At 62.8% G+C, this 104,450-nt stretch carries 105 protein-coding genes, 1 other RNA gene, 3 pseudogenes and 1 riboswitch (1 of these 110 only partly in view); of the genes and pseudogenes, 65 read left to right on the top strand and 44 right to left on the bottom strand.

Features of this window, described 5'->3' with window-relative positions; genetic code table 11:
* Positions 1-55 precede the first annotated feature (55 nt).
* From NKI59_RS10345 to NKI59_RS10310, 8 genes and pseudogenes are all read left to right on the top strand, one after another.
* Positions 56-955 (top strand): annotated as a pseudogene (locus NKI59_RS10345) (ABC transporter ATP-binding protein); the annotation flags it as partial.
* 5 nt (positions 956-960) lie between these two features.
* Positions 961-1,689, top strand: coding sequence for an ABC transporter ATP-binding protein (locus NKI59_RS10340; protein WP_352450909.1), 729 nt, complete (start codon positions 961-963; stop codon positions 1,687-1,689).
* Between the two features lie 18 nt (positions 1,690-1,707).
* A complete protein-coding gene (locus NKI59_RS10335; RefSeq protein WP_352450863.1) occupies positions 1,708-2,067 on the top strand; it encodes a DUF6867 family protein in 360 nt (119 codons plus the stop codon).
* Positions 2,068-2,193: 126 nt separating this feature from the next.
* The gene (locus tag NKI59_RS10330) at positions 2,194-3,312 is read left to right on the top strand and encodes a branched-chain amino acid ABC transporter substrate-binding protein (protein WP_352450862.1); all 1,119 of its coding nucleotides are present in this window, start codon (positions 2,194-2,196) and stop codon (positions 3,310-3,312) included.
* A gap of 192 nt (positions 3,313-3,504) precedes the next feature.
* Positions 3,505-6,963 carry a pyruvate carboxylase gene (gene pyc, locus NKI59_RS10325; protein WP_352703937.1) on the top strand — a complete coding sequence of 1,153 codons (3,459 nt, stop codon included), beginning with the start codon at positions 3,505-3,507 and terminating at the stop codon, positions 6,961-6,963.
* A gap of 160 nt (positions 6,964-7,123) precedes the next feature.
* A complete protein-coding gene (locus tag NKI59_RS10320; protein ID WP_023719653.1) occupies positions 7,124-7,384 on the top strand; it encodes a DUF2312 domain-containing protein in 261 nt (86 codons plus the stop codon).
* A gap of 61 nt (positions 7,385-7,445) precedes the next feature.
* Positions 7,446-7,886 carry a hypothetical protein gene (locus tag NKI59_RS10315; protein WP_352703935.1) on the top strand — a complete coding sequence of 147 codons (441 nt, stop codon included), beginning with the start codon at positions 7,446-7,448 and terminating at the stop codon, positions 7,884-7,886.
* Positions 7,887-7,952: 66 nt separating this feature from the next.
* Positions 7,953-8,267, top strand: coding sequence for a hypothetical protein (locus NKI59_RS10310; RefSeq protein ID WP_352703933.1), 315 nt, complete (start codon positions 7,953-7,955; stop codon positions 8,265-8,267).
* 3 nt (positions 8,268-8,270) lie between these two features.
* Here the strand turns inward: NKI59_RS10310 and msrB are convergent, their stop codons facing one another.
* The 6 genes from msrB to NKI59_RS10280 form a co-directional block, all read right to left on the bottom strand.
* Complete coding sequence (msrB, locus tag NKI59_RS10305; RefSeq protein WP_352703930.1) at positions 8,271-8,675, bottom strand: peptide-methionine (R)-S-oxide reductase MsrB; 405 nt, start codon at positions 8,673-8,675, stop codon at positions 8,271-8,273.
* A gap of 109 nt (positions 8,676-8,784) precedes the next feature.
* On the bottom strand, positions 8,785-9,606 hold the full coding sequence (locus NKI59_RS10300; protein ID WP_352703928.1) for an MBL fold metallo-hydrolase: 822 nt from the start codon (positions 9,604-9,606) through the stop codon (positions 8,785-8,787).
* Entirely contained in the window at positions 9,607-10,797 is a 1,191-nt protein-coding gene (locus tag NKI59_RS10295) for a vWA domain-containing protein (RefSeq protein WP_352703926.1), read from the bottom strand.
* A 3-nt stretch (positions 10,798-10,800) separates the two neighbouring features.
* Positions 10,801-11,007: a type II toxin-antitoxin system HicB family antitoxin gene (locus NKI59_RS10290; RefSeq protein ID WP_352703924.1), complete on the bottom strand. Its 207-nt coding sequence runs from the start codon at positions 11,005-11,007 to the stop codon at positions 10,801-10,803.
* An 85-nt stretch (positions 11,008-11,092) separates the two neighbouring features.
* Positions 11,093-11,539, bottom strand: a complete 447-nt coding sequence (locus tag NKI59_RS10285; RefSeq protein WP_352703922.1) for a GNAT family N-acetyltransferase — start codon at positions 11,537-11,539, stop codon at positions 11,093-11,095.
* 117 nt (positions 11,540-11,656) lie between these two features.
* Complete coding sequence (locus NKI59_RS10280; protein WP_352703920.1) at positions 11,657-12,496, bottom strand: AAA family ATPase; 840 nt, start codon at positions 12,494-12,496, stop codon at positions 11,657-11,659.
* A 176-nt stretch (positions 12,497-12,672) separates the two neighbouring features.
* Here NKI59_RS10280 and ssrS point away from each other — a divergent pair.
* The 6 genes from ssrS to NKI59_RS10250 all read left to right on the top strand — a co-directional run bounded on the left by ssrS (position 12,673) and on the right by NKI59_RS10250 (position 15,907).
* Positions 12,673-12,828, top strand: a non-coding RNA gene (ssrS, locus tag NKI59_RS10275) — 6S RNA.
* Positions 12,829-12,966: 138 nt separating this feature from the next.
* The gene (locus NKI59_RS10270; protein ID WP_352703917.1) at positions 12,967-13,554 is read left to right on the top strand and encodes a 5-formyltetrahydrofolate cyclo-ligase; all 588 of its coding nucleotides are present in this window, start codon (positions 12,967-12,969) and stop codon (positions 13,552-13,554) included.
* Positions 13,555-13,635: 81 nt separating this feature from the next.
* Positions 13,636-14,460: a TIGR00282 family metallophosphoesterase gene (locus NKI59_RS10265; protein ID WP_023678036.1), complete on the top strand. Its 825-nt coding sequence runs from the start codon at positions 13,636-13,638 to the stop codon at positions 14,458-14,460.
* Between the two features lie 70 nt (positions 14,461-14,530).
* Complete coding sequence (locus NKI59_RS10260; RefSeq protein ID WP_352703915.1) at positions 14,531-15,298, top strand: TerC family protein; 768 nt, start codon at positions 14,531-14,533, stop codon at positions 15,296-15,298.
* 53 nt (positions 15,299-15,351) lie between these two features.
* A complete protein-coding gene (locus NKI59_RS10255) occupies positions 15,352-15,639 on the top strand; it encodes a BrnT family toxin (RefSeq protein ID WP_352703912.1) in 288 nt (95 codons plus the stop codon).
* Positions 15,620-15,907, top strand: a complete 288-nt coding sequence (locus tag NKI59_RS10250) for a BrnA antitoxin family protein (protein WP_352450852.1) — start codon at positions 15,620-15,622, stop codon at positions 15,905-15,907. Before NKI59_RS10255 ends, NKI59_RS10250 begins: the two co-directional genes overlap by 20 nt.
* 42 nt (positions 15,908-15,949) lie before the next feature.
* On the opposite strand, the gene NKI59_RS10245 is transcribed toward NKI59_RS10250, so the two are convergent.
* The 3 genes from NKI59_RS10245 to NKI59_RS10235 are packed head-to-tail and all read right to left on the bottom strand — an operon-like array spanning position 15,950 to position 17,309.
* Complete coding sequence (locus tag NKI59_RS10245) at positions 15,950-16,417, bottom strand: SRPBCC family protein (RefSeq protein WP_352703910.1); 468 nt, start codon at positions 16,415-16,417, stop codon at positions 15,950-15,952.
* 30 nt (positions 16,418-16,447) lie between these two features.
* Positions 16,448-16,810: a VOC family protein gene (locus NKI59_RS10240; RefSeq protein WP_352540322.1), complete on the bottom strand. Its 363-nt coding sequence runs from the start codon at positions 16,808-16,810 to the stop codon at positions 16,448-16,450.
* A gap of 16 nt (positions 16,811-16,826) precedes the next feature.
* Positions 16,827-17,309, bottom strand: coding sequence for an SRPBCC domain-containing protein (locus NKI59_RS10235; protein WP_352450849.1), 483 nt, complete (start codon positions 17,307-17,309; stop codon positions 16,827-16,829).
* Between the two features lie 51 nt (positions 17,310-17,360).
* On the opposite strand from NKI59_RS10235, the gene NKI59_RS10230 reads away from it, so the two are divergent.
* From NKI59_RS10230 to NKI59_RS10215, 4 genes are all read left to right on the top strand, one after another.
* Complete coding sequence (locus tag NKI59_RS10230) at positions 17,361-17,684, top strand: ArsR/SmtB family transcription factor (protein ID WP_023678030.1); 324 nt, start codon at positions 17,361-17,363, stop codon at positions 17,682-17,684.
* A gap of 237 nt (positions 17,685-17,921) precedes the next feature.
* Entirely contained in the window at positions 17,922-18,671 is a 750-nt protein-coding gene (locus tag NKI59_RS10225; protein WP_023678028.1) for a YebC/PmpR family DNA-binding transcriptional regulator, read from the top strand.
* 66 nt (positions 18,672-18,737) lie between these two features.
* The gene (locus NKI59_RS10220; RefSeq protein WP_352703908.1) at positions 18,738-19,532 is read left to right on the top strand and encodes an RDD family protein; all 795 of its coding nucleotides are present in this window, start codon (positions 18,738-18,740) and stop codon (positions 19,530-19,532) included.
* Positions 19,529-19,837, top strand: coding sequence for an Rdx family protein (locus NKI59_RS10215; RefSeq protein WP_352703906.1), 309 nt, complete (start codon positions 19,529-19,531; stop codon positions 19,835-19,837). The genes NKI59_RS10220 and NKI59_RS10215 overlap by 4 nt, the downstream gene beginning before the upstream one ends.
* A gap of 27 nt (positions 19,838-19,864) precedes the next feature.
* On the opposite strand, the gene NKI59_RS10210 is transcribed toward NKI59_RS10215, so the two are convergent.
* Entirely contained in the window at positions 19,865-20,344 is a 480-nt protein-coding gene (locus NKI59_RS10210) for an anthrone oxygenase family protein (protein ID WP_352703903.1), read from the bottom strand.
* Between the two features lie 132 nt (positions 20,345-20,476).
* On the opposite strand from NKI59_RS10210, the gene NKI59_RS10205 reads away from it, so the two are divergent.
* Positions 20,477-21,118: a TetR/AcrR family transcriptional regulator gene (locus NKI59_RS10205; RefSeq protein ID WP_352703901.1), complete on the top strand. Its 642-nt coding sequence runs from the start codon at positions 20,477-20,479 to the stop codon at positions 21,116-21,118.
* 9 nt (positions 21,119-21,127) lie between these two features.
* Here the strand turns inward: NKI59_RS10205 and NKI59_RS10200 are convergent, their stop codons facing one another.
* Positions 21,128-21,628 carry a hypothetical protein gene (locus NKI59_RS10200; protein ID WP_352703899.1) on the bottom strand — a complete coding sequence of 167 codons (501 nt, stop codon included), beginning with the start codon at positions 21,626-21,628 and terminating at the stop codon, positions 21,128-21,130.
* A gap of 101 nt (positions 21,629-21,729) precedes the next feature.
* Positions 21,730-21,951, bottom strand: coding sequence for a 50S ribosomal protein L31 (gene rpmE, locus NKI59_RS10195; RefSeq protein ID WP_006327661.1), 222 nt, complete (start codon positions 21,949-21,951; stop codon positions 21,730-21,732).
* A 204-nt stretch (positions 21,952-22,155) separates the two neighbouring features.
* Here rpmE and NKI59_RS10190 point away from each other — a divergent pair, with 204 nt between their 5' ends.
* Entirely contained in the window at positions 22,156-23,958 is a 1,803-nt protein-coding gene (locus tag NKI59_RS10190) for an ABC transporter transmembrane domain-containing protein (protein ID WP_352703897.1), read from the top strand.
* A gap of 118 nt (positions 23,959-24,076) precedes the next feature.
* Here NKI59_RS10190 and NKI59_RS10185 read toward each other — a convergent pair whose 3' ends face one another.
* The gene (locus NKI59_RS10185) at positions 24,077-26,104 is read right to left on the bottom strand and encodes a DUF3857 domain-containing protein (RefSeq protein ID WP_352703894.1); all 2,028 of its coding nucleotides are present in this window, start codon (positions 26,102-26,104) and stop codon (positions 24,077-24,079) included.
* A 206-nt stretch (positions 26,105-26,310) separates the two neighbouring features.
* Positions 26,311-27,795 (bottom strand): carboxypeptidase M32, encoded by a 1,485-nt coding sequence (locus NKI59_RS10180; protein ID WP_352703892.1) that lies wholly within the window; start codon positions 27,793-27,795, stop codon positions 26,311-26,313.
* A 183-nt stretch (positions 27,796-27,978) separates the two neighbouring features.
* Here NKI59_RS10180 and NKI59_RS10175 point away from each other — a divergent pair.
* Positions 27,979-28,164 (top strand): annotated as a pseudogene (locus tag NKI59_RS10175) (DUF1304 domain-containing protein); the annotation flags it as partial.
* Positions 28,165-28,269: 105 nt separating this feature from the next.
* Here NKI59_RS10175 and NKI59_RS10170 read toward each other — a convergent pair.
* The 8 genes from NKI59_RS10170 to NKI59_RS10135 form a co-directional block, all read right to left on the bottom strand.
* Complete coding sequence (locus tag NKI59_RS10170; protein ID WP_352703890.1) at positions 28,270-28,422, bottom strand: hypothetical protein; 153 nt, start codon at positions 28,420-28,422, stop codon at positions 28,270-28,272.
* 48 nt (positions 28,423-28,470) lie between these two features.
* Positions 28,471-28,668, bottom strand: a complete 198-nt coding sequence (locus NKI59_RS10165; RefSeq protein WP_352703888.1) for a hypothetical protein — start codon at positions 28,666-28,668, stop codon at positions 28,471-28,473.
* Positions 28,669-28,942: 274 nt separating this feature from the next.
* Positions 28,943-29,974, bottom strand: coding sequence for a peptidoglycan -binding protein (locus NKI59_RS10160; protein ID WP_352703885.1), 1,032 nt, complete (start codon positions 29,972-29,974; stop codon positions 28,943-28,945).
* A gap of 1 nt (position 29,975) precedes the next feature.
* Positions 29,976-31,001: a MotA/TolQ/ExbB proton channel family protein gene (locus NKI59_RS10155; protein WP_023678019.1), complete on the bottom strand. Its 1,026-nt coding sequence runs from the start codon at positions 30,999-31,001 to the stop codon at positions 29,976-29,978.
* 115 nt (positions 31,002-31,116) lie between these two features.
* Positions 31,117-31,824 (bottom strand): PAQR family membrane homeostasis protein TrhA, encoded by a 708-nt coding sequence (gene trhA, locus NKI59_RS10150; protein ID WP_023678018.1) that lies wholly within the window; start codon positions 31,822-31,824, stop codon positions 31,117-31,119.
* A 99-nt stretch (positions 31,825-31,923) separates the two neighbouring features.
* On the bottom strand, positions 31,924-32,724 hold the full coding sequence (locus NKI59_RS10145) for an inositol monophosphatase family protein (RefSeq protein ID WP_023678017.1): 801 nt from the start codon (positions 32,722-32,724) through the stop codon (positions 31,924-31,926).
* 81 nt (positions 32,725-32,805) lie between these two features.
* Positions 32,806-33,372: an elongation factor P gene (gene efp, locus NKI59_RS10140; RefSeq protein WP_352703883.1), complete on the bottom strand. Its 567-nt coding sequence runs from the start codon at positions 33,370-33,372 to the stop codon at positions 32,806-32,808.
* A gap of 138 nt (positions 33,373-33,510) precedes the next feature.
* Entirely contained in the window at positions 33,511-34,368 is an 858-nt protein-coding gene (locus tag NKI59_RS10135) for a LysR family transcriptional regulator (protein WP_352703881.1), read from the bottom strand.
* Between the two features lie 112 nt (positions 34,369-34,480).
* Here NKI59_RS10135 and NKI59_RS10130 point away from each other — a divergent pair, with 112 nt between their 5' ends.
* Positions 34,481-35,497: a zinc-dependent alcohol dehydrogenase family protein gene (locus NKI59_RS10130; protein ID WP_352703879.1), complete on the top strand. Its 1,017-nt coding sequence runs from the start codon at positions 34,481-34,483 to the stop codon at positions 35,495-35,497.
* A gap of 42 nt (positions 35,498-35,539) precedes the next feature.
* On the opposite strand, the gene NKI59_RS10125 is transcribed toward NKI59_RS10130, so the two are convergent.
* The 3 genes and pseudogenes from NKI59_RS10125 to NKI59_RS10115 all read right to left on the bottom strand — a co-directional run bounded on the left by NKI59_RS10125 (position 35,540) and on the right by NKI59_RS10115 (position 38,280).
* A complete protein-coding gene (locus tag NKI59_RS10125; protein ID WP_023678013.1) occupies positions 35,540-36,571 on the bottom strand; it encodes a tetratricopeptide repeat protein in 1,032 nt (343 codons plus the stop codon).
* Between the two features lies 1 nt (position 36,572).
* Positions 36,573-37,220 carry a thiamine phosphate synthase gene (locus tag NKI59_RS10120; protein WP_352703877.1) on the bottom strand — a complete coding sequence of 216 codons (648 nt, stop codon included), beginning with the start codon at positions 37,218-37,220 and terminating at the stop codon, positions 36,573-36,575.
* A gap of 176 nt (positions 37,221-37,396) precedes the next feature.
* A pseudogene (locus NKI59_RS10115) lies at positions 37,397-38,280 on the bottom strand (DMT family transporter).
* A 132-nt stretch (positions 38,281-38,412) separates the two neighbouring features.
* Between NKI59_RS10115 and NKI59_RS10110 the strand changes: the two are divergent.
* Both NKI59_RS10110 and NKI59_RS10105 read left to right on the top strand, forming a co-directional pair.
* Complete coding sequence (locus NKI59_RS10110; RefSeq protein WP_023678010.1) at positions 38,413-38,862, top strand: Lrp/AsnC family transcriptional regulator; 450 nt, start codon at positions 38,413-38,415, stop codon at positions 38,860-38,862.
* 94 nt (positions 38,863-38,956) lie between these two features.
* Positions 38,957-39,727: a sulfite exporter TauE/SafE family protein gene (locus tag NKI59_RS10105; protein WP_352450835.1), complete on the top strand. Its 771-nt coding sequence runs from the start codon at positions 38,957-38,959 to the stop codon at positions 39,725-39,727.
* Between the two features lie 40 nt (positions 39,728-39,767).
* Here NKI59_RS10105 and NKI59_RS10100 read toward each other — a convergent pair whose 3' ends face one another.
* Positions 39,768-40,319, bottom strand: a complete 552-nt coding sequence (locus NKI59_RS10100) for a DUF2269 family protein (RefSeq protein ID WP_352703875.1) — start codon at positions 40,317-40,319, stop codon at positions 39,768-39,770.
* 581 nt (positions 40,320-40,900) lie between these two features.
* Here NKI59_RS10100 and rcdA point away from each other — a divergent pair.
* Positions 40,901-41,428, top strand: coding sequence for a protease adaptor protein RcdA (gene rcdA, locus NKI59_RS10095; RefSeq protein ID WP_352574712.1), 528 nt, complete (start codon positions 40,901-40,903; stop codon positions 41,426-41,428).
* Between the two features lie 38 nt (positions 41,429-41,466).
* Here rcdA and NKI59_RS10090 read toward each other — a convergent pair whose 3' ends face one another.
* Positions 41,467-41,784, bottom strand: a complete 318-nt coding sequence (locus NKI59_RS10090; protein WP_245274745.1) for a winged helix-turn-helix transcriptional regulator — start codon at positions 41,782-41,784, stop codon at positions 41,467-41,469.
* Positions 41,785-41,975: 191 nt separating this feature from the next.
* Between NKI59_RS10090 and NKI59_RS10085 the strand changes: the two genes are divergently transcribed.
* From NKI59_RS10085 to ftsH, 18 genes are all read left to right on the top strand, one after another.
* The gene (locus NKI59_RS10085; protein WP_352703873.1) at positions 41,976-42,830 is read left to right on the top strand and encodes an SDR family oxidoreductase; all 855 of its coding nucleotides are present in this window, start codon (positions 41,976-41,978) and stop codon (positions 42,828-42,830) included.
* A 264-nt stretch (positions 42,831-43,094) separates the two neighbouring features.
* Positions 43,095-43,607, top strand: a complete 513-nt coding sequence (ruvC, locus tag NKI59_RS10080) for a crossover junction endodeoxyribonuclease RuvC (protein WP_023678004.1) — start codon at positions 43,095-43,097, stop codon at positions 43,605-43,607.
* Between the two features lie 56 nt (positions 43,608-43,663).
* Positions 43,664-43,915, top strand: a complete 252-nt coding sequence (locus NKI59_RS10075; protein WP_352703871.1) for an AbrB/MazE/SpoVT family DNA-binding domain-containing protein — start codon at positions 43,664-43,666, stop codon at positions 43,913-43,915.
* Entirely contained in the window at positions 43,912-44,334 is a 423-nt protein-coding gene (locus tag NKI59_RS10070) for a type II toxin-antitoxin system VapC family toxin (RefSeq protein ID WP_352703869.1), read from the top strand. Before NKI59_RS10075 ends, NKI59_RS10070 begins: the two co-directional genes overlap by 4 nt.
* 13 nt (positions 44,335-44,347) lie before the next feature.
* On the top strand, positions 44,348-44,968 hold the full coding sequence (gene ruvA / locus NKI59_RS10065; RefSeq protein ID WP_352703867.1) for a Holliday junction branch migration protein RuvA: 621 nt from the start codon (positions 44,348-44,350) through the stop codon (positions 44,966-44,968).
* A 68-nt stretch (positions 44,969-45,036) separates the two neighbouring features.
* Positions 45,037-45,321 carry an AbrB/MazE/SpoVT family DNA-binding domain-containing protein gene (locus tag NKI59_RS10060; RefSeq protein WP_352569593.1) on the top strand — a complete coding sequence of 95 codons (285 nt, stop codon included), beginning with the start codon at positions 45,037-45,039 and terminating at the stop codon, positions 45,319-45,321.
* The gene (locus NKI59_RS10055; protein WP_352703864.1) at positions 45,318-45,722 is read left to right on the top strand and encodes a type II toxin-antitoxin system VapC family toxin; all 405 of its coding nucleotides are present in this window, start codon (positions 45,318-45,320) and stop codon (positions 45,720-45,722) included. The genes NKI59_RS10060 and NKI59_RS10055 overlap by 4 nt, the downstream gene beginning before the upstream one ends.
* Positions 45,719-46,759 carry a Holliday junction branch migration DNA helicase RuvB gene (gene ruvB / locus NKI59_RS10050; protein ID WP_023677999.1) on the top strand — a complete coding sequence of 347 codons (1,041 nt, stop codon included), beginning with the start codon at positions 45,719-45,721 and terminating at the stop codon, positions 46,757-46,759. The genes NKI59_RS10055 and ruvB overlap by 4 nt, the downstream gene beginning before the upstream one ends.
* A gap of 127 nt (positions 46,760-46,886) precedes the next feature.
* Entirely contained in the window at positions 46,887-47,357 is a 471-nt protein-coding gene (ybgC, locus tag NKI59_RS10045; protein ID WP_023677998.1) for a tol-pal system-associated acyl-CoA thioesterase, read from the top strand.
* A 296-nt stretch (positions 47,358-47,653) separates the two neighbouring features.
* A complete protein-coding gene (gene tolQ / locus NKI59_RS10040; protein WP_023677997.1) occupies positions 47,654-48,364 on the top strand; it encodes a protein TolQ in 711 nt (236 codons plus the stop codon).
* Positions 48,365-48,373: 9 nt separating this feature from the next.
* Complete coding sequence (tolR, locus tag NKI59_RS10035; RefSeq protein WP_023677996.1) at positions 48,374-48,832, top strand: protein TolR; 459 nt, start codon at positions 48,374-48,376, stop codon at positions 48,830-48,832.
* A 7-nt stretch (positions 48,833-48,839) separates the two neighbouring features.
* A complete protein-coding gene (tolA, locus tag NKI59_RS10030; protein WP_352644558.1) occupies positions 48,840-49,997 on the top strand; it encodes a cell envelope integrity protein TolA in 1,158 nt (385 codons plus the stop codon).
* 78 nt (positions 49,998-50,075) lie between these two features.
* Positions 50,076-51,347 carry a Tol-Pal system beta propeller repeat protein TolB gene (gene tolB / locus NKI59_RS10025; protein ID WP_245274748.1) on the top strand — a complete coding sequence of 424 codons (1,272 nt, stop codon included), beginning with the start codon at positions 50,076-50,078 and terminating at the stop codon, positions 51,345-51,347.
* Between the two features lie 74 nt (positions 51,348-51,421).
* On the top strand, positions 51,422-51,901 hold the full coding sequence (locus NKI59_RS10020; protein ID WP_352703862.1) for a four helix bundle protein: 480 nt from the start codon (positions 51,422-51,424) through the stop codon (positions 51,899-51,901).
* A 69-nt stretch (positions 51,902-51,970) separates the two neighbouring features.
* A complete protein-coding gene (pal, locus tag NKI59_RS10015; protein ID WP_023677992.1) occupies positions 51,971-52,477 on the top strand; it encodes a peptidoglycan-associated lipoprotein Pal in 507 nt (168 codons plus the stop codon).
* A 188-nt stretch (positions 52,478-52,665) separates the two neighbouring features.
* A complete protein-coding gene (gene ybgF, locus NKI59_RS10010; protein ID WP_352703860.1) occupies positions 52,666-53,775 on the top strand; it encodes a tol-pal system protein YbgF in 1,110 nt (369 codons plus the stop codon).
* A gap of 54 nt (positions 53,776-53,829) precedes the next feature.
* Positions 53,830-55,284, top strand: a complete 1,455-nt coding sequence (tilS, locus tag NKI59_RS10005) for a tRNA lysidine(34) synthetase TilS (RefSeq protein ID WP_352703857.1) — start codon at positions 53,830-53,832, stop codon at positions 55,282-55,284.
* A gap of 105 nt (positions 55,285-55,389) precedes the next feature.
* Positions 55,390-57,315 carry an ATP-dependent zinc metalloprotease FtsH gene (ftsH, locus tag NKI59_RS10000; RefSeq protein ID WP_023677989.1) on the top strand — a complete coding sequence of 642 codons (1,926 nt, stop codon included), beginning with the start codon at positions 55,390-55,392 and terminating at the stop codon, positions 57,313-57,315.
* A 531-nt stretch (positions 57,316-57,846) separates the two neighbouring features.
* On the opposite strand, the gene NKI59_RS09995 is transcribed toward ftsH, so the two are convergent.
* Entirely contained in the window at positions 57,847-58,509 is a 663-nt protein-coding gene (locus NKI59_RS09995; RefSeq protein WP_502901040.1) for a hypothetical protein, read from the bottom strand.
* An 874-nt stretch (positions 58,510-59,383) separates the two neighbouring features.
* Here NKI59_RS09995 and glmM point away from each other — a divergent pair.
* The 5 genes from glmM to serA all read left to right on the top strand — a co-directional run bounded on the left by glmM (position 59,384) and on the right by serA (position 65,912).
* Positions 59,384-60,736, top strand: a complete 1,353-nt coding sequence (gene glmM / locus NKI59_RS09990) for a phosphoglucosamine mutase (RefSeq protein WP_031213285.1) — start codon at positions 59,384-59,386, stop codon at positions 60,734-60,736.
* A 226-nt stretch (positions 60,737-60,962) separates the two neighbouring features.
* Positions 60,963-61,790 carry an outer membrane protein gene (locus tag NKI59_RS09985; protein WP_352450820.1) on the top strand — a complete coding sequence of 276 codons (828 nt, stop codon included), beginning with the start codon at positions 60,963-60,965 and terminating at the stop codon, positions 61,788-61,790.
* 232 nt (positions 61,791-62,022) lie between these two features.
* Positions 62,023-62,772 (top strand): outer membrane protein, encoded by a 750-nt coding sequence (locus tag NKI59_RS09980; protein WP_352450819.1) that lies wholly within the window; start codon positions 62,023-62,025, stop codon positions 62,770-62,772.
* A gap of 182 nt (positions 62,773-62,954) precedes the next feature.
* Positions 62,955-64,130: a phosphoserine transaminase gene (locus NKI59_RS09975; RefSeq protein ID WP_352450818.1), complete on the top strand. Its 1,176-nt coding sequence runs from the start codon at positions 62,955-62,957 to the stop codon at positions 64,128-64,130.
* A 183-nt stretch (positions 64,131-64,313) separates the two neighbouring features.
* Positions 64,314-65,912, top strand: coding sequence for a phosphoglycerate dehydrogenase (gene serA, locus NKI59_RS09970; RefSeq protein ID WP_352450817.1), 1,599 nt, complete (start codon positions 64,314-64,316; stop codon positions 65,910-65,912).
* 59 nt (positions 65,913-65,971) lie between these two features.
* Here the strand turns inward: serA and NKI59_RS09965 are convergent, their stop codons facing one another.
* Positions 65,972-66,874, bottom strand: a complete 903-nt coding sequence (locus NKI59_RS09965; protein WP_352703853.1) for a DMT family transporter — start codon at positions 66,872-66,874, stop codon at positions 65,972-65,974.
* Between the two features lie 321 nt (positions 66,875-67,195).
* Here NKI59_RS09965 and NKI59_RS09960 point away from each other — a divergent pair, with 321 nt between their 5' ends.
* Both NKI59_RS09960 and NKI59_RS09955 read left to right on the top strand, forming a co-directional pair.
* Positions 67,196-68,494, top strand: a complete 1,299-nt coding sequence (locus tag NKI59_RS09960; protein ID WP_352450815.1) for an adenylosuccinate synthase — start codon at positions 67,196-67,198, stop codon at positions 68,492-68,494.
* Positions 68,495-68,566: 72 nt separating this feature from the next.
* Positions 68,567-70,246 (top strand): hypothetical protein, encoded by a 1,680-nt coding sequence (locus tag NKI59_RS09955; RefSeq protein WP_352703851.1) that lies wholly within the window; start codon positions 68,567-68,569, stop codon positions 70,244-70,246.
* 33 nt (positions 70,247-70,279) lie between these two features.
* Here the strand turns inward: NKI59_RS09955 and NKI59_RS09950 are convergent, their stop codons facing one another.
* The 4 genes from NKI59_RS09950 to NKI59_RS09935 form a co-directional block, all read right to left on the bottom strand.
* Positions 70,280-70,579, bottom strand: coding sequence for a CcdB family protein (locus tag NKI59_RS09950; RefSeq protein ID WP_352450813.1), 300 nt, complete (start codon positions 70,577-70,579; stop codon positions 70,280-70,282).
* Complete coding sequence (locus NKI59_RS09945) at positions 70,579-70,821, bottom strand: type II toxin-antitoxin system CcdA family antitoxin (RefSeq protein ID WP_254816484.1); 243 nt, start codon at positions 70,819-70,821, stop codon at positions 70,579-70,581. The genes NKI59_RS09950 and NKI59_RS09945 overlap by 1 nt, the downstream gene beginning before the upstream one ends.
* Before the next feature lie 76 nt (positions 70,822-70,897).
* Positions 70,898-72,718, bottom strand: a complete 1,821-nt coding sequence (locus tag NKI59_RS09940; RefSeq protein ID WP_352703849.1) for an ABC-F family ATP-binding cassette domain-containing protein — start codon at positions 72,716-72,718, stop codon at positions 70,898-70,900.
* Positions 72,719-72,733: 15 nt separating this feature from the next.
* Positions 72,734-73,378 carry a thiamine diphosphokinase gene (locus tag NKI59_RS09935; RefSeq protein WP_352450811.1) on the bottom strand — a complete coding sequence of 215 codons (645 nt, stop codon included), beginning with the start codon at positions 73,376-73,378 and terminating at the stop codon, positions 72,734-72,736.
* Positions 73,379-73,505: 127 nt separating this feature from the next.
* Positions 73,506-73,620, top strand: a riboswitch (TPP riboswitch).
* 43 nt (positions 73,621-73,663) lie between these two features.
* Between NKI59_RS09935 and thiB the strand changes: the two genes are divergently transcribed.
* From thiB to NKI59_RS09915, 4 genes are all read left to right on the top strand, one after another.
* Positions 73,664-74,677 carry a thiamine ABC transporter substrate binding subunit gene (thiB, locus tag NKI59_RS09930; protein ID WP_352703846.1) on the top strand — a complete coding sequence of 338 codons (1,014 nt, stop codon included), beginning with the start codon at positions 73,664-73,666 and terminating at the stop codon, positions 74,675-74,677.
* 251 nt (positions 74,678-74,928) lie between these two features.
* Positions 74,929-76,548, top strand: a complete 1,620-nt coding sequence (thiP, locus tag NKI59_RS09925) for a thiamine/thiamine pyrophosphate ABC transporter permease (protein WP_352703844.1) — start codon at positions 74,929-74,931, stop codon at positions 76,546-76,548.
* Positions 76,545-77,336 carry a thiamine ABC transporter ATP-binding protein gene (gene thiQ, locus NKI59_RS09920; RefSeq protein ID WP_352703841.1) on the top strand — a complete coding sequence of 264 codons (792 nt, stop codon included), beginning with the start codon at positions 76,545-76,547 and terminating at the stop codon, positions 77,334-77,336. The genes thiP and thiQ overlap by 4 nt, the downstream gene beginning before the upstream one ends.
* Before the next feature lie 253 nt (positions 77,337-77,589).
* On the top strand, positions 77,590-79,059 hold the full coding sequence (locus tag NKI59_RS09915) for a M48 family metalloprotease (RefSeq protein WP_352574751.1): 1,470 nt from the start codon (positions 77,590-77,592) through the stop codon (positions 79,057-79,059).
* 13 nt (positions 79,060-79,072) lie between these two features.
* On the opposite strand, the gene NKI59_RS09910 is transcribed toward NKI59_RS09915, so the two are convergent.
* The gene (locus NKI59_RS09910; RefSeq protein WP_023680558.1) at positions 79,073-79,930 is read right to left on the bottom strand and encodes an RNA polymerase factor sigma-32; all 858 of its coding nucleotides are present in this window, start codon (positions 79,928-79,930) and stop codon (positions 79,073-79,075) included.
* A gap of 325 nt (positions 79,931-80,255) precedes the next feature.
* Between NKI59_RS09910 and NKI59_RS09905 the strand changes: the two genes are divergently transcribed.
* The 3 genes from NKI59_RS09905 (at position 80,256) to NKI59_RS09895 (ending at position 82,599) form a co-directional block, all read left to right on the top strand.
* A complete protein-coding gene (locus NKI59_RS09905; RefSeq protein WP_352703838.1) occupies positions 80,256-81,029 on the top strand; it encodes an amino acid ABC transporter substrate-binding protein in 774 nt (257 codons plus the stop codon).
* A 122-nt stretch (positions 81,030-81,151) separates the two neighbouring features.
* Positions 81,152-81,832: an ABC transporter permease subunit gene (locus tag NKI59_RS09900; RefSeq protein ID WP_023721020.1), complete on the top strand. Its 681-nt coding sequence runs from the start codon at positions 81,152-81,154 to the stop codon at positions 81,830-81,832.
* Positions 81,829-82,599 carry an amino acid ABC transporter ATP-binding protein gene (locus NKI59_RS09895; protein WP_352452513.1) on the top strand — a complete coding sequence of 257 codons (771 nt, stop codon included), beginning with the start codon at positions 81,829-81,831 and terminating at the stop codon, positions 82,597-82,599. The genes NKI59_RS09900 and NKI59_RS09895 overlap by 4 nt, the downstream gene beginning before the upstream one ends.
* A 78-nt stretch (positions 82,600-82,677) precedes the next feature.
* Here NKI59_RS09895 and NKI59_RS09890 read toward each other — a convergent pair whose 3' ends face one another.
* The 6 genes from NKI59_RS09890 to NKI59_RS09865 all read right to left on the bottom strand — a co-directional run bounded on the left by NKI59_RS09890 (position 82,678) and on the right by NKI59_RS09865 (position 90,666).
* Complete coding sequence (locus NKI59_RS09890) at positions 82,678-83,259, bottom strand: CarD family transcriptional regulator (RefSeq protein ID WP_006327799.1); 582 nt, start codon at positions 83,257-83,259, stop codon at positions 82,678-82,680.
* 368 nt (positions 83,260-83,627) lie between these two features.
* Complete coding sequence (gene fdxA, locus NKI59_RS09885) at positions 83,628-83,966, bottom strand: ferredoxin FdxA (protein ID WP_352452512.1); 339 nt, start codon at positions 83,964-83,966, stop codon at positions 83,628-83,630.
* Positions 83,967-84,114: 148 nt separating this feature from the next.
* Positions 84,115-84,501: an RNA-binding S4 domain-containing protein gene (locus NKI59_RS09880; protein WP_023680553.1), complete on the bottom strand. Its 387-nt coding sequence runs from the start codon at positions 84,499-84,501 to the stop codon at positions 84,115-84,117.
* Positions 84,502-84,513: 12 nt separating this feature from the next.
* Positions 84,514-87,921, bottom strand: a complete 3,408-nt coding sequence (locus NKI59_RS09875) for a helicase-related protein (protein ID WP_352452510.1) — start codon at positions 87,919-87,921, stop codon at positions 84,514-84,516.
* Positions 87,922-88,651: 730 nt separating this feature from the next.
* Complete coding sequence (gene phbB / locus NKI59_RS09870; protein WP_023678447.1) at positions 88,652-89,377, bottom strand: acetoacetyl-CoA reductase; 726 nt, start codon at positions 89,375-89,377, stop codon at positions 88,652-88,654.
* 104 nt (positions 89,378-89,481) lie between these two features.
* Positions 89,482-90,666, bottom strand: coding sequence for an acetyl-CoA C-acetyltransferase (locus NKI59_RS09865; protein ID WP_352471180.1), 1,185 nt, complete (start codon positions 90,664-90,666; stop codon positions 89,482-89,484).
* Positions 90,667-90,944: 278 nt separating this feature from the next.
* Between NKI59_RS09865 and phaR the strand changes: the two genes are divergently transcribed.
* Positions 90,945-91,553, top strand: coding sequence for a polyhydroxyalkanoate synthesis repressor PhaR (gene phaR / locus NKI59_RS09860; RefSeq protein WP_352703835.1), 609 nt, complete (start codon positions 90,945-90,947; stop codon positions 91,551-91,553).
* A gap of 68 nt (positions 91,554-91,621) precedes the next feature.
* Here phaR and NKI59_RS09855 read toward each other — a convergent pair whose 3' ends face one another.
* Complete coding sequence (locus NKI59_RS09855) at positions 91,622-92,770, bottom strand: citrate/2-methylcitrate synthase (protein ID WP_352703833.1); 1,149 nt, start codon at positions 92,768-92,770, stop codon at positions 91,622-91,624.
* A 92-nt stretch (positions 92,771-92,862) separates the two neighbouring features.
* Here NKI59_RS09855 and NKI59_RS09850 point away from each other — a divergent pair, with 92 nt between their 5' ends.
* The 6 genes from NKI59_RS09850 to NKI59_RS09825 all read left to right on the top strand — a co-directional run bounded on the left by NKI59_RS09850 (position 92,863) and on the right by NKI59_RS09825 (position 101,021).
* Positions 92,863-93,951 carry a citrate synthase/methylcitrate synthase gene (locus NKI59_RS09850; RefSeq protein ID WP_352703830.1) on the top strand — a complete coding sequence of 363 codons (1,089 nt, stop codon included), beginning with the start codon at positions 92,863-92,865 and terminating at the stop codon, positions 93,949-93,951.
* A 201-nt stretch (positions 93,952-94,152) separates the two neighbouring features.
* A complete protein-coding gene (locus NKI59_RS09845; RefSeq protein WP_352703828.1) occupies positions 94,153-94,935 on the top strand; it encodes a 3-hydroxybutyrate dehydrogenase in 783 nt (260 codons plus the stop codon).
* A 26-nt stretch (positions 94,936-94,961) separates the two neighbouring features.
* Complete coding sequence (locus NKI59_RS09840; protein WP_352703966.1) at positions 94,962-96,092, top strand: patatin-like phospholipase family protein; 1,131 nt, start codon at positions 94,962-94,964, stop codon at positions 96,090-96,092.
* Between the two features lie 280 nt (positions 96,093-96,372).
* Positions 96,373-97,584: an efflux RND transporter periplasmic adaptor subunit gene (locus NKI59_RS09835; protein WP_352703825.1), complete on the top strand. Its 1,212-nt coding sequence runs from the start codon at positions 96,373-96,375 to the stop codon at positions 97,582-97,584.
* Between the two features lie 2 nt (positions 97,585-97,586).
* Positions 97,587-100,763 (top strand): efflux RND transporter permease subunit, encoded by a 3,177-nt coding sequence (locus NKI59_RS09830; protein WP_352703823.1) that lies wholly within the window; start codon positions 97,587-97,589, stop codon positions 100,761-100,763.
* Positions 100,764-100,862: 99 nt separating this feature from the next.
* Positions 100,863-101,021 carry a DUF3309 family protein gene (locus NKI59_RS09825; protein ID WP_023678456.1) on the top strand — a complete coding sequence of 53 codons (159 nt, stop codon included), beginning with the start codon at positions 100,863-100,865 and terminating at the stop codon, positions 101,019-101,021.
* Between the two features lie 66 nt (positions 101,022-101,087).
* On the opposite strand, the gene NKI59_RS09820 is transcribed toward NKI59_RS09825, so the two are convergent.
* The gene (locus NKI59_RS09820; protein WP_352703821.1) at positions 101,088-102,047 is read right to left on the bottom strand and encodes an SDR family oxidoreductase; all 960 of its coding nucleotides are present in this window, start codon (positions 102,045-102,047) and stop codon (positions 101,088-101,090) included.
* Between the two features lie 93 nt (positions 102,048-102,140).
* On the opposite strand from NKI59_RS09820, the gene NKI59_RS09815 reads away from it, so the two are divergent.
* Positions 102,141-103,052 (top strand): LysR family transcriptional regulator, encoded by a 912-nt coding sequence (locus NKI59_RS09815; RefSeq protein ID WP_352703818.1) that lies wholly within the window; start codon positions 102,141-102,143, stop codon positions 103,050-103,052.
* On the opposite strand, the gene NKI59_RS09810 is transcribed toward NKI59_RS09815, so the two are convergent.
* Together NKI59_RS09810 and NKI59_RS09805 are read right to left on the bottom strand one after the other, a co-directional pair.
* Positions 103,010-104,191, bottom strand: a complete 1,182-nt coding sequence (locus NKI59_RS09810) for an MFS transporter (protein ID WP_352703816.1) — start codon at positions 104,189-104,191, stop codon at positions 103,010-103,012. The genes NKI59_RS09815 and NKI59_RS09810 overlap by 43 nt on opposite strands.
* Positions 104,192-104,337: 146 nt before the next feature.
* A protein-coding gene (locus tag NKI59_RS09805; protein ID WP_352452498.1) for a cupin domain-containing protein crosses the window boundary here: on the bottom strand, positions 104,338-104,450 show its 3' end. 349 nt of this gene lie beyond the right edge of the window; 113 of the gene's 462 nt are visible here — the last part of the coding sequence; the start codon falls outside the window, past its right edge — the gene reads right to left on this strand; the stop codon is at positions 104,338-104,340.

The following is a 104,450-nucleotide window of genomic DNA, read 5'->3' as shown; positions in this document are numbered from 1 at the left end:
AAACCTGACCGACGCATTTTAACCGCCCAACGGCCGCGCGGCCTCCTGCTTCGTGCTCTACGGCTTGCCCAACATTCCGACCCGGGCGCGCGCATTGGGGGCGCGCACGTTCCAGAACATCCGCTTGTTCTCGGGCATGACGCTGCTGGAGAACCTTCTCGTCGCCCAGCACAACAAGCTGATGAAGGCGTCCGGCTATACCATTCTCGGCCTGTTCGGCTTCAGCGGCTATAGGCAGGCCTCGGCGGAGTCGGTCGAACTGGCCAGGCACTGGCTGGAGAAGGCCGATCTTGTCGAACGCGCCGACGATCCGGCCGGCGATCTGCCCTATGGCGCACAGCGGCGCCTCGAAATTGCGCGCGCCATGTGTACCGGCCCCGAGCTTCTGTGTCTCGACGAGCCGGCCGCCGGCCTCAATCCGAAGGAATCGGCGGCGCTCAATGCGCTGCTGATGGACATCAAGAAAAACACGTCGATCCTTTTGATCGAGCACGACATGTCCGTGGTGATGCAGATTTCCGACCACGTTGTGGTGCTCGAATATGGGCGCAAGATCTCCGACGGCAGTCCGCAATCGGTGCGGACCGATCCGCGCGTCATCGCCGCGTATCTCGGTGTTGACGACGAGGAGGTCGAGACAGTGCTGAGCGAAGTCGGCGACGAAGACGTCATCGAGCAATTGGATACGGGTCCGGATGCCGCCCACGGCCCAGGCACATCGTCTTCGTATCTCGCCGGACCGGTTACCGACACGGTCGGCCACAGCGAGGGCGAGCGCGTCACCGTGTCAAAGGGCGCTTCGAAGGCCGGCCAGATCGATGCAAGGTCGAGCGCTGCTGCAAAGTCCGGATCGCCGGCCAAAGCCAAATCGGCCGCGAAATCTTCCACGGCAAAGCCGGGCAAGGCTCCGGCGAAGTCGAAAACTCCCGGCACCTCCAATCGGCGTGGAGGGCGTAAATGATGGCCGGCACAACGCTGCTCGATATCAAGGGCGTCCAGACCTACTACGGCAATATCAGGGCGCTGAACGGCGTCGACGTCACCGTCAACCAAGGCGAGATCGTGGCGCTGATCGGCGCCAACGGCGCCGGGAAGTCGACGCTGATGATGACCATCTTCGGTGCTCCCCGCGCCCGCGCGGGTACCATCACATTCGCCGGTACCGACATCACCCAACTGCCGACGCATGAGATCGCGCGCATGCGCATCGCCCAGTCGCCGGAGGGTCGGCGCATCTTCCCGCGCATGACGGTGATGGAAAACCTGCAAATGGGCGCCAGCCTCGACAACCTCGAGCATTATGACGAGGACGTCGAGAAGGTGTTCACGCTGTTCCCACGCCTCAAGGAACGCATTGCCCAGCGTGGCGGCACGCTGTCCGGCGGCGAGCAGCAGATGCTGTCGATCGGCCGCGCGCTGATGGCCCGGCCGAAGCTGCTCTTGCTGGATGAGCCGTCGCTTGGCCTGGCGCCGCTGATCGTCAAGCAGATCTTCGACGCCATTCGCGAGCTGAACCGCACGCAGGGGCTGACCGTGTTCCTGGTCGAGCAGAACGCCTTCGGGGCGCTAAAGCTCGCCACGCGCGGCTATGTCATGGTCAACGGCAATGTGACGATGAGCGGCACCGGCAAGCAACTGCTTGCCAATCCGGAAGTGCGCGCCGCCTATCTCGAAGGCGGTCACCACTGAGTTCAGGAGACATCAATCATGCAGGGCATTCTCTATGAGGAACCCTCGATCTGGCAATTCTTCTTCGTCACCTGCCTGCTTGGCGGGTGGGCAGTGTGGATGACGGGCAAGGCCAGTGCCCAGACATGGCGCGGCTTTGGGCATTTGTTCGCCTATATCCTTGGCCTGGGCATCGCCGTCAGGTTCATTCACCACGCGCTGTTCGGCGGCACGATGTTCTCGCTGCATTATTATGTCGTCGACACCATAGTGCTGATGATATTGGGTTTCGTCGGTTATCAATACACGCGCACCAATCAGATGGTAACGCAGTATAATTGGCTCTATGAAAGAGCATCGCTTTTGAGCTGGAAACCAAAAGGTGACGTTCATCATTAACGTCGTCTCGGGGATGAATCGGCGTGACAAGTGCCTGAAAATCGGCAAAGTACCTTTTCTGCGAGTAAGAGTGGGCATCGCATGAAAGAAACATCCACGCCCACTCGGTAAATGGGAGCGTTTTACATGAAAAAGTCACTCTTGTCCGCCGTCGCCGTGATCGCGCTTGTCGCGTTCAGCGGCAGCGCGTGGGCTGACATCCTGATCGGCGTTGCCGGTCCGATCACTGGCCCGAACGCAGCATTCGGCGCGCAGTTGCAGAAGGGCGCCGAACAGGCTGCCGCCGATATCAACGCGGCTGGCGGCATTAACGGCGAGCAGATCAAGATCGAGGTCGGCGACGACGTGTCGGATCCGAAGCAGGGCATCTCGGTCGCCAACAAGTTTGTCGCCGATGGCGTCAAATATGTCGTCGGCCACTTCAATTCGGGCGTCACCATTCCGGCGTCAGAGGTCTATGCCGAGAACGGCATTCTCGTCATCACGCCTTCCGCGACCAACCCGAAGCTGACCGAGCGGGGCCTGTGGAACACGTTCCGTACCTGCGGACGCGACGATCAGCAGGGCAAGGTTGCCGGCGATTATCTCGCCGCGCACTTTAAGGACGGCAAGATCGCCGTCGTCCACGACAAGACGCCTTACGGCCAGGGTCTCGCCGACGAAACCAAGAAGGCACTCAATGCTGATGGCGTGACCGAAGCCATGTATGAGGGCATCAATGTCGGCGACAAGGACTTCTCGGCGTTGATCGCCAAGATGAAGGATGCCGGCGTCAACGTCGTCTACTATGGCGGCCTGCACACCGAGGCCGGTCTGATTATGCGCCAGCTCGCCGATCAGGGTCTCAAGGCCCAGTTCATGTCCGGCGACGGCATCGTGTCGAACGAATTGGCCTCCATCGCCGGCGATGCCGTCGACGGCACGCTGATGACGTTCGCTCCCGATCCGCGCAAGAACCCGAACGCCAAGGAACTCGTGGAGAAGTTCCGCGCCGCCGGTTTCGAGCCTGAAGCCTATACGCTCTACTCCTATGCCGCGCTGCAGATCGTCGCCGCCGCCGCCAACAAGGTCGGCTCTTCCGACGACGCGCAGAAGGTTGCGGAAGAGATCAAGAAGAGTGGCCCGTGGAAGACCGCCATCGGCGACATCGGCTATGACGCAAAGGGCGACATCACCCGTCCCGACTACGTCATCTACACTTGGAAGAAGGGTGACGACGGCAAGTACACCTACTTCGAACAATAAGCCGGCAAACGCCTGCAGCCCAAAAAATGCCCGGCGCGTCGCGCCGGGCATTTTTTCATTTGTCGTTTGCTTCATCGCATGGGCGCAAGATTTTAAATCGGTTTAGCCGACATCTCCATTTTTGTTTGCACTGCAGCATTTTCGCGCTAATCATGTCCGGCAGTTCCCTTCCCCGCGTCCGGAGCCCTGTCCTTGGCAATCTCGAAGATCCTTGTCGCCAACCGCTCCGAAATAGCCATCCGCGTCTTCCGCGCGGCCAACGAACTCGGCCTTAAAACCGTGGCGATCTGGGCGGAGGAGGACAAATACTCCCTGCACCGCTTCAAGGCCGACGAAAGCTACCAGGTCGGGCGCGGGCCGCATCTGGCCAGGGACATGGGGCCGATCGAGAGCTATCTGTCGATCGAGGAGGTTATCCGCGTCGCCAGGCTTTCTGGCGCCGACGCCATCCATCCGGGCTACGGCCTGCTGTCGGAAAGCCCGGAATTCGCCGAGGCCTGCGCCACGGCCGGCATCATCTTCATCGGGCCAAAGCCGGATACGATGCGCAGGCTGGGCAACAAGGTCGCCGCCCGCAATCTCGCAATCGAAGTCGGTGTGCCGGTAATTCCCGCTACCGATCCCTTGCCGGACGACATGGCGGCGGTAAAGGAACTCGCCAAGACGATCGGCTACCCGGTGATGCTCAAGGCGTCCTGGGGCGGCGGCGGCCGGGGCATGCGCGCCATCCGCTCCGAGGCCGATCTCGCGCGCGAGGTGATGGAAGGCAAGCGTGAGGCGAAGGCGGCTTTCGGCAAGGACGAGGTCTATCTCGAAAAGCTGATCGAGCGCGCGCGCCATGTCGAGGTGCAGGTGCTGGGCGACACACATGGCAACGCCGTGCACCTGTTCGAGCGCGATTGTTCGATCCAGCGCCGCAACCAGAAAGTGGTCGAGCGGGCGCCGGCGCCCTATCTCGAAATGTCACAGCGCGAGGAGCTTTGCGGCTACGCGCTGAGGATCGCGCGCGAGACCAGCTATATCGGCGCCGGCACGGTCGAGTTCCTGCAGGATGCCGATACCGAAAAATTCTATTTCATCGAGGTCAATCCGCGCATCCAGGTCGAGCACACCGTCACCGAACAGGTGACCGGCATCGACATCGTCAAGGCGCAGATCCATATCCTCGACGGCTTTGCCATCGGCACGGCGGAATCGGGCGTGCCGGCGCAGAAGGACATCAGGCTCAACGGTCACGCGCTGCAGTGCCGCATCACCACGGAAGATCCCGAGCATAATTTCATCCCCGACTATGGCCGCATCACCGCCTATCGCGGCGCCACCGGCTTCGGCATCCGCCTTGATGGCGGCACCGCCTATTCGGGCGCGGTCATCACCCGCTTCTACGATCCGCTGCTGGAAAAGGTGACGGCGTGGGCGCCGACGCCGGCCGAGACCATTGCCCGCATGAACCGGGCGCTGCGCGAATTCCGCATCCGCGGCGTGGCGACCAACCTCACGTTCCTCGAGGCGATCATCAATCACCCGAGCTTCGCCGACAATTCCTACACCACCAAGTTCATCGACACGACGCCGGAACTGTTCGCCAGTGTGAAGCGGCAGGACCGCGCGACCAAGCTGCTCAACTACCTTGCCGACGTTTCGGTCAATGGTCATCCCGAGACGCGCGGCCGGCCGCAGCCAAAGGCCGATGCGGCGCCACCGGTGGTGCCATATCTCAACGGCAATGTGCCTCAAGGCAGCAAGCAGAAGCTCGACGTGCTCGGGCCGGAGAAATTCGCCGCGTGGATGCGCGAACAAAAAGAGGTGCTGGTCACCGACACGACAATGCGCGACGGGCATCAATCCTTGCTCGCGACGCGTGTGCGCACCTATGACATTGCCGGAATTGCCGGCACCTATGCGCGTGCTCTGCCGCAGCTTTTGTCGCTCGAATGCTGGGGCGGCGCCACATTCGACGTCGCCATGCGCTTTCTCACCGAAGACCCATGGGAGCGGCTGTCGCTGGTGCGCGAGGCAGCACCCAACCTTGTGCTGCAGATGCTCCTGCGCGGTGCCAACGGCGTTGGCTATACCAACTATCCCGACAATGTCGTCCAGCATTTCGTCCGCCAGGCCGCTGCCGGCGGCATCGACCTGTTCCGGGTCTTCGACTGCCTGAACTGGGTCGAGAACATGCGCGTGGCCATGGATGCGGTCGGCGCCGAGGGCAGACTGATCGAAGCGGCGATCTGTTATACCGGCGACATACTCGATCCGGCGCGGGCCAAATACGATCTGAAATACTATGTCGGCCTGGCCAGGGAATTGCAGGCGGCAGGCGCCCATATCATTGCCGTCAAGGACATGGCTGGGCTTCTAAAGCCGAGCGCTGCCCGCGTGCTGTTCAAGGCACTGCGCGAGGCGACGGACCTGCCGATCCACTTCCACACCCACGACACATCCGGCCTGTCGGCGGCAACCGTGCTGGCGGCGGTGGAGAGCGGCGTCGACGCCATCGACGCGGCGATGGATTCGCTATCCGGCAACACCTCGCAGCCGTGCCTCGGTTCGATCGTGGAGGCGCTGAAGGGCACCGAGCGCGATCCGGGCCTCGACCCGCAGTGGATCAGGAACATCTCGTTCTACTGGGAGGCGGTGCGCAACCAGTATTCAGCCTTCGAAAGCGACCTGAAGGGACCGGCATCGGAGGTCTATCTGCACGAAATGCCGGGCGGTCAGTTCACCAACCTCAAGGAACAGGCGCGCTCGCTCGGGCTGGAGACACGCTGGCACGAAGTGGCGCAGACCTATCACGACGTCAATCTGATGTTCGGCGACATCGTCAAGGTGACGCCGTCGTCCAAGGTCGTCGGCGACATGGCGCTGATGATGGTGAGCCAGGACCTGACCGTCGCCGACGTCGAGAATCCGGCGAGGGACATCGCCTTCCCGGATTCGGTGGTGTCGATGTTGCGCGGCGATCTCGGCCAGTCGCCGGGCGGCTGGCCAAAGCCATTGCAGAAGAAGGTGCTGAAGGGCGAAAAGCCGATCACGGTGCGGCCGGGTTCGCTGCTCAAACCGGCGGACCTCAAGGCCAGTCGCGCGGAGGTCGAGGAAAAGCTCGAGCGCAAGCTCAGCGAGTTCGAGTTCGCGTCGTGGCTGATGTATCCGAAGGTGTTTTCCGATTTTGCCGCCGCGCAGGAGACCTACGGGCCGGTCAGCGTGCTGCCGACGCCGACCTATTTCTACGGCATGAAGCCGGAAGACGAGATTTTCGTCGACATCGAAAAAGGCAAGACGCTGGTGGTGCGCTGCCTTGCCATCGGCGATGTCGACGAAAAGGGCATGGTCACCGTGTTCTTCGAGCTCAACGGGCAGCCGCGCCGGGTGAAGGTGCCGGACCGGGCGCATGGCGCGTCCGCCGCCAAGGCACGGCGCAAGGCGGAGCCGGGCAATGAGGCGCATGTCGGCGCGCCGATGCCTGGCGTCGTCTCGGCGCTTGCGGTCGCTGCCGGCCAGGCGGTGAAGGCCGGCGACGTGCTGCTGTCGATCGAAGCGATGAAGATGGAAACGGCGTTGCATGCCGAACGCGACGGCACCATAGCCGAGGTGCTGGTCAAGGCCGGCGACCAGATCGATGCCAAGGATCTGCTGATCGCGTTCGGGTGAAATAGGCCGGCGTCAGAGAGACTTGTCGGCGCCTGGCAGCAGCCCTTCATGCCGCATCGATAGCACCTTGACCCGCCGCGCCCGGTCGGGCATCGAACCGCTGCAATTCGCCGCTCGGGTCACCCCGAGTCGCGGCGAGAAACGACGCGGAGAGAAGACTATGGCCGACGACATCACCGAGACCAGCCAGACTGTTGCCGCCGGCCAGCTGCGCGCCTTCATCGAACGCATCGAGCGGCTCGAGGAAGAGAAAAAGACGATTGCCGACGACATCAAGGAAGTGTTCGCAGAGGCCAAGGGCACCGGCTTCGACACCAAGGCGATGCGGTCGATCATCCGGCTGCGCAAGAAGGACCAGGCCGAGCGGCAGGAAGAGGAATCCATTCTCGATCTGTACAAGGCCGCGCTCGGCATGGTGTAAAGGCCGGCCTCGGCGCCGGAGACGAGCGCGGGAGAAGCGGTTCTGACCATGGATTCCAGCCATGAGCGAATTCGATTTTGGCGCCCGCCGCGCCTCTGAATTCCGCCAACGCAGCTTCTGGACGCTGTTCGCGGAACGGCATCCGGATGAAAGGGCTCTGCTGGCGAGGCGCGGACCGTGGTTCTGGCAGCGTGGGCTGCCCGATTTCGCATTGGTCCTTTCCATGTACGTCGCGCCTGCGCAGAATCATGTCGGCGTCTTCTTCGGCCGCAACGAGAAGTTCGGTGCCACGCAAGCCTGGTCGCGGTTGAAGCCGTTCCAGCCGGCCATCGAAGACATGCTGAAGCTCAGGCCAGAACAAAGTTGCGACGGCCTCGGCATCAATTCGATGTGGCGGGTGAATTGTTTTGCCGAAGACAATTGGCCGGCGATGACCGACTGGCTGGTGACGGAAGCCTCGCGTTTCGAGCGCGCGATTGCCGAAGTTCTGGGTCAGGAATAAAGCAGGGTTTCCAGACGCAATCCTTAGAATCGCTCTGGTGAGCAGAGCGAGGGAGCCGGTCGATCGATGACGATCATGTCGCGCGTTGCCGCCTTCTTCCGCTCACGCTGGCTGGGCGTGGTGCCGCTCGATCGGCTGTTCTGGCGCGATCTGGTTGTTGTCGGCACAGCGATCAACGTCGCGTCGTCGGTGGCGGCGCTCATTCTGCTCGGGCTGAAGTTGCCGCTTGCGTTAGTCCTGGCGGTGCATTTCGCGCCGGTGCCCTACAACATCTTCCTGACTTTTGCCGTTTGGCGAACTGCCGGAAAATCAAGTGGCGCCAAGGCCTCGCTGATGACGCTTGGCGCCACGTTGTGGCTGATCCTGGTGGTTGTGGCCTGACGATCAGGCGGCCGGCTCGAATTTGAGCGCCACGCCGTTGATGCAATAGCGCAGACCGGTCGGCGGCGGACCGTCCTCGAAGACGTGGCCGAGATGGCTGCCGCAGCGAGCGCAATGGCATTCGGTACGGACCATGCCGTAGCTGCGGTCGACGGTGGTCTCGACCGAGCCCGGCACCGGATCGTTGAAGCTTGGCCAACCGGTGCCGCTCTCGAATTTCAGCTTGGATTCAAACAAGGGCTGCTCGCAGCCGACACAGGAAAAGGTGCCGGCGCGTTTCTCGTGCAGCAGGGCGCAGCTTCCCGGCCGCTCGGTGCCGTGGTTGCGCATCACCGCATATTGCTCGGGCGTCAGCCGGGCGCGCCATTCGGCATCGGTGCGGGTCACGGGGTAGGTGTGGCTGTCCATTTTTTCCTCTTAGCTTATCTCGCTATTTGGGTTGCCTTCCCAACTTCGTCTGAAATAGGCATTTGTTACGGCGTTTGCCCGTATTTCCAACCCTGTTGCAAAGAATTCCTCAGGCGATGGCCGCGAGATAGCGCGCAACCGATGCTGAAAATGCCGCCTTTGCATCTCCGATGACGTTCTGGTTCCACCATGCGCCGTAGATATGGTCGAACGCGAAAGGCTCCAGCGCGGCCTTGATGCCGCGCACTTTCGTTGCGTTGAGCGGGATATAGTTCGGATAGCTGTACATGAAGCTGACATGACGACGGGTCGGCGTCACCTGCAGGATGTCGCCGGCCAGAATGGCACTGCCACCGTCGCGCTTCCAGTGCAGCACCTGGCCACCGGCAAAGTGGCCGCCGCAGCGGATGAGCGTCAGCGACGGGTTTATGGCGCGCGTCTCGCCTTCCCAGCTGATGATTGCCGGATGCGGCCGCATGATCCACTGACGATCATCGGCGTGCAGATAAATCGGCACGCCGCCAAACGCCGCGCTCCACTCGACCATTGCCGAATAATAATGGCAGTGCGAAATGGCGATGGCGGCCAGGCCGCCCCGGCGGTTGATCTCCGCCACCGCCTCGTCGCTGACCATCGAGATGCAGTCCCACAGCACATTGCCGTGCGGCGTTTGCGCCAGCAACGCCCGCTGGCCGATGGCGAAGCGCGGCTCGATGCCGAAGGCGAGCACGCCGGCATCATCCTTGATCACGACCCGATGCCCGGCGGCGAGCTCTTCCGGCGTGGTCCAGGCCTGGCCCTCCCAGCGCACATATTGCCGCTCGTCCTCGCAGATCGGGCAATGTCGCGGCGGCGTCGCTGTCGCCGCGAACTGGACACCGCACTGCAGGCAAAGGAAACAGGTCGACCGTCCTGTTTTGCGTGGATCCATTCAGTGCTTCCTTGAAAGTTGCTTCGTCGCGGCTTCCAGGCCGGCGAGCGTCAGCGGAAACATGCGGCCGCCAAAGATATCGCGGATCATGGCAATCGAATGGGTATAGCCCCAGTTCTTCGCGTCTTCCGGATTGAGCCAAATGGCGTTCGGCCATTGCTGCAGCAGCCGGCCGAGCCAGACGGCGCCGGCTTCCTGGTTCCAGTGCTCGACCGAGCCGCCGGGATGGGCGATCTCATAGGGGCTCATCGAGGCGTCGCCGACGACGATCACCTTGTAGTCGGGGCCATATTTATGGAGGAGATCGAAGGTCGGAATCACCTCGGCATGGCGGCGGCGATTGTCCTTCCACACGCCTTCGTAGAGGCAGTTGTGGAAATAGAAATATTCGAGCTGGCGGAACTCGGCGCGGGCGGCCGAAAACAGCTCCTCGACGCTCCTGACATGGTCGTCCATCGAGCCGCCGACATCGAAGAACATCAGCAGCTTCACGGCATTGCGACGTTCGGGTTGTGTCTTAACGTCAAGATAACCGTGCTCGGCGGTGGCGTGGATAGTGCCGGGCAGGTCGAATTCCTCTTCGGCGCCTTCGCGCACCCAGCGGCGCAAGCGCTTCAGCGCGACCTTGATGTTGCGGGTGCCGAGTTCGACGGCGTCATCGAAATTCCTGAACTCGCGTTTGTCCCAGACTTTTACCGCGCGGCGGTTGCGGCTTTCGTGCTGGCCGATGCGCACGCCTTCGGGATTGTAGCCATAGGCGCCGAAGGGCGAGGTGCCGCCGGTGCCGATCCATTTCGAACCGCCCTGATGCCGGCTCTTTTGCTCCTCCAACCGCTTCTTCAGCGTCTCCATCAGCTTTCCGAAGCCGCCCAGCGCCTCGACAAGTTTTTTTTCCTCGTCGGAGAGGTGCTTTTCAGCGAGCCTCCGCAGCCATTCCTCCGGGATGTTTGCGACATCGACCGCGTTTTCGCCGGCCAGCGCCTCGACACCTTTGAAGATGTGCGAAAAGACCTGGTCGAAGCGGTCGATGTGGCGCTCGTCCTTCACCAGAGCGGCGCGGGCGAGATAGTAAAAGCCCTCGACATCATAGTCGACCAGCCCGGCTTCCAACCCCTCCAGCAGCGACAGATATTCGCGGAGCGAGACCGGAACCCGCGCTGCCTTCAATTCGAGGAAGAAGGGGATGAACAATTGCTATCTGTGCCTCACAATCACGGCGGATTCACCCCCGGAACTGTCGATTTCGCCGGATCGCAGCAAATCCGCTACCACACTTGGGTTGGGCATGGGTAAGTGCTTTGCAATACGTGCTTCGACCCATCCGCGCGTGGCGGACGTCGCGTCGGCGATTGCTTCCTCGGGGCTTGCGCCGCCGCCGTGGCAGCCGGGAAGATCGGGCACCCGCACTCCCAGACGTCATTGGCGCTATCCAGAATTCCGAAATAGCAGATCATTCAGCTCGTCCTCAGGATTTCAACCGCTCTCATCACAACAGATCGTATTCGATGAAGCCGGTCCTGCGCGCCACGTGGTCGTAGAGCTTGCGTGCGGTGGTGTTGGTTTCGTGGGTCATCCAGTAGACGTTCTTGACGCCGATCTTGCCGGCTTCCTGCTTGACCGCTTCGATCAGGGCGGCGCCGACGCCCTTGCCGCGTACATCGGGGTCGGCGAACAGGTCCTGCAGATAGCAGTTGTTTATCTGCGACCAGCAGGAGCGATGGTAGAGATAGTGCGTCAGGCCGACGGCCTTGCCGTCGAGGGTGGCGATGAAGCCTTTCGGCTCGAACTCGCCCGCCGTGAACAGCCGCTTCCAGGTGACGACGTAAACCTCTTCCGGCAGCTTGGTTTCGTAGAAGGTGAGATAGGCGGTCCAAAGACGCCGCCAATCGGCGTGGTCAGATGGCGCCAATGGGCGGACGGTGATCTCGGTCATTTCGTTTCCCTCTGAAGTCGGCAACCTGAAGCTGCCTCCGTGCCCGGCTAGAGGCAACGGTCCAGCACCGGGAAAGCGCTGTCCGGTGACTTCGTGGGCTTCCGGCCGACCGGCCCCTCATCCCTGCCGTCTCGCCATGAAGGCCAGGCGCTCGAACAGATGCACGTCCTGTTCGTTCTTCAGCAAGGCGCCGTGCAGCTTGGGCAGCACGTTCTTCGGGTCGGCGCGCAGGTCCTCGGGCGCGATCTCGTCGGCGACCAGCAGGCGGATCCAGTCGAGTGCCTCGGAGGTCGACGGCTTCTTCCTGAGGCCCGGCACGTCACGGATTTCATAGAATTGCGTGAGTGCGGCGCGCACCAGGTTCTGCTTGATGCCGGGATAGTGCACGTCGACGATTTTGTGCAGCGTCTCGACGTCGGGAAAGCGGATGTAGTGGAAGAAGCAGCGGCGCAGGAAGGCGTCCGGCAGCTCTTTTTCGTTGTTGGAGGTGATGATGACGATCGGCCGGACGGTGGCACGGATGGTCTCGCCGGTCTCGTAGACGAAGAACTCCATCCGATCCAGTTCCTGCAACAGATCGTTGGGGAACTCGATATCGGCCTTGTCGATCTCGTCGATCAGAAGCACGACTTTCTTGCCGGCAGCAAAGGCGTCCCACAGCTTGCCGCGCTTGATGTAATTGCGGATATCGTTGAAGCGCTCGTCGCCGAGCTGGCTGTCGCGCAGGCGCGAGACGGCATCATATTCATAGAGGCCCTGCTGCGCCCGCGTGGTCGATTTGACGTGCCATTCGATCAGATCCAGGCCGAGCGCCGCCGCCACCTGGCGGGCAAGTTCGGTCTTGCCGGTACCGGGCTCGCCCTTGACCAGCAACGGCCGCTCCAGCGCGATCGCCGCGTTGACCGCCACCATCAGATCCTTGTCGGCAACATAGGCTGCCGTGCCTTCGAAACGCATTTTTGCTCCCGGGTTCATCGCGCGACCCTAAGGACGCGGCCTTCGCTGTGCAAGGCGCTGCTGGCAAAGCGGGGATCTTGCCGGCGCGACCCTCGTCGAGCGGTTCTGCGTCGATTTAAGACTCGAAACATGTCGTCTCTCTGGCGCTTGGTCTGCCGTCTGCCTATATTGGCGGAGACGGTCTGCGCTTCCCGGCAGGAGAACATTTTCCCCGGGGCCTTAATGATCCCTAGGGAGCTGTCCCTGGGAAGACCCGTGGGTTTTCTCATACGGCGCCCACCTACTTTGTAGGTTCCCGGGATCGCTCTCTCCACCGGTTGTGTGGATCGTCACCTATCGAAAAGGCCATGTCTGGCGGATCTTGTCGTCGCGCCGCTTTGTGCGGTGCTCTCACGAACGAAAAGTTCGCCCCGCTCCTCCAAAACGTCGCTCGTAAAACTCCATCCAAATCTGATTTCTACCGTCGGCGCATGAACTCCTCGAAAGACCTGAAAAAGAATCTCCGCAACGAAGCCCTCGGCCGCCGCGATGCGCTCGATCCGTTCTGGCGGGTGGAGGCAGCACTCGAAATGGCCGAGACGGCGCGCGACCGGATCACCGTCGCGCCGGGCCAGATCGTCTCAGGCTTCTGGCCGATGCGCTCGGAAGTCGACGTCCGGCCGCTGATGTTTGCCTTGCGCGAAAAGGGGGCAAGGCTCTGCCTGCCGGCCATTCTCGACAAAACCATCATCGTCTTTCGCGAACTGGTGCGCGGCGCGCCGATGGTCGACATGGGCTTCGGCACCGTCGGGCCACACGAGGAAGCCGAGGTGCTCGATCCCCAGCTGATGCTGGTGCCGCTTGCCGCCTTCGATGCGCGCGGCCACCGCATCGGCTACGGCGCCGGCTATTACGACCGGGCGATCGCGCGGCTGGTCGACAAGGGGCAGCAGCCGCGGCTGATCGGCATTGCCTTCGACTGCCAAGAGGTGGCCGTGGTGCCTGACGAGCCGCATGACGTGATCATTCCGGAAATACTCACCGAGAGCGGGTTGCGTCGCTTCGCGCCGAAATTGTAGATAAGTTCCTGGACGCATGGTCTTTTCCGAAAGTCATGCAGCTTTTTGCTTCGCTGACCTTCGGTTCGGGATCACGCTTATATGAGACTTCTCTTCCTCGGCGACATGGTCGGCAAGACAGGACGTACGGCGGTGTGGGAACAACTGCCTGGCCTGATCTCGGATTTCAAGCTCGACTTCGTCATCGTCAATGGCGAGAACGCCGCTGGTGGCTTCGGCATCACCGAGGAGATTTTTCGCGAGACGATCTCGGCCGGCGCCGATGTCGTCACCACCGGCAACCATGTCTGGGACCAGCGCGATGCGCTGATTTTCGCGCCGCGCGAAGAGCGCTTCCTGCGTCCGTCCAATTTCCCCAAGGGTACGCCGGGGCGCGGCTCAGGCGTCTACATCGCCAGGAACGGCGCGCGCGTGCTGGTGGCCAACATCATGGGCCGGGTGTTCATGCATCCCGAGCTCGACGATCCGTTCCAGGCCGGCGAGCGCGAACTTGCCGCTTGCCCGCTTGGCGAGCAGGCCGATGCGATCGTCATCGATTTCCATGCCGAGGCAACCTCGGAAAAAATGTGCTTCGCTCATTTCGTCGACGGCCGTGCCAGCCTTGTTGTCGGCACCCATACGCATCAGCCGACCGGCGATCACCAGATCCTCAATGGCGGCACCGGTTATATTTCCGATGCCGGCATGTGCGGCGATTACGATTCCTCGCTCGGCATGGACAAGGAGGAGCCGCTCAACCGGTTCTTGTCCAAGGTGCCGAAAGGCCGCTTCGAGGCGTCGACCGGACCGGCGACATTGTGCGGCGTCGGCGTCGACATTTCCGACCGTAGCGGCCTGACCGAACGGATCGCGCCGTTTCGTCGCGGCCCGCGGCTGGAGGAAACGGCTCCATCCTTCTGGTCGTGACATTGATATAGACGCTTGCAATACCCAATTGCCGGCGAAACTGCTCTAGATCGTAGAGGGGACGACCTCCATGCAGCTAGTCGAATTCCTGGCGCCGCATTTCGCCTTTGTCTCCGACCCGACGGCATGGGTCGCGCTGCTGACGCTGATCGTGCTGGAAGTCGTGCTCGGCATCGATAATCTGATCTTCATCTCGATCCTGACCAACAAATTGCCGGCAGCGCAGCGGGCCCGCGCCCGGCGGCTCGGCATCTCGGCCGCGCTGGTGATGCGGCTGATCCTGCTGGCCACCATCTCGATCATCGTTCAACTGACGACGCCGATATTCACCGCCTTCGGCCACGGCTTTTCATGGCGCGACCTGATCCTGATCGCCGGCGGCCTGTTTCTCGTCTGGAAGGCGACCAAGGAGATCCACCACACGGTCGATCTCGATGATCACCAGGACACCATGATGGGCGAGACGCTGCAGCTTTCGCTGGCCGGCGCGATTTTCCAGATATTGCTGCTCGACCTCGTCTTCTCGATCGACTCGATCATCACCGCCGTCGGCATGACCGACGAAATCGCGATCATGTACATCGCGGTGATCGTGGCGGTGAGCGTGATGATGCTGGCGGCCGGGCCGCTGGCCGACTTTATCGCCAGGAACCCCAGCATCGTCATGCTGGCCCTCGGCTTCCTGCTGATGATCGGCATGACGCTGATCGCCGACGGCATGGGTTACCACGTGCCGAAAGGCTACATCTACGCCGCCATGGGTTTTTCGGCACTGGTCGAAGGGCTCAACATGCTGGCGCGGCGGCGGAAGAAGGCAAAAGGCGGGGGCGGGCATTGACTTGACTCTTACAGAATTGTGCGTACAATTTTGTAAATAACGGTGCCGCCATATTGCGATTTGAATGGAATCCCGAGAAGGCCAAGCGCAACCGTGCCAAGCATGGTGTTGAGTTCGATCTCGCCAAAGATGTCTTCAAGGATCCGCTTCATCTGATTGTGCCTGACCGGTTTGAAGATGGCGAGCAAAGGTGGCATGCGATCGGGATGATCCAAGGGCTGGTGGTACTGCTCGTTGTTCACACTTATCCCGATCTCGAAGATGAGGAACGAATTCGGATTGTCGGTGCCCGGAAAGCAACGCCGCATGAAAGGAGGCGCTATGAGCAGGAAGGAACTTAGCCAAGATCAGCGCAACCAGCTCGCCAATTTGGCAGATTTGCCTGACAGCGAAATTGACACGTCCGACATTCCGGAAACTTCGGCCGAGAATTGGGTTCATGCTCGCCGAGGGCACCTCTACCGGCCACTAAAGCAGCCGGTGACCATTCGGCTTGACGCTGATGTGCTGTCCTGGTTCAAGGAGCATGTCGAAGGCGGTGGCTATCAAACGGAGATCAACCGCGTGCTCCGCCGTCATGTGCTAGAGCAGGAAAAGCGGCGTTCCTGAGCATTCGCGGTCTGTTGCCAGCCGATCTTGGCTCGCCGTTGCTTAATTTGCTGGAACGCCCTTCGGATGACGGTCGCCGATCAGGCCACGCGTCAGGCCTTGCTCCAGCCACGCCTTGGCGCCGGCGAGCACCAGCGCAAAGCCATCGGTCGAGTCGATCGCCTGCTTGACCTGCTCGTCAGGGCTGCCGGCAAAGCCGAAATTGCGGACCTCGACAAAGGTCGTGGCGCCCGGCATCTCGGTAAATGTCAACACCACCGTGGTCGGCGGATCGCTCCATTGCATGACGATCTTCTTGTTATCGACGATCTCACTGACGTTGACCGTCGTCGAGACGCCATACATGCGCCATTCCCAACTGATTTCCTTGCCGCTGTCCAACCTGTCGCTGCCATAGGTGAACCAGAATTTCGTCGTGATCGCCGGATCGACGAAGGCTTCGAATACGTCGGCGACCGGCCGCCTTATCAGCATGCCGGCCTCGGCGGTCGGTGTTTCACGGATTTTCATAGCGTCCTCCTTTCCACGGCGCCGCCCTGTTCACCAGGCATCGGGTTCGCGCACGAGGTGAATGATGTTGGCCGGATTGGTGATCCAGCCGCCGCGAAAGCCTTCACCCAGTGCCTCGATGGCATCGCAGCGCACGACGCCGGCCTCGGCGAGATGCTCCGCCGCGCCTGGAAAATCATCGGTGAACAGTTCCAGCCAGATCTCGGCCTGGCTCATCATCGGCGCCTCGTCGATCCACAGTCGATTGGGACCGAGTTCGAACCCGATGGCCGGCGATTTGGCCGTGAATGGCTTCAGGCCGATGACGTCGCGATAGAAGGCGATCGTTGCCTGGTATTGATGTGGCGGGACCTTCATCGCGATGTTGATGCCGCCGGTGATCTTCGCGGTCATTCTTACTCCATTGCTCTCAGATGTTGTTCTCGTTAGCCGGCTCGCCCTTCATCTCGCTGCGGTAATAGCCGTCGCGCAGATTGATGCCGTATTCGACATAGGCCTTCATGCAGGCCAGCATCTGCGACCAGCCCTCGCAATTGAGGTAGGATTTCTTCAGGCCGACCGCGTCCTCGTGCCAGCCGGTTTCGGCGATGGTGACAAAGGTGCCGCCATCGTCGAGCGGTTCGAAATTCATTTCGATGCGGGTCTTGTAGGTCGGCTTGCCGTCGGCGTCGGTGGCATCCCAGCGCAGCACGATGCGGCTGTCTTTCTTCACCTCGTCGACCTCGACCGGAACCTTGCCCCACCAGATGACGGTGGCGCCCGCCTCCAGCAGTGCGCTGGCGCCGCCGATGGTGGTGAAATAGCCGCTGAGCTTCTTCGGATTGACGACAGCATCGAAGACTTCGGCGACGGGTTTGCCGATGCGGCCAGAAACCCTGAATCCAAGAGACATATCCACAGCTCCTTCCTTGAATGGCTCAAGGATATGTTATAGAAATATAACATGTCAAGCCAATCGCGAGACGACAATGTTTTCAAGGCGCTGGCGCATCCGCGCCGGCGTGCGTTGCTGGACCGGCTGAAGGATGCGCCGCAGACCACCGGCATGTTGTGCGATGCCTTCCCAGACATGGACCGCTGCACGGTCATGCTGCACCTGAAGGTGCTGGAGGAGGCCGACCTGGTCGTGGCGCGGCGCGAGGGGCGCGAACGCTGGAACCATCTCAACGCGCTGCCGATCAAGCACATCCACGACCGCTGGATCAGTCAATATGCCACGCACGCGATCAGCATCCTCGACCGGCTGAAATCCGATCTTGAGGGATGAAAGGTTTGCCGAAGCCTGCCGATTTTCGGATCTTGAAACCCTTGCGTGCCGGCAGCAATGGCGCGGCTGGACGAATTGAGCCGATTTATCTATAAGCCGGCCATTCCGACAGCGAGCGCCGTCCGTCCGTCAGGGACGCAGCAGGACGTTCTGAAATTTTGAATTCGAGCATTTTGCAAGATGCCGGGTGGTTCCCCAGGCGGCAGATGCTCTAGCCGAGAAGATGACAGGGGTGCCATGGCTGGCCATTCACAGTTCAAGAACATCATGCACCGCAAGGGCCGCCAGGATGCGGTGCGGTCGAAAATGTTTTCCAAGCTGGCGCGCGAAATCACCGTCGCCGCCAAGAGCGGCACGCCCGATCCATCGATGAACCCGCGCCTGCGCCTTGCGGTGCAGAACGCCAAGGCGGTATCGATGCCGAAGGACAATATCCAGCGCGCCATCAACAAGGCGTCGATGGGCGATGCCGAGACCTACGAAGCCGTGCGCTACGAGGGTTACGGGCCAGGCGGCGTCGCGCTGATTGTCGAGGCGCTGACCGACAACCGCAACCGCTCGGCGTCGAATGTGCGCGCCGCCTTCACCAAAGCCGGCGGGGCGATGGGCGAGACCGGCTCGGTATCGTTCATGTGGGACCGCGTCGGCGAGATCTACTATCCGGCATCGGCCGGCAGCGCCGAGAAGGTGATGGACGCGGCGATCGAGGCCGGTGCCGACGACGTCCAGTCGGACGAGGAAGGCCACACGATCTACTGCGCTTTCGAGAATCTTGGCGAAGTGTCGAAGGCGCTGGAAGGCGCGCTCGGCGAGGCTGAATCGGTGAAGCCGATCTGGAAGCCGCAGACCAATATCGCGGTCGACGAGGAGCGGGCACAATCGCTGATGAAGCTGGTTGCGACGCTTGAGGACGACGACGACGTGCAGAGCGTCTACGCCAATTTCGAGGTCGACGAGGAGACCTTGGCAAAGCTCAGCGCGGCGTAAGTTCAGAACGCCGCGCACCGATCACGTATCTTTCTTCTAGAGCTGTCAGTTACTGATGGGGGACGGATGACTGACACTGATGAGGCTCGTTTTGCTGACGCGATGTCCTGGCCTCGCCGGGGTGACATATGGCGCCGGCTGTTCGCTTCGATCATCGACTATCTTATCGTCCTGATACCTCTTTACGCACTGGTAGCGGGTTTGTTTCTGCTGACTGACGGCGGAGTCAAAGGCAGCTTTTGGTTGAACTGGAGAATATGTCAGGCGGCTTCGCTAAACGGAGCAATTGATCCATCACTTGCCCGTTACGATTGGCAGGTATGCAGAACGTCGCTGTTCGGTTTGACGGTCGCCGAATGGGCCCTGGGAACGGCTTCGGGCTCACAGTCTGAAGGAAATCCCTCCATCTCATTTGATTTGGATTCGCAGGGCAATTTCCGACCGGCAGCATTGGATTTGGGTTTCCTCGAACTGGTCGTTCTCGCGTCTTATCTCCTTGTCATGGAGTTGACCTCTGGCCAGCCAATCGGCAAGCGGTTCGCGGCGCTCATAGTGCATGACCAGGATGACAAAAATAGAATCGGACTACCCGTACGAAAGGCTGTTCGGCGGCAGGGAATGAAATTTCTCGGCGCTTTGCCTATAATGGCCACAGGAGGGTGGTACGCTTTTCAGGCTTGGGGCAGCGCTCCTGGGGTCGCGCAGGACTTCTCCCAGCTGGAGATTGTCGGTGCATACGCTGCGTTGGTCTTAGTTATGGTCTGGCCGATCTGGATCGCAATATCCATAGCTCTTGGCAACGACCCGATACACGATCGATTTGCCGTAACCACAGTCCGCGCAGATGAGACCGAGACATGAGCGAACAGGCGCCCACCGTCCGCATCACCTATTGCACCCAGTGCCTGTGGCTGCTCAGGGCCGGCTGGATGGCGCAGGAGCTGCTGTCCACCTTCGGTACCGATCTTGGCGAGGTGACGCTGGTGCCCGGCACCGGCGGCATCTTCACCATTTCCTGCAATGACACGCTGGTCTGGGACCGCAAGCGTGACGGCGGTTTTCCCGACGCCGCAAAGCTCAAGCAACTGGTTCGCGACGTCATCGATCCGGATCGCGATCTCGGCCATGCCGATCGCAAGGGCCATAAGCCAAAAGACCCTGCCTGAAGGCCTTTTAGGACTTCCGTCCTGCATTCACCGCCATGCGAAGATGAAGCAGCCCAGCGCCACGATGGCGGTGATGGTGCGGACATGGTTCCACATCACCCAGCCCTTGAGATAGGTGGCCCACACGGCGGCGCCGTTGGCGCTTGCCGGATCGACCGCAGCCAGGGCGTTGTTGAGCGGCACGTTGAACATCATCGTCACGATCGGATTGCCGACGACATAGATCAGGGCGCCGGCGAGAAGCCAGAACGAACCCGGTTGGCTCCAGCCGATAAGAGCGCCGGCGGCAAGGACAAGGCAGACCAGTCCGGTGCCGAAAAGTGCGGTCATGAATGCCGGCGTGATCACGGTGATGTTAATCGAATTCATGGCGGCGATGCCGCCTGCGGCAGGCAAGCGGGCGAGCGCCGGCATGATAAAGTTGGAGAAGGCGAAGAAAACGCCGCCGACAACGCCTGAGCCAATGGCAGCGACGAAGGTGAGGGTGGGAAGCAGTTTCATGGTCATGTCAGTTGCTCCGGTTTCGGGGTTCGAGCAATTTGATTGGCGTGGCGTTTAGAAAAGTGAGCGATCCTCACATTTGCAAAACGTGATAAACCCTCGTATTTTGTCAGTCAAGCCATTTTTCTGGAGACAGTCATGGAAGGCACCGCTGCACCGGGTTCCCGCAATGAGCAGGCCGCATCGCCGCGCCGGGCGCCGAGCCAGCAGCGCAGCCGCGAGCGGGTCGAGCGGATGCTGGCCGCCGCCTCGGCGCTGATCGCCGAGCAAGGCAGCGACGCCATGCGCATGGGCGAGGTGGCCGAGAGGGCCGGCGTGTCGATCGGCTCGCTCTACCAGTTCTTCCCCGACAAGAGGGCGCTCATCTGGGCGCTGGCCGAACGCTACACCGCCGAAAGCCAGGCCTGCATTGCGGCATCGCTAGCCGAGGTCAATGACGCCGACGGCCTGCGTCGGGCATTTTCGGAACTGGTGAATATCTACTACGGAATGTTCCTGGCGGAGCCGGTGATGCGCGACATCTGGTCGGGCACGCAGGCCGACAAGGCGCTACGCGAACTCGAGCTTGCCGATAGCCGGGCCAACGCCGAATTCCTTACAGCCGTGCTGAAACGGCTGCGGCCATCCGCCGATCCGGAAGCGCTCGAAACGACGGCGTTTCTCATCTGGCAGATGGGCGAGGCCGCAATGCGGCTGGCGATCTCGGTCGGGCGGCAAGAGGGCGACAGGCTGGTTGCCGCCTACAAGCGGATGGCTCTGCGGGAGCTGATCGGCGAGTAAAGCTGTACGCTAGCGGCCGAAGTAATCCCGCAGCATTTCCGCGCGTTCATCCTCCGTGCACATCGCCATTCGGCCGAGGTTGAACCGGCCTCGATGAAGGGCGACAACAGCCAATGCGCAGTTAATGGTCTCGTCATCCGCTGAAACTGCCAGATCCCGCAAAGCCAACTGGAAAAGAGTCTGCCAGGCAATTTTGTAGTGCGGTTCGATCCAATCCGGGATTGGCGGGTTTCGACCGTCGACCAATCGAGCCTCTTCGATGGTGGAAGCCAGACCGAAGGCTCCCCAATAGGCGGGGGCGTGGCCTTCGGAGATGCGAGCAATTTCAACAACTGCTGCGTAAGATGCGTCTCCGACATCTCCCTGGTGATGCAATTCATTCCAGAGTTCATCCCAGATAGACTTGTTGCCGTATTGAAGGGCGAGCGCTCGCAAGGCCGGTCGCGGATCATAAATGGTCTTGTATCCGCCTATGAGGTTGGAACATCGCTTATCTTCGAGAATAGACATGTCGTCCTCCCTAGACTAGCGGATGCGTTCCGCAACGCATTTAAGGTCAAGAAAAAACCCGCCTCAAGGGCGGGTTTTTTCTGATGCGAAAGGCCTGGGGCTTACAGGCCGAAACCTTCGAAGCGCTTCTTGAACTTCGACAGGCGGCCACCGCGGTCGAGCAGGGTCTGCTGGCCGCCGGTCCAGGCCGGATGGGTGGTCGGGTCGATATCGAGGTTCATCGTATCGCCTTCCTTGCCCCAGGTCGAACGGGTCATGTATTCGGTGCCGTCGGTCATGACGACCTTGATGGTGTGGTAGTCGGGATGAATATCGGTCTTCATGGGTCTGTTCCTGGCTTGCCGGGTGCTGCCGACGGGCTAAAGCCTGCGTCGATGCGCCCCTTTTTAAAACTCGAAGCCGCAGCTATTGAGGAGCCACGGCTTCTAAAACGGTCGGCGAGCCTATACATCAGCCGGAATTGAATCACAAGGCCGCGGCAAGCGCATATTGATGGCGCAAGCCTCAAAGGGCCAAAGGAAACGGTCATGGCGAACATCAGCGGCGATGCAGACGAGCGCAGGCGCTCGCTGAAGCCGCTGCAGCGCCTGTTTCCCTACATCACCCATTACCGCAAAATGGTCATCGGCGCGATCGTCTCACTGGCCGTCGCGGCGGCGACGACGCTGGCGCTGCCGCTGGCCGTGCGGCGGATGATAGATCACGGCTTTTCCGCTTCCGATTCCAGCTTCATTGCCGAATATTTCGCCATGCTGGTGGTGATGGCCGCCGTGCTGGCGGCGGCATCGGCCAGCCGCTACTATTTCGTCATCACGCTCGGCGAGCGCGTCGTTGCCGATATCCGCCGCGATGTCTTTGCCCACGTCACCACGCTGTCGCCCTCGTTCTTCGATACAGCCCAGTCGGGCGAGATCGTCTCGCGGCTCGCCGCCGACACGACACAGGTCAAATCGGCCGTCGGTGCTACCGCCTCGGTGGCTTTGCGCAACGTCATCCTCGGCCTTGGCGCCGTGGCGATGATGGTCTTCACCAGCCCAAAACTGTCCGGCCTGGTCATCGCGGCCATTCCGCTAATCGTGCTGCCGCTGGTCGCCTTCGGCCGCTCGGTGCGGCGCAAGTCACGACTGGCGCAGGATACGCTTGCCAATGCCACCGCCTATGCCAGCGAGCAGATCGGCGCGGTGCGCACCCTGCAGGCCTTCACCAACGAGAAGCTTGTAACCAGGTATTTTTCGTCCGCCGTGGAAGCAGCGTTCGAAGCGGCGCGGGCCTCGATCTTTGCCCGCTCCTTTCTCACCTTCTTCGCCATCTTCATGATCTTTTCGTCAGTCGTGGCGGTGCTGTGGTTCGGTTCGCGCGACGTGCTCGACGGCACGCTGTCGCCGGGCACGCTCGGTCAATTCCTGCTCTATTCGGTGTTCGCCGCCGGCGCGCTCGGCGCCCTGTCGGAGGTCTGGGGCGAACTTTCCCAGGCAGCGGGCGCTGCCGAACGGCTGACCGAGATCCTGGCCGAGAAACCCGCGATCCAGGCGCCCGCCGATCCGAAGCCGCTGCCGGCAAAGGCGAGAGGTGCGATCAGCTTCGACGATGTCTCCTTCTCCTATCCGGCCCGGCCCGACCGCGCCGCCGTCCATGGCCTGAGCTTTCAGGTCAAACCCGGCGAGACGGTGGCGATCGTCGGACCCTCGGGCGCCGGCAAGAGCACCGTGTTTTCGCTGCTTCTGCGCTTCTACGATCCGGAGTCCGGCGGAATCGTCATCGACGGGGTCGATCTGCGCGAGGCCGATCCGGCCGCGATCCGCGCGCGCATCGCCATCGTGCCGCAGGACGTCACCATCTTTGCCGCAAGCGCGCGCGACAATATCGGCTTTGGCCGGCCTGGCGCCAGCCAGGCCGAGATCGAGGCGGCGGCGAAGGACGCGCTTGCCGACGAGTTCATCCTGAAACTCGAAAAGGGCTATGACAGCCAGGTCGGCGAGCGCGGCGTGACGCTGTCGGGCGGCCAGCGCCAGCGCGTGGCGATCGCCCGCGCCATTTTGCGCGATGCGCCCATCCTGCTGCTCGACGAGGCGACCTCGGCGCTAGATGCCGAAAGCGAGACGCTGGTGCAAACGGCGCTGGACCGGCTGATGAAGGGCCGCACCACGATCGTCATCGCCCATCGGCTGGCAACCGTGCTGAAGGCCGATCGCATCCTGGTCATGGATGGCGGCCGCATCGTCGAGGAAGGCACGCATCAGAGCCTGGTCGCCAAGGGCGGCATCTATGCGCGGCTGGCCAAGCTGCAGTTCGATATCGGGGCGAATGCTTTCAGGGGCGCGGCGGAGTAGCATCGCTCCATCCCGATGAAATCGGGATGAGGCTCCATCTTCTTGTTTGACCATGATCTTTTCCGAAAACCGGCATCCACTTTTCGGGATCATGGTGCCCAGCGGCGGCCGAGATTCTTCAGCTACCGAAAGCTCGGCGTTTGCCGCGTCGATAGGCGATGAACAGGGGAACGCCGACAAGCAACGACAACAAAAGCATGCTGGCGACGGTCTGTCGCTGCTCCTTTGCCGGATCGCTGAGCTGCACATCGGCAGGCGGCTCTTCATAGGTAAAATCGTACTGCCAGCGAACCTGGTCTGCGAGGTCATCGACGGTTTTCAGATAATCGGCAATCGCCTTGGCCGGTACTTCAGTCGCCAGCGTCTGAAAGTTCCATTCAACTTGCAATTCGGTGGGCGTGTTGGACCAGGATGCCTTGAGAGACAGATAGGGCGTCACGACGTTTTTCATCGACTCGCCGGAAAACCTCGCCTTGAGGTTGCGCACGGTCACCTTGTGGCGGCGGTAGAACTGGGGGCCGAGGGAGACGGGCCCGGTTCGGTCGACGATTGTCGGGGTTGGAAGAGAGTTGTTGCCGAGATCGGCCGCGCGGATCGGGAAATTCTTTGCCAGATCGTTGGCCGCCAGCGCCTCCGCCGGCAAGCGATAACTTTCCTTCACGCTCACTATGTTGCCGTCGCGCCGATCCACGATTTCCGGCTTGGCGATGGTTTGGATGCCCGGATATTGCTTGTTGTAGTATTTCAGGTAGGCGTCCGACACCTCGCTCAGCGACCTGCTGGCGAAATTGCCGCGCATCCAATCGGCATCGGCGTCCTCATATGTCGAGAAGACCGTCAGCACGAGGGGATCGCCCGGTTTCCGCGGAAAGTCGAATTCCTCGGCGATCTGGATCGATGGGCTGGCAGGCACAGGGCTCGGCATCTTCTCCAACCCGCCGGTGCTGGAAAGCGGCAGCGCGAAGCCGTAGTCGGGCTGTGCGAGATTGTGCGCCCTGCCGCCCTGAAGATAGTTCGTGGCGTCCAGCCAATATGTCTTTGCTCCGATCCTTGCCTTGACGATGGCATGGTCGAAATCGCGAAGCGCCGGCAGGTGCTGGTCCAGAGCCCGCCCCTCGTCGAGATCGGCCAAGGCAACCTCGGCAGCAATGCCAAGCCGCACAAGCGACGAAACCAGCAGCAGTGCCTTGTCCTTGCAGTCACCAAACCCGCTCAGGATGACCGTCGCGGGATCACGCGGAACGTAGGAACCGGCACCCATCGACAGGCTTACATAGCGGATCTGGTCCTGCACCAACCGCATTGCCTCGACCATCCGGTCTTCGGGCACCGGATGCCGCAGAGCGATGTCGTCGAGCTTTGCGGCAAAAGCCGGGGGAAAAACGGTCGCTGGCTTGTAATAGGGCGCAACGGCATCGACCACACTTTGCCAATTCGCGGTAGACGCGACATCGATGGAGCCCCAGCCTGGATAGGTCACGGGCAGGTTGTCCTCGACATTGACCGGTTTCGGGTTTGGAATCTCCCATAGATAGGTGGTGTCCGGTCCAGTCGGGGAGATTGAGGGCGTGAGTCGGGTTCCCCTTGTCTTGATCTGGAGCGGCTGGTCCGAAGGCCAAATGATGCTTGTGCGGATAAGCGCTACCGGCTCTTCCCATTCGGTGGAGAAATTCTTGAAGAAAAGATCCTTGCCGACGAGCGGCGTTATCTCATAGGTCGACCCGTAGTCGACGATGTCGCCGGCACGCACGTCATCGATGTTGACATGTGCTGTCAGCCAGCCGTCGAAGACGCCTTTCTCGGCGTCTCTTTCCCTGCGGAAGATGTCGAATTCGACGCCTTCCAGCCGGTCCAAAACGGCACCATCGCGGATGATGTGAAGATGGTTGAGCGTGACCTTGTGCCGGGACGGATCGAACTGCAGATCAATACTCGCGCCACGATCCAGGCCGGGACGGTCGACGATTTTATAGACGGTGCGCGAGTACTCGACATAGCCGCCGGCGCGATGCTTGATCTGGTCGTCCGAGAGCAGCCATGAAACGCCATTCTTGATTTGATCCGATCGGGTGGGATCGGCAGCCGGAATATCAAGCTGCTTTACCCAGCTTTCTGCCGGACCCTTGAGAACCATGTCGTCGGACATGGCCGGAGAACTCAGGCCGATCAATAAGATGAAAAATACCAAGCGGGGCCAGAAAGACTTCATCCTATGAAAACTGTAACAGACAGACATCTACGCTCGCCCAACTTGGAAGAACTCCTTTTTCAGAGGCTTTCCCACCAAAGTAAAGGCCAGTTTCGCGGATTTCTGCAGTCACCGCGGCAAGAACCTGGAATAGACGAAGCGGCTCAGTTCCCGTACCGCTTCTTCAGGTGATCGGTGAAATGCACGGCATCGAGCTTTTCGCCGGTAGCGCGTTCGAGCAGTTCCGGTGTCGACCAGCGCGAGCCTTGCGACCAGATCCTTTTGCGGCGCCAGTCGTTGATCGCGGCGAAATCGCCCTTGGCGAGGTCTTCGTCGGCTGAAGGATGATCCCTGGTCAGCGCCGCCCATTGCTGCGCCGCCATCATGGCGCCCAGCGTGTAGGAGGGGAAATAGCCGAAGGCGGCACCCGGCCAGTGGACGTCCTGCATCGGACCGTCAGCCGGATTGTCTGATGTCGACAGGCCGAGATAATCGCGCATCTTGGCATCCCAGGCTTCGGGCAGGTCGGCTGCTTCCAGCCGTCCCGAGACAAGCTCCTGCTCCAGCTCGTAGCGTAGGATGACGTGCAGCGGATAGGTGACCTCGTCGGCATCGACGCGGATCAGGCCGCGCTCGACCCGGTGTACATGCGGCAGGATGTCGTCGATCGTCCAGCTCTCGCCGAGGTGCCTTTCGACCACCGGCAGCGCCCAGCGCCAGAATTCTGGATTGCGGCCGATCTGCTTTTCGACGAACAGGCTCTGGCTTTCATGCACTGCCATGCCGCGCGCTCTGCCCAGAGGCCAGTGCGCCCACGCCTTCGGCAGGTTCTGCTCGTACAGCGCATGGCCGGTCTCGTGCAGCACGCCCATCAGCGCCGACAGGAAATCCGAGGTCTTGTAGCGGGTGGTGATGCGCACGTCGCTCGGCACGCCGCCGCAGAAGGGATGGTGCGAAACCGACAGCGAGCCGTGGGTGAGGTCGAAGCCGACCGCCGCCATCATGGCGAGGCCAAGCTCGCGCTGCTTGTCCAAGGGGTATCTGCCGGAAAGCGGCTTCAGCGGATGTTTCGCCAGCCGCTCTTCCTGCACGGCCAGTGCCTCCGGCACGAAGCCTTTCAGGAAGGTCTTCAACTCGACAAACACAGGCGTGATGTCGGCGGCGCGATTGCCCGGGTCATATTGCTCCATCAGCGCGTCGTAAGGCTCGAGCCCGAGCACCTCGGCGCGAAGGGCCGCCTCCTCGCGGACCAGCGCCACGACGCCTTCCAGCGCCGGCAGGAAGCCGGCCCAGTCGTTCTTGGCGCGCAGGTCGCGCCAGAGCTGCTCGGAGCGCATGCGCGCGGTCGTCTGGCGCTCGACGAACTCGACCGGCAGGCAGGTCAGGTTGGTGTATTGCCGGCGGAATTCCCTGACCGCGGCCTGCTGCTCTTCGTTGAGCGCCTCCTGCTCGGCCGCCGCGATCCAGTCGGCAATCTCCGGCGCAGTCGCCCGGGCATGGAGCATGCCGGCAAGCGCCGACATTGCCTCTGCGCGCTTCTCGCCGCCGCCGACCGCCATATGGGTCGCCTCGTCGGCGCCGAGGATGGCGAGGGCGTGTTCCAGCGCTTCGAGCTTGTGGCCGAGGTCGTCGAGTTTTTGAAAGGACATTGTGGGTTCCGCTGATTTGACGGCGGGAAAAGATACCAATGCAAAAGTGTTGGCAACCCCGAAGCCGTCCGCGATCGACGCATCGACTGCCGGCTGCAACGGCCGAAAAGCATCTTGTGGAAGCGGTGGCGTGCGTGATCAATGTCGTCCGGCGGCGGCAGACCGCGATGGCGGAGACGAAACGTGATCGCCAATGTGCTGGTCGGGCTGGTGGCCGTGATCCACCTCTGCATCGCATATCTGGAGATGGTGCTGTAGGACACGCCGCGCGGCCATATGGTATTCAGGCCGACGCCGGAATTCGCCAGGGCCTCGAAAGTGCTCGCGGCCAATCAGGGGCTTTACAACGGCTTTCTCGCAGCCAGCCTGGCGCTGATTGCGCTGGCGTTGGGCTAGCGCATGATCCCTTAACCGAAAGCTGGAAAAGATCATGCGCAAAATCCATTGCCACAGCGCCGGGCACTGCGGCCGATTTCAGCCGCCTGGATAAGTTGGGCCATAGCCGTTCGGATAATATCCGCCATCGGCGCCGTTGCCGATGAGGAAGGCACTGCCGGTATCAGCGCGCAGCTTTTGGCTGACATCGTCGAGCTGCGCCAGCAACTGCTGATATTGCGTGCTCGGCATCGTTCCATCGCGTGCGGCCCTCTGGGCGGCCCGATCGAGTTGAGCGACCTACGTGCGCAAGTCACGTGCCTCGCCCGGCTCGAGCTTGTTCGCCCGGATGGCGCCCTGGATACCCGTCTCCACACTCTGGATCTGATTGATCAAGGCCGTCGCACGCGGGCCGGCGTAAGCGCCAGCAAACGGAACGGCGAGGAGCAGTGTGGCGAGCGTAGCAGTCCTGAGATTCCTGGGAGCGAAGAAGCGCATGGTTGCGTCTCCTCTACTGGGGAAGGCGGTGGTTGGGAGGGTCCTGCCTTCCGGCCGCGGGCCGTCAGGTTCCGTCGCGTCGCGATGAGCGGTTCCACCGCCGGCGGTTCTCGGCCCATGACCAAGGCTAAAAGCCCACGGCGGCAAAGTGTAATTAAAAAAAGGTAATTTTTTCAGCTCTTGCCGCTGCCGCACCAGTGCCCTAAATGCCGCCGACTTGAGCCGGCTCGAGTCGGCCCGACCTGGCGCATGATACAAGCCAAAGGCTTGCAGATCACCGCTCGGTCAGCTTCAACTCGATGCGGCGGTTCTTGTTGCGCGCCTCTTCGGTATCGGCGGGGTCGAGCGGCTGGAATTCGCCGAAGCCGGCCGCGACCAGCCGGTTGGCCGGCACGCCGTTCTCGATCAGGAACTTGACTACCGATGTCGAGCGCGCCGTCGACAATTCCCAATTGTCGCGGTAGCGGCCGGTGCCGGAGAGCGGCTTGTTGTCGGTGTGGCCGTCGACGCGCAGCACCCAGTTGATCTCCGGCGGGATTTCCTTTTGCAATTCGATGATGGCATCGGCGAGCTTCTTCATCTCGACCTTGCCGGCATCGTTGATCACCTCGGAGCCGGTCGGGAAAAGCACTTCCGACTGGAAGACGAAGCGGTCGCCGACGATGCGGATGTTCTCGCGGTCGGCAAGAATTTCACGTAAGCGGCCGAAGAAATCGGAGCGGTAGCGGTTTAGCTCCTGCACGCGTTGCGCCAGTGCGACGTTGAGGCGGCGGCCGAGATCGGCGATCTTGGTGTTGGATTCGCGGTCGCGCGTTTCGGACACGTCGAGCGCTTGTTCGAGCGCTGCGATCTGCCTGCGCAGCGCCGAAATCTGCTGGTTGAGGATCTCGACCTGGCTCAGCGCCTGCTGGCTGATCTGGCGCTGGCTGTCGAGATCGCCGGAAAGTGCCGTCGCGCGCTGGTTGGCGGCATCGCCGGCACCGGCGCCTTGCGCCAGCAATTGCTCGAGCCGGCTCTTTTCCGCCTCCGATGCAGACAGCGATGCCTGCAAATTGGCAAGGGTGTCCTCCTTGTCCTGCGTCGTCGAGCGCTCCAGCGCCAGAAGCTGGGTCAACTCGTTGATCTGCGAATTGAGGCGGTTGAGCACCGTGTCCTTGCCGGAGATCTCGCGGCCGAGCAGGAACTGCGCCAGCACGAAAACCGTCAGCAGGAACATGATCGCCAACAGCAGCGTCGACAGCGCATCGACGAAGCCCGGCCAGTAATCGATGCGGCGGTCGGAGCGCCGGCCTCGTGCCAACGCCACGTCAGTGCACCCCAGGCTTCTTCAAGGCGTCGGCGATCTTCTCCAGGGTGTTGCGCATCGCCTTCTGCTCGTCCGACTGGGCCTCGACCCAGTCGCGCATGATCTGCTGTTCCGAGCGCATGTTCTTGACCAGGCCGGAAATGCCGTCGGCGAGATTGGCCATGGCGGTGGCGACGCGCGGATTGGAGCCGCCGCCATTCTCCTGCAGGGTGCGCAGCTTTTCCGACAACAGCCGGATTTCCTCGGAGGGTTCGGTCTTGGCCGCGTCGGCAACGACGATGTCGGAGGACAGGTCGGTGACCGAGGATAGCCAGTTTTCGAGTTCGGTATAGAAGCGCGTCTGGGCGCGGCCGGCCTGCAGGTCGAGGAAGCCGAGTACCAGCGAGCCGGAGAGGCCGAACAGCGAGGACGAGAAGGCGGTGCCCATGCCGGCCAACGGAGCGGAAAGCCCCTGCTTCAGGGATTCGAGCACGGCCGCGGCATCGCCGGTGCCGGGATCGAGCGACTCGATGGTTTCGCGGATCGAGCCGATCGTGTTGAGCAGGCCCCAGAAGGTGCCGAGCAGGCCGAGGAACACCAGCAGTCCGACAAGGTAGCGCGACGTGTCGCGGCTTTCGTCGAGCCGGGTGGCGATCGAATCCAGCATGGTGCGCATCGAACTGGTCGAGAAAGCAATCGTCGAGGAGCGGCCGATCATCGCCTTCATCGGCGCCAGCAGCACCGGTTCGGTGGTTTCGGAACCGGCGCGGAACGAGTTGACCCAGCGCACCTCGCGGAACAGCCGGCCGACCTGGACGAAGGCCAGCAGGATGCCGACCGCCAGCACGCCGATGATCAGGCCGTTGAGACCGGGATTGGTGACGAAGGCGGTCGAGATCTGGCGCGTCAGGATGGCGGCGATAAAGGCCACGATGAACAGAAAGATCACCATGGTCAGCAGAAACACCTGCGGGCTCGACAATTTGTGCGGATCGTAGATCAGAACGTCGGAGCGCCTGCCCATGCCGAAGGATCTGAGAAGAGTCATCCGTGCCCCGTTTCCGATGCCGTCGCCGCCGATCAATTTGTGTTTGCGACTCTAAACGGAATTGTGACGAAATTGAATGGCGCTTGGCAATATTGCCACTGTCCGCGACCGGAGGTCAAAGCCGGTTGATGACCAGGCAGTCGACCATGGCGGCCAGATGCAGGCCGGCGCCGGTGACGACAAAGCCATGCCACAGCGCATTGTGGAAGCGCAGGCCCTTCCAGGCGAAGAAGATCACGCCACAGGAGTAGACGATGCCGCCGGCAACGATGAGCGCGATCGATGTCGCCGGCAGCGTCCGCACGAGCGGCTCCACCAGAACGATACCGCTCCAGCCGATGGCTAGGTAGAAGACGATCGCCAGCCGGTCGAAACGGCCGGGAAGAAAGACCTTGATGGCGATGCCGACCGCCGCGGCGGTCCAGACCAGGACGATCATGGAAACGGCCAGCGGCGAGCCGCCGAGCTGGGCCAGGAAAGGCGTGTAGGTGGCAGCGATCAGCAGATAGATCGCGGCATGGTCGAAGCGCCGCAATATCCATTTTGCCGGCGACGACACCGGCCAGACATTGTAGGCCAGCGAAACCGACAGCACGGTGAGCAGCGAGACTACATAGAAGGCGGCGGCGACGTATTCGCCGGGGCCGGTTCGATAGGCGGCCAGTGCCAGCAGCGTCGAGCCGGCAGCGATCGCCAGCACGATGCCCACGGCGTGGACAATGCCGTCGGCGATGATCTCGGCGCGCGAGTAATGCCAGCGCCCCATAAAGGGAATGTCGAGCTGGGAGAGTTCGCTCTGGGGTTGGGGCCGGCTGTTCGTCATCGATGATCCTGCGCCACCTTATCTGGGCGGCCGCGGGACAGTATTTCAAGCTTTGGTTGCGGTTTTGCGACTGCGGCGGTTCAGCGCGGCGTGCCTGTATCAGCCGGCCGAGAGTGGCCTTTTGATAGTCTTCAACAGCGCGCGCTGGATGAGTTCGTTGCCGGCGACCAGTGAACCGGCGTTCAGCACATCCTGTCCTCCGGCGAAATCGGAGACGAAACCGCCCGCCTCGCGGATCAGCAAAATGCCGGCGGCGACATCCCAGGCCGACAGGCCGGTTTCCCAGAACCCGTCCATGCGGCCGGCGGCGACGTAGGCGAGATCGAGCGAGGCGGAGCCGAGACGGCGGACGCCAGAGACCTCGGCCATGACATTGCGCAACTCGATGAGGAAATTGCCGTGCTGGCCACGCCCGAGATGCGGCATGCCGCAGCCGATCACCGCATCGACCAGCTTGGTGCGGCCGGCGACGCGCAGCCGGCGGTCGTTCATGAAAGCGCCGCCGCCGCGCTCGGCGGTATAGAGCTCATCCATCGCCGGATTGTAGACGACGCCGGCGACGATCTGGCCCTGGCGCTCCAGCGCGATCGAAACGGCAAAGAGCGGAATGCCGTGCAGGAAATTGGTGGTGCCGTCGAGCGGGTCGACGATCCAGCGGTGCTGGCCGTCGTCGCCCTCGATCACGCCGCGTTCCTCCATCAGGAAGGCGTAGCCGGGCCGCGCCTTGGAGAGTTCGGCAAAGACGATGTCTTCGGCCTTGCGGTCGGCCTGGCTGACATAGTCGCCCGGCCCCTTCATCGAGACCTGCAGGTTCTGCACTTCGCCGAAGTCACGCGACAGCGAGCGGCCGGCCTTCATTGCGGCCTGGACCATGACATTGAGGATCGCGGAACGCGCCATTGCTGTTCTTCCTGTCGCTGCGCCTATTTGCCTTGACGCGTCATCTTATCCAAAAAGTCTGCAACTCTTTGGGATCACGCCTTAGTCGGCGCGGCGCACGTAAGTGATTTCGTTGGTATCGACGATGATCCGCTCGCCCGAGCCGATGAACGGCGGCACCAGCACGCGGATGCCGTTTTCGAGTATCGCCGGCTTGTAGGACGAGGCTGCCGTCTGGCCCCTCACCACCGGGTCGGCCTCGGTGATGGTCAGCGTCACCTGGTCGGGCAGCGAAATGCCGATCGGCCTTTCGTCATAGAGCTGGACCGTCACCATCATGCCGTCCTGCAGGAAGGCGGCGCGATTGCCGACGAACTCCTTTTGTAATTCGAGCTGCTCGTAGCTTTCGGTGTCCATGAACACCAGCGCGTCGCCCTGCTCGTAGAGGAAGGAAAAATCCTTCAGATCGAGCCGGATCTGCTCGACCGTCTCGGCCGAACGGAAGCGCTCGTTGAGCTTGGTGCCGTTGATCAGGTTCTTGAGTTCGACCTGGTTGTAGGCGCCGCCCTTGCCGGGCTTGACGGTGTTGGTTCTGACCGCCACCCAAAGGCCGCCATCGTGCTCGATGACGTTGCCGGGACGGATTTCGTTGCCATTGATCTTGGCCATGGTGAGGTGATCCGGAAATGAGATGATCGCCGCAAAGGGCAATTTGGCGCCTCCAAGACCACAAATCGCCAGCAGAGGCAAGGAGCGCCTTCCGATGAAGCGGGAACGAAGCTGGCCCGGCAGCGCGGCGTGGCGGCCTCAGTCCGTCCTGACAGTCGCGGTGACGGCCTCGGTCACTGCGTCGGCGACCTCTCTCAAAAGATGCAGGTGCGGCGAACGCAGGACGACAATTCGCAGCGACAGCTCGAGGCCGGGAGCGTCGACCAGGGCAATGCCCTGCGGCAGCTTTTCCCGCAGCAGCCGCCTGGGCAGCAGGCCAAGGCCTTGGCCTCGACGAACCCAGTCGATCTGCAGCGCGCTGTCCTGAATCTCGGCGCCGACCATCAACCTGTTCCCGCCCTCGGCCAGCGCAGCCGCCAGCCGCCGGCGCGCGTCGCAGGGTTCAGGGCTGAGGACCCAGGGCGTGGTCTTGACGTCGGCTTGCCGGCTGGTGTTTTCGGCAGCGATGATGCCGAGGGGCTCGGTTCCGACAACGCCGTCTCCAGTTTTGGAATTGCTGCCGTCCAGGATGAAGGCGAGGTCGAGCTGTCCGCGCTTGTGCTGGTCGGCCAGCTCAAGGCTCCAGCCGCTCTTCAGACGCAGCGAGACCTTCGGAAACCGCGCCACGGCATCACCAATGGCGGCGGCCACGGCTTTGTCGCAAAGCCCGTGCGCGAGGCCGAGCCGCAGCAGGCCCTCCGGCTCGTCGCCCTTGGCGAATGTTCTCAGCGCGGCGACGGCGGCGAGAATGTCCTTGCCGCGTGCCAGCACCTCTACGCCGGCCGGGGTCAGTCGCGACGGCTTTAGCCGGCGGTCGAGCAATTCCGTGCCGAGCATCTCCTCCAGCCGCTGGATCTGGCGGGTGACGGCCGGCTGCGTCAATGGCAGGCGTTGCGCCACCTTCTGAATCGAACCCTCCTCGGCAAAGAGGGCCAGTGTTTTCAGTTCTTCAAGCACGACACACCCGAACATGTCATAGAAGCATAATTATCCTGAACATTATGAATTTGAAATCCGGTGGATGGCAAGCGATTTTCTTCCGGCAGGACCCAGCTGGAAAGAAACGACGATGAAGGCGATCGAATTGCAGAGCCCGGGCGGCCTCGAGAATCTCAGAATGGTCGAGCGGCCGATGCCTGAGCCAGGGCGCCAGGAGATGATTGTGAAGGTCAAGGCGACGGCGCTGAACTACCGCGATGCCGAGATCGTTCGCGGCAGCTATCACACGAAGTTTGCATTGCCGCTGGTGCCGCTGTCGGACGGCGTCGGCGAAGTCGTTGCCATCGGCGCCGAGGTCAGCCGGTTCAAGATCGGCGACCGGGTCTGCGGCACGTTCTGGCAGCGCTGGGTCGGCGGCAGTTTCGCCATCGCCGAGCCATCCTATCAACGTGGCGGCCCGATCGACGGGCTGCTCAGCGAATTTGCCCGGCTCGACGAACAGGCGGCGGTGCTGGCGCCGGCCAATCTGAGCGACCTCGAGGCGGCGACGCTGCCATGCGCCGGCGTGACGGCATGGCATGCGCTGTTTACGGAAGGCAGCGTCAAACCCGGCGACACGGTGCTTTGCCTCGGCACCGGCGGCGTTTCGCTGTTTGCGGTGCAGTTCGCCGCCGCTGCCGGGGCGCGCGTCATCGTGACGTCGAGCAGCGACGAGAAGCTTGCGCGGGCAAAGCAACTTGGCGCGCAGGACGGCGTGAACTATCGAAGCGTCCCCGATTGGGCATCGGCCGTGCTGGGATTGACTGATGGCCGCGGCGCCGACCATACCATCGAGGTTGGCGGACCGCAGAGTTTCGCACAATCGCTGAGGGCAGCGGCGCGCGGCGCCCAGATCAACGTCATCGGCTATCTCGGCGGCAGTGACGGCGCCATCAACCCGCTCGACATCTTCCGCCGGCAGGTCAGGGCGCGAGGCATAGCGGTGGGCTCACGCGAATCCTTTGAAGAGATGAACCGCGCCATTGTCGTCAACCGGTTGAGACCGGTGATCGACCGGGTCGTGCCATGGAGCCGGGCCGCCGAAGCCTTTCGGTACCTTGAACACGGCTCTCCCTTCGGCAAGGTCGTGCTCGATCATACCCAATGAGCCCGCCTGACGAGCCTGGTGCGATGAGTCGCGAGATCGCGGTCAGGGCAGGCGGTTGGCCCGTTGCAGCGCCTGCTGCGTCTGCTCGTCGGTCAGGCCCTGCAGGAAATCGTCCATCTCTTGGTCGATGAGCCCGGCGCGGCGGGCGACAACATACCAGGCGCCGGCGAGGATCAGATCCGGGTCGGTGCCGATGCCGTTCATGTAGAGCTTGGCGAGACGGTTCTGGGCTGCGACATTGCCGCCTTCTGCGGCCTGCTTCATCCAGTTGAAGCCGGATTTCAGGTCGCGGGCGCCGCCGCGCCCCTCGATCATCCAGGTGGCGAGATCGATCTGTGCGGTGTCGTAGTTCTGCCGCGCGGCCTGTGCCAGCAGGCCGCGGGCGCGGACATCGTCGCGCGGCTTGCCGCCGGCGCCGTTGGCGTAGACCTGTGCCATCGCATATTGTGCGTCGGCAAGCCCGGTCGCGGCAGCGCGCTCGTAATAGGACACGGCTTTGGCAATACCGGCATCGCCGGGCTCCTGTTCGACCATCAGCTGCGCAAAATTGAACTGCGCCAGGCGGTTGCCGGCCTCGGCTGCGGCCTGCATCAGCGCATAGGCTTCCTTCTCGTCCTTTTTGACGTAGCGGCCGTCGAGCAGCATCAGCGCATACTGGAATTGCGATTCCGGCACGCCCTGCTCGGCGGCAAGCGCATACCACTTCGCCGCCCCTGCCGCGTCGACCGGCACGCCGAGGCCGCGCGACAGTATCTCGGCCACCAGCGTCTGTGCTGCCGGATCGCCGTTTTGAGCACGGGAAAGCGCAAGATTGTAGGCCGTCTTGTAGAGCCCGCGCTGAAAGGCGCCGTAGGCAGCGTCGGACGGCTTTGCGCCGAAGCGGTCGGGGTTGATCGTATCGGCCGACGGCAACGGGGCGGTGGTGGCGGGCTGCGGCAATTGTGCGGCGATGGGCTTGTCGGCAGGTTCGCTGGAATCCGGCCTGGGCTGCGGCAGAGGAACGGGTTCCGCCGCTATCGCCTGCGTCACGGCCGTTGCAAGAAAGGCGCTGAAAAGGATTTTCCGCGAGAGCACGTCAGTCCTCGAAGCGCGGCGCGGTTTCGTCGAGCAGCGCGTTGGCGGCGGCGACCGCCATCTTCGGATCGACGCCGTCGGCGAAAACGGCGCTGGACAGCGCCACGAATTCAGCGCCGGTGGCGGCGACCGCTTCCACCGAGGCAAGATCCGATCCGGCCATGACGATGCAAGGGATCTGGATGACGTCCGCCCACCATTGCCCGAGCGACAGGTTGCGCGGGTGCGGCTCAGGCTTGTTGTCGTAGCCGAAGCGGCCGAAGAAAATGTAATCAGGCCTGACCTCGCCGAGTTCCAGCGCATCGTCGCGGGTCTTGGCGCCGCCGGTGCCGACCATCATCCTGGCCTGGAAGTGTTCGATCGTTTCGGCGAGCTCGTCCTTGCCGACCTCGACATGGATGCCGTCGGCCTGGACACGGCCGGCGATGCGGGTGTCGCCGGCAATGATGGCGGCAATGCCGGCCGCTTGCGCCACCGGGACGATCTGTTCGGCAAAGGCCTGGAAAGAGGCCTCGTCCATACCGTTTTCCGGCAGAATGAGCGAGGCGACGTCACCGCCGTCGAAAGCCGCGGCGATGCGCTCGGCCGACACGTTCGGCGGCGCGATCAGCACGATACGGCAGCGGTTGGGCGGCGTTGCGTCATTCATTGGTGTTCGATCCCGGTTATCGCCTATGCCGGGCGAAGATGGTTGCATTGCGGCATAGAGCAAAGTGCGGGGATTGAACAGGCGGCAGGGGGATCACGATTGCCGTCAACGATTCCATAGGGCTCGGCGCATGACTGCCGTTGGCCGAAATTCTCCTCGCCTGGTCGCTTGCGGCCCTACGCAGGCACCTTCGATTTCCACAGCGACCAGCCGAGATTCATGCCGGCCGCGGCGACCAGGATGGCGGCGGCGCCGACGATCTGCGCCGGATGCAGCCGATGGCCGAAGGCGACGACATCGACGAGGATGGCGACGACGGGATAGATGAAGGACAGCGATCCCTGCAGATGCGTCGGCAGCTTCTGGATGGCGCCGTACATGAGGATGTACATCAGACCGGTATGGACGATGCCGAGTGTCGCCAGCATGACCCAGCTCCGCGCATCGACGGGAAGGTGGGTGAGATTGGCGAAGGGTGCCAGCATGAGAACGCCGACGCAGACCTGGATCAGGGCGATCAGGTGCGGCGGCGTGCCTTTGAGCTTCTTGGTGACGATAGCCGCAACGGCCCAGAAGAAAGCCGCGGCCAGCGCCATCGCAATGCCGGTAAAGTAATCCGTACCATGATCGCCTGCATCGGGCGCGGCCTGCACGATCAGCAGCATGCCGGCGAAGGCGATGCCGAGCCAGGTCAGCTTGGTCACCGTCAGCCGTTCGGAGAAGAAGAGCGCGCCAAAACCCACCAGCATAAAGGGCTGCGTGTTGTAAACGGCCGTGGCGATCGAGATCGACGCGCGGGAAAACGCGCTGAACAGCAACAGCCAGTTGATAACGATGGCAGCACCGCCGAGCGCCGCGATCGCGACAATGCGAAGCGACAGCCTGCCGCGCAGCAGCCCAAGCGCCGCGCAGATGATCAGGAGCGTTACCGCCCCGAAAGCACAGCGCCAGAACACCACGTCCATGATGGGTTGGCCGGAAAGCACGACGAACCAGCCGATCGTGCCGAGGATGCCATCGCCGCCGTCATTTCGATCGTGCCGCGTACCGTGTTGTCCATGGATGCTCCTGAAACCCGTTGAGATTTTATAATCCCACAGCGGATCGGGTCTTTCCATGACTTCTAGCTGGTGATATGCATGATGAACCTCATTAAATTAGGTAAACATCGGATTTTTCTTGGAATTGTAAAATGCTAGACGAGCTCGACAGAAAGCTCCTCGATATCCTGGTCAAGGATTCACGGACCTCGCTGAAGGAACTGGCGCTGCAGGTCGGGTTGTCGTCACCAAGCGTTTCGGAGCGGCTTCGGCGGCTAGAGGATCGCGGCGTCATCCGCGCGTTCACCATCGACATCGATCCGCAGGCGCTCGGCTACGCCTTGCAGGCGATCGTTCGCATCCGGCCATTGCCGGGCAAGCTGCACATCGTCCAGAAGCTGATCGAGGAAATCCCGGAATTCGGCGAATGCGACAAGGTGACGGGCGATGACTGCTTCGTTGCCCGGCTGTTCGTCCGCTCGATCGGCGAGCTCGACGGGATTCTCGACCGCATCGCCGACAAGGCCGAAACCAGCACCGCCATCATCAAGGCGCAGCCGATCCGGAGGCGCCCGCCGCCGCTCGACATGCCAAACATGTGACGGATTTCGGTGGCGTGGCCCACATATTTGCGGTCGCGGTCTGGCCATTTCTGGTTTATTCCAGAGATCACTTTCTCTCCAGCGTCCCTTCCCCATGTCAGGCCTGCTCGTCGATCCCTGGTTCTATGCCGCGGCCATTCCGGCCGTCATCCTCGTCGGCCTGTCGAAAGGCGGCTTCGGCGGCGCCGTCGGCTTTGTCGGCGTGCCATTGATGGCGCTGACCATGCCGCCGGTTCAGGCTGCCGCAATCCTTCTGCCAATTCTGTGCCTGATGGACATTGTCTCGGTATGGACGTGGTGGGGCATCTTCGACCGCAAGATGCTGGCCGACATGATGCCGGGCGCCGTGATCGGCATCGCCCTTGGCTGGCTGACGGCGGCACTTGTAACCGAAGAGATGGTGCGGCTGATCGTCGGCGCGGTTGCCTTGATCTTCGTGCTGCGCTGGCTCTATTTGCAACTCCGCCACGGTGCCGGCCACGCGGCGGAGCCCAACCGCGTCGCCGCCGGCTTCTGGGGTACCGTTGCCGGGTTCACCAGCTTCGTCGCCCATGTCGGCGGCCCGCCTTTTCAGGTCTATGCCTTGCCGATCAGGCTCGATCCGAAGGTGCTGTCCGGCACCGCGGCGATCTTTTTCGCCGTCACCAATGCGCTGAAGCTCATCCCTTATTTCGCGCTCGGCCAGTTCGACACCACCAATTTGACCGCGTCGGCGGTGCTGATGCCGCTGGCGCCGCTGTCGACAATCGCCGGCGCCTGGCTGGTGCGGCGGATGCGGCCGGAGCTGTTCTATCCCTTCACCTATGCGACCGTGGCGGTCGTCGCGGTCAAGCTTCTGTGGGACGGCATCGCCGGCCTCCTGTAAGACGGCGGCCCCATTCGGCCGCCGCCGGCTTCCTTACACCTCAGGCGGCACTCGGCAGCAGCTGCCGCGTCCTGCCAAGCGCCAGGGCAATGCCGGTTGCCAGTACGAACGCCATGCAGCCCAGAATGGTGATGTCGTGCAGCGTCGGCTTCAGCACCATGTCCGCGATGATCACCAGCATCACCGAATAGTCGAAGCGCGCGGCGCTGAGGACGCGCTGGCCCTGGGCAAGCACTGCCGGCGTCACGCCCTCCTTGGCGATCATGCCTGCCATGCGGTCGGCCGTCGGCTTGAAGACGAACATGCCGATGCAGAAGGTCGTCGCATAACCGGCAAGGCCGATCAGCACCCACAGATCGGAAAAGCCGACCCAGAAGCCGCACATGATGAGGCCGAAAAGCAATGTCAGCATCGACATCGGCGCGAAGAACCGGTTGCCGAGCTCGCCGGTGGCGCGCATCGCCTGCAGCATGCCTTCGACGTTCCCGGCGCGGTCGGCGCGTACCGCAAGCAGCATCAGCGTGAAGCCGCCGCCGACCCAGAGGATCGCCGAGACGATGTGCAGAAATTTAACGGCCGAGTACCAGTCCATTGTTCGCTCCTTGAGAGATTTGATGATTTGCCGGAGCGCAAGGTTTGCTCCGCCTCGTTGCGAGGAGCGGGCGTTTACCGCGGCGCCTGTTTCGGAACGATGTCGCGCGGCGAGCGGATCTGTTTCGATATGTCGGTCACGATCTGGAGGAAACATGGCGCAAGCGCGTCGCCCCGACTTTCCAGCCGGTAGTGGGAACGGGTGCCGTGGCCAGTCAGCTGTGCTGTTACGGCACAGATGCTGGGCGCTTGATCAAAAAACATGCCCCGCGTTAAGGGTTCGTTAAGCTTTACAGGCGTTTACTATGTCCATCCAGTGATCTGGATTCTTACCGAGTGGTTGGAGCCACTTTGTTTGACGCCTCCCTGTTAAACTCCTGAGAGCCGCCTTATCCGCGGCTCTTTTTTTGTCCGCCGGCATGGGCGTCCTTCCGGCTAAATGCGGCCGTTAACCGTTTGTTAAACATGTGCTTGCCTTCGCTGGCAGCGAAGCGCATTTTCAAGCTTCAGTCGTTTAGGCTGCCGGATATGGCGGCCAAGAGCCGAATCGGCCGGCTGTCAGGCAAGTGCAGGGGCGTAGCGATGAACGAGCCTTCGAAGGCGAGCGCGAAAACCATCAAGCTGGCGGAGCGCCGGGTTTTCTCCCAATCCTTCAAGCCGCTCTATCAGGAAGGCATGGGCCTGGTCGAGCAGGCCGCCGAATATCTCGACGGCAAGGGCCGCGCCGAGGCCAAGAAGCTGTCGAGGCTGGCGGCGACGCTTTATGCGGCCGAATCGATGCGGCTGACCACCAGGCTGATGCAGGTCGCCTCGTGGCTGCTTTTGCAGCGGGCGGCGAATTCCGGCGAGATGACCCGCGATCAGGTGGCCTCAGAAAAATCCAAGGTGCGTCTCGATACCGCCTCCGCGCATGAGGAGGCGCCCGGCTGGGCCGAGCTGCCGACGGATTTCATCGATCTCGTCAACCGCTCGCTGCGCCTGCAGGCGCTGGTGCGCCGCATGGACGAGGAGATCTATGGCGGCCTCGCCGAGGTGCCGCCGTCGAGCCGTCGCGTCAATCCGGTGTCGGACCAGATCACGCTGCTCAACACGGCTTTCGCCCGCGGCTGAGAGAACGTTGCATAATTCTACTCCGGCGGCCATCTAGACTAACCGCGAAGGGATGGGCTCGCGATCATCAGGCGGGGAGAATCACGCAGCAGCAGGCGCGATCCGACCTCCACGATAGACCTGATCGCTGGGAGCAGCTCCTGCCCCAATGACGTCAGCTCATACTCCACGGTCGGCGGCGATGTCGGCATCACGTGGCGTGCGAGGACGCCGCGCTCCTCGAGATCGCGCAACCTGCCGGTCAGCACCTTCGCCGAAATGGCTGGGATATCGCGGCGCAATTCGGAGAACCGGCGCGGGCCGTCGCTCAAGGACCAGAGCACCTCGGGTGTCCAGCACCCGCCAAGCAGCGCCATGCACCTCGACATGGGGCAGCCGGGAAGCGCCTTCACCTTCGTTCGCATCCTGAGGACCATCGCGCATCTTCCGTGGGGTTTCCAGTTGGTTACCGGAAAATGATGGTAACTACAAGATACGTGGTTTCCGAGGGTAACGAGAGCCGCTATCTGAGGCTCTCAATCCATCCAACCACGAAATGGACAGAACGATGTACGCAATAACTGGAGCAACAGGACAGCTTGGCCGTCTCGTGATCGACGCACTGCTGAAGACAGTTCCGGCCAGCCGGATCGTTGCGGCGGTTCGTGATCCGGCAAAGGCCCGCGATCTTGTCCAACGCGGCGTAGTCGTGCGGGAGGCGGACTATAATCGTCCCGACACGCTCCCGATGGCGCTGGCCGGCGTCGATAGACTGCTGCTGATTTCCTCGACCGAAGTCAGCGGCCGCTTGCCGCAGCATCGGTCAGTGATCAAGGCCGCCCAACGGGTGGGGGTTTCGCTGATCGCTTACACAAGCATGCTGCATGCGGACACGTCTCCCGCGAGGCTCGCGGTCGAACATCGGCAGACGGAGGAGGTCATCGCGGCCTCCGGCCTACCCGCCGTCATCCTGCGCAACGGCTGGTACACCGAGAACCATCTGATGGCGCTCCCGGCGGCTCTGGAGCACGGCGCCTTCATCGGCGCCGCAAATGAGGGGCGCTTCTCGTCCGCGGCGCGGCAGGATTATGCCGAGGCCGCGGCCGTGGTGCTGACGAGCGAGGATCAAGCAGGGAGGACTTACGAGCTCGCCGCGGACCAAGCCTTCACGCTCGCCGAGCTTGCGGCGAAGGTCTCGCGGCAATCGGGCAAGGCGATCGCCTACAACTATCTTGCCGGGGCGGCCTATGAGGGTGTGTTGACAGGCGCCGGGCTGCCCGCCGATCTCGCCGCTATCCTGGCCGATGCCGACATTGCAGCCTCACGCGGAGCGTTGTTCGATGACGGCGGCGCCATGAGCCGGCTGATCGGTCGACCGACAACGCCACTGGAGAGCGTCGTTGCGGCAGCATTGCGCGGTTGAAACCGAGATGGCTGTCACATCCGCCAAAGGATCAGAGGACCGTCTGTCGCTCGCGCCAACAGTTATTCAAACGACTAGACTAGCGCAGCCTTCTGCGCTTCCGGTGCTCGCGTACTTATGTACGCTCCGCTCCGGTTCTCGAAAACCACGCTATCTGTCTCGCCAGAGCGAATTCTCAAACATTCTCTAAACCAGACTCGGTTGCTGTTTCTGGTTTGTTCACATTTCGCTGGCATCGCTGCTCGCCGGGGTTAAAGTTGACGGATGGGGGAAGCGATTCGCATCATCGGCATCGATCCAGGGCTGAGGCGCACCGGCTGGGGCATAGTCGAAAGCCTCGGCAATTCGCTGCGCTTCGTCGCTTCCGGCACGGTGCGGTCCGACGACAAGGCCGCGCTGGCGGTGCGTCTTTGCCAGTTGCATGACGGGCTCGCCGAGATCCTGCATGCCGCGATGCCGCACGAGGCGGCGGTCGAGCAAACTTTCGTCAACAAGGACGCGGCGGCGACGCTGAAACTCGGCCAGGCACGCGGCATCGCCATGCTGGTGCCGGCGCGTGCCGGCCTTGTCGTTGCCGAATATGCGCCAAACGCCGTCAAAAAGGCGGTGATCGGCGTCGGCCATGGCGACAAGAAGCAGATCCACATGATGGTCAAGGTGCTGATGCCGAAGGCGACTTTCGACAGCGACGACGCCGCCGATGCACTGGCTATCGCCATCTGTCACGCGCATCACCGGCAGAGCATCGCCTACAGGATGGCGGCGCTGGCCGGATAAGTATGTTCTTGACTTGTTCTCCATTGGGCAATAAGTAATACCAACGAGGTATTACCATGCGCGTTACCACCAAGGGCCAAGTGACCATCCCGAAGGAAATACGGGATCATCTGGGTATCGGCCCGGGCTCGGAGGTGGAGTTCGTCCCCACCGAGGACGGCGCTCGTGTTATTGCGGTCGACGAAAACATATCGGAGGAGGAAGCCTCGCGCAGATTCAGCCAGATGCTCGATCGTATGGCCGGTACGCTGGATCTGCGAGGCTTGACGGCGGATGAATATGTGGAATGGCTGAGGGGGCCCACGTGAAGATCTCGACATTGATTGACACAAATGTCTTGATCGACGTTTGGGGTCCTGCCGGACGGGAGACGAAATGGTCGGCATCCGCGATTGCCGCATGCCGGCGCGACGGCGCACTCGTAATCAATGCAATCGTCTGGTCCGAGCTCGCGCCGTTGATTGCGACCGAACAGGCCCTTCGGCAAGCAGCCGACATGCTCAAGATGGATCGCGAATTCCTGCCGTGGGAAGCAGCCTTCCTCGCTGGTGTCACGCATTCCCGCTATCGCCGCGCCGGCGGCATTGGCGAACGAACGCTGCCGGATTTCTTTATTGGAGCCCATGCGGTTGTCGCCGGGCATCGCCTGCTGACGCGCGATGCTGCGCGCTATCGCGGCTATTTCCCGGACCTCGATATCATCTCTCCGGAAACCCACCCGGCATGATCGGCAAGCTCAAATGATCGGCAAGCTAAAAGGCTCGCTGGACGAGATCGACGAGGATTTCTGCATCGTCGACGTGCATGGCGTCGGCTACGTCGCCTATTGCTCGGCGCGCACGCTCGCGGCATTGCCGCCGCCCGGCGAGGCGGTCGTGCTGTTCATCGAGACCTATGTGCGCGAGGACATGCTGCGGCTCTATGGGTTCCAGTCGGTGCTGGAGCGCGAGTGGTTCCGGCTGCTGATGAACAATGTGCAGGGCGTCGGCGCCAAGGTGGCGCTGGCGATCCTGTCGACGCTGGCGCCGGCCGATCTCGCCAACGCGATCGCGTTGCGCGACATCGCCATGGTCAGCCGTGCGCCGGGTGTCGGCAAGAAGGTGGCGGAGCGCATCGTCACCGAATTGAAGAACAAGGCGCCGGCCTATGCGGGCACTGCCTCGGGCACCATCAGCCTGAAGCAGGAGCTCGGCGAGGGCGTCGCCTCGGCGCCGATCACCGACGCCGTCTCGGCGCTGGTCAATCTCGGCTATTCGCGCGACACCGCCGCCAATGCGGTGGCGGCGGCGCTGAAGACGGCAGGCGAAGAGGCGGACGCGTCGAAGCTGATCCGCTTCGGGCTGAAGGAGCTGGCACGCTGAGACGTTGCTGGAAAGTGAAATTCCAACTACTATCTGATCGGTAAGAATTTTTTGCAGGAGTAAGAATAATGGGCGCATATGCCAGTCTGACCTCCAAGGGACAGCTCACGATTCCAAAGGACGTCCGCGACGCCTTGTCGCTCAAGACGGGCGACACGATCGCCTGGACGGTGATGGATGGCTATTTGGTCGGGACGCCGCGCAATCTCGACTTCGCCGACCTAGCCGGATTTCTCGGCGATCCACCCGGCGGTCCCGCTTCCCTGGAAGAGATCGATGCGGCTGTGAGGGAGGCCGTAGGCCAGCACGTTGTTGGTGACAAGCCACAGGGCGGAAAAGAGGGCGACGCGTGACGTCGATAGGTATCGATACTAACGTTCTGCTTCGAATGGTGCTGAACGATGATGCCGAGCAACAGGCCAAGGCTCTCGCCTTCGGTAAGAGCCTCAGCGGCGACAAGCTCGGCTTTGTGAGTTTGATTGTGCTGGTGGAATTCAGTTGGTCACTGCTTTCGCGTTACCGGCAGCCAAAGGAGCAAATACTGGCCGCGATCCAGAGATTGCTCAAGATCAAGACGCTGGTGTTTGAGGATTTCGATGCCATCGTGATCGCGCTCGAACGATCGAATTCGAGCCAAGTCGACTTTGCTGATGCGCTGATAGCCGAGCACAATCGAAATTTTGGTTGCTCGCATACGGTCACGTTCGACCAGCGGGCTGCAAGGTCCATTGCCGGTATGGAACTGCTCGCATGAGCCTTTCGCCACGCCTCATTGCTCCCGACAGACGCGGCGAGGACGCCGAGCAGACCTTGCGGCCGCAGACGCTTGGCGACTTCGTCGGCCAGGCGGCGGTGCGGGCCAATCTCAAAGTGTTCATCGAGGCCGCCAAGGGGCGCAGCGAAGCGCTCGACCATGTGCTGTTCGTCGGCCCGCCCGGCCTCGGCAAGACGACGCTGGCGCAAATCATGGCGCGCGAGCTCGGCGTGAATTTCCGCTCGACCTCGGGTCCGGTCATCGCCAAGGCCGGTGATCTGGCGGCGCTGCTCACCAACCTCGAAGACCGCGACGTGCTGTTCATCGATGAGATCCACCGGCTCAACCCGGCGGTCGAGGAAATCCTCTATCCGGCGATGGAGGATTTCCAGCTCGACCTGATCATCGGCGAGGGGCCGGCGGCGCGCTCGGTCAAGATCGACCTGGCCCGCTTCACGCTTGTCGCCGCCACCACCCGGCTCGGCCTGTTGACCAACCCGCTGCGCGACCGCTTCGGCATTCCGGTGCGGCTCAATTTCTACTCGGTCGAGGAACTCGAGCAGATCGTGCGGCGTGGCGCCCGCATCCTTGCCATGCCGCTCGGCGACGACGGTGCTTTGGAGATCGCCCGGAGGGCGCGCGGCACGCCGCGCATCGCCGGCCGGCTGTTGCGCCGGGTGCGCGACTTCGCCAGCGTTGCCGGCGACGGCCATGTCGACCGCAAGGTCGCCGACGAGGCGCTGACGCGGCTGGAGGTCGACGGGCTCGGCCTCGACGCGCTCGACCGCCGTTATCTATCGATGATCGCACGGAATTTCGGCGGCGGGCCGGTCGGCATCGAGACCATCGCGGCCGGGCTTTCCGAGCCACGCGATGCCATCGAGGACATCATCGAACCCTTTCTGATCCAGCAAGGCTTCATCATGCGTACCCCGCGCGGCCGCGTGCTGGCGGCCAATGCCTGGCGGCATCTCGGCCTCGACGCGCCAAAGGACCTGGCGCAGCAGCAGATCAGCCTGTTCCAGGAAGAACCCTAAGTTCCGCTACTTATGGCTCGGTGCTGGCAGTTCCCCGGCCCAGCCCTCCAGGTCTTGATCATCGCCGGTCTATGCGCAAAACAGGTGTTGCTTGAAACAGGGCCTGTCGGGCCAAAAGGACAGCGCAATGGACGATCACGGTGAATCGGCATTGTCCGCCGGACTTTCCGGCGCGCTGACGGAATTCGGCCATCGACTGATGGCGCGGGTCTATTATGCAGACACCGATTTTTCCGGCGTCGTCTACCACGCGCGCTATCTCGAATTCTTCGAGCGCGGCCGGTCCGACTATCTGCGGCTGGCCGGCGTCCACCACACCGAGCTTGCCGACGGCAAGCATGGCGAGAAAATAGTCTGGGTGGTGCGGCGCATGGAGATCGATTTCCGCGGTTCGGCCCGCATGGATGACATCCTGACCATCGATACGCGCACCGACGAGATTTCCGGCGCCCGCATCGTCATGGCGCAGCAATTGAAGCGCGGCAGCGAAGTGCTGGTCGAGGCGCGTGTCGAAGCGGCGATCGTCGGCGAGAACGGGCGGCCGCGGCGCTTTCCCAAGGACTGGATCGCAGCCTTCATGCCCAGAACGCGCAAATAAAGGTTCAGAGGCGGACGATCCCGGAGCTCCCGGTCCAGGCCAGAATCGCGAGGCGGCCTATCAGGGCGCGGCAATGCGCCGCGCTGTACGTCCTAACCCATCCTTAACCATAACGGTCCATGAAGGGATTGGTTAAGATTGGGAGAATCCAAGCGCCTTCCTTTCACCAATATTTGCCCCGAAAAGGCCGCCAACGGTGCATTTGGGGTTATTCCGCAAGCCTAACGCGAACGGACCACAAGGGATGCCCATGGGCCAGCCGCCAGCCACGCCCGGAAAATCTTTAAGGACGTAACATGGAAAACATCGCTCTCGCCGAACCGGGCGCGCATTTATCGATTTGGGCCTTGTTCATGCAGGCCGGTTGGGTGGTCAAGCTGGTCATGATCGGGCTGCTTGGTGCCTCGATCTGGACCTGGGCGATCATCGTCGACAAGCTCGTCGCCTATGCCCGCATGCGGCTGGCGCTCAACCGCTTCGAACAGGTGTTCTGGTCGGGGCAGTCGCTGGAAGAGCTTTACCGCACGCTCGCCGACCGCAAGACGACCGGCATGAGCGCGATCTTCGTCGCCGCCATGCGCGAATGGAAGAAGAGCTTCGAGAAAGGCGCGAAATCGCCACTCGGCCTGCAGACCCGCATCGACAAAGCGATGGATCTGGCGCTGACCCGCGAGATGGAAAAGCTTGAAGGGCGGCTCGGCTTTCTCGCCACCACCGGCTCGGCGGCGCCCTTCATCGGCCTGTTTGGCACGGTTATCGGCATCATGACCTCGTTCCAGGCGATCGCCGCCTCGAAGAACACCAGCCTATCGGTGGTCGCGCCCGGCATCGCCGAAGCGCTGCTGGCGACGGCCATCGGCCTGCTCGCCGCAATCCCGGCCGTCATCGCCTACAACAAGCTGTCGTCCGACGCGAGCAAGATCGCGGTGCGCATGGAAGGGTTCGCGGATGAGTTCTCCGCCATACTCTCGCGCCAAATCGATGAAAAAGTCGCGCAGAAGGCTTGAGGAACGATCATGGGAATGTCTGTAGGCGCGGGTGGCGGAGGGCGCGGTGGTCGAGGCCACAGGCGGCGCGGCCGCCATCACGCGATGATATCGGAAATCAATGTCACGCCGATGGTCGACGTGATGCTGGTGCTGCTGATCATCTTCATGGTCGCCGCACCCATGTTGACGGTCGGCGTGCCGGTCACCCTGCCGGAGACGAAGGCCAAGGCGATGAACGCCGATACCCAGCCGATTACGATTACGATCGACGGCACAGGCAAGATCTTCGTGCAGGAGACCGAAATCCCGCAGGAGGAGCTGATCGCCAAGCTGAAGGCGATTTCTAAGACCGGCTACGAAGAGCGCATTTACGTCAAGGGCGACAAGACCACCAATTATGGCGACGCGATGGTGGTGATGGGTCTCATCCAGGACGCAGGCTACAAGAACCTCGGCCTGATTACACTGCCGAAACAGGATCAATAAACGCGAGATGAGGACCGGCCTCACCACATCGGTGATTTTGCATACGGTGGCGATCGCCTTTGGGCTGTTCACCCTGTCGGCGCCGGCTGCGCTTCCGTCGTCCGATGTCGAGTCGGTCGCAGTGGACATTGTGCCGATGGAGGCCGTCTCGCAGGTTTTGCAGGGCGACAAGAAAGCCGTGATGCACGAAAGGCCGGCGCCGCTGCCGACACAGCGTCCCGACATCGTTCCCGATGCCCAGAAAGTCGGAGAAAACAGCGTCGATACCGACAAGCCGCCGACGCCTGAGGCCAAGCCCAAGCCGGTCGACATGACGGCGGCTCCGCCACCTGCGCCGACGCCGGTCGAAAAGCCCAAGCCCGAGGACGTGCCGAAGCCGCCGGAAAAGCCGAAGCCTATTCCCGCAACGGAGGTAGCGCCGGTGCCGCAGCCGAAGGAAGAGGTCAAGCCCGAACCGGTCAAGCAGACCGAACCCAAGCCGACGCCGGCCAAGGAGCCGACGCCCACGCCGCCGCAGGACAAGACCGCCGCAATCGATCCGCAGCCCGAGGTCAAGCCGGATGCCGTCGCCGAGGCGATTGCCAAGCAACCGCCGACCGAGGAGGCGCAGCTTCCGGACTCGGCGCCTGCGCCTGAGGCTCGGCCGAAGCCGCAGCCGGCCCAGGCTGAAAGCGCGAAGGCGCCGGAGCGCAAGGACGCCGACAAGCCGGTCAAGGAAGCCTCGTCCAAGCCGAAATCGGACGACAAGCAATTCAATGCCGACGAGATCTCGGCTCTGCTCGACAAGCGCAAGCCGTCCGGCGGCGGCGCCAAGCGCTCGACCCAGCAGGCATCGCTCGGCGGCGAGAAGGACCAGGGCCAGAAGCTTTCGAAATCGGAGCAGGGGGCATTGGAGGCCCAGCTTGGTGGTTGCTGGACGCTTCCGGCAGGGCTCGAGGGTTCGGAGAATTTCGTCGTCGTGGTCCGGTTTAATCTGGACGCCTCCGGCAAGCTGGATGGCCGGCCGAGCGTTGAAAAGTCGAGCGGAAACCGCCCGTTTGACGAAAGTGCAGTGCGCGCGGTTCAGAAATGCGATGTGGCCGGCTTGCAGGTTCCGGCGGGCAAGCAAGACATCTGGTCCGACGTTCGGGTCACTTTTGACCCCAGGGAGATGCTCGGTCTTTAGGCCCGGCGCTCACAGAATCAGCGAAAGAAGCGAGAAGACATGAAATCCATCCTCAAGCCGCTCCTGACGATCGCAGCGATGGCGCTGGGTATGACTGTTGCTGTCACCCTGCCGGCGCGGGCGCTCGTGGAGCTCAACGTCAATAAGGGCAATGTCGAGCCGTTGCCGATCGCCATCACGGACTTCCAGGGCGGCGATGCGCTCGGCGCCGAGATTTCCGGCATCGTCAGTGCCGACCTGAAACGCTCCGGCCTGTTCGCGCCGATCGACAAAAGCGCTTTCATTGAAAAGATCTCGAACCCGGATGCCACGCCGCGCTTCGAAGACTGGAAGGTGATCAATGCGCAGGCGCTGGTCACCGGCAGTGTCGGCAAGGAGGCTGACGGCCGCATTCGCGCCCAGTACCGGTTGTGGGACACGTTTGCCGGCCAGCAGATGTCGGGCGAGCAGTTCTTCGCCAACGATGCCAATACCAGGCGCGTCGCCCATATCATCGCCGATGCGATCTACGAGCGGCTGACCGGCGAGAAGGGCTATTTCGACACGCGCGTTGTCTTCATCGACGAGTCCGGTGCCAAGAATGCGCGCAAGAAGCGGCTTGCCATCATGGACCAGGACGGCGCCAACGTCCGCTATCTCTCGAACGGCAAATCGATCGTGCTGACGCCGCGCTTCTCGCCGAACCGGCAGGAAATCACCTACATGTCCTATGAAAGCGGCCAACCGCGGGTGTATCTTTTGCAGATCGAGACGGGGCAGCGCGAGCTGGTCGGCAATTTCCCCGGCATGACGTTTGCGCCGCGCTTTTCGCCGGACGGCCAGAAGGTAATCATGAGCCTGCTGCGCGATGACGGCAATTCCAACATCTTCGCCATGGATCTGAGAAGCCGCTCGACGACCAGGCTCACCAACTCGACCGCCATCGACACCTCACCGTCCTATTCGCCTGACGGCAGCAAGGTGGTGTTCACCTCGGATCGCGGCGGCCGCGCGCAGATCTATGTGATGGGCGCCGACGGCTCGGGCCAGACCCGCATCTCGTTCGGCGACGGCGTCTATTCGACGCCGGTGTGGTCGCCGCGCGGCGATCTCATCGCCTTCACCAAGCAGACCGGCGGTGAATTCCAGATCGGCGTCATGCGCACCGACGGTTCGGGTGAGCGCATCCTGTCCACCGGCTTTCAGCAGGAAGGGCCGACCTGGGCGCCCAACGGCCGGGTGCTGATGTTCTTCCGCGATTCCAATGGCGGACCAAAACTTGTTTCGGTCGATCTCACCGGCCGCAACGAACAGTCGATCCCGACGGCGAACTTCGCCTCGGATCCGGCCTGGTCGCCGCTGCTGGAGTGATGGAAGAAGAACTGAGGAATTGAAGAACTGACGAACTGACGAGTTGAAGAACTGAAGAGTTGAAGAACTGAAGAATGGAGAAGGCAGGGGTCTACATCGAGCACGCGAGGGATTTAGAAGTCTATAAGCGTGCCTATGCGGTTTCCCTTGGGGTACACAGAGCCACGCTTGCTTTTCCGAAAATGGAGCAATACGCGCTCGCCGATCAACTACGTCGTTCCAGCAAGGCGATCTGCGCCAATTTGGCCGAAGGCTTTGCCAAACAGACTCACTCCAAGCCCGAATTCGCACGCTTCATTTCGATGGCCATAGGATCATGCAGTGAGGTGGAGACCTGGATTTCGTATGCGTTCGACCTCGAGTACATCACACAGGCGCAACGCGACGATTGGTTGCAATCCTATGCCCGCATCTACGGAATGCTTCTTCAGTTCCTCAATTCCCTCTTTTTCATGTTTTGGCCGTATTTCCGCCTACGGTCCGCGCTCATTGTCGCCCCTCGGCAGAACGGTTGCGGACGGCAGCCGAAACCAAATTTTAACCGTGTTTCTTGAGCGCCGGTTAACCCAAACGTGGTTACTGGAGGATCAATGAAATCACTCGAATTGCGAAGGAGAGGCGGCATGGGCCGTATCGCAGCACTTACCACAAACCCGGTCATGATCGCTCTGGTCGCTATGCTCGCGATCACCGGTTGCGCCTCGAAGAAGACGCCGAACAGCGCCGCCGATCTCGGCCTCAACGGCGCCGGCGCGGCAACGCCCGGGTCGGCCCAGGACTTTACCGTCAATATCGGCGACCGCATCTTCTTCGACACCGATTCGTCCTCGATCCGCGCCGATGCGCAGACGACGCTGTCGCGCCAGGCGCAGTGGCTGAACCAGTACAAGCAGTATGCCATCGTCATCGAAGGCCATGCCGACGAGCGCGGCACGCGCGAATACAATCTGGCGCTCGGCGCCCGCCGTGCTGCCGCCACACGCGACTTCCTGGTCGCCAAGGGCGTTTCGGCGCAGCGCCTGAAGACCATTTCCTACGGCAAGGAGCGTCCGGTCGCGGTTTGCGACGACATCTCCTGCTGGTCGCAGAACCGCCGCGCCGTAACCACGCTGGGCGGCGCCGGTTCTTGATCGGCATAAATGCAACACTTGGTGCGAAAGGCGGCCAAAAGGCCGCCTTTTTCATATCTGCCCGCTCCAAACAAAATTTGGCCGAAGTCTCACGTCCTGTTAAGAGCCGAGAGCGTCTGGCTAGTCCCCAGTTGACTGGTCTACTTCGAATGAGAGGCGCGCAACAATGGTTTCACGGCGAGAGGCACATGCATTTCAGATCGGTCTTGAGCGGCACGCTTGCGCTGCTGCTCGTATCAAGTATCGCGGCACTTGCTGACGGGGCAAACGGCACCGGGCAGTCATCGGAAAGCGGTTTTTCCTTCCACCTGCCGACGATCAAACTGCCCGGCATTTTCGGCGAAAAGAAAAAGCCGGATCAGATTCAATTCGCGCAACAGGATGGCACCGGGACTCCGGCGCTGGAGGAACAGCTCCGGCAGATGAATGGCAAGATCGAGGAACTCAATTTCCAGGTCCTGCAGATGCAGGAGCAGATCCGCAAGCAGCAGGAAGACAACGAATTCCGCTTCCAGCAGTTGGAAGGCGGTCCGCAAGGCGCGCAGCAGCCGGCCGAGCAGAAGAAGTCCGAGGCCGCGCCCAGCAGCGACAGCCCCAACGGCGACGGTAACGTGGCGGAGGCGCCGGCAACGCCGGCTCCAGCCGCTGCGGACGCGCCGCCAGCCGGCGACAAGAGCGTCGAGGACGTCATCGTCGAATCGCCCAACGGCGATCCCGGCAAGCTGATCCCCGGCGCGCCGCCCAAGACGTTCGGCACCATCACCGTCGACAAAAACGGCAATGTCGTCGAAGCCGACGGCAATGCGCAAGCGAATGCGCCGCAGCAGAATACGGCCCCAGCCGACGGCGCCAGTGCAGCCGGCAACAAGGCCGGTAAATCCGATGATACGGTGGTCGCGGCACTCCCGTCGACCAACGATCCGGAAGAGCTTTACCGCAATTCTTACCAGTTCATCCTGTCGGGCGACTACAGCACCGCCGAACAGGGCTTCCGCGACCATATCGCCCGTTTTCCCAGAGACGCCAAGGCGGCGGACGCGCATTACTGGCTTGGTGAATCGCTGCTCGGCCAGCAGAAATACCGCGATGCGGCCGAGACTTTCCTCGCTGCCAGCAAGGACTATCCCAAGGCCAAGAAAGCGCCAGACATGCTGCTGAAGCTCGGCGTTTCACTTGTCGGGCTGAAGCAGCGCGACGTGGCCTGTGCCACCTTCAGCGAGATCGGCAAGCGCTACCCCGATATTTCCGGCGCGCTCAAGGAGCGGGTCAAGCAGGAAAGGGCGCTCGCGGCGTGCTAGTTTTTCTGTCGCATGTCGTAGCCCCAAAACCGGGTCCACTTTTGGACGACATGCATGACGCTCGACACCGAGCCTGACCTTTCGGATTTTTCGCGGATCGACTTTTCCAACGGCGCTGTTGCGGCCGTGTCCGGCGGCAGCGACTCGACCGCCCTTCTCCTCCTCCTCAAAGCCCATTTCGACCGTAATGCTCCGGCAACGAAATTGCTGGCGGTAACGATCGATCATCAATTGCGGCCGCAAGCGGCAGCGGAAGCGCAAGCCGTGGCCAGGCTGTGCGCGGCGCGCGGCATTGCCCATCGCGTCCTCGCCTGGTCGGGGCACAAACCATCGACCGGCCTGCCCGCCGCCGCGCGCGAAGCCCGATACCGGCTGCTCGCCGAGGCCGCCGACGCGGCAGGCATCGGCCTGATCCTGACCGGTCACACCGCCGACGACCAGGCCGAGACCGTGCTGATGCGGCAAGCACGTGACGACGGGCCAGGTGAGGAGAGGCCGCGCGAGGAAGGGCGGGGCCTTGCCGGCATGGCGCCGGCAACCCTTTACGAGTGGCGGCACTGGATCGTGCGGCCGCTGCTCGGCATAAGGCGTGCTGAGCTGCGCGAATTCCTGCGACGCGAACAGGTCGCCTGGATCGAAGATCCGACCAATGCCGACACCGCTTTCGAGCGGCCGCGCGTCCGCGCAGCACTTGCCGAAGGCGATGGTGCGCCTCGCGTGGCTGAAGCGATACCGCTGGCCAGAAAGGCGGCGGCCGAGCGTGAGCAGCTGGGACATCGCGCGGCCATGCTGATCCGCAGCTTGGCCTCCAGGCCGGCCGCCGGCCTCGTCCGCCTCGATCGGGATTTTGCGACGGCCGCCGACAGCCGGGCGGCCATTTATGCGCTGCGCATCCTGCTGGCGGCGACCGGCGGCACCGCCTTCCTTCCCGACCAGGCCCGCAGCGAAGCCCTTTTCGGCCGGTTCCGCACCGGGCCGCTTTGTGCCACATTGTCGCGGACCGTGATCGATGCCCGGCGTACCGGCATCTTTCTGCACCGCGAATTGCGGGATCTGCCGCCCGCTGTTGCGCTTTCCGGCAATGCCCTTTGGGACTGCCGCAGACGGATCACATTGGGCGACAGTTCAGGTGCATTGTTGATCGCGCCGCTGTTGGTAGCACCGCTCGGGGCGGCTCTTGCCGCAAAGCGGGCAATTGAAGGGCATGGCACGCCGGCAAGCCTTGTACGTGCCGCCTTGGCCGCCGAGCCGGCGCTATGGCAGGATGGCGAATGCCTTGGTTTGCTCGGGGAAGGCCCGGGTTTGCCCGGGGAAGGCCCGGGTTTGCCCGGGGAAGGCCCGATGCCGGCGGCTGTCGCCGCATATCCGGCAGTCGCGCCCTTCGCCCGTTTCCTGCCGTCCTTCGATCTGGCGCCGGCCGATGCCGTCGCCGCGTTGCTTGGCGCGGCGCCCGTTCCAGCGGTGCCATTCGGCGGCCACAGTGCCGGCCTACCACGGGCGAAAGCTTAACCGAGACCTGCTGTTATGCTTGGCAATGGGAGACGCTCTCCCTATGTTAGGGCCAAGTTTCCTCTCACGACGCGTGTCCGCCCAGCGGCGCCAACGGGACAATTGATGAATCCGAATTATCGCAACCTCGCGCTCTGGGCGATCATAGCGGTCCTGCTCATCGCTCTCTTCAATCTTTTCCAGACGCCGCAGACGCGTGGAGCCTCGAGCGATGTTCCCTATTCGCAGTTCCTGCAGGAAGTCGCGGCGGGACGGATCAAGTCGGTGACCATCGCCGGCGCCCGTATCTCCGGCAACTACACGGACAGTTCCAACGGCTTCCAGACCTATTCGCCTGGGGACCCGTCGCTGGTTTCGCGGCTGCAGGACAAGAACGTCACCATCAATGCGCGTCCTGAATCCGACGGCTCCAATTCGCTGTTCGGCACCCTGATCTCCTGGCTGCCGATGATCCTCATCCTCGGCGTCTGGATATTCTTCATGCGCCAGATGCAGTCCGGTTCCGGCCGCGCCATGGGCTTCGGCAAGTCGAAGGCCAAGCTTTTGACCGAAGCACATGGCCGCGTCACCTTCCAGGACGTCGCCGGCGTCGACGAAGCCAAGGAAGATCTGGAAGAGATCGTCGAGTTCCTGCGCGACCCGCAGAAATTCCAGCGGCTCGGCGGCAAGATCCCACGCGGCGTGCTGCTCGTCGGTCCTCCCGGAACCGGCAAGACGCTGCTCGCCCGCTCGGTCGCGGGTGAAGCCAACGTGCCGTTCTTCACCATTTCGGGCTCGGACTTCGTCGAGATGTTCGTCGGCGTCGGCGCAAGCCGCGTCCGCGACATGTTCGACCAGGCCAAGAAGAACGCGCCTTGCATCATCTTCATCGACGAAATCGACGCGGTCGGCCGCCATCGCGGCGCCGGCCTCGGCGGCGGCAATGATGAACGCGAGCAGACGCTGAACCAGCTGCTGGTCGAGATGGATGGCTTCGAATCCAACGAAAGCATCATCCTGATCGCCGCCACCAACCGGCCAGACGTGCTCGATCCGGCGCTGCTGAGGCCGGGCCGCTTCGACCGCCAGGTGGTGGTGCCGAACCCCGACATCGTCGGCCGCGAGAAGATCCTGAAAGTGCATGTGCGCAACGTGCCGCTGGCGCCCAATGTCGACCTCAAGGTGATCGCCCGCGGCACGCCGGGCTTTTCCGGCGCCGATCTGATGAACCTGGTCAACGAATCCGCCCTGATGGCGGCGCGGCGCAACAAGCGCCTCGTCACCATGGCCGAATTCGAGGACGCCAAGGACAAGATCATGATGGGCGCCGAGCGCCGCTCGTCGGCGATGACGCAGGCCGAGAAGGAGCTGACCGCCTATCATGAGGCCGGCCATGCCATCCTGGCGCTCAACGTGCCGTCGGCCGATCCGCTGCACAAGGCGACCATCATCCCGCGCGGCCGGGCACTCGGCATGGTCATGCAGCTGCCGGAAGGCGACCGCTATTCGATGAGCTACAAATACATGATCTCGCGCCTCGCCATCATGATGGGCGGTCGTGTCGCCGAGGAGTTCAAGTTCGGCAAAGAGAACATCACCTCCGGCGCCTCCTCCGATATCGAGCAGGCGACCAAGCTGGCGCGCGCCATGGTGACGCGCTGGGGCTTCTCCGACAAGCTCGGCCATGTCGCCTATGGCGACAACCAGGAGGAGGTGTTCCTCGGCCATTCGGTGGCGCGCACGCAGAACATCTCGGAAGAGACGGCGCAGATCATCGACGCCGAAGTGCGCCGGCTGATCGACGAGGCCTATTCGACGGCAAGGTCCATCCTGACCAAGAAAAAGAAGGAATGGATCGCGCTGGCGCAGGGCCTGCTCGAATACGAGACGCTGTCCGGCGAGGAGATCAAGCAGCTGATCGCCGGCAATAAGCCCGCGCGCGACCTTGGCGACGACACGCCGCCGAGCCGCGGCTCGGCCGTGCCGAAGTCCGGCCGCCGCAAGAAGGGCCCCGAGCCCGAAGGCGGCATGGAACCCCAGCCATCAAGCTAGGCTCCGGCCCAGGACAGATCGACTTCGAAACGCCGCGGCTCTAACCGCGGCGTTTTCTCTTGGGGAATGCGACCCTTCCTGCATCGCTGGAAATTGGCGAAAGTGACGATGACGGCCAATCTCCCGCCTCGTGGGGGAGATGTCGGCAGGACAGAGAGGGGCGCGAAGGAATGGGGCCTTCTATCGTCCTCGTTGACGATTTCGGGAAGATCGACAAAGCGCGCCGGAGAATGAAGCTCGCATTTTTTTTGCCGGCGGCGCCACATTTTGTTCTGGCTTTGTGCCGGCAGGTATGCTACTAGTTTGAGTGTGGTGCCAATTGGCGCCGCCGACCCGCCCACGGAGGCGGGTTTTCTGCTTCTGGCTGTGAAAGTTCCGGTGGTGCCGAGATCGATGTCGGCCGGACAGAGCGAAGAAACGCGATCTGACTGTTGGTTCGACCTCGGAAGGCCCTCTCACTTGTTCGGCAGCAACAAAAAAGCCCGCGAACCTTGGGGCTCGCGGGCTCATGTCGTCGGATGGTGGCGCCGGTCAGCTCTTCAGCTTGGCGTTGCAGAGGCTGTAGAAGCCGCCGCCCTTCTGGATCCACCTGAGGCCGCCCAGCGTGTTGGCGTCCTTGTTGGCGTAGTAGAGGTCGAGGCAGGTGTGCATGCGGCCCTTGGCCGGGGTCTCGGTTGCATACTTCTTGGAGATCGTCGTCGGGAATTTCACGCCCTGGGGGGCGGTGATGGTCGGCGGTTGCGGATCGCCGGTGTACTTGGCGTCGGGAGCCGGCAGGGTGTCGTCGTCGGCTGCGCCGGCGCCGCATTGGCTCTTGCGGAAGTCGTTCCACTTCATGCCATTCAGCGTGTTGCCGGCCTTGGCAGCCTGATATTTGGCGCTGCAATCCGCCATGCTGAGGCCTTTGCCGGTATCGGTCGCGGCGGCTGTCGTCGCCTTGGCAGGTGCCGCGGCAGGCTGTGCGGCTGCAGTTCCGCCGGCGGCGCATTCACTCTTGCGGAAGTCGTTCCATTTCATGCCGTTGAGCGTGCCGGCAGCCTTGGCGGCCTGGTATTTGGTGCTGCACTCCTTGGCCGTCAGCCCAGGCGCCGCGTCATCGCTGCTGGCCGCCGCTGCTTTGGTCGTGGCGGCGGGTTGTGCGGCTGCCGTCGCGCCGGCGGCGCACTGGGTCTTGCGGAAGTCGTTCCACTTCATGCCGTTGAGCGTGCCGGCAGCCTTGGCGGCCTGGTATTTGGTGCTGCACTCCTTCGCCGTCAGGCCCGGCGCCGCATCGTCGGCGGCGGCTGCCTTGGTCGTGTCGGCGGCCTTGGCCGTGGCTTTGGCTGGCGCGGGTTCGGTTGTAGCGGCGGTGGCATCGGTGCCGCATTGGGCCTTGCGGAACTGGTTCCAGTTCTGCCCGCCAAGCGTTCCCGCATCCTTAGCCGCGTTATACTTGGTGCTGCACTCGGCCATGGTCAGCGCGTTGGCAGGCGCCGCCAGGAATAAGGTCGCGACGGCAAGACCCGTCAAAGTGGCAAGTCGGTGGATGAGCATGCGTTTTCTCCCTACGGCGGTTCATGATATGTCCCAGTGCAGCAATAGCGCTCAACGGCTGGTTGCGCCAGATGCTAAGTAGCGTAGAGACAAATTTAGAAGTGCATTCTTTTCTTTAAGGTGATGAATTCGTTGCCGGGACTGTCTCCCGGCCAAGTTCGTCCGGGTTTATTGCACGGAGAGCGCGCATATGGCTGGTTCCCAGCGAGGACAATGCGTCGCATGACAGCCAGTCAAATCGGCGGGTGCGGCGGACCTGAGCCTACCACTGTCTGGAGCAGCACGATGCGGATTCGGGTTCAAGGCCACACTGCCACAGACCAAAGGATCCAGATGAGGTTTGAGTTGACGTTTCTGATGTTGCTGCCGCAACAAGGGCTCGGAACTTGAAAATCAACACACTAGCGTGACGCAAAACACACAAAACAATAATTTTCTAAGGATTGGTCGTCCATAATCATACAATGTGATGACGGGGCTTGGGCCATTTTATGGCATGAGATGCTCGGAAAGAACCATCGGGAAGCTGGCGAACATGGCAGGACATTATTTCGGTACGGACGGCATTCGTGGGCGAGCCAACAAGTTTCCAATGACGGCGGAGGTCGCCATGCGGGTCGGCATGGCCGCCGGCCTCTCGTTCCAGCGCGGCAGCCACCGCCACCGCGTCGTGCTCGGCAAGGATACCAGGCTTTCCGGCTACATGATCGAGAACGCGATGGTATCCGGCCTGTGCGCCGCCGGCATGGATGTCTTCCTGCTCGGCCCGATTCCGACGCCGGCTGTTGCCATGCTGGTGCGCTCGCTGCGCGCCGATATCGGCGTGATGATCTCTGCCTCGCACAACCCCTATTACGACAACGGCATCAAGCTGTTCGGTCCCGACGGCTACAAGCTGTCCGATGAGATCGAGGAGCGTATCGAGGGGATGCTCGACAAGGATATCGAACTGGCGCTCGCCGATTCCGATGGGCTCGGCCGCGCCAAACGCGTCGACGGCGTGCATGACCGCTATATCGAATTCGCCAAGCGCACGCTGCCGCGCTCGATGTCGCTGTCGGGCCTGCGCATCGTCGTCGATTGCGCCAATGGCGCCGCCTACAAGGTGGCGCCCGACGCGCTGTGGGAACTCGGCGCCGAGGTCGTTGCCATCAATGTCGAGCCCAACGGCTTCAACATCAACAAGGAATGCGGCTCGACTCATCCGGCCGGCCTGCAAAAGAAGGTGCACGAGGTGCGCGCCGATATCGGCATTGCGCTCGACGGCGATGCCGACCGCGTCGTTATCGTCGATGAAAACGGCGCGATCGTCGATGGCGACCAGATCATGGCACTGATCGCCGAATCCTGGCACCAGAGCGGACGGCTGGCCGGCGGCGGCGTCGTCTCGACGGTGATGTCCAATCTCGGCCTCGAACGCTTCCTCGGCGACATGAACCTGCAGTTGCATCGCACCAAGGTCGGTGACCGCTATGTCGTCGAGCACATGCGTGCCCATGGGCTCAATGTCGGCGGCGAACAGTCGGGCCACATCGTGCTGTCCGATTTCTCGACTACCGGCGACGGGCTCGTCTCGGCGCTCCAGGTGCTCGCCTGCATCAAGCGCCATAACCGGCCGGTCAGCGAACTGTCGAAGAAATTCGAGCCGGTGCCGCAGCTTTTGAAGAATGTGCATATTTCCGGCGGCAAGCCGCTGGAGGAGGCGCCGGTCAAGGCGGCGATCGAAGATGCGCGCAATCGCCTCGGCAAGGCCGGGCGCCTGGTCATCCGGCCATCCGGCACGGAGCCGCTCATCCGCGTCATGGCGGAGGGCGACGACCCGCAGCTTGTCGAGTCCGTGGTCAACGACATCGTCGAGGTCATTTCGGAAACGCGCAGCGCCGCCTGATCTCCCTCCAACATCGGTTCAAAAGCCCGCCTTGCCGGCGGGCATTTTATTGAGTCGCGGCCAGCTCCGCCTGCAGCAACGGCCGCCAGATTGCTCCACTTTTAGTGATTCGTGGTTAATCAATACGGTTAAACGCCTTTTAACCTTTCCGATTCATTATCCACAACTGAGGTCAATCACATTTCGGGCGCGTTCGCCGTTCGAGGGTTCTCAGGGGTGATAAAGCATGTTCAACACAGCAAGAATGGCTCTCCTGGCCGCGCTGTTTGCCGGCGCCGGGCCGGCATTCGCCGCCGATTTCGTCGAGCCGCCCGTCGTCGAGGAGGCGCCGCCACCGATCGCCTACGAGCAGCCGGCCGACTTTGGCGGCTGGTATATCCGTGGCGACATCGACTATCACTGGTCGAAGTTTCGCGGCGCCGACTATATCACCTACGGACCGCCTCCCGGAACCGGCACTTTTGACAGCGGCAAGCTGAAGAGTGCTTTCTCGGCCGGTGCCGGCGTTGGCTATCAAATCGACCGGCACTTCCGCACCGACTTGACCGCGGACTGGATGAGCAAATCCACCTTCCGCGGCTCGACCAGCGGCATCTGCCTTGATGGAGATCCGTGTACTTCGGTCGACACCTCGTCCTATACCGCGCTGCTGCTGCTCGCCAACGCCTATGTCGATATCGGCACATGGCACGGTATCACGCCCTATGTCGGCGCCGGCATCGGCGGCGCCTGGGTTAAGTGGGATACACTCCACAACAGCGATGAAGACGGTGAATTCTTCCACCACGGCGGCAAGGGCTGGCGTTTTGCCTATGCTGCCATGGTTGGCGCATCCTACTGTTTGACCGATCGCGTCAAACTCGACGTCGGCTACCGCTACAGCCATATAAACGGTGGGAAGATGTTCGACTTCGGCAGCGGCGTCGGCCCCGGCTATGACAATGGCATCAATGTTCATGAGGTGCGCGGCGGCCTGCGCTACCAGTTCGGCAGATCGGACTGCGTTGAACCGGAACCTTATGTTCCGGAACCCGAGCCCGTCTACACCAAGTAGTCGCTTCGAAATCGAGGAATTCGTTGACCGCCCGGCTGATGCCGGGCGGTTTCGTTTGGCTGCCTAAACATGCTGCGGCGCTCTGTAACACCGTCCGGCTCGAGGAGCGAAGGCGGATCAAATCAATTGCTAACGCCTTGTTATCCTTAACCCGCACTTAACCACTATGGTTAACAATGCTGTCTGAAACGGCGCGCGATCGCGAATGCGCCAAGTTCGGGAGCCGAGGACCATGACATTCAAATCGCCTGTAGCACTGGCGCTTGCAGCAGTCGTCCTGGTGCCGCTGACGCCGGCGCTTGGCGCCGATTACGAACCGCCGGTCTATGTCGACCAGGCGCCCGACTATGTACCGGTCGAGGTTGGCTCGGGATGGTATCTGCGTGGCGATGTCTCCTATCTGGTGCAGAAGAGCTTCAAGGATGAGCATTTCGCCTTTACACCCGCGAGCTTCGACGAAAAGGAAGATCCCATCTTCGCCAGCATCGGCTTCGGCTACCATTTCAACGACTATTTGCGCGCCGATCTCAATGTCGGCTATCTTCCCGGCAACAAGATCGACGTCGGCTATAACGACGGAACGACCGTGGCATCGGCGACCCTGAAGAACTATGCCTTCTCAGGCATACTCAATGGCTATGTCGATCTTGGGACCTATGTCGGAATCACACCTTATCTCGGCGCTGGTGTCGGTATCCTGCAGAGCAAGCGTCGCCTCTCGGCGAGCTACTTCACCGACAACGCCGACCCCACCGACGATTTCGTCCTGCGTGACAACAAGACCCAATACTCCTTCGCCTACACGCTGAATGCCGGCCTTGCCTACCAAGTGTCCAAGAACGTCTCAGTCGATCTGGGCTATCAGTATTTTTCCGCGCCAGACGCCGAATATGTGACTGCCGAGAGTCTGACTTCTTTTCCGATCCGCAAAGGGATCAACAATCATCAAGTCAAAGTCGGACTACGCTACGATCTCTGGTAGGCTCGATCGAAGCCGAGGCGTTGACAATGGCGGGTCGCAGGCCCGCCGTTTGCGTTTCGCCCTCGGCAATATCCCGGCAGCGACAAAAACTTTCCCCTTGACGCCGAAAGCCTGAACGCATATCGCCATCCGTGGGCCACCCCTCCCCAACGAGGGGCCACTATCTGGAAGGATAGACCACGATGTCCACGCATACCAAGCCCGGATTCCGTCCGGCAAATCCCAATTTTTCCTCAGGTCCCTGTGCAAAACGCCCCGGCTGGTCGGTCGAGGCGCTCAAAAATGCCGCGCTCGGGCGCTCGCACCGTGCCAAGATCGGCAAGACCAAGCTCGAACAAGCGATCGAGCTGACGCGGGAAATCCTCCAGGTTCCGGCGGATTACCGCATCGGCATCGTGCCGGCCTCGGATACCGGCGCGGTCGAAATGGCGCTGTGGTCGCTGCTCGGCGAGCGCGGCGTCGACATGGTGGCCTGGGAGAGCTTCGGCTCCGGCTGGGTCACCGATGTGGTCAAGCAGCTGAGGCTCGCCGATGTGCGCAGGTTAGAGGCTGACTACGGCGCACTGCCCGACCTGACCAAAATCGACTTCGACCGCGACGTGGTCTTCACCTGGAACGGCACGACGTCGGGCGTGCGCGTGCCGAACGGCGACTTCATCCCGGCCACACGCAAGGGCCTGACCATCTGCGACGCTACTTCGGCGGCCTTTGCGCAACAGCTCGATTTTCAGAAACTCGACGTTGTCACCTTCTCCTGGCAGAAGGTGCTGGGCGGTGAGGGCGCGCACGGAATGCTGATCCTCAGCCCGCGCGCCGTGGAACGCCTGGAAAGCTACAAACCGGCCTGGCCGCTGCCGAAGATCTTCCGTCTCACCTCGGGGGGCAAGCTGATCGAAGGCATATTCAAGGGCGAGACCATCAACACGCCGTCGATGCTGTGCGTCGAGGACTATCTCGACGCGCTGCGTTGGGCGAAGTCGATCGGCGGCCTTGACGCGCTGGTCACCAGAGCGGATGCCAATGCCGCCGTTCTCGATCGCTTTGTCGGAAAATCTTCCTGGCTCGGCCATCTTGCCGTAGACCCGGCGACGCGTTCGAACACATCGGTCTGCCTTTCCTTCACCGACCGGCAAGTCGCTGCACTCGACGCCGATGGACAGGCTGCGTTCGCCAAGGCAATTGTCTCGGTGCTCGACAAGGAAGGCGTCGCCTACGACATCGGCGCCTACCGCGATGCACCGCCCGGCCTGCGCATCTGGTGCGGCGCGACAGTCGAGACCTCCGATCTCGAAGCGCTGCTGCCCTGGCTCGACTGGGCCTTTGCGGCGCAAAAGGCGTCGCTCAAAGCGGCGGCCTGACTCCCTCCCCCTCGAGGGGAGGGTGGCCCGAAGGGCCAGGTGGGGTCGCCTCCACCCGCTCAACGATCCGCCATCCAGAAAGAAAAAGATTTGGCCGCATCCGGCCGCAACGACCCCACCCCGGCGCTTCGCGCCGACCCTCCCCTCAAGGGGGAGGGACGCCAATCGCAAAGGACCAAGCCAATGCCCCGCGTTCTCGTCTCAGACAAACTTTCCACCACCGCCGTGCAGATCTTCAGGGATCGCGGCATCGAGGTCGACTATTTGCCGGATCTCGGCAAGGACAAGGAAAAACTGCTCGAAGTGATCGGCCAGTATGATGGGCTGGCCATCCGCTCGGCGACAAAGGTCACGGAGAAGCTGATCAATGCCGCGACCAGGCTGAAGGTCGTGGGCCGCGCCGGCATCGGCGTCGACAATGTCGACATCCCGGCGGCGAGCCGCAAGGGCATCATCGTGATGAACACGCCCTTCGGCAATTCGATCACCACCGCCGAGCATGCCGTCGCCATGATCTTCGCGCTGGCCCGCCAGATACCGGAGGCCAACGCCTCGACCCACGCAGGCAAATGGGAAAAGAACCGCTTCATGGGTGTCGAGATCACCGGCAAGACGCTGGGCATCATCGGCTGCGGCAATATCGGTTCGATCGTCGCTACGCGCGGCGTCGGCCTGAAGATGCATGTCATCGCCTTCGATCCATTCCTGTCGGACAGCCGCGCCGAGGAGCTCGGCGTCGAAAAGGTCGAGCTCGACGAGCTGTTCGCCCGCGCCGACTTCATCACGCTGCACACGCCGCTTACCGACAAGACGCGCAACATCATCGACGCCGCGGCGATCGCCAAGATGAAGACCGGCGTGCGTATCATCAACTGCGCCCGTGGCGGGCTGATCGTCGAGGCCGACCTGATCGCGGCGCTGAAGAGCGGCAAGGTGGCCGGCGCCGGCATCGACGTGTTCGAGGTCGAACCGGCGGACAACAACGCACTGTTCGGCATGGAGAATGTCGTGGCGACGCCGCATCTCGGCGCGTCGACCACCGAAGCGCAGGAGAATGTCGCCCTGCATGTCGCCGAGCAGATGTCCGACTATTTGATCAAGGGCGCCGTTTCCAACGCCATCAACATGCCGTCGATCACCGCCGAAGAGGCGCCGCGGCTGAAACCTTTCGTCAAGCTTGCCGAAGTGCTCGGCGCCTTTGTCGGACAGGTCACCGAGGATCCGATCAAGGAGGTCGAGATACTGTTCGACGGCTCGACCGCGACGATGAACACGCGCGCGCTGATCAGTGCCACCCTTGCCGGGCTGATCCGGCCGCAGGTCTCCGACGTCAACATGGTGTCGGCGCCGATCATGGTGAAGGAGCGCGGCATTATCGTCGCCGAGGTCAAGCGTGACAAGTCGGGCGTGTTCGACGGCTATATCAAGCTGACGGTCAAGACCGAGCACAGGACGCGCTCGATCGCCGGCACCTGTTTTTCGGACGGCAAGCCGCGCTTCATCCAGATCAAGGGCATCAATCTCGACGCAGAGGTCGGCCAGCACATGCTCTACACGACCAATGCCGACGCGCCCGGCATCATCGGCCTGCTCGGCACGGTGTGCGGCGAGAACGGCGTCAACATCGCCAACTTCCAGCTCGGCCGCAACCGGCCGGGCGGCGATGCCATCGCATTGCTCTATCTCGATGCGCCGTTCCCGGAAAACGTGTTGGCGCAGGTGCGCTCGCACAAATCGATCGACTCCGCCAAGCGGCTGCATTTCGATGTGGGGATAGCCTGAAATTCGGCCGCCCCGTGTGCAGCAGCACGCGGGGCGGCGGAACGTCGCGGCAAGCGACTTCATTCAGCAGCGGATGCCGCCATCTTCCGTCCGCTGTATTCGGCGAGGCTGATGCCACCGAGCACCAGCGCGAGAGCCAGCGCCTGATAGAGCTGGAATGTCTCACCGACAATCAGCACCGATAGCAGCGTACCGAAGATCGGCACCAGATTGATGAACAGGCCGGCCCGGTTGGCGCCGATCAGCTCGTTGCCCCTGATATAGAAGATCTGCGAGATGACCGAAGCACCGATGGCGGTATAGAACGCGACCGCCCAGCCGCGGGCATCGGGGACGATGACCTTGCCGGCGGCAATCTCCCACAGGAAGAAAGGCAGCGATGTGACGAGTGCGGCAACCGACAGCGCCAGCATCAGGCTCTGCCAGCGGATGACCGGCTTCAGCCGCAACCCCACCGAATAGAAGGAGTAGCAAAGCACGGCGACCAGCATGATCGCGTCGCCAAAGTTGAGATCCAGCTTGAGAAGCTGGCGCAGGTCGCCATGGCTCGCCGTCACCGCGACGCCAATGATGGTCAGCACGACGCCAGCCATCTGCACCCGGTTCACCCGCAGACGAAACAGCACGAAATTGGCGATGATGATCACGATCGGTATCGCCGCCTGCTCGATCGAGACGTTGATCGCCGTCGTGTAGTTGAGCGCCGTGTAGAAGATCGCATTGAAAAAGGCGAAGCCGCAAGCGCCGAGCCCGCCAAGCAGCAACCAGTGCCTGCGCACCACCGACCAGTCTTGGCGTAGCGTTCCCCAGCCGATCGGCAGCAGGATCAGAACCGCCAGCAGCCAACGCAGGAAGACCAGCGTCATCGGCGAGATATGACCGACCGCCAGCTTTCCCGCCACGGAGTTGCCGCCCCACAGCAAGGTGGTGCACAGCAGGAACAGATAGGCGGCTCGATGCATCGTGAACTCCCGGCCAGGCAGAGGGAATTTGACGGTCGGTGTGGGCCTATTGCGACCGCCAGCCCAAGTAAATGATGTCAAAGACGAAAATTGTTGTGCCTCGGAGCGTTTTGGGCGGCAAAGAGTGGTCGCGCTCGCCGGGTCTTGACGCTATAGAGCGACGTGCGTGCAATTGGACGCTACAAAGTACGCGTCGGAAGGCTTTAATCTCGCGTCGTGCTTTTCCGAAAATCGATTCCGATTTTGGGGGCCGATGCGATAGAGGCCTATCGTTTCGAATTGTTTCAAGCTGCTCGTGCGGCGTCTCAAGGGAAAAGAAATATGGCCAATGTGGTGGTCGTCGGCTCGCAATGGGGCGATGAGGGCAAAGGCAAGATCGTAGACTGGCTGTCGGAGCGCGCCGATGTTGTCGTGCGCTTCCAGGGCGGCCACAATGCCGGCCACACGCTGGTCGTCGACGGCAAGGTCTACAAGCTGTCGCTGCTGCCGTCCGGCGTGGTGCGGCAAGGCAAGCTTTCCATCATCGGCAATGGCGTCGTCTTCGATCCGCACGCTTTCGTCGCGGAGGTTGCGAAATTGAAGGCGCAGGGCATCGAGGTGACGCCAGACCGCCTGAAAATAGCCGAAAACACCGCGCTTATCCTGTCCTTGCACCGGGAGCTGGACGGATTTCGCGAGGACGCCGCTTCCAATTCCGGAACGAAGATCGGCACGACCCGTCGCGGCATCGGTCCCGCCTATGAAGACAAGGTGGGCCGGCGCGCGGTCAGGGTGATGGATTTGGCGGATTTGGAAACGCTGCCCTTGAAGGTCGACAGGCTGCTGACGCACCACAATGCGCTGCGGCGCGGGCTCGGCCATGCCGAGGTCACGCATGAGGCGATCATGAGCGAGCTGATCTCGGTGGCCGACGAGATCCTGCCCTATATGGACCGCGTCTGGAAAATCCTCGACGACAAGCGCCGCGCCGGCGAGCGCATCCTGTTCGAGGGCGCGCAAGGCACGTTGCTCGACATCGACCACGGCACCTATCCGTTCGTCACCTCGTCCAATACGGTTGCCGGTCAGGCCGCCGCCGGGTCGGGTGTCGGGCCGGGCGCCATCGGCTATGTGCTCGGCATCACCAAGGCCTATACGACGCGCGTAGGCGAAGGCCCGTTTCCAACCGAACAGAAGAACGAGATCGGCGAGTTCCTGGGCACGCGCGGCCATGAATTCGGCGTCGTCACCGGCCGCAAGCGGCGCTGCGGCTGGTTCGATGCCGTGCTGGTCCGCCAGGCCGTCGCCGTCAACGGCATCAAGGGCATTGCGCTGACCAAGCTCGATGTGCTCGATGGGCTGGACGAGATCAAGGTCTGTACCGGCTACCGACTCGACGGCGAGGCGATCGATTACCTGCCGGCCAGCCAGGGTGCGCAGGCCCGCGTCGAACCGGTCTACGAGACGCTGGAGGGGTGGAAAGGCACCACTGCCGGCGCGCGCAGCTGGAACGACCTGCCGGCCCAGGCGGTGAAGTACGTCCGCTACATCGAAGAGCTGATCGGCGCGCCGGTCGCACTCCTTTCCACCAGCCCTGAACGGGACGACACGATACTTGTGACCGATCCGTTTCAAGACTAGTTTCTCAGCCTTCCGGGCATTGCGGCTGATTTGCGGGGGCCGGCCCAGAAACAAATGCAGGTCGACTGACGTATGGTAGATTTTGTTCCTATTCTGAAAAAGGCGCTCGATAAACTCGGTGAGCCGTCGGCGGAAGTGCGCGCCAGGGTCTATGACAGGGCCCGTTCGTCAATCGCGAAACAACTGGCAGAGAAGGCCACGATGACGCCTTCCGATGTCGACCGGCAGATGCGTGCACTGGAAGACGCCATCGCCAAAGTCGAGCGGGACTATGCCAAGCCTGCGCCGCCACCCGACCCGCTGGCGGAACTGGAGGACATCTTCTCCTCCATCGACCGCAACAAGAACCAGTCCAGCCATATCCGACAGCCAGCAAAGACGGAGCCGGCATGGCAGCCGGCCAAGGCCGAGCCGGCAAAGACCGGGCCAGCCTGGCAGCCCACGCCCGCCAAGCCGGCGCCGAACTGGCAAAAGCCGCAGCCCGTCGCTCTTTCTCAGGAGCGCGCTGGTCCGCCGCCGTCCGATATGGATCTTCCGACGGCTGACGGCCAAGACGGCGTTTTTCGGGGCGACGACTTTTCCAACGACGGCGGCCCCGCGGAGGACACGTTCCAGCGGCTCCATCCTGCCGAGCGCAGGCGCAGCTATGGCGGTCTGATCGCCGCCGCCATTGCCTTGCTTGTCATTGCCGGTGGTGGCTATGGCATCTGGCTGAACAAGGATGCGTTCGGCAGCATGCTCGGCCTCGACTCGACCAAAGCCGTCGCCACCGAACCGCTGGTAAAACCAGCCCCGGCCAAGCCGGAGGCCGATGCGGCCGTACCGGCCGCCGCGCCTCCCACGGAGGCCGGCGAGGGCGCGAAGTTCACGCAGCGCCTGACGCCCGAGGGCCACGAAGTCGATCCCGGCCCCGCGGCCGGGCAGGCGGGCATCGGCGAAGGCGAATCCGTCGCCGCACTGACCACGCCGCCATCGGCCGCACAGGCGCCGACCACCCCGGCACCCGCCGCGCCGGCACCGGCCGCACCCGCCGACAAGCAAGCCACGGCCAATGCTCCAGCAGTCGATGGGTCCGCTGCACCAACTCCCGCGACGCCGCCCGCCAACGGGGCAGCAGCGCCGGCCGATGCTGCAGCGGCCGCCCCGCCGCCCGCACCGGCAGCGGCACCAACGGCAGTTCCGCCGCAAGCCACGTTGGCCGTCGGCCAGAAGGCGATCTTCTACGAGGAGCGCACCAGCACCGCTCAAGGCTCGGCCGAGCCCGGCAACATCGTCTGGTCGCTAGTGCAGGAATCGCCCGGCGGCGACTTGCCGCCCGAGCCGGCGATCCGCGCCGAGGCGACCATTCCAGGCAAGGATATCCAGTTGCGCATGACGATCCGTCGCAACACCGACCAGACGCTGCCGGCCAGCCATATCATCGAGATGATCTTCCTGACGCCTGACGGCTTCGAGGGCGGCGGCGTCGACAACATCCTGCGTGTCGCCATGAAGGGCTCCGAGCAGGATGCCGGAAGCCCGCTGATCGGCATCCCGGCCAAGATCGCCGACGGTTTCTTCCTGGTTGCGCTCAACGATACCAAGGCGGATGAAGACGCCAATCTGACCTTGCTCAGAGGCCAGGACTGGATCGACGTGCCGGTCGTCTACAAGACCGGGCGGCGGGCGCTGCTCACCATGGAAAAGGGCATTCCAGGCGAGAAGGTGTTCGACGAGGCGCTGAAGGCCTGGCAGACTAAGACGGCGGGGTGAAGACGGTCCGCCACCCCGAAGCTCCCCAGCAGTTCAGAAGCCCTGGAACAGCATATCGAGCGCGGCCACGATCTCGTCGTGATGCCTCGTCAGATTCAGTCGGCTCTCGCCCAGTTCCGTCGCCGCAACCGTGGCGATCAAATGGGTGGCCATGACCAATTTCCGACCATTGATCTCGAAAATCGGGTGGAGCTTTCGCATTGGTGATGGCGCCATCGCAGCCGGCAGAAGCGGGACGACCACCCGGGTCTTGAAATGGTCTAGCAGATCGGCCTGGACGTCGAGGAGATAGCCGCCTTCGATGCTACCCGCGAAGACGTCGTAGCGCGCCATCAGAATTGCCGATGTTCTGCCAGCGGAATACCGTGTTTTTCGACATATTCGTTCCACGCATCTATCGTCGCGCGGTTCTCAAGCTTCCACAGCCGCGTCTTTTCGGCGGCCACGGCCTCGGCGATGCCGGCTTCAGCGGCGCGCGAGACATTCACATCGAGCCCCTTGGCTTCCTTCATGAGCTTTGAGTCGATCGACAGATTTGCCGGCTGGCGAACCGCATTCACAGCAATTTTGCGCATGATCACCTCCACAGTATGCGCATAACATATGCGCATTCCTCTCTAGTCGCAATGACAAGGTGCTTGAACTCGCGAATTACCCCTCCATCTCCTCGCGCAGCATTTCCAGTTCCAGCCATTCCTCCTCGAGCGCTGCCAGTGTGACGCGCTCCTTGTCGAGCGCGGCAATCGTCTTCTGGAACGAGGCCGGGTCACGCTCGTAATAGGCCGGATCGGCGATGTTGTTCTCCAGCCGCGAGATCGAGGCCGACACCGCCTCGATCTTCTTGGGCAGCGATTCCAGCGCGAATTTCTGCTTGAACGACAGTTTCTTGGCCGGGCCCTTCGGTGCGGCCGCTTCGTTCCTGCTTGCCGCCGTCGCTTCACCGGCTTCTGCCTTTGGCCGTGCCCTGTGGTCGTCCAGCCTGGTGCCGCCGCGCTGCGCCAGCATGTCGGAATAGCCGCCGGCATATTCGATCCAGCGGCCGTCACCATCCGGCGCGATGATGCTGGTCACGGTGCGGTCGAGGAAATCGCGATCGTGGCTGACCAGGATCACCGTGCCGGCAAAGCCGGCGACCAATTCCTGCAGCAGCTCCAGCGTCTCCATATCGAGGTCGTTGGTCGGCTCGTCGAGCACAAGCAGGTTTGCCGGCCGCGCCAAAACGCGTGCGAGAATCAGCCGTGCCCGCTCGCCGCCCGAAAGCTCGCGCACCGGCGTGCGCGCCTGTTCCGGCTTGAACAGGAAGTCTTTCATGTAAGAGACGACGTGGCGCTGCTCGCCATTGATGACGAGGTTCTCGCCGCGCCCGTCGGTCAGATACTGCGCCAGTGTCTCCTGCGGGTCGACGGCTTCGCGCTTCTGGTCGAGCGTGGCGATCTCCAGATTTGTGCCGAGCCGCACCGTGCCTGCGTCCGGCTTCAATTCGCCGGTCAGCATCTTCAACAGCGTCGTCTTGCCGGCGCCGTTCGGCCCGACCAGACCGACGCGATCGCCGCGCTGGATGCGGGTCGAGAATCCCTTGACCACGGTCAGATCGCCAAAGCTCTTCTCGATGTTCCTGGCTTCGATCACCAGCTTGCCGGATTCGGCGGCGTCGCTGGCTGTCATCGTCGCCGCACCCTCGGCGCCGCGATGACCACGAAAGCGCTGGCGCATGGTCTGCAACTCACCGAGCCGGCGCATGTTGCGCTTGCGCCGCGCTGTCACGCCATAGCGCAGCCAGTGCTCCTCGCGGACGATCTGGCGACCGAGCTTGTGCTGCTCGCGCTCTTCCTCCTCCAGCACCGTGTCGCGCCATTCCTCGAAATAGCCAAAGCCCTTGTCGAGACGGCGGGTCTGGCCGCGGTCGAGCCAGATTGTGGCGCGTGACACGCGCTCGAGAAAACGGCGGTCATGCGAGATGACGACCAGTGCCGAGGAGGTGCGGGCAAGCTCCTCCTCCAGCCATTCGATAACCGAAAGGTCAAGGTGATTGGTCGGCTCATCGAGGAGGAGAATGTCGGGCTCCGGCGCCATGACGCGGGCGAGGGCGGCGCGCCGCGCCTCGCCGCCGGAGAGGTCGTTCGGCCGTTCCTCGCCGGTCAGGCCGAGATGCTCCATCAGATAGGTGGCGCGGTAGGGATCGTCGGCGGGCCCGAGCCCCGCCTCGACATAGGCGCGGACGGTCGCAAAACCGTCCATGTCGGGCATTTGCGGCAAGTAGCGCACGGTTGCCGAGGGCTGGCGGAAGACTTCGCCATCCTGCGGTTCGATCAGCCCGGCGGCGATCTTGAGGAGCGTCGACTTGCCAGAGCCGTTGCGGCCGACCAGGGCGATCTTGTCGCCAGCCGAGGCCGTCAGGGCGGCACCGTCGAGCAGCGGCGTGCCGCCAAAGGTCAGCTTTATCCCGTCGAGATTGAGAAGTGGCGGCGCCATATCAGCTTTCTGGGCTCAGCTTTCCGGAAGAGGGTAGGGATGCGCGAGCAGCAGCGCGCGGCCGCTGGCCAGCGCGATTTCCAGCCGGCCCCTGACCTCGTTGGAAATGGTCAGCGACGAGCCGAACGCAACCTCGACATGGTCGAGCGGCCATTTGGCGCCGGTGACTGTCAGGCCGGCGAGATCCGAAAAGCCGAGCACCGAAAACAGCGTGCCGTCGGCATAGTCGAAGTCAGTCTTTCCCGGCAGCAAGGGAATGCCTTCCTGTGCGCCGCTGGTCAAAAGCACTTCCGTCCCGCCTTCCGCCAGCCGGACGCTCAGCGCCAGATGCAGGAAGATGTGGTCGGTACGTTTGCCGCCGAAGGCGCCTGCGAGCACAAGGCTGGTCGCACCGCGTTCGAGCGCGGCGGCGATAGCGAGTTCACCGTCGGTCTTGTCCTTTTCGGCGGGAAACACCTGCCGTGGCACGGCGGCCAGATCCTCCGGCAACTCGGCAGGCACCGAATCGAAATCGCCGACCCAGAGTTCCGGCCTCAGGCCCAGCATACGGGCATGTCCGATGCCGGCGTCGGCGGCGATGACGCGCGAGCCTTCGACTTGGCGGTCGAGCAGCGGCGTGCGGATGAGATCGCCGCCAAGCAGGATGGTGAATGTGCTCATATCTCGTGGCCCTTACCAGCCCTGCCCCGGAAACGGAAGATGAAACGGCAGACGAAACGGAAGGCTGGGCTTTGGATGCCCGGCAAACTTCCGCTTGCGCAGCACTTCGGCCGGGCCTATGTGTCGCAACGCTCTAACGGGGTGCCGGACGCGATCTTCGCGGACCGGCTGAGAGGCAAGACTGCCAACCCGCTGAACCTGATCCGGTTTGTACCGGCGGAGGGATTAGACGTTTCGGACAGCCCGACGCCTCAATTCCTTTCAACGCGAACGAAGGAGGCGCCGATGCGCAGTTTTTTCCACTCTCTTGTCTCAATTGTCCTGCTTGCGGCATCCGCGCTCGCCCTGCCAGGGCAGGCATCGGCACAGGATAGACTGACGGTCTATACCTATGAAAGCTTCACCGCCGATTGGGGTCCGGGACCGGCGGTGAAGAAGGCCTTCGAGGCCGAATGCAGTTGCGTCGTCGAATTCGTCTCGGTCGCCGACGGCGTGGCGCTGCTCAACCGTGTGAAGCTGGAAGGCGCCGCGACCAAGGCCGATATCGTACTTGGCCTCGATACCAACTTAACCGCCGACGCCAAGGCAACCGGCCTGTTTTCGCCGCACGGCGCCGTCTCGGGCGTCAATGTGCCGGGCGGCTGGAGCGACGATATTTTCGTGCCGTTCGACTATGGCTATTTCGCCGTCGTCTACGATACCGAAAAACTGAAGAGCCCGCCGAAGAGCCTCAGGGAATTGGTCGAGGGCGATGCCGGAGAGAAGATCGTCATCCAGGATCCGCGCACCTCGACGCCGGGCCTTGGCCTGCTGCTGTGGGTCAAGTCGGTCTATGGCGACAAGGCGCCGGAAGCCTGGGCCAAACTCAAGGCGAAGGTGCTGACGGTAACGCCGGGCTGGAGCGAGGCCTACGGCCTGTTCACCAAGGGCGAGGCGCCGATGGTGCTGTCCTACACCACCTCGCCGGCCTACCACATGGTCGCCGAAAACACCGAGCGCTACCAGGCGGCGTCCTTCGAGGAGGGCGAATATCTGCAGATCGAGGTTGCGGGGATCACCACCAAGGGTGCGAAGAACCCGCTGGCAGAAAAGTTCATTGCCTTCATGACCGGACCGAAATTCCAGGATGTCATTCCCGAAACCAACTGGATGTTCCCGGCCGGCAAAACCGACAAGCCGCTCAACCCGGCGTTCGATAAGCTGGTCAAGCCGACCAAGACCTTGCTGTTCAGCCCGGAAGACGTCGCCGCCAACCGCAAGGCCTGGGTCGACGAGTGGCTGGCGGTGATGAGCAAGTAGGGCTCAAGCCTCGTCGGATGTTTGCGCCAAGCCACCCCCCTCTGGCCTGCCGGCCATCTCCCCCTCAAGGGGGGAGATCGGCAGCTTTGTCGCCTCTCCTCGTCCTGCCACTTGTGACATTGGCGAAGGCGGCTGAGTGCGCAATCTCCCCCCTTGAGGGGGAGATGGCCGGCAGGCCAGAGAGGGGTGGGCTCGGCCATTGTCAGGTATTTCCTTCGATCAACACCTGTCGTAGTGTCGGGTAGCGCAACATGCGTACGCGTCATCCGGCCGATCCCCGCGTCACTGCCGGCATCGTCGCGCTCGCCGCCATCGCGCTGCTGATCGGCGGTGCATTCGCCGGGCTCGTCGTCGAAGCCACACGCGACCTGTCCGGCGCCGCCGCCGCTTTCGATTCCTATCTCCTGCGTGTCGCCCGCTTCACGCTCTGGCAGGCTCTGTTGTCGACCCTGCTCTCCGTTGCACCGGCGCTGTTCGTCGCGCGCGCCCTGTCGCGGCATCCACGTTTTTTCGGGCGAGGCTTTATCCTGCAGCTTTTCGCCGTGCCGCTGGCGCTGCCGGCCATTGTTGCCGCACTCGGCGTCTTGGCACTCTATGGCCGCGCCGGCTATTTCGCCGGCACGCTCGGCGCGATTGGCGGGCAGAGCTGGCCCGGCATCTATGGCCTGTCGGGCATTCTCGTCGCCCATGTCTTCTTCAACCTGCCGCTGGCGACGCGGCTGTTCCTGGAGGCGTTGCAGACCGTGCCGGCCGACCAATGGCGGCTGGCGAGCCAGCTTGGCATGGGTGCTGCGCCGGCCTTCCGGCTGATCGAATGGCCGCCGCTGCGTGCGGCCTTGCCGGGCGTTGCCGGGCTCGTTTTCATGCTGTGCATCACCTCCTTCACCATCGTGCTTACGCTCGGCGGCGGACCCAGCGCGACGACGCTCGAGGTTGCCATCTACCAGGCGCTGCGTTTCGACTTCGACCCGGCGCGGGCTGTGACGCTGACCCTGCTGCAGATTGCCCTGACCTTCGTCGTCGTGCTGGCCTTGACGCGGCTCGGCGCCAATATGGTCGGGGATGCCAATCTGCCGGTGGCGCCGCGCCGGTATTTTTCAGCCGGTGCGGCCGAGACCGTGCTGAACGCATTGGCGATCGGGCTCGCACTCCTGTTTGTCGCCGGGCCGATGGCGGCCACGTTGGCAGCCGGGCTTGGCGCCGATCTCGGCCGCCTGGCCGGCGAGGGCGCGGTGCGGCAAGCGACGGCGACCAGTGCCGTGCTCTCTCTCCTATCGGCGCTGCTCTCTGTGGCGTTGTCGCTGTCGCTGGTCATGGCGCGCCGGGCGCTGGCGCTCACCCGGCGGCAGGGCCGGCGGACACTGCTCGAACATCTGGCCGACACCGGTGCGGGGTTCGTCCTGGTGGTGCCGCCCATCGTCATCGGCGCCGGCTGGTTCCTGCTCTTGCGCACCGTCAGCGATGTCTTTGCGATCGCCCCTGTCATGGTCGTTGCGGTCAATGCGGTGATGGCGATGCCGTTCGCCATCCGCGCCATCCGCCCTGCCTATGACGCGGCGAGCGAACGCCACGAACGGCTCTGTGCACAGCTTGGCATCTCGGGCTGGAACCGGTTGCGGCTGGTCGACTGGCTGTCGCTGCGGCGGCCGCTCGCCACCGGCTTCGCTTTCGCCATGGCGCTGTCGCTCGGCGATCTCGGCGTCATTGCGCTATTCGGCAGCGATTCCGTGCAGACCTTGCCCTATCTGCTGCTGGCGCGCATGGGCAGTTACCGCACCGAGGATGCGGCCGGGCTGGCGCTGCTGCTCGGCCTTGTCTGCCTGGCGCTGGTGCTGGCCGCGGACTGGCTGGGAAGGAGGGAGAAATCATGATGCCGACCAGCCCGGAACGGTCCATTTCGGTGGAAAAAGGCGCGGCCGTGCGGCTCGATAATGTCTCGTTCAGCTATGGTGAAACGCCGCTTATATTCGATGTCGATTTCCCGGCGTCGGAAATCACCGCGATCATGGGGCCGAGCGGTTCGGGAAAGTCGACGCTGCTCAATCTGGTGGCCGGCTTCGAGACGCCGCGGTCGGGCCGCGTGCTGATCGGCGGCGCCGACCTCAGCACTGCGCCGCCATCAGCGCGGCCGGTATCGATGGTGTTCCAGGAAAACAACCTGTTTGCCCATCTTTCCCTCGAGCAGAATGTCGGGCTCGGCCGCTCGCCTTCGCTCAGGCTGAGCGAGGCTGACCGCGCCGCAATCGCCGCAGCGCTGAAGCGCGTCGGCCTTGCCGGCAAGGAAAGCCGGCTGCCGCGCGAACTCTCCGGCGGCGAGCGGCAGCGCGTCGCGCTCGCCCGTGTCCTGGTGCGCGACCGGCCGGTGTTGTTGCTCGACGAGCCGTTCGCTTCGCTCGGACCGGCACTGCGCGACGACATGCTCGACCTGGTGGCCGACGTCCATTCGGAGCAGTGCATGACGGTGCTATTCGTCACGCACCAGCCGGACGATGCGCGCCGTATCGGCCAAAACATGGTTTTCCTGGATGGTGGCACGGTTGCCGCGACGGGCACCGCGGCCGATTTTTTCGTCGGGGCTGGACCGGAGGCATTCCGACGCTATATCGGCTCGGGTCCGTTTGCGGTTGGATCACGAGATGTTGCCCGGAAGCGGACATAATTTATGGTCAAACCGGCGGAAGGCGAAGCGGCGCTTGCTTGCCATGGTCGAGGTAGTGTGGCTAGGTCCGCCAGGAGCTGGTCCGGCCTAGACCGTGATTTGCCCTTGCTGCCTCGCATCTGTCGGACGCACGAAGGACGCCGTAGCACTTGATTTGCGCGTGATGCTTTCCGGAAATCGCGCCCGATTTTCGCGGTCACGTGCCAGGACTTGAAAGGAAGCCGATCTGCCGACCGGCATCGACAATCGGAGGGTGAAACCGCTGGCGCGCTTTCTGGCGCTGGCCGGTCTCGCCGTGGCGCTGGCAAGCTGCCAGATGTTCACGCCTCCCGACGTGCAGGAATCAGGCTTTCAGCCCTCAGACAAGCCGATCACGGTCGACAATGTCGCCGCCAACGGCAAGCTCGCTCAACTGGCGAAGGCGCAGCACCCGCGCATCCTCGCCACCTATGGCGGCGAATATTCCGACCCCAAGCTCGAGCGCATGGTGGCCAAGATCGTCGGCAGACTGACCGTGGTGTCGGCCAACCCAACCCAGACCTACCGCATCACCATCCTCAACTCGCCCAACGTCAATGCCTTCGCGCTGCCGGGCGGTTATCTCTACATCACCCGCGGCCTGCTTGCGCTGGCCAACGATTCGGCCGAGCTTGCCGCCGTCATTGCGCATGAGATGGGCCACGTTACGGCCAACCACGGCCTGCAGCGCCAGCAACTGGAAGCCGAGGAGGGGTTGGCGACCAAGGTCGTTTCGGATGTGCTCGGCGACAACCCGACGGCCAAGGCGGCACTGATCCGCGGCAAGCTGAGGCTGGCCCAGTTCTCGCGCAATCAGGAGCTGGAGGCCGACGCAATCGGCATCAAGTCGATCGGCGAAGCCGGTTTCGATCCCTACGCCGCCGGCCGCTTCCTGCAGTCGATGTCGGCCTATACCGATTTCCGCTCGATCAGCGGCGCTACCGACGCCAGCCTCGACTTCCTGGCGACGCACCCCAACACGCCGCAGCGTATCGATCTCGCGCAGCGCCACGCCCGCCAGTTCGGCGCGCCCGGTGTCGGGTCGCGCGACCGCGATTCATTTCTTGCCGGCGTAGACGGGCTGCTTTACGGCGACACGCCGGAGGAAGGCTATGTGCGCGGCGAAACCTTCCTGCATCCTGGCCTCGGCGTGTCGTTCTCGGTGCCCAACGGCTTCATCATCGACAATTCGGCGGCGGCGGTGACGGCGACCGGCCCGGGCGACATGGCGATCCGCTTCGACGGCGTTTCGATCGACAAGAACCGCTCGCTGACCGACTACATCCGCAGCGGTTGGGTTGCCGGCCTCGACGACAGCAGCGTGCGCCAGGAGACGATCAACGGCAACGAAGCGGCAACCGCGCATGCCGGCGCCGATGGCTGGCAATTCGATATTGCGGTGATCCGCGCCGGCGGCCAGGTCTACCGCTTGCTGACCGCGGCACCTTCGGCCAGCACCTCGCTGAGCACGGTGGCGCGCTCGGTCAGCGGCTCGTTCCGCATCCTGAGTGCTGCCGAGAAGGCGGCGTTGAAGCCGCTGCGTATCCGCATCGTCACGGTGCAGCCCGGCCAGACAATGGGCTCCCTGGCCGCACAGATGGTCGGCGTCGACCGCAAGCTGGATTTGTTCAGGGTGCTCAACGCGCTGTCGCCGGGTGCCGCGGTTTCGGCCGGCGACAAGGTCAAGATCGTCACCGACAAATAGCAGCCGACGCGATTCAGGCTGCGAGAAATTCCGGGTTCTGCTTCACCAGCGCCGCCTTGAGCTTTTCCATGGCGCGCGCCTCGATCTGGCGGACACGTTCCTTGGAGATGCCGAGCGTCTCGCCGAGCGCTTCGAGCGTCGCGCCCTCGTCGCTCAGCCGGCGCTCCTCGATAATCCTGAGTTCTCGCGCATTGAGCGCGCCGAGCGCCGTCTTCAGCCAGACCGAACGGCGTTCGACGTCGATCGTATCGCCGACGACCTCATCGGGCAGCGGGTCATCCGAAACCAGGAACTCCATCCGCTCGGTTGCGCCCGCATCGTCGGCTAGCGGCGTGTTGAGCGAGCTGTCCGGCGCCGAAAGGCGGGAATCCATCATCGCCACATCGGCCTCCGATACCCCGAGAGCCGCCGACACTTCGCGGTAGAGCGTGGCATTCGACATCTGCTCGGCGCCGTTTGCCAGGCGGGCGCGCAGACGCCGCAGGTTGAAGAACAGCGCCTTTTGCGCCGAGCTAGTGCCGCCGCGCACGATCGACCAGTTGCGCAGGATATAGTCCTGCATCGAGGCGCGAATCCACCAAGTCGCGTAGGTCGAGAACCGCACCTCGCGCTCGGGCTCGAAACGGGCCGCTGCCTCCAGCAGCCCGACATGGCCTTCCTGGATCAGGTCGCCCAGCGGAAGGCCGTAGTGGCGAAACCGCGACGCCATGGAAATGACCAACCGCATATGCGCGACGGTGATGCGGTGCAGCGCGTGCTGGTCATTGTTTTCCTTCCAGCGCAGCGCCAGGAGATGCTCTTCGTCACGTTCCAGATAAGGGGCTTTCATCGCCGCGCGAACCATGGTCCGTCCTGCACTGTCTTCCATCATGCCGCGCTCCTGCTCCAGGCGTTGCGGTGCAATCGAATCGTGAGTTGGCGCCGATGGTTGAAATGGCGGCGCCGCGCCCTACAACAGCGAAGAACGTGCCATGCGGGGGAATGTTCCCCCGGACTGTCATGTCGATTGTGCTGTTCCAGGCGATTCGCCACCGGCCTTGACTCAGCCGGATGGCGCCGGGAGATGCTGGTTGAGAATTGGATTTCAAGGGCGCGAGATTTTTGAAATTTAGTTTCTTATTCTGGCATCGCGCATCTGTCATTTTCCGGCACTCGCAATGACGCCGGACATCGGCCAAGGACGGGATCACAGAAAAATGAAATGGCTCAAATCGCTCATTATCGCCGGAACGCTGCAGGTTCTGGCCGTCGCCGCCAGTCATGCCGGCGCCAATCTCGACCAGATCAAGCAGGCCGGCGTCTTCAAGGTCGGCACGGAAGGAACCTATGCGCCCTTCACCTATCATGATGCTTCCGGCGCGCTGGTCGGCTTCGACGTCGAGATCGCGCGGGCCATCGCCGAGCGCCTCGGCGTCAAGGCCCAGTTCCTCGAAGGCAAATGGGACGGGCTGATCGCCGGTCTCGACGCCAACCGCTACGATGCCGTCATCAACGAGGTCGGCATCACCGAGGCGCGCAAGGCTAAATATGATTTCTCCGATCCTTACATCGCCTCCAAGGCAGTGCTGATCGTGCGCGGCGACAACACCGACATCAAGGCTTTCGCCGATCTCAAGGGCAAGAAGGCGGCGCAGTCGTTGACTTCGAACTTCGGCAAGCTGGCTGAAACCAACGGCGCCGAACTCGTCGGCACCGACGGCTTCGACCAGTCGATCCAGCTGCTTCTTACCGGCCGCGCCGACGCCACCATCAACGACAGCCTGTCCTTCCTCGACTTCAAGAAGCACAAGCCCGACGCCAATGTGAAGATTGCCGCCCAGGAAGAAAACGCCGACTATTCCGGCGTCATCGTGCGCAAGGGCGATCCGGAACTGGTGGCCGCCATCAATAAGGCGCTGGCCGACATCAAGGCCGACGGCACCTACAAGAAAATCGCCGACACCTATTTCGGCCAGGACGTTTCGAAGTAAAACGGCTTTCTCGTGTGGGCCGAATGCCGGCCCGCGTCGTTCGTATCGCGGCGAGCTGTCTTTCGACGGCCCGCCGCTTTCGCGTGATATGAGCGACGGCAATCTGGCAAGGAGGAGCCTTCGTGCCGCACTGGCTGCAATTGATGCTGGAATCCCTGCCTACGCTGCTGTGGGCTGCACTGATCTTCACCGTGCCGTTGACGCTGCTGTCGTTTGCATTCGGTCTTGTCCTAGGCCTGGTTGTAGCGCTTGTCCGGCTGTTCGGTCCCAAACCGCTGGTCGCCGTGGTCCGCTTCTACGTCTGGATATTCCGCGGCACGCCGCTTCTCGTGCAACTGTTCCTTATCTTCTACGGCCTGCCATCGGTCGGCATCCTGCTCGACGCCTTTCCAGCAGCACTGATCGGCTTCACCTTGAACATCGGTGCTTATTCGTCGGAAATCATCCGCGCCGTCATCGGTTCGGTGCCCAAGGGCCAGTGGGAAGCGGCCTATTCGATCGGCATGACCTGGGCCCAGGCAATGCGGCGCACCATTCTTCCACAGGCGGGCCGCGTCGCCGTGCCGCCGCTGTCCAACACCTTCATCTCGCTGGTCAAGGACACTTCGCTCGCCGCCGCCATCACTGTGCCGGAGATGTTCCAGGCAGCGCAGCGCATCGTCGCCACCACCTATGAGCCGCTGATCCTCTATGTCGAGGCAGCGGCCCTCTATCTGGTCATGAGCTCCGTGCTGTCGGCCTTGCAGGCGCGGCTGGAAACGCGGCTCAACCGTTATGGCGGCTTCCTGGAGGCGCGCGCATGATCGGCCTCACCAACATCGAAAAGCGTTTCGGCGACAATTTGGTGCTGAAGGGCGTCACCGTCACGATCGAGGAAGGCAGCGTTACGGCGCTTGTCGGGCCGTCGGGCGGAGGGAAGAGCACGCTTTTGCGCTGCATCAACCTGCTCGAGCTGCCGACTTCAGGCACGGTACGGATCGGCGACGATGCACTCGAATTCCATCCCGGCGGCAGGGTCTCGACCAGGGATATCCAGCGGCTGCGGCTGCAGACCGGCATGGTGTTCCAGAATTTCCAGCTGTTTCCGCATCGCACTGCGATCGAGAACATCATGGAGGGGCTGGTGACGGTGCTGAAATGGCCCAAGGAGAGGGCGCGCGAACGGGCGCTGGCCCTGCTCGAAAAAGTCGGCATGGCGCACAAGGCCGATGCCTGGCCGGCGACCCTGTCGGGCGGCCAGCAGCAGCGCGTGGCGATTGCCCGGGCGCTGGCGCCTTCGCCGAAGGTCCTGCTCTGCGACGAGCCGACCTCGGCACTCGATCCGGAACTGGCGCAGGAGGTGGTTGACGTGCTCGGCAAGCTCGCCAGCGAGGGCACGACCATGGTGATGGCGACGCATGACCTGCGGCTCGCCTCCAAGATCGCGCGGGAAGTGGTGTTCCTCGATGCCGGCAACATCGTCGAACAAGGCCCGGCCGCGGTGCTGTTCAGCAACCCGGAACGCCAGCGGACCAAGCGGTTCATCGCCACGCTGAAGCACGAGGCGGAAAGGGAGGGCGGCGAAGGTTAGATATGCCCGTCGCCGGTCAGCTAAGACAAAAAAACCCGGCGCGAGGCCGGGTTTTCCATGTTTCCTGGGCGAAAAGGCTCAGGCAGCTTCTTCCTGCTCGGCTTCCTCGTTGTCGGCCTTGGCGCCGCGCTTCGGGCCCTTGTTGAGGTTCACCTCGATGAGGCGGACCGCTTCGGTCTCCGACATGCGGTTGACGGCCGCGATCTCGCGGGCCATGCGGTCGAGGGCCGCCTCGTAGAGTTGGCGCTCGGAATAGGACTGCTCCGGCTGGTTATCGGCGCGGTAAAGGTCGCGCACCACTTCCGAGATCGAGATCAGATCGCCGGAGTTGATCTTGGCATCATATTCCTGGGCACGGCGTGACCACATGGTGCGCTTGACGCGGGCGCGGCCCTGCACGACCTTCAGCGCGCGCTCGACATAATCCTCTTCCGACAGCTTGCGCATGCCGATCGAGGTCGCCTTGGCGACCGGCACCTTGAGGCGCATCTTGTCCTTCTGGAAGTCGATGACGAACAGCTCCAGCTTGTGGCCCGCGACTTCCTGCTCGTCGATCGAGACGATCTGGCCGACACCATGCGCCGGATAAACGATGTACTCGCCGGTCTTGAAACCGTGGCGCGCTGCGGTGGACTTCTTCTGCGGGGTGATCGTTGCCATTACGCCCTGAACTCCTTGTTGTGGTACCGGCATCGTGCCGGCCCGAACTCGTGCGACCGGGGTGACCGGTCCTCAGCCACACAACGATGAACTCACCGGAAAGGCCAGGACCGGCAAATCGCAACATTGCGACCGCCTGCCCCAGATCGCTCTGGTCCGGATTGAGAAATTCACCTTTCAGTGATTTGGGGCGTTTGCGCCATAAATCGACGTTGTGTCACCGGCATGTTTGGTTGATATAACACAAAAAGTCGGAAGAATCAAGGTTTTGCTGCACGCGCGAAGGCCACGCGCCGTCGCCGCCTGTCAAGGCGGTTAATGTATCACGGCTGTTACGCGGCGTCAGGCCGCCGCAGCCGGCAGGCTCGTCAGTCGCCTTCGCCGGGCTCGGGGGAGAAATATTTCTCGAACTTGCCAGTTTCGCCATCGAAATTCTTAGCGTCGGCCGGCGGCTCCTTCTTGGCGGTGATGTTGGGCCATTTGTCGGCATATTCGGTGTTGATCTGCAGCCATTTGTCGAGGCCCGACTCGGTGTCGGGCTTGATCGCGTCGGCCGGGCATTCCGGTTCGCAGACACCGCAATCGATGCACTCGTCCGGGTGGATGACGAGCATGTTCTCACCTTCGTAGAAGCAGTCGACCGGACAGACCTCGATGCAGTCCATGTATTTGCATTTTATGCAATTGTCGGTCACGACGTAGGTCATTGGTCGGCTCCGGGACGTCCCATTTTGTTGGGCTTTTTTGGTGAGGTAACGCCTTTGTCCGCCGGTGGCAAGGGCGGCCCCTGCCAGCGGTGCCGCGGTTTCCGGAATGGAATTCCGGAAGGCCGGCAAAGCGGGCGTTCGACCTTGCTCAATCGTCGCCGAGCAGGTGGTCGGTCTGGCGGCGTTCCTTCTTCGTCGGGCGACCGCTGCCGGCCTCGCGCAACGGCGGCACCGCATCCGGAAGCGCCTCGCCCTTGGGCGCGGGGGGCGGCGACATGTCCTCGTAGAGCAGGCGGGCCTCTTCGGCCGGGCCACGCCGTACGCCGGTGCCAAGGACTTTCCAGACGAAGATCCGCCGCTCCAGCGTGATGGTCAAAACGTCGCCCGGCCGGACCGTATCGGAGGCCTGCGCTGCTTTGTCGCGATTGATGCGGACGCGTCCGGCGACGACCAGCTTGGCTGCCAGCGTGCGCGATTTTACCGCGCGCGAGAAGAACAGCCACTTGTCGATGCGCTGGCGGGCATCAGTGACCATTGGACGAGCAGCTTACTTCTTCAGCTGGTCGCGCAACGCGGCGAGCTTGGCGAAGGGCGAGTCCGGATCGAAGCGGACCGGGCGTTCCTCACGCGGCTTTGGCTGGAACGCCGGCTTTGCGCCTTGGGCGCCGCCTTTGCCGTCCTGCCGGCCAGCCTTCCAGTCGGGCCGGTTTTCGCGCCGGTCCGGGCGTTCACCTTGCGGCTTGCCGGCGCGCTGATCTGCCGCGTCGCCTTGCGGCCTGGGCTTGAACTTGCTGCGATCGAAGCGCGGCTTGCCGGCGCCGTCGCGCTGGTCGTGGCGCCCCTGACGGGCGGGCCGGTCGCCCGGCGTCGGTTGCCCGCCGGCATCTACCGGCGCATCGCTGCGGCTGTCCGGCGCAGCTTGACCATTGCGCGCGCGATTGTCCCGATGATTGTCCCGGGGGCGGTTGTCATGCTGGCGATGACGCGGGCGCTGGTCGAAACGACCCTGCCGCCATAACAGGATGGGTTTTGGCTCCTCGGCTTCTGGAGCAGCTTCGCCGGCGACGGCTCCTGCCGTCGCTGCAGGTTCGGCCGGCGATGCTTCCGTAGTGTCGGAAACCGGCGGTTCTGCCGGTGCCGCAGCCTCAGTTTCCGCCCCAGGTTCCGCCGTTGGCTCGGCCGCCGGTTCCGCAGGCGCTTCAGCAGTCGCCTCCGCGGCGGGCCGGGTCTCTTGCGTGACTTCTGCCGCAGCTTCAGGGGCTGGAGCTTCCGCGACAGGCTCTGCCGTCGCTTCGGTCACAGCTTCGGCCGCCGCCTCCGCAACAGGAGCCGCATCCGACACAGGTTCCGAAGCCTCCGCCGGCGGCTCTGCCGCGGCAGATGCTTCCGCCATCCTCGCCTGCTCGACTCGCGCAGCCTCTTCCGCCGCCTGCTTTGCAGCGGCCGCGTCACGCGCGGCATTATCCTGTGCTTCGAGCCGCGCCTTGACCTCGGCCGCCGGTTTGGCATCGGCGCGATAGCCGAGTCCCTTCAGGATTTCTTCCATGTCGTCGGCGGTGGCGCCGAGAATCGACATCATCGGCGGCGTCACCATGAAGGACTGGCCGTCATAGGCGCCGTCGGGGCGAGGACCGAGGCCCGGCTTCCAGTTGGTCGCCGGCCGGATCAGGTCGGCCAGCCGTTCGAGAATATCGACGCGTACAGCACGCCGGCCAAGATTGCGGTAGCCGGCAAGCTTGTAGAAGGTCTTGTCGAAGGTCGGATCGATGACCACCGAGGTGCGGCCGGAGGCCAGTGCGTGAACGACATCGCCGAAACCGGGCTTGTCCTTGCCGTCGTTTCTCAGCGCCCACAGCAGCGTTATCAGCCCGGCCGGCGCCGGTTTGATCAGCGCCGGCACGAAGACATGGTAGGCGCCGAAGCGCACTCCGAGACGGCGAAGCGCCGCGCGGCCTTCCTGGTCGAGCGACTTCATCTCGTCGGCGATGTCGCGACGGTTGATGAGGCCGAAATGCTCGACAAGCTGGAAAGCGATGCCGCGGCCGATGCCGGTGATCTGCTCGGCATTCTTGAGATCGACCAGCGGCTTCAGCAGGGATTCGATCTGGAAATTGACGAAGCGCTCGGCGCGCGCCGCAACCTTGTCGCGGGCCGGGCCGGTGAGTTGCTCGTCGGCCAGCAGAACCAGACGCGGCTTCAAAGCGTCTTCGCCGGCGACCAGCGTGCCGATCGGGGCGCCGATCCAGCGCAGCGTGCCATCCGAACCCAGCGCGATGTCGCCATTGGCCGAGGCGCCGAAGCGCTCGGCCCGCGCCTCGAACTCGGCGGCAAGCGCCTTCTGCGCCGCCGCCCGCACCGCCTTGGCGTCTTCGCCGCCGGCGCTCTGGTCGGCGGTGAAGCGGAAACCTTGCAACTCGCCGACGTGATGGCCTTCGACGAGGACGGTTCCGGTTGGGCTGATTTCGGCTTCAGGCATCGTGTTTTCTCTAAGGCGCCGCATGAGGACGGAAGTCCTGCGGTCTACAAAACGTTTCGTCAACCGCTCATGCAGCGCATCGGACAATCTGTCTTCGATTTCGCGCGTCTTTTCCTGCCAATGTGCCCGATCGGCCAGCCAGCCGGGCCTGTTGGAAACGAAGGTCCATGTGCGGATCTGGGCAATCCTGTGCGATAACGTGTCGATGTCGCCTTCGGTGGTGTCGGCACGGCGCACCTGCTCGGCCATGTAGTTCTCGTCGACATGGCCATGCCTGGCAAGGTCCATGTAAATGGAGGCAATCAAGTCGGCGTGCTGGGCCGGCGCGATCTTCCTGTAGTCGGGCAGCGCGCAGGCTTCCCACAGCAGCGCCACGCGCCTGGCATCGGTGGTGAGTGCCCGGACGTCCTCGTCGCGCGACAGATGCTCGAGCGCCTGTGCGTCTACTGCCGGCAGCGCGCGCGTCAGGCCTTCGACCGGGGCGTTGGTCTCAATCGACCGCTTCAGCGCATCGAGGTTGGCGAAATCGAAATGCGCGGTGCGCCACTGCAGTACTTTCACCGGGTCGAAATCATGCGCCTCGATTTTGTTGACCAGTTCATCATCCAGCGGATCGACCTGGCCGGTGACGCCGAAGGTGCCGTCGCGCAGATGCCGGCCAGCGCGGCCGGCAATCTGGCCGAGCTCGGCCGCCGTCAGGTTGCGGTACTGGTAGCCGTCGAATTTGCGGTTCTGGGCGAAGGCGACGTGGTCGAGGTCGAGGTTGAGGCCCATGCCGATGGCGTCGGTGGCGACGAGGTAGTCGACGTCGCCCGACTGGAACAGCGCCACCTGGGCGTTGCGGGTGCGCGGGCTGAGCGCGCCGAGCACGACGGCGGCACCGCCCTGCTGGCGGCGGATCAGCTCGGCGATGGCATAGACCTCGTCGGCCGAGAAGGCGACGATCGCGGTGCGCCGCGGCAGGCGGGTCAGCTTCTTCGAGCCGGCATAGGCAAGATGCGATAGGCGTGGCCGGGTCACCACCGACACGCCCCGCAGCAGGCGCTGCAGGATGCCGTGCATGGTGGCCGCGCCCAGCAGCAGCGTCTCCTGCCGGCCGCGCAGATGCAGGATGCGATCGGTGAAGATGTGTCCGCGTTCGAGATCGCCGGCGAGCTGGACCTCGTCGATGGCAACGAAGGCGGCGTCGGTCTCGCGCGGCATCGCTTCCACGGTGCAGACCGAGTATTTCGCGCCCGCCGGCTGGATCTTTTCCTCGCCGGTGATGAGCGCCACCTTATGGGCGCCGACCTTCTCGCAGACGCGCGTATAGACTTCGCGGGCAAGCAGCCTGAGCGGCAGGCCGATGACGCCGCTTTCATGCGCCACCATGCGTTCGATGGCGAGATGGGTCTTGCCGGTGTTGGTCGGGCCGAGCACGGCCGTCACGTCTCGACCCGACAGGATCAGCGGTTCAGTGTGTTTCGGATGGATGTTCATCGGCCTGGAAATAAGGCTCTCTGCCTCGCATTGTCGGGAGCGCGCCCATATTGGCCGCGTATGACAGGCGACACATAGGGATTTCGGGCGCGAAGCGAAAGCGGAATATGCCGAGGGCAGGCCGATTGGTTGGTTCGAAGCCAGAAAATCTGTTCCCGATTAACAGTTGGAACGAGTCTGGAACGAATCAGCGACGAATCACTGACTCGCGCTGATTCAGGGTTTGTTCACGGCTACATCTGGGTTTTCTGTCGGCGTACTCACCACATGCTGAATCGCGGAAACTGGCCCGATTTATGCAAGCGGCATCCAAGCGAGCACTGCGGTTAACCTTTGCCGGTGAATGGTCGTGGCCGGCCAATCTGCTTCGCACAACATTATGAAATTATTGATGTTTCCTAACGCGCTTTAATCATTTCGAGGGTGTTTTCAGCTCTCGCCGTTAACGTTCCGCTCAAAGCCGGAACGAATCGGCGACGAATCAGCGATAGCCGAAGTTTCTTGGTTTGTTCACTGCAACATGTTGTGTCGTGAACAGCTTTTCCACCGAAAACCCACAGGCTGCCGGACGGCTTTTGCACAGGCTGCGAGTTTGCCGTTAACCTTTGCGTGCCGGATTGGGGCAGCGTGCTGCATCGAGATCTTGCAACGGGAAGACCGCTATAGAAACGGGCCGTTTTGCAGGCCCGTTCGTCCAAGCGCGTATCTGTCTCAACGCAAAGATAAACGATCAGGCGATGTACTGGCCGCCATTGGCTGATATGGTCGAGCCGGTGATGAAACCGGCATCGTCGGAAGCGAGGAAGACGACGCAGCGCGCGATCTCCTCCGGCTCGCCGAGACGGCCGACCGGGATGTGCGGGATGACGCGCTCGTTGAGGACCTTCTCGTCCATTGCCTTGACCATCTCGGTGGCGATGTAGCCGGGGCAAATGACGTTGACGGTGATGCCGGCGCGTGCGCCTTCCTGGGCCAGTGCCTTGGTGAAGCCGATATCGCCGGCCTTCGAGGCCGAATAATTGACCTGGCCGACCTGGCCTTTCTGGCCGTTGATCGAGGAGATGGTGATGATGCGACCGAACTTGCGGTCGCGCATGCCGCCCCACAATGGATGCGTCATGTTGAAGACGCCGGAAAGGTTGGTGTCGAGGACCTCCTTCCATTGCTCGCGCGTCATCTTGTGGAACATCGCGTCGCGAGTGATGCCGGCATTGTTGACCAGCACCGAGACGGGACCGAGATCGGCTTCGATCTGTTTGATGCCGGCGGCGCAGGCCTCGTAGTCGGCGACGGACCATTTATAGACCGGGATGCCGGTCGCGGCCTTGAACTTTGCCGCCGCTTCTTCATTGCCGGCGTAGTTTGCGGCGACCGAATAGCCGGCGCTTTTCAAGGCGACCGATATCGCCGCGCCGATGCCGCGCGACCCGCCTGTGACGATTGCAACCTTTGTCATATGTCCTCCCGGGAAATGCAGATGACTGAGCGTTGAAGCGGTAGGGTTTGCCCTCTATTCCCTACTCGCTTTGCGCCAGCATCCTATTCGTATGCCTTATCTCATCACAATGCTTCCACGCACATGGCAACACCCATGCCGCCGCCGATGCACAGCGTGGCAAGGCCTTTCTTGGCACTTCTGCGGCGCATCTCGTAGACCAGCGTGTTGAAGATGCGGGCGCCCGAGGCGCCGACCGGATGGCCGATGGCGATGGCGCCGCCATTGACGTTGACGATGGCCGGATCCCAGCCCATGTCCTTGTTGACGGCGCAGGCCTGCGCGGCAAAGGCCTCGTTGGCTTCGACCAGATCGAGGTCGCCAACCGACCAGCCGGCCTTGGCCAGCGCCTTGCGCGAGGAGGGGATCGGTCCCGTCCCCATGATCTGCGGGTCGACACCGGCGGTCGCCCAGGAAACGATACGCACCAGCGGTGTGATGCCGCGCCTTGCGGCTTCCGCTTCGGTCATCAGCACCACGGCGGCAGCGCCGTCGTTGATGCCGGAAGCATTGGCAGCAGTCACCGTGCCTTCCTTGTCGAAGGCGGGCTTGAGCTTGGTCATGGCATCGATTGTCGCGCCGTGGCGGATGTATTCATCCTGGTCGACTACGGTGTCGCCCTTCCTGCCCTTGACTGTAAAGGCAACGATCTCGTCCTTGAATTTCCCGGCTTTCTGCGCGGCCTCGGCCTTGTTCTGGGAAGCCAGTGCGAACTGGTCCTGGTCGTCGCGGGTGATCTGGAACTGGCGAGCGACGTTCTCCGCGGTGTTGCCCATATGATAGCCGTAGAAGGCATCGGTCAGGCCGTCCTTTATCATGGTGTCGATCAGCTTGAAGTCGCCCATCTTGACGCCACCGCGCAGATGTTGCGCATGCGGAGCCATCGACATCGATTCCTGGCCGCCGGCAACGATGATCCTCGCGTCGCCCTGGGCTATCTGCTGCATGCCGAGCGCGATGGCGCGCAAGCCGGAGCCGCAGAGCTGGTTCAGGCCCCAGGACGTCGCCTCCTGCGGTACGCCGGCAGCCATTGCCGCCTGCCGCGCCGGGTTCTGCCCTTGAGCCGCGGTCAGGATCTGGCCGAGGATGACCTCGTCCACCTCCTTGCCGTCGACGCCGGCACGGACAAGCGCTTCCCTGACGGCGACGGCACCCAATTCATGGGCTGGCGTGTTGGCGAAGGCGCCGTTGAAGGAGCCGACAGGCGTGCGCGCCGCACTGGCGACAACGATGGCGTTGGAAGCGGACATGTTCTTCTCCAGGCTTTCGGGGAACGATTTCGGGTGCCGTCGGGGACTTTTCTTGCCCTTTCCACAACCCGAGTCAAACCCGAAATGCGCATGGCGTCCCACTGCCGCAAGCATGCCGCCCGTCGCTGCAACGGCGGCCCGTCCGTGCTGCGCAGCATAAAATGTTCCCGCACTGCACAAACTGCTTGGATTCATGACGCTTTTGCGCATATCCTTTAAAAAGGCGCAATCGTTACCGGCGGCTTACTTAAGCTGCCCGGTGTCCGGGGAGGATGCAGATGGCCGCAAAAGACGAACCTATTGTTATCAAGAAATATGCCAATCGCCGTCTCTACAATACGGGCACCAGCACCTATGTGACGCTCGAGGATCTCGCTGAAATGGTCAAAAGAGGCGAGGACTTTACTGTCCAGGACGCCAAGACCGGTGACGACATCACGCATCCGGTACTGACCCAGATCATCTTCGAGCTGGAGAACAAGGACGGGCAGAACATGCTGCCGATCCCGTTCCTGCGTCAGCTCATCGCCTATTACGGCGACCAGATGCAGATGATCGTGCCGAGCTTTCTCGAGCAGTCGATGCTGGCCTTCTCTAAGGAGCAGGAACGCTTTCGCGAGCAGATGAAAGACGCCCTCGGCAAGTCCCCGATGGACATGATGAAAATCACCACGCCGATCAAGGTGCTGGAGGAGCAGACGCGGCGCAACATGGAAATGTTCCAGAACGCCATGCGGCTGTTCACGCCGTTCCCGCCCGCGGGCTCGGCGCCGGCAGCAGCGCCGGCCGAACCGGCCAGGAAGGAAACGCCGGAAAAACCCGACGACCTTCAGGAGCTGAAGGAGCAGATCGCCGCGATGCAGCGCAAGCTCGACACGATGTCCTGACTGCCGGCTGGCGAAGTGCAGCGTCGGACCTTCCTTCAGGTGCTGCTGAGACTTCGCAAGCAGCGCGGCTAGAGCTGCTCCGGCAGCGGTCCCTGGTAGCGGGCGCGTGGCCGGATCAGGCCGTTGCTCGTCACCTGCTCCACGGCATGCGCGGCCCAGCCGACGCTGCGGCCGAGTGCGAACAGGCGGAACGGCGCATCGGACGGCAAACGGAGGCCGCGCGTCAGCGCGGCCAAGGCGAAATCGACGTTCGGGCGCATGCCCGTTGCCGCAAAGGCCGCATCGCAAAGCCGTAACAGCCCATCATCGACATCTATCGCGGCCAGCAACGGTTCCGCACGCGGATCGCCGTCGGGATAAAGCGGATGGCCAAATCCGGGCAGCGGCCTGTCGTGACCGAGCCAGCGTCCGACAGCCGCATCCGGCCCCAATCTCTGCGCATCCTCCGCCAGCATCATGACCGCCTCCGCGGCGCCGCCATGACGCGGCCCGGAGAGCGTGGCGAGGCCGGCAAGCAGGCAGGCCGAAACAGGTGCGCCGGTGGACGCGGCGACCCGTGCGGCGAAGGTCGATGCGTTCAATTCGTGATCGGCCAACAGCACGAGCGAGCGGCGGATCAAGTCTGCGCCGGCCGCATCGAGCGACCATCCCCGCGCCAGCCTTTCGTGCACGGCACCAGTTCCGGGAATCGCGCCGAGCGCCTGGGCCAAAGCGGCGATGGCGCCGGCCGCATCGTGGTTGAGCGAAGCCGATCTTCGGCCGAGCGAAGGCCGGCCGTTGGCCGCCAACGCGGCCAATTCCGCGAAGGCAGCCGGCCGGCCAGTTGCGCCGTTGCCATGGCGGCTCGCCGAGACGAACGACACTGGTGCGCCAGATGCCCAAAGCAGGTTTGCCGTCTGCTCCAGCGTGGCAGCCTCGCAGAGAGCAACCGCATCCTGGCCGCGATAGACAAGGCGGCCATGCAAAACGGTCGAGATCGTGGTGGCGATCGCCGGCTCACCCCAGGCAATTGCACTTTCGGCGATTGCCTGGGGATTTCGGCCACGAGCCCGGCGGCTCGCCAGCGCCGCGATATCGTCGGCGCGATACTGGCTGCGGCGTGGATCCGCCCGGTCCGGCCGCACGCCGATGCGTCCGCGGCTGACATAGGCATAGAGGGTCTGGGCCCGCACCTTGAGACGCTCCAGGGCTTCGTCCCGCGTCAGCCACTCCGTCATGTCAGCCTTGTCATGTTGATTCCGTTGATCAAGATTGATGGTCCAGTCACCAACCCTTATCTTCCACCCGGAAAGGGTCAAGGAGAAAACCAATGGCGAATGGGCTCGATGATGTGGTGGCGGCGGAAACGGTGCTCTCCGATGTTGACGGTCTTGGTGGCCGCCTGACCATCCGGGGCCATTCGTTGCCCGAACTGGCAGGCCGCTGGAAATACGCCGAGGTGGTTCATCTGCTGCTCGACGGCTTTTTCGACGATCTTCCCGGCGACAAGGAGCTGGCGAACGCGATCGGTCGGGCGCGCAGCGAAGTGTTCGAGCAGATCAAACCCTTGCTGCCGTTTCTCGCATCCCTCGATATCTACAGCGCAATGCGCGCCGGCATTGCCCTGCTGCCGGACGGCGACAAATTGCCGGACGCGCTCCGGCTGGTTGCGGCACCTGCCGTGCTGACGCCGGCCTTGCTGCGCCTGCAGCGCGACGACAGCCCGATTGCGCCCGATAGCAAGGCCGATCATGCCGCCGACATGCTGCGGATGCTGACCGGCATTGCGGCCTCGCCTAAATTGGCGAAGGCGCTCGATGCCTATCTCGTGACGGTTTGCGACCATGGCCTCAACGCATCGACCTTCGCCGCGCGCGTGGTCGCTTCGACGCAGGCCGGGCTTACTTCGGCGGTGCTGGCCGGGCTCGGAGCGCTCAAGGGGCCGCTGCATGGCGGCGCGCCAGGTCCGGTGATCGAGATGCTGGATGCGATCGAGGCGCATGGCGATGCCGCTGGTTGGCTGCGTGGCGAGATCGCGCGCGGCCGCCGCATCATGGGCTTCGGGCATCGCATCTACCGTGTGCGCGATCCGCGTGCCGACGTGCTGAAAGCGGTGGTGCGGCAACTCGGCGCCAAGGGCGAAGCCGGCCACCGGCTGGCCTTTGCCGAAAGCGTGGAGCAAGCGGCGCTCGAAGTGCTCCGCATCGCCAAGCCGTCGCGCTCGCTCCAGACCAATGTCGAGTTCTTCACAGCGCTCCTGCTGGAAGCGGCGGGCTTTCCGGAAGAGGCGTTCACCAACGTCTTTGCTGCCGGGCGCGTCGCCGGCTGGATTGCCCATGCGCGCGAGCAGCAGACGAGCGGACGGCTGATCCGGCCGCAGTCGCGCTATATCGGGCCGGTCCCAGACCTCGTCGCCTGAGGATTTTCCCCGCATGCCTTGCGGAAACCGGCCCGCCACAGCCGGTGCCGGACACTCTCTCGTCAAGATGAGACAGGAGCCCTCATAACAAAAATTTCATGTCATTGCTCCACACATCCGCTGTTCTTGGGTGACAGAGAGCCTATATGCTGCAGTGCAGCATGGTTCCATGGGAGCCCGCCTCGAAAGGAATAGCCAGCCTTGACCGCCAGAAAAACCGCCATCGTCACGGGTTCCACCTCGGGCATCGGCCTGGCCATTGCCCACGCGCTCGCGGCCGAAGGCTGCAACGTCGTCGTCAATTCCTTTTCCGACACCGCCGACGATCACGCCATCGCCGACGCGATCGCGAAGCACCACGAGGTGAAGACCGTCTACGTCAAGGCCGACATGTCGAAGCCGGCCGAGTGCCGGGCTTTGGTGGCGAAGGCAGCCGAGGCATTCGGCTCGGTCGACATCCTGGTCAACAACGCCGGCATCCAGCATGTCGCGCCGGTCGAAAGCTTCCCGATCGAGAAATGGGATGCGATCATCGCCATCAACCTGTCATCGGCCTTCCACACCATCGCAGCCGCCATCCCGTTGATGAAACAGGCCGGTGGCGGCCGGATCGTCAACGTCGCCTCGGCCCACGGCCTTGTCGCCTCGCCGTTCAAGTCGGCCTATGTCTCGGCCAAGCATGGCATTATGGGCTTGACCAAAACTGTCGCCCTGGAGCTGGCGCGCGACAAGATCACCTGCAATGCCATTTGTCCGGGCTATGTGTTGACGCCGCTGGTCGAGGCGCAGATCCCCGACCAGATGAAGGCCAACAAGATGGACCGCGAGACGGTGGTCCGTGAGGTCATGCTCGAAAAGCAGCCGACCAAGGAGTTCGTCACCGTCGAGCAGGTTGCGGCGGCCGCGGTGTTCCTATGCTCGGATGCGGCGGCGCAGATCAACGGCGCGCACATCTCTGTCGATGGCGGCTGGACCACTCAGTGAGGCTTCCAGCGGTCAAGGGCCACGCCATGCCGAAAAATGGCAAGGCGGAAGAGCCAAAGAAGATCAATGTCGCGCTGCAAGGCGGCGGTTCGCACGGGGCGTTTTCCTGGGGCGTGCTCGATCGGCTGCTTGAGGACGGGCGCCTCGACATAACGGCGGTTTCGGGCACCAGCGCCGGCGCCATGAATGCCGTGGCGCTGGCCGACGGCTTTGTCCGCGGCGGTGTCGAGGGCGCGCGGCGGAAGCTCGACGATTTCTGGCGTGTGGTGGCGGCAAAGGGCCGCTTCAGCCCGGTACAGCGCATGCCTTGGGACGTCGCCTGGGGCAATTGGTCGATCGAGAACACGCCCGGCTATTTCCTGTTCGATACGATGTCTCGGGTATTTTCGCCCTATGTCGCCAATCCGCTCGCCATCAATCCGCTGCGCGACGTGGTCGAACGTGAGATCGATTTCGACAATGTGCGCGCCTGCAAGTCGATGGAACTGTTCATTTCCGCTACCAATGTCGAGACCGGCCAGTTGCGGGTCTTCTCGGACGGCGAGATCGACCTCGACACGGTGATGGCGTCGGCCTGCTTGCCGCAATTGTTCCGTGCCGTCGAGATCAAGGGGGTGCCCTATTGGGATGGCGGTTATGGCGGCAACCCGGCACTGTTCCCGTTCTTCAAGACGGCGGCCACCGAGGACGTGCTTTTGGTGCAGATCAATCCGGTGGTCCGCGAGGGGACGCCGAAGAGCGCCAATGAGATCCAGAACCGCATCGACGAGATCACCTTCAATGCCGGGCTGTTGCGCGAATTCCGCTCGATCGCCTTCGTCAAGGAACTGATCGCCGCCGGCCGATTGCCGCACGGCGAATATCGCGACATCCGCATGCACCGCATCGATGCCGACGAAGCGTTCAAGGATCTGTCGGCATCGTCCAAGGTCAATGCCGAATGGGCGTTCCTTGCCTATCTGCGCGACCTTGGCCGCACCGCAGCCAGTGATTGGCTGGAAGAAAATTATGACGCCGTCGGCAAGCGGCCGACGATCGATCTGTCCGGCGAACTCGACGACGGCTTGAAGCCGGTGCGCGGGCCGGCGCCGGGCCGGCGGGTCAAGGAATTTCTTGCGGCGCGCAAGCAGCCCGAGGCCGCCCGCCGTCCGGCCTAGCTGCTTCGCAAGCAGATGGCATTCGCAATCTGTCCAATCATCCTGACACTTGCTGCCATACTGCTGTTTTGGCGATCAACAGCCGATGCTGCAGCCGCATCTTTGCGGACAAAGCAACAACCCATCAACTTTTCTGACTATATTGCGCCGCAACTTTGAGGTAGAAGCGCGCTTCGCCGATCACGGCAATTTGAATACGGCCTCGCGCGCACCCATATCGGCGACGCGCCCCAAGTAGAAGATGCGGCTTGGCCGAACCCCGCGCACTGGAACAATAACGATGCCGAAATTCAGGTTTCACAAGCTTGCAGCCATTGTTGTGCTCATCGGGTTCGCCGGTTGGATGGCGACAGGCGAATTCTCGTCCGTCGGCAGCGCGTCCGCCGACAACAAGCCCAAGGCAGGAGAGGTCGAGCAGCCCAAGGCAGCCGACGCAGGCAAGCCCCAAACTGGCAAACAGGGGGCTGCCAAGCCGGGGACTGCCGAGGCGGAACAGCCCAAGGCGCCGTTACGCACGGTCGCGGTAATAACCCCGCCGCGGCGCACCTATGCACGCGCTATCCGCATTTCCGGACTGACCGAAGCCGATAAGCGCGCCGTCCTGGCGACACGCGTCGCCGGCGTCATCGACAAACTGCCGGTCAAGCAGGGCCAGCACGTCAAGACCGGCGACCTCATCCTGATGCTTGCCGCCGAGGAAAAAATCTCGGCGGTCGACAACGCCAAGCAGCTTGTCGTGCAACGTGAGGCCGAGCTGGCTGCGGCCCTGCGGCTGATGAAAACCGGCAATCTGCCCAAGCTGCAGCTCGATACGGCCCGTTCCAACCTGACGCTGGCCAAGTCGCAACTGGACGCAGCGCAAGCCGAGCTCGACCGCAATGAGGTGAAGGCGCCCTTCGACGGCGTCATCGACCGGGTGCCGGTGGAGCTTGGCAGTTCCGTCATGCAGGGCGGCGAGGTGGCGACCATTCTCAAGCTCGATCCGGTGATCGCCCGCGGCGAAGTCAGCGAACGCGATCTCGGCTATCTGAAGATCGGTGACGAAGCCAATGTGCGCCTGGTCAGTGGCCAGACCGTCAAGGGTACGGTGCGCTACATCAGCCGGGATGCATCTTCGGCAACCCGTACGTTCCGCGTCGAAGTCGCTATCCCCAATGCCGATGGGTCCGTACCGGCCGGCATGACGGCAGAAATTGCGCTCAGCGCCCAGCCGACCGACGCCGTGATGCTGCCGCGATCGGTGGTGACGCTCGGCGACAAGGGCGACCTCGGCATCCGTGCCGTCGACAAGGACGACAAGGTCGTGTTCTTCCCGATCGATCTGGTCGACGACACGCCAACCGGCCTGGTGCTCGGCGGCATTGCGGTCGACGCCCGCATTATCGTCGCCGGCCAGGAGCTGGTGAAGGAAGGCGAGGTGGTCAAGCCGGTCGCAGCCGACCAGGCGACCATTCAAAAGCTGTTGGGCGAAGCGACGGCCGGGACGCAGTAATCATGGACATCGTCAAACTTGCTATCAGCAATGCCCGGCTGACCATTGCGGTCCTGGTCTTTCTCATCCTGGCAGGTGCGGTCGCCTACCAGTCGACGCCGAAGGAAGCGGAACCCGACGTTCCGATTCCGATGATGTATGTCAGCCTGATCTACCAGGGCATCTCGCCGGAAGACTCCGAACGGCTCCTGCTGCGGCCGATGGAAGCCAAGCTGAAGAGCCTGAAGGGCCTGAAAGAGATGCGGTCGGCCGCCTTCCAGGGCGGCGGTTATGTGCTCGTCGAATTCCAGCCACAGACGGACCTCGCCACCGCGCTGCAGGACACACGCAGCAAGGTGCAGGACGGCAAGGCCGACCTGCCGCAAGCGGCTGAGGAGCCCGTGGTCTCCGAGGTCAACATCTCCGAGTTCCCCGTCCTGGTCGTGACGCTGTCGGGCGAGGTGCCCGAGCGCGTGCTGACGGCGGCGGCGCGCGAGCTGCGCGACCGCATCGAGGAAGTGCCTGGCGTGCTCGAGGGCTCGCTGCAGGGTGCGCGCGACGACCTCGTCGAAGTGGTCATCGATCCGATGAAGCTGTCTTCCTACGGGCTGCAGCTCGATCAGTTGATCGGTGCGGTCGGCGCTTCCAACAGTCTTGTCGCCGCCGGCAATATCGAAGGATCCGAGGGCAAATACGCGGTCAAGGTGCCGTCGCTTATCGAGACGCCAGAGGATGTGGCGGCGCTTCCGGTCGTCGCCGGCCCCAATGCGGTGGTGCAGGCCAAGGACATTGCCACCATCCGCTCCACATTCAAGGACGCCGAGACGGTCACCCGCCTCGACGGCAAGCCGGCGATCGCCATCGAGGTGAAGAAGCGCATCGGCTCCAACCTGATCGATACGATTGGCAAGGTCAGGGAGGTGTCCGACGCCTTCATCAAGACGATGCCGGAGGGCATGCACGTCACCTACACGCAAGACAAGTCCGTCTTCGTGAACCAGTTGCTCGGCGACCTGCAGAACCACGTGATGATCGCCGTGATCCTGGTGTTCATCGTCATTCTCTACGCGCTGTCTGGCCGTGCCTCGCTGCTGATCGGATTGGCCATCCCCTCATCCTTCCTGATCGGCATCCTGTTGCTGGCAATGATGGGCTACACGATCAACATGATCGTGCTGTTCAGCCTCATCCTGGCGGTCGGCATGCTGGTCGACGACGCCATCATCGTCACCGAATTCGCCGAGCGCCGCATGAGCGAGGGCATGCCGAAGGAGCAAGCGTTCGCGCTTGCCGCCAAGCGCATGGCCGGCCCGGTCATCGCGGCGACGATGACGCGCATTGCCGCCTTCTCGCCGCTGTTGTTCTGGCCGGGCATTATCGGCGACTTCATGAAATACATGCCGATCACGCTGATCGTGACGCTCTCGGCCTCGATGCTCTATGCGCTGGTCTTCGCGCCGACGCTGGGCGCGATATTTGCCAAGGCGCCGGCCCATCACCCCGACGACAATCGCGACGGCTGGTACATGGCCGTGGTCAAGCAGGCGGTGCATTATCCCATCACCGTGCTTGTCCTCACCGTGGCGCTGTTGTTCGGCGTCGGCTACGCCTATTCGAAATTCGGTGCCGGCGTCGAATTCTTCCCGAATGTCGAGCCTGACTACGGCCTGCTCTATGTCCACGCCCGCGGCAATCTTTCGCTTGCCGAAATGGACGCGGCCACCAAGACCGCGGAAAATCGGCTGCTCGGTTGGCCGGGCGTGAAGTCTGTCTATACCCGTGTCGGCAAGACGCAGGGCGGCGGCCAGGATGTTCCGGAAGACGTGGTTGGCGTGATCCAGTACGAATTCGTCGATTGGCGCGAGCGTAAATCGGCGAACTCAATCCTGGACGAACTGCGGGGCGTTATGGCCGGCATTCCCGGTGTCGACGTCGAGGTTCGCGTGCCGGAAGCCGGCCCGCCTACCGGCAAGCCGATCCAGATCAGGCTTTCGGCCGTCGATCCGAAGGGCCTTGACGACAAGGCCCGCGCCGTCGCCGCGCGCATAGCCAAGGTGCCCGGCGTCATCGATATTTCCGACGGCCTGGCGCCGCCCGGCGTCGACTGGGCGCTCGAGGTCGATCGCGCCAAGGCGGCGCAGTACGGCATCAGCCCAACTGCGGTCGGAACGGTGGTGCAACTGGTGACCAACGGGCTGAAGCTCAGCGAATACCGGCCCGCTGGCGCCGACGATGCAGTCGACATCAGGCTGCGCCTGCCCGAGGATCGGCGCACGCTGTCGACGCTCGACGAACTGCGGGTGCAGACCGCGCAAGGCTCGGTGCCGATCTCGAACTTCGTCGTGCGCAAGCCAGAGCCGACGGTCGGTATCCTCAACCGCATCGACGGCGCGCGAACTGTGGTCGTCCAGGCCAACGTCGCTGCCGGCGCCCAGGTGGCTGCCGTCCAGCAGGAGGTCACCAAAGCTGTCGCCGACATGAACCTCGGCAGCGGCATTCGCTGGAAGCTTGCCGGTTCGAATGAGGACAGCGCGGAGGCTGGTGCCTTCCTCAGCAAAGCCTTCGGTGCGGCGATCTTCCTGATCTTCATCGTGCTTCTGGCGCAGTTCAACAAGTTCACCAGCGTCTGGCTGGTGCTGTCCTGCGTGGTCATGGCGACGATCGGCGTGTTCCTCGGGCTGCTGCTGACGGGAGAGGCATTCGGCATCGTCATGTCGGGCATCGGTGTCATCGCGCTGGCCGGTGTGGTGGTGAACAACAACATCGTGCTGATCGACACCTATGACCGGTTGCGCGAAGAGGGCTGGGACAAATACGAAGCCGTTCTGCAGACCTGCCGCGAACGTGCCCGTCCGGTGGTGCTGACGGCGGTGTCGGCGATCCTCGGCGTGCTGCCGATTGCTTTCGGCCTCGGCCTCGAAATCTTCCATCACGAGACGACGATCAACGCGCCGTCGACGCAATGGTGGATTTCGCTGTCTTCGGCGATCGTCTTCGGGCTGTCCTTCGCCACCGTGCTGACGCTGGTGGTGACGCCGTCGATGCTGATGGTGTTCACTCGCGCCAAGGTCAAACCCGGTGCGAGTCGTGGCTGGTTCAGTCGCCTGTTGGGGCGTCGAAAGGCCGAAATCCCGTCGAAAGGCCTGGACGCCGATCTGGGCGCCGAACCGGCGATCGCCTTCCCGAAGGCCGCCGAATAGAGTCCGGATCGCCGTCCTGATCAAGCAAAGGCCGCCCGGGAACAATGGGCGGCCTTCTGCATTGTTCCGTCATTGCAACCTCAAAGCGAGGATTTTCTGATGACGATCAGCACCATTCTCATCATTATCCTTATTCTTATTCTGATCGGCGCGGTTCCGGCGTGGCCGCATTCCCGGTCCTGGGGTTACGGACCATCCGGCATCGTCGGCGTCATCCTGATCGTTGTCCTGGTGCTGCTGTTGATGGGCCGGATCTGAGCGCAACCTTCCTCCCCGACCAGCGGCGGATGACCGTGAGGCCGTCCGCCTTTTTTTGGTTTGTTGTTAGGCAACTTTTTGCGTCGTCTTGATCGTGGCGATGCCGATATCCTCGAGCGCTTCCGACACTGCATTTTCCAGCGGCGTGTGCGGGATCGTACCGATAACGCTTTCCAGCCTGCCTGAAACCAGCCGGTGCGGCTCGAAGCGGAGATAGGACATCGAAACGATCTCGCGCCACATCGCCACGAACGGGCCGCCGGCACGCAGCACCCACCACGGCATCGACGTCAGTTTCAGCGAGCGCCCGAGCGCCTTCTCCGCGGCCGCCTTGATCTGCAGGTCGGTCACCGCATGGCCGGGAAAGTTCAGCGCCTCGTAGAAGCCGAGCTTGTCGAGATTGTCAGCCAGACCGACGAAGGTCTTGGCCAGGTCGGGCAAATAGGCCCATTCATGCACGAGATCGACCGGCCCGGGGGCGGTATAGACGCCCTTGGTCATCTTGGCGGCAACAACCAGATCGAACCACGATCCGCTGCCGGTGCCGCCGAAGAAATCACCAGCGCGCAGCAGGATCGTGCGCACCCGACCTGCATCAGCCTCGCGGCGAAACAGGTCCTCCATGGCGACGCGGATACGGCCCTTTTCCGTCGTCGGGCGAAACGGCGTGTCTTCGGCGATCACCGCCGGCATTTGCGAGCCGTAATTGTAGACGGTGCCCGGGAAGAGATGCAGCGCGCGGTTCGCCTGGCAGGCAGCCATCACATTCTCGGCCATCGGCAGGCATTTGCTCCAGTCGGTGTAGAGCGGGTTGAGGCCGTTGAAAATGATATCGACGCCTTCGGTCGCGCGGATCAGCGCAGCACGGTCGAGCGCGTCGCCGGCGATCGCCGCAGCGCCTTTGAGCTCGGCCGGCACCTTGCCGCTGCGGGTGATGGCACAGACATCGTAGCCGGCATCGAGGAAGGCCTTGGCGACCGTGCGGCCGAGGCGGCCATTGGCGCCGAGAATTGCGATCGTGGTCATTGTTCGTCTCCGTATTGCGTTAAGACGCCAATATTGTCTCTTCGCAAACGAATGAAAATTGACTACGATTGGCGATATGATATTCAATTTTGAATGGATATTGACTGGAACCTAATCAAGAGTTTCGTCACCGTGGCGGAGACCGGCAGCCTGTCGGCCGCCGCGCGAAAACTTGCCGCGAGCCAGCCGACGCTCGGCCGCCACATCACCGAGCTGGAACAGGCGCTCGGTGTCACGCTGTTCCGGCGCGGGCGGCGTGGCTACGCGCTCACGGAAGCGGGCAGCACGCTCTTTGAACGGGGCCGCGCGGTGAGCGAGCAGGCGAGCGCCTTTTCGCTGCTGGCGCTGGGATCGGTCGAGGCGATAGAGGGTACGGTGCGCATTGCCGCCAGCGAAGTGGTGGCGGCCTATGTGCTGCCGGAAATCACAGCGAGGCTTGGGTTCGAGGAGCCGGGCATCGAGGTCGAGATCGTCGCCTCGAACCAGGTCGAGAATCTGCTGCGTCGCGATGCCGATATCGCCATCCGCATGGTCAAGCCGGCGCAGAATGAACTGGTCGCGCGCAAGGTGACCGACATTCCGCTCCGCGCCTGCGCGGCAAAATCCTATCTGGACCGGCGTGGCCGTCCGCGCGAGGCCCGCGATCTTGCCGGCCATGATCTGGTCGGCTTCGACCGCAGCGATGAGATCATTCGCGGCTTTGCCCAGTTCGGCGTCGCGCTCGCCCGCAATGCCTTCCGCTTCAGGACCGATAATCAGATCGTGCTGTGGGAAGCGGTGCGGGCGGGAAACGGCATCGGCTTTGGCCAGGAGCCGCTCGCCGACCGCGATCCGCTGGTCGAGACAGTGCTGCCGGGTCTCCCGCTGCCGACGCTGCCGGTGTGGCTGGCCATGCACCGCGACGTGCGTACCAGCGTGCGCATCCGCCGCGTCGCGGATTTCCTCTACGAAGAGTTCAAGCGCTATTCAGCCGGTGCAGGCTCGGCAGCAAATTCAGCGCGGTGAGCGAGCCCGGCCATCACCAGCACGACGACCAGCAGCCCGGACAGAGCGACGAAGATCGGGCCGAAGCTCGAGTGCTCGGCGATGAAGCCGATCGCCGACGGCGCCACCAGAATGCCTGAGTAACCCATTGTGGTGACGACGCTCATGCCGGTGCCGGACGCCATGCCCTCCTGGTTGCCGCCGGCCGAAAAGATGATCGGCACCATGTTGGCAATGCCGAGGCCGCAAAAGGCAAAGGCGGCAATGGCCAGCCAAGGCGAGGGAGCCAGCCCGGCCACCAGCATGCCGGCAGCAGCGGCAAGGGCCGAGGCGCGCAACGTCGTAACGGCACCGAAACGGTTGCGGACGCCATCGCCGAGAAAGCGCATGATGGCCATGACTCCGGAAAAGGCGGCATAGGCCAGGCCTGCGATGGCAAGATCGGCGCCGAGCTCCTGCCTGAGATACAGCGCCGCCCAGTCGAGTACCGCACCTTCGGAGATCATTGTCAGCAGCGCCATCAGCCCAACCAGATAGACCAGCGGGTTTGCCGGCAGCGCGAATTTGTGGTGCTCGGCGACTGGGTGCTTGTCCTCGGCGATCAGGTAGCGGACCGCTACGGCGATGACGGCAAAGGCAAGAGCCGTCACCACCGTCGCATGGGCGAGGTGACCGTAGTTCTGGATGGCGAAACCGCCCAAAGCGCCGCCGGCGAAACCGCCAAGGCTCCAGAAGCCGTGCGAGGACGACATGATGGCACGGGACAGCCGCCGTTCGACTGCCACTGCGTTGGCATTCATGGCGACGTCCATGCCGCCGATCGAACCGCCGAAGATGAACATGGCGACGGCCGCAAGGGGCACGTTGGGGGCCAGAGCCACAACCAAAAGGCCGAAGCTGCCGGCAAGTCCGAACCAGCGCAGCACCGTGCGCGAGCCATGCTTCGAGATCAGATGACCGCACCAGGTCATGGCGGTGACGGCGCCGGCACCGAACAACAGAATCAGCAAGCCGAGCGTGAACTTCGAAATGTCGAGTCGCGTCAGGAACACCGGGATCTGCGGCGCCCAACTGCCGGTCAAGAAGCCGTTGGCGAGGAAGATGCCGGCCACTGCCCAGCGTCCACGAATCGCGATCTGCGTGATTTTCTGCGCGTCCATCGGGTAGAATCCGGTCCGGAAATGGCGTTGCGCGGCAAATTAGATCGATTCAATTCACAGTCAAGCGCTGATCGCCGAAAGTGCTTGGACCAGACGCTACGTCCTCTCGCGTCGGCCAACCACCTCGGCGGTCCACTCCGAAATCCCTACGGCTCGGGATAAGGCGCGCCATCCTTGTGCACAAACCGGCCGTCAGCGTTGGTGCTCATCATGTCGATGTCGGAGCAGGTGGCGACGTCGTCGGGCCAGCGCGAACCGA

The organism is Mesorhizobium sp. M0598 (assembly GCF_040320865.1).
GTDB lineage: Bacteria > Pseudomonadota > Alphaproteobacteria > Rhizobiales > Rhizobiaceae > Mesorhizobium.
This window is presented reverse-complemented; position numbering and strand designations above follow the sequence as displayed.

Bases quoted from the DNA above. Each gene is read 5' to 3' on its own strand.
- NKI59_RS10340 (WP_352450909.1), top strand. From the start codon at position 961: ATGGCCGGCACAACGCTGCTCGATATCAAGGGCGTCCAGACCTACTAC.
- NKI59_RS10335 (WP_352450863.1), top strand. From the start codon at position 1,708: ATGCAGGGCATTCTCTATGAGGAACCCTCGATCTGGCAATTCTTCTTC.
- NKI59_RS10330 (WP_352450862.1), top strand. From the start codon at position 2,194: ATGAAAAAGTCACTCTTGTCCGCCGTCGCCGTGATCGCGCTTGTCGCG.
- NKI59_RS10320 (WP_023719653.1), top strand. From the start codon at position 7,124: ATGGCCGACGACATCACCGAGACCAGCCAGACTGTTGCCGCCGGCCAG.
- NKI59_RS10315 (WP_352703935.1), top strand. From the start codon at position 7,446: ATGAGCGAATTCGATTTTGGCGCCCGCCGCGCCTCTGAATTCCGCCAA.
- NKI59_RS10310 (WP_352703933.1), top strand. From the start codon at position 7,953: ATGACGATCATGTCGCGCGTTGCCGCCTTCTTCCGCTCACGCTGGCTG.
- msrB (WP_352703930.1), bottom strand. From the start codon at position 8,675: ATGGACAGCCACACCTACCCCGTGACCCGCACCGATGCCGAATGGCGC.
- NKI59_RS10300 (WP_352703928.1), bottom strand. From the start codon at position 9,606: ATGGATCCACGCAAAACAGGACGGTCGACCTGTTTCCTTTGCCTGCAG.
- NKI59_RS10285 (WP_352703922.1), bottom strand. From the start codon at position 11,539: ATGACCGAGATCACCGTCCGCCCATTGGCGCCATCTGACCACGCCGAT.
- NKI59_RS10280 (WP_352703920.1), bottom strand. From the start codon at position 12,496: ATGCGTTTCGAAGGCACGGCAGCCTATGTTGCCGACAAGGATCTGATG.
- NKI59_RS10270 (WP_352703917.1), top strand. From the start codon at position 12,967: ATGAACTCCTCGAAAGACCTGAAAAAGAATCTCCGCAACGAAGCCCTC.
- NKI59_RS10265 (WP_023678036.1), top strand. From the start codon at position 13,636: ATGAGACTTCTCTTCCTCGGCGACATGGTCGGCAAGACAGGACGTACG.
- NKI59_RS10260 (WP_352703915.1), top strand. From the start codon at position 14,531: ATGCAGCTAGTCGAATTCCTGGCGCCGCATTTCGCCTTTGTCTCCGAC.
- NKI59_RS10250 (WP_352450852.1), top strand. From the start codon at position 15,620: ATGAGCAGGAAGGAACTTAGCCAAGATCAGCGCAACCAGCTCGCCAAT.
- NKI59_RS10245 (WP_352703910.1), bottom strand. From the start codon at position 16,417: ATGAAAATCCGTGAAACACCGACCGCCGAGGCCGGCATGCTGATAAGG.
- NKI59_RS10240 (WP_352540322.1), bottom strand. From the start codon at position 16,810: ATGACCGCGAAGATCACCGGCGGCATCAACATCGCGATGAAGGTCCCG.
- NKI59_RS10235 (WP_352450849.1), bottom strand. From the start codon at position 17,309: ATGTCTCTTGGATTCAGGGTTTCTGGCCGCATCGGCAAACCCGTCGCC.
- NKI59_RS10230 (WP_023678030.1), top strand. From the start codon at position 17,361: ATGTCAAGCCAATCGCGAGACGACAATGTTTTCAAGGCGCTGGCGCAT.
- NKI59_RS10225 (WP_023678028.1), top strand. From the start codon at position 17,922: ATGGCTGGCCATTCACAGTTCAAGAACATCATGCACCGCAAGGGCCGC.
- NKI59_RS10220 (WP_352703908.1), top strand. From the start codon at position 18,738: ATGACTGACACTGATGAGGCTCGTTTTGCTGACGCGATGTCCTGGCCT.
- NKI59_RS10215 (WP_352703906.1), top strand. From the start codon at position 19,529: ATGAGCGAACAGGCGCCCACCGTCCGCATCACCTATTGCACCCAGTGC.
- NKI59_RS10210 (WP_352703903.1), bottom strand. From the start codon at position 20,344: ATGACCATGAAACTGCTTCCCACCCTCACCTTCGTCGCTGCCATTGGC.
- NKI59_RS10205 (WP_352703901.1), top strand. From the start codon at position 20,477: ATGGAAGGCACCGCTGCACCGGGTTCCCGCAATGAGCAGGCCGCATCG.
- NKI59_RS10200 (WP_352703899.1), bottom strand. From the start codon at position 21,628: ATGTCTATTCTCGAAGATAAGCGATGTTCCAACCTCATAGGCGGATAC.
- rpmE (WP_006327661.1), bottom strand. From the start codon at position 21,951: ATGAAGACCGATATTCATCCCGACTACCACACCATCAAGGTCGTCATG.
- NKI59_RS10190 (WP_352703897.1), top strand. From the start codon at position 22,156: ATGGCGAACATCAGCGGCGATGCAGACGAGCGCAGGCGCTCGCTGAAG.
- NKI59_RS10185 (WP_352703894.1), bottom strand. From the start codon at position 26,104: ATGTCCGACGACATGGTTCTCAAGGGTCCGGCAGAAAGCTGGGTAAAG.
- NKI59_RS10180 (WP_352703892.1), bottom strand. From the start codon at position 27,795: ATGTCCTTTCAAAAACTCGACGACCTCGGCCACAAGCTCGAAGCGCTG.
- NKI59_RS10170 (WP_352703890.1), bottom strand. From the start codon at position 28,422: ATGCCGAGCACGCAATATCAGCAGTTGCTGGCGCAGCTCGACGATGTC.
- NKI59_RS10165 (WP_352703888.1), bottom strand. From the start codon at position 28,668: ATGCGCTTCTTCGCTCCCAGGAATCTCAGGACTGCTACGCTCGCCACA.
- NKI59_RS10155 (WP_023678019.1), bottom strand. From the start codon at position 31,001: ATGACTCTTCTCAGATCCTTCGGCATGGGCAGGCGCTCCGACGTTCTG.
- trhA (WP_023678018.1), bottom strand. From the start codon at position 31,824: ATGACGAACAGCCGGCCCCAACCCCAGAGCGAACTCTCCCAGCTCGAC.
- NKI59_RS10145 (WP_023678017.1), bottom strand. From the start codon at position 32,724: ATGGCGCGTTCCGCGATCCTCAATGTCATGGTCCAGGCCGCAATGAAG.
- efp (WP_352703883.1), bottom strand. From the start codon at position 33,372: ATGGCCAAGATCAATGGCAACGAAATCCGTCCCGGCAACGTCATCGAG.
- NKI59_RS10130 (WP_352703879.1), top strand. From the start codon at position 34,481: ATGAAGGCGATCGAATTGCAGAGCCCGGGCGGCCTCGAGAATCTCAGA.
- NKI59_RS10120 (WP_352703877.1), bottom strand. From the start codon at position 37,220: ATGAATGACGCAACGCCGCCCAACCGCTGCCGTATCGTGCTGATCGCG.
- NKI59_RS10110 (WP_023678010.1), top strand. From the start codon at position 38,413: ATGCTAGACGAGCTCGACAGAAAGCTCCTCGATATCCTGGTCAAGGAT.
- NKI59_RS10105 (WP_352450835.1), top strand. From the start codon at position 38,957: ATGTCAGGCCTGCTCGTCGATCCCTGGTTCTATGCCGCGGCCATTCCG.
- NKI59_RS10100 (WP_352703875.1), bottom strand. From the start codon at position 40,319: ATGGACTGGTACTCGGCCGTTAAATTTCTGCACATCGTCTCGGCGATC.
- rcdA (WP_352574712.1), top strand. From the start codon at position 40,901: ATGAACGAGCCTTCGAAGGCGAGCGCGAAAACCATCAAGCTGGCGGAG.
- NKI59_RS10090 (WP_245274745.1), bottom strand. From the start codon at position 41,784: ATGGCGCTGCTTGGCGGGTGCTGGACACCCGAGGTGCTCTGGTCCTTG.
- NKI59_RS10085 (WP_352703873.1), top strand. From the start codon at position 41,976: ATGTACGCAATAACTGGAGCAACAGGACAGCTTGGCCGTCTCGTGATC.
- ruvC (WP_023678004.1), top strand. From the start codon at position 43,095: ATGGGGGAAGCGATTCGCATCATCGGCATCGATCCAGGGCTGAGGCGC.
- NKI59_RS10075 (WP_352703871.1), top strand. From the start codon at position 43,664: ATGCGCGTTACCACCAAGGGCCAAGTGACCATCCCGAAGGAAATACGG.
- ruvA (WP_352703867.1), top strand. From the start codon at position 44,348: ATGATCGGCAAGCTAAAAGGCTCGCTGGACGAGATCGACGAGGATTTC.
- NKI59_RS10060 (WP_352569593.1), top strand. From the start codon at position 45,037: ATGGGCGCATATGCCAGTCTGACCTCCAAGGGACAGCTCACGATTCCA.
- ruvB (WP_023677999.1), top strand. From the start codon at position 45,719: ATGAGCCTTTCGCCACGCCTCATTGCTCCCGACAGACGCGGCGAGGAC.
- ybgC (WP_023677998.1), top strand. From the start codon at position 46,887: ATGGACGATCACGGTGAATCGGCATTGTCCGCCGGACTTTCCGGCGCG.
- tolQ (WP_023677997.1), top strand. From the start codon at position 47,654: ATGGAAAACATCGCTCTCGCCGAACCGGGCGCGCATTTATCGATTTGG.
- tolR (WP_023677996.1), top strand. From the start codon at position 48,374: ATGGGAATGTCTGTAGGCGCGGGTGGCGGAGGGCGCGGTGGTCGAGGC.
- tolA (WP_352644558.1), top strand. From the start codon at position 48,840: ATGAGGACCGGCCTCACCACATCGGTGATTTTGCATACGGTGGCGATC.
- tolB (WP_245274748.1), top strand. From the start codon at position 50,076: ATGGCGCTGGGTATGACTGTTGCTGTCACCCTGCCGGCGCGGGCGCTC.
- NKI59_RS10020 (WP_352703862.1), top strand. From the start codon at position 51,422: ATGGAGAAGGCAGGGGTCTACATCGAGCACGCGAGGGATTTAGAAGTC.
- pal (WP_023677992.1), top strand. From the start codon at position 51,971: ATGGGCCGTATCGCAGCACTTACCACAAACCCGGTCATGATCGCTCTG.
- ybgF (WP_352703860.1), top strand. From the start codon at position 52,666: ATGCATTTCAGATCGGTCTTGAGCGGCACGCTTGCGCTGCTGCTCGTA.
- tilS (WP_352703857.1), top strand. From the start codon at position 53,830: ATGACGCTCGACACCGAGCCTGACCTTTCGGATTTTTCGCGGATCGAC.
- ftsH (WP_023677989.1), top strand. From the start codon at position 55,390: ATGAATCCGAATTATCGCAACCTCGCGCTCTGGGCGATCATAGCGGTC.
- NKI59_RS09995 (WP_502901040.1), bottom strand. From the start codon at position 58,509: ATGAAGTGGAACGACTTCCGCAAGACCCAGTGCGCCGCCGGCGCGACG.
- glmM (WP_031213285.1), top strand. From the start codon at position 59,384: ATGGCAGGACATTATTTCGGTACGGACGGCATTCGTGGGCGAGCCAAC.
- NKI59_RS09985 (WP_352450820.1), top strand. From the start codon at position 60,963: ATGTTCAACACAGCAAGAATGGCTCTCCTGGCCGCGCTGTTTGCCGGC.
- NKI59_RS09980 (WP_352450819.1), top strand. From the start codon at position 62,023: ATGACATTCAAATCGCCTGTAGCACTGGCGCTTGCAGCAGTCGTCCTG.
- NKI59_RS09975 (WP_352450818.1), top strand. From the start codon at position 62,955: ATGTCCACGCATACCAAGCCCGGATTCCGTCCGGCAAATCCCAATTTT.
- serA (WP_352450817.1), top strand. From the start codon at position 64,314: ATGCCCCGCGTTCTCGTCTCAGACAAACTTTCCACCACCGCCGTGCAG.
- NKI59_RS09965 (WP_352703853.1), bottom strand. From the start codon at position 66,874: ATGCATCGAGCCGCCTATCTGTTCCTGCTGTGCACCACCTTGCTGTGG.
- NKI59_RS09960 (WP_352450815.1), top strand. From the start codon at position 67,196: ATGGCCAATGTGGTGGTCGTCGGCTCGCAATGGGGCGATGAGGGCAAA.
- NKI59_RS09955 (WP_352703851.1), top strand. From the start codon at position 68,567: ATGGTAGATTTTGTTCCTATTCTGAAAAAGGCGCTCGATAAACTCGGT.
- NKI59_RS09950 (WP_352450813.1), bottom strand. From the start codon at position 70,579: ATGGCGCGCTACGACGTCTTCGCGGGTAGCATCGAAGGCGGCTATCTC.
- NKI59_RS09945 (WP_254816484.1), bottom strand. From the start codon at position 70,821: ATGCGCAAAATTGCTGTGAATGCGGTTCGCCAGCCGGCAAATCTGTCG.
- NKI59_RS09940 (WP_352703849.1), bottom strand. From the start codon at position 72,718: ATGGCGCCGCCACTTCTCAATCTCGACGGGATAAAGCTGACCTTTGGC.
- NKI59_RS09935 (WP_352450811.1), bottom strand. From the start codon at position 73,378: ATGAGCACATTCACCATCCTGCTTGGCGGCGATCTCATCCGCACGCCG.
- thiB (WP_352703846.1), top strand. From the start codon at position 73,664: ATGCGCAGTTTTTTCCACTCTCTTGTCTCAATTGTCCTGCTTGCGGCA.
- thiP (WP_352703844.1), top strand. From the start codon at position 74,929: ATGCGTACGCGTCATCCGGCCGATCCCCGCGTCACTGCCGGCATCGTC.
- thiQ (WP_352703841.1), top strand. From the start codon at position 76,545: ATGATGCCGACCAGCCCGGAACGGTCCATTTCGGTGGAAAAAGGCGCG.
- NKI59_RS09910 (WP_023680558.1), bottom strand. From the start codon at position 79,930: ATGATGGAAGACAGTGCAGGACGGACCATGGTTCGCGCGGCGATGAAA.
- NKI59_RS09905 (WP_352703838.1), top strand. From the start codon at position 80,256: ATGAAATGGCTCAAATCGCTCATTATCGCCGGAACGCTGCAGGTTCTG.
- NKI59_RS09895 (WP_352452513.1), top strand. From the start codon at position 81,829: ATGATCGGCCTCACCAACATCGAAAAGCGTTTCGGCGACAATTTGGTG.
- NKI59_RS09890 (WP_006327799.1), bottom strand. From the start codon at position 83,259: ATGGCAACGATCACCCCGCAGAAGAAGTCCACCGCAGCGCGCCACGGT.
- fdxA (WP_352452512.1), bottom strand. From the start codon at position 83,966: ATGACCTACGTCGTGACCGACAATTGCATAAAATGCAAATACATGGAC.
- NKI59_RS09880 (WP_023680553.1), bottom strand. From the start codon at position 84,501: ATGGTCACTGATGCCCGCCAGCGCATCGACAAGTGGCTGTTCTTCTCG.
- NKI59_RS09875 (WP_352452510.1), bottom strand. From the start codon at position 87,921: ATGAACATCCATCCGAAACACACTGAACCGCTGATCCTGTCGGGTCGA.
- phbB (WP_023678447.1), bottom strand. From the start codon at position 89,377: ATGACAAAGGTTGCAATCGTCACAGGCGGGTCGCGCGGCATCGGCGCG.
- NKI59_RS09865 (WP_352471180.1), bottom strand. From the start codon at position 90,666: ATGTCCGCTTCCAACGCCATCGTTGTCGCCAGTGCGGCGCGCACGCCT.
- phaR (WP_352703835.1), top strand. From the start codon at position 90,945: ATGGCCGCAAAAGACGAACCTATTGTTATCAAGAAATATGCCAATCGC.
- NKI59_RS09855 (WP_352703833.1), bottom strand. From the start codon at position 92,770: ATGACGGAGTGGCTGACGCGGGACGAAGCCCTGGAGCGTCTCAAGGTG.
- NKI59_RS09850 (WP_352703830.1), top strand. From the start codon at position 92,863: ATGGCGAATGGGCTCGATGATGTGGTGGCGGCGGAAACGGTGCTCTCC.
- NKI59_RS09840 (WP_352703966.1), top strand. From the start codon at position 94,962: ATGCCGAAAAATGGCAAGGCGGAAGAGCCAAAGAAGATCAATGTCGCG.
- NKI59_RS09835 (WP_352703825.1), top strand. From the start codon at position 96,373: ATGCCGAAATTCAGGTTTCACAAGCTTGCAGCCATTGTTGTGCTCATC.
- NKI59_RS09830 (WP_352703823.1), top strand. From the start codon at position 97,587: ATGGACATCGTCAAACTTGCTATCAGCAATGCCCGGCTGACCATTGCG.
- NKI59_RS09825 (WP_023678456.1), top strand. From the start codon at position 100,863: ATGACGATCAGCACCATTCTCATCATTATCCTTATTCTTATTCTGATC.
- NKI59_RS09820 (WP_352703821.1), bottom strand. From the start codon at position 102,047: ATGACCACGATCGCAATTCTCGGCGCCAATGGCCGCCTCGGCCGCACG.
- NKI59_RS09815 (WP_352703818.1), top strand. From the start codon at position 102,141: ATGGATATTGACTGGAACCTAATCAAGAGTTTCGTCACCGTGGCGGAG.
- NKI59_RS09810 (WP_352703816.1), bottom strand. From the start codon at position 104,191: ATGGACGCGCAGAAAATCACGCAGATCGCGATTCGTGGACGCTGGGCA.